The following is a 114,111-nucleotide window of genomic DNA, read 5'->3' as shown; positions in this document are numbered from 1 at the left end:
TCGCTTCGCAAGGTCTACGCGGTCACCCTGGTGGGCGACGAACTGGAGTTGCTGTCCGGGACCGAAGTGATCCATGCGCGAGCGAGCCAACTGCGCAATGGAAGCATCCTGCTGTTCCGCTCCGAGCGGGACGGCGCGACCGGGGCACAGCAGGTGTGGCTGGGGCTGTCCTATGTGTCCGGTCTGCCTTACTGGACTTCAAACTGCACCAGCAACGACAACTGGCACTTGGTACTCGGAAACTTCGCAAGCCCAGGAGGCGTGATGCTCGACATTGGTGGCTATGCTGACAAGAACTGGGTCGATGGCCGCCGGGGCAGCGTGAGCGTGAGCAAAGACTCGGGCTCTGGGCTTCCGCTCATTTGGAAATTGAGCCTGCTGGAGAACAAGGCCCTCAATTGGCAAGTCAGCGAGGGCCAACTGGACGGCCTGGCCATTCCAGGTCTGGTGGAGGGCGTCTTGCATGTGGATGAGGGCCGCTACCTGATGGAACCCGGTGCCGCATCCCGCCAGAGCGGCAAGGTCTGGGGTGCCGTGAGCGACTGCCGCATGGTGCTGCTGGGACAGCCCGGCAGTTCCCTGGCGGGGCGCTGGACGCTGAAGCTGTAAGCCACTTCGCCACTGACGACAGTCGCTCTTAAGCGCCTGTCGTCGGGCTCACAACTCCGCCACGCCCTTGATCCGGATCGGCGCCGCGCTGGCCATCGGCGAGGCGTCCTGCACCTTGCCCTGCAGCCGGTCCAGCAGGTCCTTGCACTGGGCGCGCGCCGTCACCACATTGGCCAGCTTCACGTGGCCGTAGCCCCGGATCTTCTCCGGTAGGCGCGCCAGGGCCAGCATCAGCTCGTAGCGCGGCTTCTCCAGGCCGGGCTGCAGCAGCGGCAGGATCTCGCGGCGCAGCAGCTGCTCGTAGTCGGCCAGCAGCTGGCGCTCCATGCGGCGCTCCTCGGTCTTGCCGAAGATGTCCAGCCAGCCGCCGCGCAGACCCTTCAAGCGGGCCAGCAGCTTGAGGGCCGAGAAGGTCCAACTGCCCAGCTCGATCTTTTTCGCGCGGCCGTCGGCGCCGGGCTTGGAGATAAGGGGCGGGGCCATGTGGAAGGAGAGGCGCTCGAAGGACTGGAACTGATCCTTCAGGGCCTGCTCGAAGCGGCCGTCGGTGTAGAGGCGGGCGACCTCGTACTCGTCCTTGATGGCCATGAGCTTGGCGAGGTAGCGGGCCACGGCCTTGGAGAGGCGCTCGCCCTGGCCCAGCTCGCCCAGGCGGCCTTCGGCCAGGCGGATCTCCTGGACCAGCGCCAGGTAGCGCTGGGCGTAGGCGGCGTCCTGGTACTCGGTGAGGAAGTCCAGGCGGCGGGCGATCAGGCCATCCTCACCGTCGAGCTTGTCCTGGCCCAGCAGCAGTTGCACCGGCGTGCCGTCCGCCTGGCCGGCCAGGCGGCGCAGGGACTCGGGCGCAGCGATGGCCAGGCGACCCAGCGCGAAGGCGGTCTTGTTGCCGTCCACCGCCACGCCGTTGAGCTCGATGGCGCGCATCAGCGCGGCAAAGCTCACGGGGATCAGCCCGCGCTGCCAGCAGGCGCCCAGCATGATGATGTTGCTGGGCATGGTGTCGCCCATCAGCGTCTGCGCGATGGACTGGGCGTCGATCGTGTCCAGCAAATCAAGCTGTCCACCGACGGCATGCTGCATCTTCGCGAGCAAGCCCTGACCCTGCAGGCTGGCATCCGGGTTGCGCACGAAGGCCGCGGTCGGCAGCTCGTGCGTGTTGGCCAGGATCACGGTGCGGCCGGGCTTGACGGTGCCCAGGGCGTCGGGTGAGGCGCCCACCACCATGTCGCAGGCCAGCAGCACGTCGGCCTGCTGGGTGTCGATGCGGACCTGGTTGAGCAGGTCCTGCGTCGGCGCCACGCGGACGAAGGACAGCACCGAGCCGCCCTTCTGCGCAAAGCCCATGAAGTCCAGCACCGAGGCCTGCTTGCCCTCGAGGTGCGCCGCCATGGAGACCAGCGCGCCCACGGTCACCACGCCGGTGCCGCCCACGCCGGTCACCAGCATGTCGAAGGGGCCGGTCCACTGCCAGGCGGCGGGCGGCTGGATGGCATCGATCTCGCGGGCCAGGTCGGCCGCGGTGAAGCCCGAGCCCACCTTCTTCTTCAGCTGCGCGCCGTGCACCGAGACAAAGCTCGGGCAGAAGCCGTTGACGCAGGAGAAGTCCTTGTTGCAGCTGCTCTGCTCGATGGCGCGCTTGCGGCCCCAGTCGGTCTCGACGGGCACGACGGAGAGGCAGTTGCTGGCCTGCCCGCAGTCGCCGCAGCCCTCGCAGACGGCCTCGTTGATGAAGACGCGCTTGGGCGGGTCGTAGAACTCGCCCTTCTTGCGGCGGCGGCGCTTCTCGGCGGCACAGGTCTGGTCGTAGATCAGCACCGTCACGCCCTCGATCTCCCGCAGCTCGCGCTGCACGGCGTCGAGTTCAGCGCGGTGATGGAAGGTGGTCTTGGGCGGGAAGAGGCTCTCGTGGCCGACGTACTTCTCGGGCTCGTCGGACACCACGGCCAGGCGCTTCACGCCCTCGGCCTCCACCTGGCGCGCGATCTGCGGCACGCTGGTCGTGCCGTCCACCGGCTGGCCGCCGGTCATGGCCACGGCATCGTTGTAGAGGATCTTGTAGGTGATGTTGGCCCGGGCCGCGATGGCCTGGCGGATGGCCAGGTAGCCGGAGTGGTAGTAGGTGCCGTCGCCCAGGTTCTGGAAGACGTGCTTCTCGGTGGTGAAGCGGCTGTGCGCGGCCCAGTCCACGCCTTCGGCGCCCATCTGGATGAGGCCGGAGGTGCCACGCTCCATCCAGCTGGCCATGAAGTGGCAGCCGATGCCGGCCAGCGCACGCGAGCCCTCGGGCAGCTTGGTCGAGGTGTTGTGCGGGCAGCCCGAGCAGAAGTAGGGCTGGCGGCGCACGCCGTCGGCCTCGTTGGAAAGCAGACAGGGCGTGAGGAAATCGACCACCAGGTGGCGGCGGTCCAGGGCGGGGTTGAGGCGGGCCAGCCAGTCGGCCACCGTGGCCATGATGCGCGAGGGCCGCAGCTCGCCGAGGGCCGAGAGCACGGCGGCCCCGTGTTCATCGGTCTTGCCGACCACGCGCGGGCGCTGGGCGTCGGGCAGGTGGTAGAGCAGCTCCTTGATCTGGCGCTCGACGACCGGGGCTTTTTCCTCGATCACCAGCATGTCCGTCAGGCCTTGCGCGAACTCGCGCATGCGTGTGGGCTCCAGCGGGAAGACAAGGCCGACCTTGTAGACGCGCACGCCTGCCGCGGCCAGGGCGTTGGGGTCCAGGTCCAGGCGGCGCAGCACCTCCATGAAGTCGTAATGCGCCTTGCCCACGGTCACGATGCCCAGCGTGGCGCGCGGGCTGGTGACGATGTGCTTGTCGATGGAGTTCAGCTTGGCGAAGGCCAGCACGGCATCCAGCTTGTGGGCCAGGCGCGATTCAAGGTCCAGAGAGGGCAGGTCCACCTGGCGGATGTGCAGGTTGGTGGGCGCCACGTAATCGACGGGATGTTCGAAGTCCAGGGGCACGCGGTCCAGGTCCACCGTCATGCCGGACTCGACGACTTCCGAGATGGCCTTGAAGCCCACCCAGGCGCCTGAGAAGCGCGACAGCGCCCAGCCGTAGAGGCCGAACTCCAGGTACTCGGCCACATTGGCGGGATGCACGATGGGCATGCTCCAGGCCTGCAGGGCCAGGTCGCTCTGGTGTGGGGTGGAGGAGGACACGCAGCCGTGGTCGTCGCCACAGACCACCAGCACGCCGCCCTGGGTGGAGCTGCCATAGACATTGCCGTGCTTCAGCGCATCGCCCGAGCGGTCCACGCCGGGGCCCTTGCCGTACCACATCGCGAAGACACCATCGACGACCCTCTTGGGGTCCAGGGCCACGCGCTGAACGCCCAGGCAGGCGGTGGCGGCCAGGTCCTCGTTGATGGCGGGCAGGAAGTTGACCTGCGCGGCATCGAGGAACTTCTTCGCCTTCCAGAGCTGCTGATCGACCATGCCCAGCGGCGAGCCGCGGTAGCCGGAGACGAAGCCGGCGGTCTTCAGGCCGTTGCGCTCGTCCAGGGCCTTCTGGGCCAGCAGCAGGCGCACCAGGGCCTGAGTGCCTGTGAGGAAGACCTGGCCGCTGGCGGCGCTGAGGTTGTCCGAGAGCTTGTAGGGCCGCAGGGCGGGCTCGGTGGTGCTCACGGCGAGGCTCGTCGCTTGAGAGAGGGCTTCGGACATGGGTGTCTCCTGGCGCGGATTCTTATGGGGTAACTGCGCGAGATTTTTGGCGAGGATGCTCAGTGTTTGTTTCTTCATTTCCCCGTGTCAAGCGGCCGAGTGAGAGAATTCATCTCAAGGAGAACGAATATGGAGTCGGAACGTTTCGATCGGGCCACGCGCCAGATTCTGGAAGCGCTGCAGGCCGATGCCCGGCTGTCCACCCAGGCCCTGGCGGAGCGGGTGGGGCTGTCGGCCACGCCGGTGTGGCGCCGCGTCAAGGAGCTGGAGGACAGCGGCGTGATCCGCCGTCATGTGGTCCTGGTGGACCGCGAGAAGCTGGGTCTCTCGATCTGCGTGCTGGCCAATGTCAGCCTGGTGCGGCACAGCGAGGGCGCGGTGGAGCAGTTCGAGCAGTTGGTGCAAACAAGCCGCGAGATCATCGAATGCCACGGCATCACCGGCGAGGCCGACTACGTGATCAAGGTCGTCGTGCCCGACATGAAGGCTTATGACCAGTTCCTGCAGAGCAAGGTCTTCAAGGTGCCGGGCGTGGCCAGCGTGCGCAGCAATGTGGTGCTGCGCGAGGTGAAGTACGAGACGGCGCTGCCGGTGGGCTGAGCACGCGCGCCCTGCTCAGGCGAGCAGGCCTTGCCGCGTACGATGCCTTGCCTTTCCCACCGGCCAGGCCGGCCGGGACAATGGCCCATCGAAGCCGCCGACAGGTCGGCAAATTCCGGAGGCGTTGCATGTTCACGGTCTATGGTCTGGCAGGGCGGGTCATCAGCGGGGATATCGAGCAACTGGCCCGCTCCGAGGCGGTGCAGTCCCTCGCGCGGGTGCGCGCGGCTGCGGCCGTGGGGCGTGGTGCGGAAGTGGCGGGCGCCGCACTGCAGCGCGTGCAGGGCGGTGGCTCCGCGCCCTTTGGCGGGCTTCCGGCAGGCGTCCGTCAAGCGCTCGCCCGGTACGAGGAAGCGCCCAGCCGTGAACAGCCCCTGTCCCTGGTGCGCGCAGTGATGAGCAGCCCCGCCTTCTGCCTGCCCCTGCAGATGAGCATTGACGAGGCCTGGCAGGCCTTGCAGCAGCGCGGCCTGAGCCAGGCGCCGGTGCTGGGGACGGACGGGCACCCCGTGGGCCTGCTGCTGCGCGGCGAGCTGCTGCCGCCCTCGCTCATGGGCTCGCCCGACCTGCCCAACCCCTGGCATTGGCAGCACCTGCTGACCGAGATGGTTCAGCAGCACATGCTCTCCCCGGTGCCTTGCGCCAGCCCCCAGACGCCCTTGCGCCAGTTGGCGCGTCTGCTGCTGGACCTGCACCTGCCGGGGCTGCCCGTGCTGGATGAGGCGGGCGTCCTGGTGGGCTTTGTCTCGCGCAGCGACCTGCTCAAGGCCGTCGCCCATGATCCGCCGCTGGACCTCTGGGGCTAGGCCGGCACCCCGGCGCGGCATGCTGGGGCTGCGATGCCCGCGAAGGGGCTGTGGTGCGGTGCCTTTCAGCGCCGCTGCCGGCTCTGCAGCCAGGCCGGGTACTCCTGCGCCGGCATGGCCACGGCATAGAGCCAGCCCTGGGCGGACTGCACGCCAATGTCACGCAGGAAGGCCTCCTGCGCGATGGTCTCCACGCCTTCGGCCACGATGCTCAGTCTCAGTTCCTTGGCCACGCTGACCACCGACTTCATCAGCGCCTCGCTGCGCTCCTGCTCTGGGCCGGACTTGAGGAAGGAGCGGTCCAGCTTGATCACGTCGATGGGCAGGCGGGCCAGCATGGCCAGTGAAGAGAAGCCGGTGCCGAAGTCGTCCAGGTAGACCTTGTAGCCCAGGCCGCGGCACTCTTGCATGAAGGCCGCCGTGCGCTGCTGGTCGCCGATGACGCTGCTTTCGGTCAGCTCCACGTCCAGCAGGCCGTGGGCGGCACGCTGGCATTCGGAGAGCCAGCGCAGCAGGTCGGCGTCCTGGAACTGGCGGGCGCTGATGTTGACCGCAATGCGCGTGGGCAGGCCCTGGGCACGCCACTGTGCCGCCTGCGAGGCTGCGCTGACGATGACCCAGCGGCCGATGGCGGAAATCTGGCCGTTGTCCTCGGCGCGGGCGATGAAGAGGTCCGGGCGGATCAGGCCGCGCTTGGGATGGCGCCAGCGCAGCAGGGCTTCGACGCCCAGGCAGTGCCCGGTACGCAGGTCCAGCTTGGGCTGGTAGTGCAGCTCCAGCTGCTGCAACTCCAGGGCCTTGCGCAGGTGGTGGTCCAGCCAGAGGCGCTCGCGGGCGCGCTGCTGCATGCGGGGGTCATAGACGCGCTGGGTGCGGCCGCCGTCCTCCTGGGCGCTGTGCAGGGCGGTGTCGGCATTGCGCAGCAGCTCCTCCAGCTCGGCGCCATGCATGGGATGGCAGGCGATGCCGATGCTGACCGGCACCACCAGCTCCGTGCGCTTGAGGCTCAGGGGTTGGGTGAAGCGCTGCAGCACCATGCGGCCCAGGCGCTGCATCTCCTCGATGCCGCCGGGCCCGGGCATCAGTACCATGAACTCGACACCCAGCGAGCGGGCCACCACGGCCGGCGCGGGCAGCAGGGTCTTGAGCGCGCTGGCGGCGGCGACCAGCACCTCGTCGGCGCCATCGGGTCCGAAGTTGTCGCGCAGCAGGCTGAAGTCGCGCGGCTTGATGGCCAGCAGGCCGAACTCATCGCGGCACTCGATCAGGCTCAGCAGGCGCTCGCGCAGGGCGTAGCGGCTCATCAGACCGGTGAGTTCGTCCTCGTAGACCAGGGTGTGCAGCACCTCGTTTTGCAGGTCCTGGCCGTCGCTGCCGGGCTCGGCGCCGGTGTCAGGACCGAGGTCGGTGCCGCACAGCACCAACTGGCGGCGGGCCGGGCCGGCGCTATGCAGGCGCTGGATCTGCCACAGGTAGCGGTGATCGCCCTCCGGCGTGGGGCAGTTGAGCTCGTCCTGCCACAGGGGGTCGGGCTGGCTTGCGGCCTTGGCGAGCTGGTCCAGCAAAGGGGCGGGCAGGGAGCGCAGGCTGTTGACCGCGCAGCCTCGCAGCTGGCTCGGGCGCAGGCCGGTGAGCATGCCGAAGCCGGCGTTGGCCTGGCTGATGCGGCCCTGCTCGTCCACCAGCGCCAGGGCCAGGCCCAGCAGCTCGCTCAGGGCGTGATCCAGCGGCCCGGCATCGCGCGGGAGGCGCTCGGAAGCGAGGGGGGTGGGACTCATGTACCGCTGGATGTCCGTGCTGGCCGCTGTGCCCGCAGTATCGCCCGCGACGCAAAGGCGATGTGTGTGATTTGTCGTGCAATTGGCGGCTTTCGGGGCCGCGGCGGCAACGGTGCGCGCGACTACGATGCCCGCATGCGGCGGCCACATGGCTTGCTCGCCACTTCAGGGAACAGCATCTACACGGCCATGTCAGAAGTCCAGAACCGCCCGGCGTCCGCCGTCGATCAGGCCTTGCACAGCGAACTGAGCACAGAGGCTCTGCGTGTGCTGCACAAGGTGGTCGAGGAACTGCCCGATGCTTGCGAGCGCCTGCGCTATGTGCAGCAGATGACGGAGCAGGCGGCCAACAAGGTGCTGAACCTGGTCGAGAAGGCCCAGGAGGACGCTGCAGAGGTGGGTAAGAAGGGGCAGGGCCTGGCAGAGGCCCTGGATCGCCTGGCGGCGTCCGAGGACATGAGCGTGGACCGCGCGCGCGCCATGATGCGCCTTTGCGCGGCTTATGCCCGTCAAGCCGGTGGCTTTGCCGAGCGCGAGCAGTCCCTGCACACCGAGCTGATGCTGGCCCAAGGCTTCCAGGATCTGTCAGGGCAGGTGATCAACAAGGTCATCGGCATGCTGGATCGCGTGGAGAGTCCGCTCCAACAGCTGCTGGCCAGCTCCGAGCCGCCGGTCGCGGCGGAGCAGGATTTGGCCGGTTCCATTGCGGCGCTGGAGGGCGTGCAGACGCCCGACAAGGCCTTGAAGCAGGACGATGTGGACGACCTGCTGGCCTCGCTGGGCTTCTGATCCTCCAGCCTAGCTGGTCGCACCCGTCTGCCAGTGGCGGGGCTGCAGCCCGTAGTAGTCCGCCAGCAGGGCGTAGAGGCGGGGGTGGCGCTGCGCCATCAACTCGCCCTGCTCAAAGAAGCTCTCGCTGGCCACGGCGAAGAACTCGGCCTCGTCCGTGGCGGCATAGGGATCCAGCAGGCAGGGCAGGCCCTGGGCAAGCGCCTGCTTGAGAGCCTGGAATTCGCCCTGCATCACGGTCGCCCAGTGCTCATGGGCCTGCCGGCTGCCCAGGGGGGGCGCACCGTTGGCGCGGCCATTGGCCTGATCGAGCTGGTGCGCAAACTCGTGGATCACCACGTTGCGCCCATCGTCCGCCACGCGGGCCCCGGCCAGCACATCCTGCCAGGACAGGATCACCTGCCCCTGCTGCCAAGACTCGCCGCTGAGCCACTCGCGCCGTTCCATCTGCACGCCGGCGCCGAGATCATGCACCCGTTGCACCGCAAAGGCCGCCGGGTAGAGCAGGACCTGGCTCAGCTGCGGATAGACGCCCCGTGCATGCCCCAGCAAGGGCAGGCAGGCCTGGGCGGCGATGAGCACCTTCATGGCGGTGCTTACTTTGAGCCCCCCGCAGCCGATGACGGGCTTCTCCGCGACGAAAACCTGCACCAGTTGCTGCAGCCGGCGCTGTTGGGGTGGCGTCAGCCGGCGGTACAGGGGCCACTCGCGGCGCAGCAGGCTGCGCCAGGCGGCTGGAAACGGCGCCTGCATCCGGCGCTGGCGCTGTTGACGGCGCCACCAGGGGGGCAGCAGGAGCAGTCCGAGGGCGAGCAGGGCCAGAAGACCGAGAAGAAGCAGCGGCATGGGGGCCTCTGGAGGTGGCATGAAGGGGCGTGGATTCGGGGGTAAGGACGCAGGTGGGGGCGCGGCGGGGGTCTGCAAGTCCGGGTCGGCACGCAATCCCGGGGCGGTGGCGGGCGGGATGTGTGGAGGGATGTGCGGCGTCGTCGCCACACTTTGTGACAGCTGCGGGTTTTTGGGGGCTTCCACTAGGGGGGTGATCCGGCCCTGCTGCCAGAATTCGGGCCAGGCGCTTCCGCGTGGGCCCGTCTTCGTCTGGCTGTCATCTGCCTTGCACATGAGCTCGGCACACTGCCCCGGCGCATGACAAGGCCAGGCGGTACTGCGCCTGCCCTGGCTGCGTCGCTGTGGTCTGGTCGGGCGTCCTGCGGCGGATTCTTGTGGTCGGAGTGGCTCCTGCATGTGTTGTCTTGTGCTGAGTCCTGTAAGCGAAAACGTTTGGCTTCTCGGGGAATTGAGAAGTAAAACGTTTGCGCTTGATTTGATTTCTGTTGTGTGCGCTTGACTCGCCGGCCTGCTTGGGCTTGGGCGGGTTTCCGGTTTTTCTGTTCTTCCTTGAGGAGTTGTCGGCATGAACGACTTGCATTGGTCTCGCTTTTCCCGCACCGCGCTGAGCGTCGCGGTGGCCATCGTGGCCGCCGCCCCGGCGCTGGCGCAGAACACCACGGCTGCCGTGGGTGGGCGCGTGATGACGCCCGATGGCAAGCCGGTCGCGGGCGCGACCGTGCTCATCGTGCACACCGAGTCGGGCTCGACCAACACCATGGTCACTGATGCCGAAGGCCGCTACTCGGCCCGTGGCCTGCGCGCTGGCGGCCCTTACGTCATCACCGTGACCAAGGGCAGCGACAGCAACCAGCGCCAAGGCGTGTTCCTGGCCCTGGCCGAGACCGCCGCGATCGACCTGACCGTCGGCCAGGCTCAGAACCAGCTGGCGCAGGTCATGATCACGGGTGCCAGCACCAAGATCAACTCCGCCACCATGGGCTCCGGCACCAACCTGACCGGCGCCGATCTCGCGCAGCAGTTCTCCATGCAGCGCAATCTGCAGGACTATGCGCGCCTGGATCCCCGCATCGCCCAGACCAACAAGGAAAACGGCGAGATCTCGGCCGCTGGCCAGAACAACCGCTTCAACTCCATCACGGTGGACGGCGTGTCCATCAGCGACACCTTCGGCCTGGAAGCCAACAACCTGCCGACGATGAAGCAGCCGGTGTCGATGGACGCCATCGATTCGGTGCAGATCAACCTGTCCAACTACGACGTGACGCAGAAGGGCTATACCGGCGCGAACGTCAACGCGGTGACCAAGTCCGGCACCAACACCTTCAAGGGCACGGCCACCTACGCCTACCGTGACCAGGACCTGGCCGGCCGCCGCTGGAATCGTCCGCCCACCGATACCTTCACCCGCCTGACCCCCTTCAAGGAGCGGCTCTACGGCTTCACGCTGGGTGGCCCCATCATCAAGGACAAGCTCTTCTTCTTCACCGCCTACGAAGAACAGCACAACTCCATCTCCTCGCCCGCCTACGGCCCGGCCGGCTCGACGAACGCGACGGCGGTGAACATCACCCAGGCCCAGATCTCCGAAGCCCAGAAGATCATGAAGGACGTCTACAAGGTGGACGCCGGCAGCCTGGACAACGTCAGCGGCCTGGAGCTGAGCGTCAAGGACATGCTGCTCAAGCTGGACTGGAACATCAGCGAGAAGCACCGCGCCAACGTGCGATACACCAAGACCGAGCAGAACGAGCCGACCCTGCCTGGCTTCAGCACCAACCAGCTGGCGCTGAGCTCCTACTGGTACAAAGAGCGCAAGACCATCGAGACGGTGATGGCCCAGCTGTTCAGCGACTGGACGGACGACTTCTCCACTGAGCTGAAGGTCTCGAACCGCGACTATGAGAAGGCCACGCTGAGCGACACCAACCTGCCGCAGATCAACCTGGTGTGGACCAATGGCAGCAGCCGCACGCTGAACCTCGGCACCGAGCGCAGCCGCCACCTCAACAACCTGAAGACCAAGACGCTGGACGCCTACTTCGCCGGCAACCTGTTCGTGGGCGACCATGAAATCAAGGGCGGCGCCGACCTCTCGCGCAACGAGATCTACAACGTCTTCCTGCAGGACGCCCGCGGCAACTACACCTTCTCCGGCAACGGCGCCCCCGGCACTGCCACCGACCCGCTGACGATGCTGCGCAATGGCATCCCGACGTCCTACTCGGTGCAACTGCCCTTCGCCGGCAAGTCGCTCAACGACTCGATCGCCAACTGGACGCTGACCAACATCGGCTTCTTCCTGCAGGACACCTGGAAGATCAACAAGAAGCTGAACATCACGGCCGGCGTCCGCGTCGATGAAGTCAAGACGGATGACCGTCCGGTGGCCAATGCCGCTGCCGCGCTGCCCGTGGTCCCCGGCAATGCCGCGACCAACGTGCGCCAGACCGGCGGCTTCGGTCTGGACAACACGGCCAACGTGGACGGCCAGAAGCTGGTGCAGCCCCGCCTGGGCTTCAACTACCAGCTGGACACCGTGGACCAGCGCAAGTCGCAGCTCCGCGGCGGCGTGGGCCTGTTCCAGGGCGCTGCGGCCAACGTGTGGCTGACCAACCCCTACCAGAACGTTGGCGCCACGGCGGTCTACAACTGCGGCACCGGCACCACGCCTTGCCCGGCCGGCCTGCGCTTCAACCCGGATGGCTCCAGCCAGCCTTCGCTGACCGGCTCGCCTCAGGCCAACGTCGACTTCGTCGAGAAGGGCCTGTCGCAACCGTCCGTGTGGAAGCTGAACCTGGCCTGGGACGGCCAACTGCCCTGGTACGGCCTGGAAGCCGGCGTGGAATGGCTGCACACCAAGGTCAAGCAGGGCCTGTACTACCAGCACCTGAACCTGGGCACGGTGACCGCCTACGCCCCGGACGGCCGCGAGATGTACTGGAACGCCGCCGGTCGCAGCGAAGGCTGCTGGACGGCCGGTACGGAGTCGGTGAACTCGTCCTGCGGATCGCGCTTCAAGGCACTGTCCAACGCCGCGTACAACAACGTGCTGCTGGCTTCCTCGACCAACAAGGGTGATGGCGACACGCTGACGCTGCAGCTCTCTCAGCGCGTCAACAGCAACCTGCGCTGGTCCGTGGCCTATACCCGCACCGCTGCGACGGAAGTCAGCCCGCTGGCCTCCTCGGTGTCGAGCTCGAGCTGGAACAACCGCGCCAACTTCAACCCCAATGAAAACGTGGCCGCCAACTCGCAGTACCTGATCCGCGACCGCATCAGCGCTGCCGTGAACTTCAGCAAGGCCTTCATCGACAACTACAAGACCACGCTGGGCGTGTTCTATGAGGGTCGTGCCGGCAAGCCCTACAGCTGGGTCTACCGCAACGACATGAACGGTGACGGACGCGCGCGCAACGACCTGATGTACATCCCGAAGGCGCCGGGCTCGGGCGAGGTGGTGTTCCGCCTGCCGGGCCAGACCGTGGCTGCCTCCGGCGCCGCGGCCGAAGCGGCCTTCTGGGACGTGGTCAACGGCGACAAGGCCCTGCGCAATGCCAAGGGCGGCGTGGTGGGCCGCAACGCGGCCTTCGCTCCCTGGGTCAACAACTTCGACCTGCGCCTGTCGCAGGAAGTGCGCGGCATCACGGCCGGTGGCAAGGGCGTGATCACCCTGGACATCATGAACGTCGGCAACCTGCTGAACCGTCGTTGGGGTCAGGTGTCCGAGGCGGCCTTCCCGTCCACCCGCAGCTTCGTGAACTTCGCAGGCATCACGCCTGACGGCAAGATGGTGTATGCCGTCGCCACGCCGGATCCGCTGGTCACCCCGACGGATGCCGCCGGCCGCACCCGCCTGGCGCAGTGGGGCATGAACCTGACCGCCCGCTACGAGTTCTGATCCCATGGGCCGGCAAGCACCGGCCCATGCTCAGCGCATCGTCAAGGCCGCAGCTCGCAAGGGCTGCGGCCTTTTTTCATGGCCCCGAGGCTGCGGGCGGGGGGGGCTTGGGCATGCCCAGGGACCGGATCGCCGCATCAATGGCCTGCATGGTGGCGTCCGGCGTCTTCCTGCTGCACATCATGTGGCGCTGCAGGCCGGCCGGCAGGTCCGGGAAGCTGAGCGCGCCGAGTTTGCTGCTGACCTCGCCCTGGCGGCTCAGCCAGAGGTAGTCTTCGCGGTCCATGAACATGTAGTCGGCACGACCCGCGGCCAGCATGCGGGTGAGCTGCACGGGCGTCACGGTGGCACGCAGCGGCGGGGGCGTCTGTTGGCGGATCAGAGCGTCCAGCTCGCCCCCGTAGGAGATGCCATCGACCACCGCCATGCGCAGCGTGGGGTCCGCCATCAGGCTGGCGAGGCTGCGGTGGGCGCGCACCGCGGCTGCGGAACGCGGACCGAACAGCACCATATGCGGCAGGTCCTGCGACATGGGCAAGCTGAAGCGGGCGTAGAGCTCTCGCTCGGGCAGCTTGTACCAGCCGGGCGAGCACAGGGGGCGGTCGTTGGCTTGCAGCTCCAGCTGGATGCGCTTGAGCGGCGCCTCCTCCATCTGCGCGGTGATGCCCGCGGCGGCCAGCACAGCGCGCGACTGCTCGATCAGCAGGCCCTTGGGCTGGCGGTCCTCGGTGTAGGAGTAGGGGGGCTTGTCGCGGTAGAGCAGGGTCAGCGCGCGTTCATCCTGCGCCGCCGCAGGGCGGCCGATGGCGAGTGTCCCGGCCAGGGCTCCTGCAAGGACGAGGCCCAGCGGGAGGCGTTCGCAGCGGGCTTGGCGCATGCGGCTCATTCCTCGACGGCGTCCCAGCTGTCGCGGCTGGAACGCCCCTTGCGCTGCGCCTTCTTCTCCTGGGCCAGGCGCTCGCGCTCGGCATCGGCGATGGCGGCGGCGGCGGCCCAGGCCTTGAATTCCTCCGGGGTCTCCAGGCTGATGCGGCCCAGCACGCCCTGGCGGAACTCGTACATGAGGATCTCGGCGGCCTTCTGCAGGTTGACGCGGCCGCCGCCCAGTACGGCGCCTCGCTTGCGGCCAATGGCCTCCAGCAACTCGTCGATCTTGAGCGTCCCGATGTCACCTTCGAGCCTGTATCGGGCCTGCAGCAGCGGGGCGTAGTGCAGGCGCAGGTAGTCCAGCAGCTCTAGCGCCACCTCCTCCTCATCCAGCGCATTGCGGCCCACGGCACCGCTGGCAGCCAGCTTGTAGCCGCTCTCTGGAATGCTGATGCGCGGCCACAGCATGCCGGGGGTGTCGAAGAGGTAGGCGTCCTGGTCCAGGGTGATGCGCTGTTCGACCTTGGTGATGCCGGGCTCGTCACCCGTCTTGGCGGACTTCTTGCCCACCAGGGTGTTGATCAACGTGGACTTGCCCACGTTGGGGATGCCGCAGATGAGGATGCGCAGGGGCTTGCTCATGCCGCCACGCAGGGGCGCCAGTTCGCGGCAGGCCGCCACCAGGGCCTTGGCCGGCGCCTTGTTGCCGGCGTCCAGCGGCAGGGCGCGGGTGCCGGGCAGGGCGTTGTAGTGGTCCAGCCAGAGTTGGGTGCGGGCGGGGTCGGCGAGATCCTGCTTGTTCAGCAGCTTGAGGCTGGGCTTGCCGTCCGTCAGCGAGGCCAGCAGAGGGTTGGCGCTGGAGCCGGGCAGGCGCGCGTCGATGAGCTCAATGACGACGTCGATGCCCTGCTTCATGCGCTCCTTGATGGCCTTGCGCGTGGCGTGCATGTGGCCCGGGAACCATTGGATGGCCATGCTGAGGTGTCTTTCCTGTGTCGCGGTACGGGGGAGTCGGGCCGCTATTGTCCCGTAGCCGGAACCTCGGCTGCGAATCCCGCGCCCGTGACCTCGGAGGCAGTCCCCTGGGCCGGCACATCGGCCCCGAGGTGCAGCGGCACCTCCCCCTCGGTGGGCCGCAGCGGCGCCTGGCGTGGCAGATCCAGGGTGAAGCGCGTGCCCTGGCCGGGGCTGCTCTGCACGCTCAGCCGCCCGCCGAAGAGCTGCTCGATGATGTTGTAGCTGATGGAAAGGCCCAGCCCTGTGCCGCCGCGACCGAGCTTGGTGGTGAAAAAGGGCTCGAAGACCCGGTGCAGCAGCTCGGCGGGGATGCCCTGGCCGTCATCGGCGAACTGCAGCTCCAGCCAGCCGGGGGCGGTGCTGCGTGCACGGATGCTCATTACGCCTTCGTGCGATCGGGCCTCGAAGGCATGGAGCAAGGCGTTGTTGATGAAGTTGCTGAGCACCTGCCCTAGCGGCCCGGGGTAGGCGTCGATCTCCAGCCCGGGCGGGATGTCGATCTCCACCCGATGGCCCGCCTTGCGCACCACGCCCATCATCGTGGCCACGATGTCGGTGACGGTGAGGGCCAGGTCGAAGACGCGGCGCTGCTCGCTGGTGCGGTCCACGGCCACTTGCTTGAAGCTGGCCACGAGGCCGGCGGCCGTCTGCAGGCCGCGGTGGATCAGCAGCGCGGCCTGCCGCGCGTCGTCGAGGTAGCGGACCAGGCTGCTGCGTCGAAGGGTGTTGGCGCTCATGGCGGCCTCGATCTCGTCGGTCTTGTTCTGCAGCGTGCCCGCCATCAGCAGGGAATTGCCGATGGGCGTGTTGAGTTCGTGGGCCACGCCGGCCACCAGGGCGCCCAGCGCCGCCAGCTTTTCCTGCGCGGCCAGCTGCTTCTGGGCGTCGCCGAGGTCGCTGTAGGCGCGGGCATTGTCCAGAGCGATGGCGGTGTAGGCGCTCAGGGTGCGGAACACCAGGCGCTCCATCTCGCCGTAGGCGTTCTGCAGCGGCGACTGGATGGTCATCACGCCGAGCACGCGGTCCCCCACGGTCAGCGGGGCGAAGAGCGCGCTGAGGGTGCGCATGGTGCCGGGCACCTGGCTGGGGTCGGAGCCGTCCGGCGCCAAGGCCACCAGCAGCTCGCGGCGCTCGCGCAGCGCGCGGGCCGCATTGCTCTCCTCGGCATCGAGCCGGATGCGGTGGGGCGGCAGGTGCTGGCCGTGCTCCACGTCGAAGACTGAGCTCATGGTGAGGCCGTTGGCATCGATCAGGTAGACGGCGATGCTGCGCGCATCCAGCAGAGCATGGACATGGCGCTCCAGCACCGCGAACACCGAGGGAGCATCCAGCTTGGTGGTGATCTCCTGCCCGATGGCGCCCAGGCGCGCCAGTGTGCCGCTGGTCTGTTGGGCCAGCTCGGCCCGCTGGGCCTCCGCATGGGCCAGGGCGCGGTGGTGGGCGGATTCGGCGCGCTCGCTTTCCGTCATGTAGCGCAGCTGCATGGCCAGCATGCGCCCGGTGACGTCCTGACCGTGCAGGCGCTCGCGCAGGGCGCCCGCCTGCACGGCCGCATGGTAGGCAGCCTCGAACCGGCCCAGGTCGGCATTGGTCTGCGCCTGCAAGTCCAGCAACTCGATCGGCGGCGAATAGTGCTGGATGCCTGAGGCCGCAGCCAGGGCCTGGTCCAGGTGCGAGGCGGCCTGCACCAACTGTCCGGCGTCCGTCTGCTGGCGGTGGCGCTCCCGCGCGATCTGGGCCAGGACCATGTGGGCCAAGACCTGCAGGTCGCCGACCTGCGCCTGGCGGGCGTCGTCCAGGCCGGCCTGGGCGGCCGCCTGGGCTTCGTCCAGTCGGCTCAGGCGCATCAGGGCCAGGGCGCGGCTGCGGCGCAGGTCCATCGCCAGGTCGCGGACCTCGGCACGGGACGCGAGCGCATCCAGGCGTTCCAGGGCCTCGGTGTACCGCTGCTGGTCCAGGGCCAGCTCGGCGCGGTAGCGCAGCGCGATTGCGTAATAGCGCGAAGCCTGCAGGGGCCTCAGGGTCTGTTCGGCCTCGTCCAGGCGCTGCTGCGCAAGGTCCAGCCGGCCCAGGTGACGCAGGGCTTCCCCGACCTGGCTCTGGCAACTGCCAATGGCGCTGGGCCAGGCCGTGGGCAGGGCCAGCTCCAGGCCGCGCTCCACCCACTCCAGGGCGGCGTCATGGTCGTTGAGGCTGGTGAAGGCATTGCCGATGTTGCTGGCCGCGATGATGGCTAGGTGCAGTTGCCCGCTGGACAAGGCCAGCTGGTGGCAGCGCACATAGGCCTCGATGGCCTGCGCATAGTCGCTGCGGCGGAAGGCGCGGGTTGCGCGCAGCTGCTGGAGCGCTGCCTGCACATACGGCGGCCAGGCCGCGGCGTCCTGCAGTCGGGCCTCGAGGTCCCGCTCGGGGGCCTGCCCGCGCAGGACCTGCAGGCGGGCCAGCATGGCGCGATAGTAGATCTCGCGTGCTGGTTCGCCGGCCTGCTCCGCGCAGTCGGCGGCCAGTCGCAGGCACTGGTCGCGCTCGGCAAAGTCGCCCGCACCAGTGGCGATGTCGGCCCGCACCCCGTGCAGGTCCGCGGCCAGGACGAGGCTAGGCGCATCCTGCGCGCGCAGGCCCGCAAGGAGTGCGGAGGCCTCCGAAAGGCGGGCCTGCAGGCGCAGCAGCTCGGCCTGAGTCAGTCGGGCGAGCCAGTGCTCCTGGGGACTCAGTGCTTTCCCGCTCCTCTCGCTTTCCCGCGTGGCGATGGCAAGACAGTCCTCGGCTTGCTGGCTGTCTCGCTCCCGCAACTGCCAGGCCAGGCGGATGCAAGAAGAGGTTTCAGTGGGCAGCAGATGCAAGACGCCCAGGGCGTGCCAGGGCTGCAAGGCATCGTCTGTGTCGTACAGGGCGTCGAGTTCACCGGGCATGACACGCGGGACTTGTGGGCTGCGAAGAGCAGCATCTTGCCTCAGTCAGCCACCCTCGCAACCGTGTGCCGCAAGGGGCGGGCCCCCTGCGCGGCCCAAGGCGGTGATCTTTGGCGAATCGGGTCCGGTCTGACCGCCAATCGCCCACTTGTGCGATTCGCGGTTGGAAGACGTTGGAGCAAGCGGGGGAAATATGGATGTCAGATTTGACAGGTAGCCCCGCTAATAGCGCTGGCTAGCATCCGCTCCCACCTGCTAGGCACGGCTGTTGGAGGTATGGCGGTCGCGTGGAGCAAGGGCGCCGGCAAGGCGCCTGGATGCGAGCCGACGCTGGTCGATGGCGCGCACTCCGGACTTGTCGGCAAGGCTGGGCGCCGTCACCCAGGCGTTCATGTCGACGAGGACCGGTCCATGGCCCCACAAGGTCAGGCTGGATAAACCAGGGGAAAACCCCTGACAACAAGCAAAGAGAGAGCAAGATGAGCAAGCAAATGAAGACCGCGCTGAAGGGCGCATTCGCCCTGGCTGCCGTCACCCTGGCTGTGCAAGCCATGGCCGCCGACCGTGAAGAGCTGAACCTGCAGGTCAGCAATGGTGGACAGAACGCCCTGCGTACGTCCAGCAATGGCCAATCCAACGCTGCCGCTGCCCTGGGCATGGCTGGCGACGAGCTGAAGTCCGTTGCGAGCAAGACCTACGCCAGCGGCCGCGTGGTGACCCGTCACCAGCAGATGTTCCAGGGCGTGCCCGTCTGGGGCGAGGCCATCGTCGAGCACAACGACGGTGCCACCAGCAGCTTCTCCGGTGCCCGCGTCCGCAACATCACCAATGACCTGGCCCACGGCCGCCCCACCCTGAACCAGAACGCCGTCCTGGCCCAGGTGAAGGCACAGGCCCGCGCCAGCGGCCAGTCCGAGAACGAGCAGGCCAAGCTGTACGTCAAGCTGGATGACAGCGGCAAGGCCCGCCTGGTCTACCACGTCAGCTTCCTGACCGGCCATGCCATCGGCAAGCCCGAGCGCCCCAACTTCCTGGTCGATGCCAACACCGGTGAAGTCCTGCAGCAGTGGGAAGGCATCCACCACGCCAACGGCACCGGCCCTGGCGGCAACAACAAGACCGGCCAGTACGAATACGGCACCACTGCCGGAAAGGGCTACCTGGACGTCACGCAAAGCGGCTCCACCTGCTCGCTGAACAGCACCAACGTCGCCACCATCAACCTGAACGGCGGCACCTCGGGCTCCACCCCGCACAGCTTCACCTGCCCCCGCAACACGGTGAAGGCCATCAACGGCGCCTTCTCGCCGATGAACGATGCCCACTACTTCGGCAACGTCATCTTCAACATGTACACGCAGTGGCTGGGCGTGCGGCCCATCAGCCAGAAGCTGCTGATGAAGGTGCACTACGGCAACAGCTACGAGAACGCCTTCTGGGATGGCTCTGCCATGCACTTCGGTGACGGCGCCACGACCTTCTACCCGCTGGTCTCCCTGGACGTTGCTTCGCACGAAGTCAGCCACGGCTACACCGAGCAGAACTCCGGCCTGGTGTACTCCGGCATGTCCGGCGGCATGAACGAAGCCTTCTCCGACATGGCCGGCGAAGCCGCCGAGTACTACATGAAGGGCTCGAACGACTGGAAGGTCGGCTACGAGATCTTCAAGGGCACGGGTGCGCTGCGCTACATGGACGATCCCACCAAGGACGGCCGCTCCATCGACCACGCCAGCAAGTACACCAGCAGCCTGGACGTGCACTACAGCTCGGGCGTCTACAACAAGGCCTTCTACCTGCTGGCCACCAAGGCCGGCTGGAACACCCGCAAGGCCTTCGAAGTCTTCGCTGACGCCAACCGCCTGTACTGGACGGCCAACAGCACCTTCAACGCCGGCGCCTGCGGCGTGGAGAAGGCGGCCACCAGCCGTGGCTACACCACGGCCGATGTCACCGCGGCGTTCAGCGCCGTCGGCGTGAGCTGCTCGGGCACCGGCACCACCGCCATCCCGCTGACCAATGGCGTGGCCGTGACCGGCATCAGCCTGGCCACCGGCGCTTCCAAGCTGTACAGCATCGCAGTCCCGGCCGGCAAGGCCAGCCTGACCATCAAGCTGTCTGGCGGCACGGGTGACGGCGACATCTACGCCAAGATGGGCTCCGCTCCCACCACGACTTCCTACACCAAGAAGTCGGATGGCAGCACCAACACCGAGACCATCACCTTCACCTCGCCGGCTGCCGGTACCTACTACATCCTGGTCAACGCTTACTCCACCGTGAGCAGCACCAGCCTGAAGGCCACGTACTGATCGTCCTCGATCTCTACGCGGAATGAAAACGCCGGGCAGCTGCCCGGCGTTTTTTTCACTGCGGAGGCGGCACCAGGGCATGGTCCTTCTGCACGGCCCCTGGACAAGCCAAGAAAAAAGGCCCTCGAGTGATCGAGGGCCTTCGTGTTTCCGGTGCCTGGGACGGCTCAGTCGTCGTTCTTGAAGACCAGCTTCACCTCGTGGGTCTGCTTCTCGCCGCCGGCCTCGAAGCGCCAGTCCATCAGGGCGGAGGTCACGGCGCGGTCGAATACGCGGCGGGGTTCGGATTCGATGATATCGACGCCGGACACCTTGCCGTCGGCCTCGATGCTCAGCTTGGCCTTGACCGTGCCGGCGCTGATGCCCTTCTGGGCGGCTTCACGCGGGAATTCCGGAGCGACCTTTTTGATCAGCTTGGGTGAAGCCTGGGCGCCGAAGGCCAGCAGCAGGGCGGCGAGGGCGGGCAGGAGCTTGATGCCGAGGGTCAGGGTGTTCTTCTTCATATGTATTTCAGGAGGACTACAACGGGAAAGGGATGTGCGGTTTCAGGCGCGGAAGAAGCCGACGGCGCTGAGCAGGCGGCTGGAGCTGTCGCGCAGGGCCTCCGTGGAGCGGCTGAGCTCCTCGACCAGGGTGGAGTTCTGCTGCGTGGCGCGGTCCAGCTCGTTCATGGCGCCGTTCACCACGCCCACGCCGCTGGCCTGCTCCTGGGCCGAGTGCGAGATCTCCTCGATCAGCTGGCCCATGTTGTTGACCTCGTCCACCACGCTGCGGATGGTGGCGCCCGCGTTGTTGACCAGGGCCGTGCCGTTCTCCACCTTGACGGACGATTCCTGGATCAGCACCTTGATCTCCTTGGCGGCCTGAGCACTGCGGGAGGCCAGGGCTCGGACCTCGGAAGCCACCACCGCGAAGCCCTTGCCGTGGTCGCCAGCGCGCGCGGCTTCCACGGCGGCGTTCAGGGCCAGAATGTTGGTCTGGAAGGCGATGCCATCGATCACGCCGATGATGTCGCCGATCTTGCGCGAGCTCGTGCTGATCTCCTCCATGGTGGACACCACCTGGGCCACCACCTGGCCACCGGCAGAGGCCGACTGGCGGGCCTTGCCGGCGATGCCGGCGGCCTTGCGGGTCAGCTCGCTGGCGCCGGTGAGGTTGGCGGCGATCTGCTCGACCGAAGCGGCCGTGTTCTGAAGGCTGGCCGCCGAACGCGCGGTGCGGTCCGAGAGATTGCCATTGCTGTTGGCGATGGCGCTGGAGTTCTGTGCCACCTCGCCGGCGGCATCGGACACACTGCTCACCACGCCGGACAGCGCTTCCTGCATGTCCTGCATGGCTTGCAGCATCTGGCCCAGCTCGTCGCGGCCGCTGGCCTGGATGCGGTAGGACAGGTCGCCCGAGCTGATGGCCTGGGCGGCATCCTTGGCCTGGCGTGCCGGCACGATGATGGAGCGCGAGATGGCCACGCCGCCGCCGCCGCCGATCAGCACCGCCACCACGACCAGGCCCAGGGTGATGGCCACCGAGCGGCTCGCCAGTGCGGAGCCGGACTCGGCCAGCGAGCGGGCGCTCTCGAACTTGGCCTCGACCAGACTCTTCAGGCCTTCCTGGTAGGCCTGCTGGGCCGGGCGCACGTCGGTGATGAGGCTCTCGCGCGCCTCGTCGGGACTGCCATCGGCCTGGATCTTGAGGAACTTGCTCACCGAGGCCAGGAAGCGGCCCTGGCGCTCCTTCACCTGGGCGACGATGTCGCGCTCCTTGTCGTCATCGACCTGGGCCTGCAGCTCGCCGAGGTGCGTCTCCAGGTTCTGCATGGCACCGTCGATGGCAGCCTTCTGCTTCTTGATCTGGCGGGCTTCGTCCAGCAGCAGCAGGTCGCGCGAGGCGCGGGCGATGATGTTGACGTCACTCTCCAGCGCATTGGCGGCAGCGATCTTGACCAGGCTGGAGTTGGCTGTGCGGTCCAGGTCCTTGGCGAGGTGGTTTGCATTGGCCGCACCGTAGGCGCCAATGGCCATGAGCAGCAGGATCAGCAGCGCGTAGCTCACGGCCAGACGCTGGCCGATGCGCAGGTGGGACAGGAATTGCATCAGGTGACCTCAGAAACGTCGATTCGGGCCGGATCGCGCTTGCGCAAGGCGCCGACTTTTCGGCGCGGAAGGAGGCAGCCTCGGATCGGGCGAGAGCCCGGCCTGAGGGCCTGCCCGGCATGGCAGCGAACCCGGTCGCCGCTTCCGGTTCCCTGTTCGAAGAAGGGGCCGGAAAACGGCAGCGCGAAGTGTCAGCGCTCGGTCAGTTTTTTGATCACCGCAAGCGGGCGCGGACGTGAACGAATCCGCGCCAAGCCGCTGCAATACCACTTTGTGCCCGGGCCTCTTCGGCTGGCAGGCCCGATGCTTAGGGGTTTGTGCCCATGTCGTTGGTCAGGGCCTGGACCTGCCGGGCACTGAGTGCGCCCGCCTGCTGGCCCCAGCTGTTGCGGACATGGCTCAGCAGCGCGGCGAGCTGCTCGGCATCGAAGCTGCCGGCAAAGGGCGGCATGCCGAAGGGCCGCGGGTGCTCGGGCGTTGCGGGGGCGAAGCCACCCTGCTGTACCAGGCGCACAAGGTTGAGGGGCGAGTCCTGCGTCACCAGGCGGCTGCCCTTCAGCGGCGGATAGACGCCTGGCCGCCCCTGGCCCTGCTCGCCATGGCATGACTGGCAGTGCGTCTTGTACAGCTCGGCCCCCAACTGGCCCTGGGCCCCGACCGCTGGCGCGCGCTCGGTGATGGGGCGGGCTGCCGGCGCGGCAGGCAGGGACTTCAGGTAGACGGCCATGGCGGTGAGGTCCTCTGCGTTCAGGTGCCGGGTGCTGCCCATGACCACCTCGGCCATGGGCCCCTGCGCGAGGCCCTGCGTGGCGACGCCGCTGCGCAGCCAGGCCTCGATCTCGCCCCGGGACCAGGCCTGCAGACCGCCTTCCTCCGCGCGATGCAGGGACGGTGCGTACCAGCCCAGGCCGAGCAGCAGTCCGCCGTCGAATCGGTCGGGGTCCTGCGGCGCGCCCAGTGCATTGCGGCTGCCATGGCAGGCATTGCAGTGGGCCAGGCCCTGGCTGAGGTAGGCGCCGCGATTCCAGGCCGCGTCCCGGCGTGGATTGGGCGAGAAGGTGGCCGGACGAAAGAAGAGGGCGCGCCACACGGCCAGTGCCGGCTGCGTGCCATAGGGCCATCGCAGGGCCTGCGGGCGCTGGGCCGAGCGCACCGGCGCCTGCGCCTGGAAATGGCGCAACAGGGCATCGCTGTCTGCGCGGCTGAGCAGGGTGTAGCTGGTGTAGGGGAAGGCCGGGCTCAGCAGGCGGCCATCGCGGCCGCGGCCTTCGTGCAGGGCGCGCCAGAAATCTTCGGGCGACCAACGGCCCAGGCCGGTCTCGGCATCGGCCGTGAGGTTGCTGCTATAGACCGTGCCGAAGGGCGTGGGGATGGCGCGCCCGCCGGCCAAGGGCACGCCCCCCGGGGCGGTGTGGCAGCCGGCGCAATTGCCCACGCGGGCGAGATAGGCTCCGCGGGCCTGCTGCTCGGCAGGGGGCACGGCCGGCGGCGCCGTCGGCAGTGGCGCCGGCCGGTTGGCCATCCATACCCAGAAAGCAAGACCTGACCCCGCCAGCAGGACCCCGCCCAGCAACTTCAGGGCCAGCGGCAGTCGGGGCCTCATGGCAGGCCTCCGCAGCGCAGCGGCAGCGGCTGTTCAGACACCGGCGCAGGCTTGGCGCCGGCCGGCACGGCCTGTGCGGACAGCCAGTTGGCCAGGGCGCGGATGTCCTCGGGATCGAGCCGGCGGGCAATGTCCGCCATGCAGTCGGGCGCCTTCGAGCGGCGCTCGCCCAGGCGCCAGGCGGCCAGCTGCGCCAGGAGGTAATCACGCGGCAGGCCCAGCAGGCCGGGCACGCCGGGCTGGCGGCCCAGCAGCGCTTCGCCATGGCATTGCTGGCAAGCGGGCAGCTTGCGCTGAGCCTGGCCTTGCCGGACGAGGGCCTGTGCCCGTTGCTGGTCTGCCGGCGCGGGAGCGCGCGACTGGGGCGGCGGGTAGGGCAGCTCCAGGTTGGCGAAATGGGTGGCGACGTCCTGCAGGTAGTCGTCGCTGAGCGGCGCCAGCAGCGTGTTCATGGGACCGTACTGTCGACGCCCGTCGCGGAAGCTCAGGAGCTGCTGGTACAGGTAGCCGGCCGGCTTGCCCGCCAGGCGGGGGTAGTAGCCGTCGCGTCCGGCGCGGCCTTGGGGGCCGTGGCAACCGGTGCAGGCCAGCAGGCGCTGGGCCATGCTGTCTTCGAAGGGCGCTGCCAGCGGGGCCTGGGCCGCGCAGGCCAGCAGCAGGCCCAGCACCGGCATGGACCCTCGACGCAGCGCCGCTCGCGCCACGGTCCGCATCAGGGCTGAACCGGCCGCGAGCCGAAGATGGCCGACCCCACGCGCACCAGAGTGGCGCCCTCCATGACGGCGGCTTCCAGGTCGGCGCTCATGCCCATGCTGAGTGTGTCGAGGGCCAGGCCCTGGTCCTGCAGGCTGCGCAGCAGGCGGGCCAGATGACGATGAGGCAGGCGCTGGGATTCGAGGTCGGCGGCGGGCTCGGGGATGGCCATCAGGCCGCGCAGCTTCAGGCGCGGCAACTGGGCGATCTGCACGGCCAGGGCCGGTACCGCCTCGGGGGCCAGGCCGCTCTTGCTGGCCTCGCCGCTGATGTTCACCTGCAGACAGACCTGCAGCGGCGGCAGGCCCAATGGGCGCTGCTCCGAGAGGCGCTGGGCAATCTTGAGCCGGTCCACCGTGTGCACCCAGTCGAAGGACTCAGCCACCACGCGGGTCTTGTTGCTCTGCAGCGGGCCGATCAGGTGCCACTCGATGCCGGCCCGCAGGTCCGCCAATGCGTGGATCTTGTCCAGGCCCTCCTGCACATAGTTCTCGCCGAAGGCCCGCTCGCCGGCGGCATGGGCCTCGCGCACGGCCGTGGCGTCAAAGGTCTTGCTGACCACCAGCAGGCGGACGGCCGAGGGGGGCCGAGCCGCATCCGTGCAGGCTTTGGCAAGCCGGCGGTGCACTTCTTGAATGTTCTCTTTGATCGTCGCCATAATGGCCTACGCTTATCGCCCACACCATGGACATCACACAACTGCTGGCATTCTCGGTCAAGAACAAGGCCTCCGATCTTCACCTCTCTGCCGGGCTGCCGCCCATGATCCGGGTGCACGGAGACGTGCGACGCATCAACGTCGAGGCGCTGGAGCACCGCCAGGTGCACGACATGGTGTACGACATCATGAACGACGCCCAGCGCAAGAACTACGAAGAGACGCTGGAGTGCGACTTCTCCTTCGAGATCCAGGGCCTGGCCCGCTTCCGGGTCAATGCCTTCAACCAGAACCGCGGCGCCGGCGCCGTGTTCCGGACCATTCCCTCCAAGATCCTGACGCTGGAGCAGCTCAATGCGCCCAAGGTCTTCGCCGACCTGGCCCTGAAGCCGCGCGGCCTGGTGCTGGTGACCGGCCCCACGGGCTCAGGCAAATCGACCACGCTGGCCGGCATGGTCAACCACCTCAACGAGAACGAGTACGGGCACATCCTGACCATCGAGGATCCGATCGAATTCGTGCACGAGTCCAAGAAGTGCCTGATCAACCAGCGCGAGGTCGGCCCCCATACGCTGAGCTTTGCCAACGCCCTGCGCTCCGCCCTCCGCGAGGATCCGGACGCCGTGCTGGTGGGTGAGTTGCGGGACCTCGAGACCATCCGCCTGGCCCTGACCGCGGCCGAGACGGGTCACCTGGTCTTCGGCACCCTGCACACCAGCTCCGCCGCCAAGACCATCGACCGTATCGTCGATGTCTTTCCCGCTGCCGAAAAGGAGATGGTGCGGGCCATGGTGTCGGAGTCCCTGGTGGCCGTGATCTCGCAGACCCTTTGCAAACTCAAGGACGGCAGCGGCCGCGTGGCGGCGCACGAGATCATGCTGGGCACCTCGGCTGTGCGCAACCTGATCCGCGAGAACAAGGTCGCCCAGATGTACTCGGCCATCCAGACCGGCAACTCCCAGGGCATGCAGACCCTGGACCAGAACCTTGCCGATCTGGTGCGCCGCAATGTGATTTCGCCGGCCGAGGCCCGTGCCAAAGCCAAGTTCCCGGAGAACTTCCCCGGCTGACCGCATGAGGATCCGCGGGCGGTCCCCGGCCGGGCTGCCCTCGACGAACCGCGAACGGCGTCCTGCCGAGGCGGCCCTGGCCCAGCTGCCGCAGGCCCCGAGGCGAGACATTCCGTCACCCCTGAACCGCGCGTCCTGATGCAAGATGCGCGCCGCTTTGGCCCCCGGAGGGCATGGAAGGACACCCCAGCATGGAACGCGATCAGGCCTCGAAATTCATCAACGACCTGCTTCGGCTGATGGTCTCGCGCAAGGGTTCCGACCTGTTCCTGACGGCGGATTTCCCGCCGGCCATCAAGGTGGATGGCAAGGTGACCAAGGTCTCGCCGCAGCCGCTCAGCGGGCAGCACACCCTGCAATTGGCACGTTCCATCATGAACGACAAGCAGGCGGCCGACTTCGAGAAGAACAAAGAGTGCAACTTCGCGATTTCGCCGCAGGGCATCGGCCGCTTCCGGGTCAATGCCTACCTGCAGCAGGGGCACGTGGCCTTGGTGCTGCGGACGATTCCGCAGAATCTGCCCAGCATTGAATCCCTGGACCTGCCGCCCATCCTCAAGGATGTGGTGCTCACCAAGCGCGGCCTGGTGATCGTGGTGGGGGCCACCGGCTCGGGCAAGAGCACGACGCTGGCGGCGATGATCGACCATCGCAACGAGACGACCTACGGCCACATCATCACCATCGAGGACCCGGTGGAGTTCGTGCATCCGCACAAGAACTGCATCGTCAGCCAGCGCGAGCTGGGCCTGGACACCGACAACTGGGACATCGCGCTGAAGAACACGCTGCGCCAGGCGCCGGACGTCATCCTCATGGGCGAAATCCGCGACCGCGAGACCATGGAGCACGCCGTGGCCTTCGCCGAGACCGGCCATTTGTGCATGGCCACCCTGCACGCCAACAGCGCCAACCAGGCCCTGGACCGCATCATCAACTTCTTCCCCGAGGAGCGCCGCGCCCAGTTGCTGATGGATCTCTCGCTGAACCTGCGCTCCATCGTCTCTCAGCGCCTGCTGCCGCGCCGCGAGGGCAAGGGCCGGATCGCTGCCGTGGAGATCCTGCTCAACACGCCGCTGATCTCGGACATGATCTTCAAGGGCGAGGTCGGTGAGATCAAGGAGATCATGAAGCGCTCGCGGGAGCAGGGCATGCAGACCTTCGACCAGGCCCTGTTTGACCTCTACGAGTTCGGTCGCATCAACTACGAAGACGCCCTGCGCAACGCCGACTCCGTCAACGACCTGCGCCTGCAGATCAAGCTCAACAGCGAGCGCGCCCGTAGCGGCGAGCTCAGCCAGGGCACTGAACACCTCACCATCCTCTGATCACCGCAGCCATGGCCGACAGCATCAACACCACGCGCAGCTATGAGCCCGCCACGCCCCGGCGCACCGCCTTCATCGGCCTGGGAGTGATGGGCCTGCCCATGGCCGGCCACCTGGCCCGTGCCGGTCATGCGGTGACCGTCTACAACCGCAGCGCGGCCAAGGCCCAGGCCTGGGTGGCCGAGTTCGGCGGTGCCGCGGCGGACACGCCGGCCCAGGCCGCACGCGACGCAGACGTGGTCTTTGTCTGCGTGGGCAATGATGATGACCTGCGCTCCGTGCTGCTGGGCGAGACCGGCGCCTTTGCCGGCATGAAGCCGGGCGCCATCCTCGTGGACCACACCACGGCCTCGGCCGAAGTGGCCCGCGAGATGCACGGTGTGGCACGCTCGCGCGGCCTGCACTTCGTTGACGCCCCGGTGTCCGGCGGGCAGGCTGGCGCCGTCAACGGCCAGCTGACCGTCATGTGTGGCGGCGACGCTGATCCCTTTGAGACCATGAAGCCCGTCGCCCAGGCCTTCTCGCGCGCCGTGACCCGCGTGGGCGAGCCTGGGGCCGGCCAACTGGCCAAGATGGTCAACCAGATCTGCATCGCGGGCCTGGTGCAGGGCCTGGCCGAAGCCATTGCGTTCGGCGGCCGTGCGGGCCTGGACATGAAGCAGGTGCTCGAGGTGATCGGCAAGGGCGCGGCTCAGAGCTGGCAGATGGACAACCGCGGCAAGACCATGGTCGATGACCAGTTCAACTTCGGCTTCGCCGTGGATTGGATGCGCAAGGACCTGGGCCTGGTCCTGGACGAAGCCCGTCGCAATGGTGCCAGGCTGCCCGTCACTGCCCTCGTGGACCAGTTCTACGCCGATGTGCAGGGGCTGGGCGGCGGCCGTTGGGACACCTCCAGCCTGATCAAGCGCCTGCGCTGAACACGCGACGCGCACCAGGGAGCAGGACAGTCGCCCAGCGCCCCTCACTACCGCAACCGAAATAATGAGCGCTCGGCGCAGCCGGCGCTCGCTCCTGCACGAACACCGCTGATCCGGCGCTGCCGGGCTACCGGTGCAGCCCCTCGGGGGGGCGCAGGCCGCAGGGGGTTATCTGGACTCGCTGGCCTTGGGCGGCTTGGGTGCCGTGCGAGCCAGTTCCTCTTCGGAAATGATCTCGTACATGCGCACCACCTTTTTGACGCCCGCCACGCCACGGGCGATCTCGGTGGCGCGGTGCGCCTCGCGTTCGGTCACGCGGCCCAGCATGAAGACCTCGCCGCGTTCCACGACCACGTAGAAGGCATTGGAGATCAGCTCGCGCGCATCGACCAGGCTGGCCTTGATCTTGCCGGCGATGAGCACGTCGTTGGAGCGGGAGCTCAGCGAGCTGATGAAGCCCACTTGCAGCTCATTGGCCACGCGCCCCACGTTCTCGACCTCGGCCACGATGCGCTCGGCCTCGGCCCGGTCTTCCTCATTGCGGGTCTCGCCGGTCAGCAGCACCACGCGGTTATAGCTGTTGACGTTGATGTGGACGCGGTCGCCAAGCTTGTCGGCCAGGCGCTTGCCCGCCTTGAGCTCGATGCCCTGGTCTTCCAACTGGGTCCCAGAGGTGCGGCGGTCGGTGGCCACCATGGCGGTGCCGACCATGCCGCCCACCACCAGCGGCGCGCAGGCCGTCAGCAGGCCGCAGCCCAGCGCGGCGACAAGGGGAAGGACGCAAAGGGCGGAATGGGCGCGCAGCCTGCGCGAGGGGTTTGCTTGCATGGGTTCAGCCTTGGGGTCAGGTCTTGATTCGATCAGCCGCGACCGGATCAGCAAAAAGTCATTCCTCGATACCCAGCAGCTGGGCGTCGATGGCGTCGCTGAGGCAGTGGCACAGCAAGCGGTAGCCCTCGGCCACGCGGGCGAAGCGGCTGTGGGGGAGGCGCAGCTGGACATCGGTGTCCAGCAGGGCCGTGCGCAGCGGCTCGTCCTGGCTGCCGCTGAGCAGCACCACGCTCATGTCCTGGGCATGGGCGGCCTCCAGCAGGGGCACCAGGGTCTGGCCGCTGCCGCTGGGGTTGTCGATCAGCAGCAGCAGGTCGCCCGGATGGCCCAGGGTCTGGATTTGCCGTGCCAGGGCGGCCGCTTCGTCCAGCGGGCCCGGGCCCTGGTGCAGCAGAGCGTTGATGGCGATGGCGGCCAGGCCGGGGCGCTCCTGCTCGAAGCGGCCCGTCAGCAGCGCGGCCAGGTAGCTGGCATCCTGCGCGGCCAGGCCGACGCCGGCGCACAGCAGGCGGCCGCCACCGGTGATGCCATCGACCAGCATCTGGGCTGCCAGGGCCATGGGGCGCGAGAGCGGCTCTGCGACCTGGTAGAGCAGGTCGGCGCTCTCGAAGAACTGTTGTTGGATGCGTTGTTCAAGCATTGGCGCGAATGATAAGCCAGCGTCTGGCCCGACATGGACTTACCCGGCGTCGAAAGCGGCCTGCAGCCAGAGCAGCTGGCGGCCATCGATGGCGATGACGTCGAAGCGGCAGGGCGGCGGCCGGCGATAACGCAACAGGTAGTGCTGGGCCGCCAGCAGGATGCGGCGGCGCTTGCCGGCGCCAATGGAGGCCGCCGCGCCACCATGCGCGGCCGAGCGGCGAGCGCGCACCTCGACGAAGACCAGGCTGCCGGCGGGGTCCTGCAGGATGAGATCGATCTCGCCGCCCGGGGCATGGGGCCCCTGCGCCACCCGATAATTGCGCTCCAGCAGCCGCATGCCCTGCGCCTGCAGATGCCGCAGCGCGCGCTGCTCGGCCTCTGCTCCGCGGGCCTGACGGCTTTCGCCTGCCCCGCCCCGGGGCGATACTGACTTGAAGGCGCTCCACTTGAACATTGATGCCTCTTTGCTGATGCAGGCCGCCCGCGCGGCGGCTGGTGGCCAGCAGTATCCTGCCGGCACCCTCTACCTGGTGCCCACACCCATCGGCAATCTGGCGGACGTCAGCCTGCGCTGCCTGCATGTGCTGGCGCTGGTGGACGCCGTGGCCTGCGAGGACACGCGCGTCAGCGGTCATCTGCTGCATCACCTGGGCCTGCACAAGCCGCTGATCAGCCTGCACCAGCACAACGAACAGTCGGCCTCGGCCGCGCTGGTGGCACGGCTCCAGGCGGGCGAGCGCATCGCCTATGTGTCGGATGCAGGCACGCCGGCGGTGTCCGACCCCGGCGCAGTGCTGGTGGCCGCAGTGCAGCGGGCTGGCCTGCGCGTGATGCCCCTGCCGGGACCCTCGGCCGTGGTGACGGCCCTGAGCGCGGCAGGGGATGCGCGGGCCCAGGGCTTTGCCTTCTCTGGCTTCCTGCCGCCCAAGGGCCAGGAGCGCCGCACCCGTCTGCAGGCCCTGCTGGGCTCGGCGCAGAGCCAGGTACTGTTCGAGGCGCCGCATCGCATCGCCAATCTGCTGGACCTGCTGGCCGAGCTGGCGCCTGCCCAAACGCTGAGCCTCTGCCGCGAGCTGACCAAGCAGTTCGAAACCGTGCACACCGCTTCCGCGGCCGCCATGCCGGCCTGGCTGGCGGCTGACCCGCAGCGCGAGCGCGGCGAGTTCGTGCTGGTGCTGCATGCCGAGCCGCCGCAGGCCTCCAGCGAAGAGCTGCCGCCCGAGGTGGCGCGCATGCTGGAGCGCCTGCTGCAGGAACTGCCGCTCAAGCAGGCCGTGCAGATTGCGACTGACCTCAGCGGCCTGCCGCGCAACAGCCTCTACGACGCCGGCCTGCAGATGAAGAAGGCCGCCGAGGCCTGACGACGCAGGGCCCGGGCGGCCTTCGATGGCGGGGCTGGTGCTCTTGCGATCCAAGGTTTGGCGCGGCGCACAGGGCCCCGTCAAGGGCTTTGTTGCGACCGATGGAGAGGCGGCAGAATGGGCGGCTGGACAGGACGCCTGCCCAGCCGCCACGGCTTGGCAACTGGCCCGGTGGCCGGCCCCGTAGCTCAGGTCGTGACCCAGCGGGCCGATCGCTGCGCCGGTGACTGGGCACTTCGTTCAGCGCAGCACCGAGCGCCAACCGAGCGCCACACCGAGCGCCACACCGAGCGATTCACTCGCCAGGCAGATCAGTTGCCCGGGGCGCTGGCGGTCTTGGCGTTGTGCTTGGCGTGGTGGATGTCCTTGTTGGCGGCATCCTGCATGCGGTGCAGGCGGCGGCGCTCGTGCTTGGTGACGGTGCCGTCGGCCTTGGCATTGGCTTCGGCCTGGTTGATGCGGCCCTGTTCCCGCTCAAGGCGCTGGGTCTCGCGGGCGGTCAGCGTGCCGGAGGCGGCGCCCTGGGCGATGCGGGCCTGCTGTCGGGCTTCGCGCTGGTCGGCGCGCGGGGTGGACGGCGTCGTCGGCTCCTGGGCCTGGGCGCTGAGGGCGGCAGCGCTGCCGAGGGCGAGAACGGTGATCAGGCGGGTCATCGAGGTCGAGAAGCTCATCGTGGCACTCCTTGGAGGAAGTTGGGTTTCTGGGGGTGTCACCGGCACTGCGCCGGCTGTGAGGTGACAACGCCGGCCTCTGCGCCGACGGTGACAGTGCTCGTGTAAAGAACGGTGAAAGCTCAGCTTGCCGATGCGAAGGCAAGAGTGCATCGCCAGAAGGGGTGAAAGCCCGCATGGGTGCAGCAGGGGGATGCGCTCCTACAATGGCCCGCATGATTTCGCGCGAACCCACCATCGCCCGTCTGGCGACCGCCCGCAGCCAGCTGCTGGAACCCTTCGGCCTCACCGAGGCGACGCTCGCCAAGGCCTTGCGGCTGATCACCGAGCATCGCGTCGATGACGCGGACCTGTACTTCCAGACCACCCGCGCCGAGGGCTGGAGTCTGGAGGAGGGCATCGTCAAGAGCGGCAGCTTCTCCATTGACCAGGGCGTGGGCGTGCGCGCCGTGGCTGGCGAGAAGACCGCCTTCGCCTACTCTGACGACATCTCCGAGAACGCCCTGCTGGACGCCGCCCGTACCGTGCGCAGCATTGCCGGCTCGGGCCAGAGTCGCCGCGTCAAGGTGCCCGGCGAGCCGGTGATTGCTGCCAGCCGCTCGCTGTATGGTGACGCCGATCCCATCGCCAGTCTGGACAGTGCCGAGAAGGTCGCCCTGCTGGAGCGCGCCGAGCGCATGGCCCGCGCCAGGGATCCGCGCATCGTGCAGGTCATGGCCGGCCTGGCCGCCGAGCACGACGTGGTGCTGATTGCCCGCGCCGACGGCACCCTGGCCGCTGATGTGCGCCCGCTGGTGCGCCTGTCCATCACCGTGATCGCCGAGCAGGGTGATCGCCGCGAAGTGGGCACGGGCGGCGGCGGCGGCCGCTTCGGCCTGGCCTATTTCACCGACGAGATGATCGCCTCCTACGCCGAGGATGCCGTCAAGGCGGCGCTGACCAATCTTGAATCGCGCCCGGCCCCGGCCGGCGAGATGACCGTGGTCCTGGGCCCGGGCTGGCCCGGTGTGCTGCTGCACGAGGCCGTGGGCCATGGCCTGGAGGGCGACTTCAACCGCAAGGGCTCCAGCGCCTTCGCTGGGCGCATCGGCCAGCGTGTGGCCGCCAAGGGCGTCACCGTGCTGGACGACGGCACCCTGGCCGATCGCCGCGGTTCTCTCAACGTGGACGACGAGGGGCACCCCTCGCAGGCCAATGTGCTGATCGAGGACGGCATCCTCAAGGGCTACATCCAGGACGCCATGAACGCCCGCCTGATGAAAGTGGCCCCGACCGGCAACGGCCGCCGCGAGAGCTACGCCCACCTGCCCATGCCCCGCATGACCAACACCTACATGCTGGGCGGGGACAAGGACCCGGCCGAGATCATCGCCAGCATCGACAAGGGCCTGTACGCCACCAACTTCGGCGGCGGCCAGGTCGATATCACCAGCGGCAAGTTTGTTTTCTCGGCAAGCGAGGCTTTTTGGGTCGAGAAGGGCCAGATCCAGTACCCGGTCAAGGGCGCGACCATCATCGGCAACGGGCCGGACGCGCTGACCCGCGTCAGCATGATTGGCAATGACATGGCCCTCGACACGGGCGTGGGCGTCTGCGGCAAGGAAGGCCAGAGCGTGCCAGTGGGCGTGGGCCAGCCGACTCTGCGCATTGACGGCCTGACCGTGGGCGGCACTGCCTGACTTGACCCGACACAAGATGCGGCCCTGAGACAACAATCGCGCCACACGCCCGGGCTTGACGCCTTCACGCCGCAACAGGCAGTATTCGCCACCATGCACTCGCCGAAGTTTTACTTTGCCTTTTTTTGGTTCTCGCACCGCACCGGCGGAGGAGAGGCGAACGCGTAACCCACCAGACACGCAACGAATCTCCCAAAACCGCCGGGCCTCCCCCGGCGGTTTTTTTTCGCCCCTGCGTCGTCGGTCCCAATCTTCAGCAGAACAAGCAGAAAGCCTGACCATGAATGCCAAGACCCCCAGCACCTCGTCGTCTGCCGCACACCAGGCCGAGCGCTGGTACTCGCCCCAGGACAAGACCAGCCAGACCGACGACGAGCGCATCCGCGACATCACCCCGCTGCCGCCGCCCGAGCACCTGATCCGCTTCTTCCCCATCGGCGGCACGCCCATGGAGAAGCTGGTGGTGGGCACGCGCCAGACCATCCGCCGCATCATGCAGCGCAAGGATGACCGCCTGCTGGTCATCATTGGGCCCTGCTCCATCCATGACCCGGCCGCGGCGCTGGAGTACGCGCGCCGCCTGATGGTGGAGCGCCAGAAGTACGCCGACACGCTGGAGATCGTGATGCGCGTCTACTTCGAGAAGCCCCGCACCACGGTGGGCTGGAAGGGCCTGATCAACGACCCCTACCTGGACGAGAGCTACCGCATCGACGAGGGCCTGCGCATCGCCCGCCAACTGCTCCTCGAGATCAACCGCCTGGGGCTTCCTGCCGCGGTGGAGTTCCTGGACGTGATCTCGCCGCAGTACATCGGTGATCTGATCTCCTGGGGCGCCATCGGGGCCCGCACGACCGAGAGTCAGGTGCACCGAGAGCTGGCCTCGGGCCTCTCGGCGCCCATCGGTTTCAAGAACGGCACGGACGGCAATATCAAAATCGCCACCGACGCCATCCAGGCCGCGGCCCGCCCGCACCACTTCCTTTCCGTCCACAAGAACGGCCAGGTGGCCATTGTCGAGACCAAGGGCAACAAGGACTGCCACGTGATCCTGCGCGGCGGCAAGGCGCCCAACTATGACGCCCAGAGCGTGGCCGCTGCCTGCAAGGATCTGGCTGCGGCCAAGCTGGACACCACGCTGATGGTGGACTGCTCCCACGCCAACAGCTCCAAGCAGCACCTGCGCCAGCTGGAGGTGGCCCGTGACATCGGTGCCCAGGTGGCGGGTGGCAGCCAGCAGATCTTCGGCGTCATGGTGGAAAGCCATCTGCACGACGGCGCCCAGAAGTTCACCCCGGGCAAGGACGATCCCGCCAAGCTGGAATACGGCAAGAGCATCACCGACGCCTGCCTGGGCTGGGATGACTCGCTGGCCGTGCTGGAGGTGTTGTCCGAAGCCGTCAAGGCGTCTCGCGGCTGATCCCCCCTCGGCTAGGATGGGGGCCACAGGAGGCTCAAGCCATGCGCAGTGAAGTCCAGGTCGTGTACGGCCCCGGCGAGGAAGTCCATCTCACGGTCGATGCGGCCGAGGTACTCAGCTTTGACGCCGCGCGCCAGTGGCTGGACGAGCAGTTCGTCAAGCATGGTTGCGAGCCCATGCGGGGCTCCGGCAAGGTGCTGCTGGCCGACAAGATCCTGGGCGTGGCGGCGGCCGTCGGCGCGGCCGCCCTGCGCGATCCGGCCTTCGGGCTGGACTTCGCCCGCGCCGCCTCCGGCGCCCTCAGCAAGGCACTGGTCAAGGTGGACGTGGCCAAGCTGGCCGTCTCGTTCTGAGCGGCTGGGCGGCGCGGTCGTGGTGCTCAAGACCTGACCCCCGTCGCCCCTGACCGCTGGCCTGGCCGGCCGCCTCGGCTGCTGGCGGTGCTCAGTCCCCCAACTGCGGAACCGGCAGCTGCCAGCCGTAGTGCAGGGAGGCCAGGCGCAGGCCAGCCACGCTGGCCATGCCCAGCATGAAGGCCAGGTCGCGCTTCATGCCGATGCGGTGCAGCAACTGGTACAGCGCGATGCCGGTCAGTGCGGCGGTGGCGTAGATGTCCTGGCGCAGCAGCAGGGGCACCTGGCCGCTGAGCAGGTCCCGCACCACGCCGCCGCCGGTGGCTGTCAGCACACCCATCAGCAGTACCGGCACGGGCGGCAGGTGGCAGTCCTCGGCGATCTCGGCGCCGCACAGGGCGAACACCGCCAGGCCCACGGCATCGGCGATCTTCAGGGCCTGCAGCGCGCTGGGCGGCAGCGGGCCGGTGAAGAGCGTGGCCAGGGCGGCCAGCACGATGACGGTGAGGTAGCGGCTGTCCTTCATCCAGAAGACCGGATGACGGTTCAGCAGCAGGTCACGCAGCGTGCCACCGCCCACTGCCGTGATGGAGGCCAGCACCAGCAGGCCGAAGAGGTCCAGCCCCGCGCGCATGGCGGCCAGGGCGCCGGAGATGGCGAAGACGGCCACGCCGGCCAGGTCGAACCAGTAGAGCATCGGGGCAGTGTAATGAGCCCTGTTCGAATTCCGCGGCCGCAGCTCTTGAAGCCGGCGACGGCGTCCCCATATGGCCTCACGCACGGCGGCGCACGGTGAGGGCGCCGCCAGTCTCACCCATCCACACTTTCAAGCTTTCACGCCATGGACAAGCACACCCATTCCTTCCAGGCCGAAGTCAAGCAGATCCTGCACCTGGTCACGCACTCGTTGTACTCCAACAAGGAGATCTTCCTGCGCGAGCTGGTCTCCAATGCTTCCGATGCCTGCGACAAGCTGCGCTTCGAGGCCCTGGACAATGCGGCGCTCTACGAGGATGCGCCCAATCTGGAGGTGCGCGTCAGCTTTGACGCCGAAGCTCGCACCATCACCATCAGCGACAACGGCATCGGCATGAGCGCCGAGGAGGCCGTGGCCCACCTGGGCACCATCGCCAAGAGCGGCACGCGCGAGTTCATGTCCCGCCTGGAGGGCGACCAGAAGAAGGACGCCAACCTGATCGGCCAGTTCGGCGTGGGCTTCTATTCCGGCTTCATCGTGGCTGACCGCATCACCGTGGAAAGCCGCCGCGCCGGGCTGAAGGCGGAGGAGGGCGTGCGCTGGAGTTCGGAAGGCACGGGCGAGTTTGAGGTCGAGGCCATCTCCAAGGCGGGGCGCGGCACCGACGTGATCCTGCACCTGCGCGAGGGCGAGGAGGAGTTCCTCAAGACCTGGCGCCTGAAGTCCATCATCGGCAAGTACTCCGACCACATCTCCCTGCCCATCCTGATGCGCAAGGAGGAATGGGACGCCGAGAAGGGCGAGCAGCAGCTAACCGACCAGTGGGAAAGCGTCAACAAGGCCTCCGCCCTGTGGACCCGCAGCAAGAGCGAGGTGACGCAGGAGCAGTACGAGGACTTCTACAAGCAGATCTCCTACGACAGCGAGGCCCCGCTGGCCTACACCCACAACCGCGTGGAAGGTCGCAGCGAGTACACCCAGCTGCTCTACATCCCCAAGAAGGCCCCCTTCGACCTCTGGAACCGCGACAAGCGCGGCGGCGTGAAGCTCTACGTCAAGCGCGTCTTCATCATGGATGACGCCGAGGCGCTGATGCCCGTCTACCTGCGCTTCGTGAAGGGTGTGATCGACTCGGCCGATCTGCCGCTCAACGTCAGCCGCGAGCTGCTGCAGGAAAGTCGTGACGTGAAGGCCATCCGCGAGGGCTCGACCAAGCGCGTGCTGTCCATGCTGGAGTCCCTGGCCAACAGCGAGGACGCTGCCGAGCGCGAGAAGTACGCCGCCTTCTGGAAGGACTTCGGCCAGGTGCTCAAGGAAGGCCTGGGTGAGGATCACCAGAACCAGGAGCGCCTGGCCAAGCTGCTGCGCTTCGCATCCACCCATGCAGACGAGGGCGTGAGCCTGGCGGACTACGTGGCCCGCATGAAGGACGGCCAGGAGGAGATCTACTACATCACCGCCGACAGCCTCGCCGCCGCCCGGAACAGCCCGCAGCTGGAAGTCTTCCGCAAGAAGGGCATCGAGGTGCTGCTGCTGGTGGACCGTGTCGATGAGTGGATGCTCTCCCATCTCTACGAGTTCGAGGGCAAGTCCCTGCAGTCCGTGGCCAAGGGCGCCATCGATCTGAGCAAGCTCCAGGACGAAGAGGAAAAGAAGAAGGCCGAGGCGGCCGCCGAGGCCTTCAAGCCCCTGCTGGACAAGCTCAAGACCGCGCTGGAAGGCCGCGCCAGGGACGTGCGCGTGAGCACGCGCCTGGTCGATTCGCCGGCCTGCATCGTGGTCGAGGAGGGCGATATGTCCGGCCACCTGGCCCGCCTCCTCAAGCAGGCCGGCCAGGCCGCCCCGGCCTCGCTGCCCACGCTGGAGATCAATGCCGAGCACGCGCTGGTGAAGAAGCTCGAGGGCAGTGACCGCTTCGACGACCTTGCCCAGATTCTGTTCGACCAGGCCGTGCTGGCCGAAGGCGGGCAGCTGGAGGACCCGGCGGCCTATGTGAAGCGCGTGAATGCGCTGCTGATGGGCTGATTGAGGGTGGCCTGGCCCTCAGGGGTCAGGTCTTGCCTGCTCAGGAAAAGCTGTCTCCGTCCAGGTGAAAGTCGTCATCGTCGTCCTTGAATGAGGGCGGCGCTGCGGTGTCATCGGCTGACTGCATGGCCTCCAGTTGCTCCGCCAGCTTGGCCACCTGGTCATTCCAGTAGTTGGGCGTGCCGAACCAGGGGAAGGCCAGCGGGAAGGCCGGGTCGCCCCAGCGGCGGGCCAGCCAGGCGCTGTGGTGGATCATGCGCAGGGTGCGCAGGGGCTCGATCAGGCGGCGCTCGCGCCAGTCGAAGCTGCGGATGGATTCGTAGCCGTCCATCAGGGCGTCCCACTGCCACCGCGCCGTGGCCTCGTCGCCGCTGAGCAGCATCCAGAGGTCCTGCACGGCGGGGCCTGTGACGGCGTCGTCCAGGTCCACGAAATGCGGGCCGTTGTCCGGCGTCCAGAGGATGTTGCCGGGATGGCAGTCGCCATGCAGGCGCAGCTGCTGGGCATCGGCCAGTGTGTCGAAGGCCCGGGCGATGCAGGTGAGGCACTCCTGCACCACGCGGTCCCAGCGCGGCGCGATCTCGGGTGGTAGCGTCTCGTTCGCCATCAACCAGGCACGGGCGGTTTCGCCGGGCTCGGCGCCCCACCAGCGCACACGATGCTCGAAGGGGCGCCGCGCACCCACCTCATGCAGGCGCGCCAGCAGGCGGCCGATCCAGCGCAGCACCTCCACGTCCTCCAGCTCGGGCGCGCGTCCGCCCTGCCGGCTGGCGGCGGCAAAGCGCTGTGTGCCGATGCGACCCAGCGTGGCCGGCGTGCCCAGCAGCTCCAGCTCGCCCTGCGGATGCCTGAAGTGCTCGCTGCGCTCCAGGGTCCAGGGGCGGGCGACCGGCACCTCTGCCTCGGCCAGCTCGGCCGCGAAGGCGTGCTCCTCGAGAATCTGCGCCTCGCTCCAGCGGCCCGGGCGGTAGAACTTGGCCACGGCCACGCGCCCGTCCTCCAGGTGGAGCTGCAGCACCCGGTTTTCATAGGAATTGAGCTGCAGCATGCGGCCGTCGCCGCGCAGGCCGGCAGCCTCCAGCGCGTCCAGCATGTATTCGGGCGTCAGCTCGCCAAAGGCGCGGTCGGTGTCGGGGCTCATGCGGGGCGGCCGGCGAGGCGGCTGCAATCAGGGGGAAGGGCCGCGGCGGGCTCAGCGGCCGCCGGGGAAGCGGGGGCTGTCCACCACCACGCCCACGATGTCCTGGGCGGCATCGGGGCCGGGCGGTGTCTGGTCAAGACTGATGTCGAGGCCGCCGTCGTCCAGCGGCTCGGCGCCTCCCGCGCCAGGGCGTTCGCCGGTCGCGCTGTCAAAGCGCGGGTCCGGCGCAAAGAAGGAGTCCTGGAAGACGGAGGAGTCCTGCCACAGGCTGGCGCCCACCGTGTTGAGGGGGCGACCACTGCCGGCAGGACCCAGCGGCGTGCCTGCCGGGCTGGCCGCCGGTGCCCGGGCGGGCTTGGTGCCGGCCTGGGGGCCGCGCACATGGCTGTTGTTGTAGGGCACCAGCAGCTGCAGCTCGGCGGCGGTGGGCAGCTTGTCCAGAGGGCAACGCAGGTAGCGCACGCGGCAGGCGCTGAGCACGGACTGCTTGATCTGCAGACCGCGGCTCTGTTGCTGGCGCTCGGTGTCCAGGTCGATGGCGGCCAGCACCCGGCCATTGCTGCTGCAGATGGCGAAGCCCACGTTCAGGGCGCCGAGGAGGCCGAACCAGTAGCGCGTCTCACTGGCCTCGCTGGGCTGGCAGAAACGCACCAGGGGCAGCTTGCACAGGATCACGTGGTGGGGCAGGGCCTCGCGCAGCAGGCGGTAGACGCGGCGTTCGTCGGTGCTGAAGACCGGGCGGGGCGTCAGCGGCCATTCCTCCGGGAGGCGTTGCCGCTCACCGCGAGGGCGCTTCCAGAGCCACGCGGCACCCAGTGCGGCAAGTCCCAGGCAGGAGGCCAGGGCAAAGATCCACGGAATGAGGGTCGGCATGGGCGCTCTGGTGACTGCTGGGGAAGTGTCGGACCCGCCGGGATGGACTCCTGGCGGACCGGGCTGCCGTCAAAGTGTAACCAGGGCGGAACCGCCGGCACGGCGAAGTGCCGGCGCTATTGCTTGGCCGCCTTTCCGGCGTCGCGGTATTGCGACTTGACCTCGGCCACGCCGTCGATGAAGTCCCCGAAGGCGCGCACATGGCGCTTGAACTGGAAGTCCAGTTCGCCCATGTGCCGCTCGATGGCCTCGCCCACATGGGAGGACACCGAATCCGGCGGCAGGCGCAGCCAGGCCTCGGACTCACCGCCGTCGCGCTCCACGGTGGCGCCTGCGTTGCGAGCAATCTTGAGCATGGGCGCGTTCTCGCTCAGCGCATGGATGAAGAGGGTCTCAATGCCCCGGTTGCGCGCATGAAGGGCCGCATGCTCGAACAGCCGGGCGCCAAAGCCCCGGCCGCGCGCGCTGGCCAGCACCGAGACGCCGAACTCCGCCATCGCCGGCTTGCCCTTTCGCTGCGGCGCCGGCTCATAGGCCAGATGGGCCATGGCCACCAGCTGCAGCCGGCGATTGAAGATGCCCAGGACTTCGTCGCGGGCGAAATCCAGGTTCATCGCGTACTTGGTGATCTGCTCGTCGCGGGCGGGGTAGCCGAAGCGCAGGTAGCGGTCGCGCTCGCTGAGGCTCAGCAGATGGGTGAGGATGCGCTTGCGGTGCCGGCGCGCCAGCGAGCGGATGGGCACCCAGCTCGCGAAGCGCTGCAGGCCGAGCTTCTGAGGCAGCCAGCCCAGGGCACTCTGCTCGGCTTCAGGTTCGGTGTGGCCGGGGTCGGCCAGGGACGAGGGTTCTTGGGCAGACATGGGGAGCCTCCGCTCAGCAAGGGCACAGCCTGGAGCACAGCCAGTGGGGCTGGGGCATGGGCGCATATTAGCGGGCCGCCTGCCGCGCAGGCTTGATCTGATCGGCATTCCTGCGCGCCCTGGACTTGCCGGTCCGGCTGGGTTTGGGTACACTCGCGGGCTTTCCTGTATCTGGCTGCAGGAAAGATGCGCCTTGGCGCCACGGCGTGAGAGGTCGCGAGCAGGTGGGAAGTCTTCGAGAGAAGGGGTCCCGCAGGCAAAGAAGCGGCACCGAACGGGGGCCCAGTCGTAGAGATTTCAGCCAGCGACTGCTGCGGGCGGGGTTTGATTCCGGTCGCAGCCAACGAAAGCAACTCATGAAGACCTTCAGCGCCAAGCCGGCCGAGGTGACGCACGAGTGGTTTGTGATTGACGCCACCGACAAGGTGCTCGGACGTGTTGCCAGCGAAGTGGCACTCCGTTTGCGCGGCAAGCACAAGGCCATTTACACGCCTCACGTGGATACCGGTGACTTCATCGTCGTGATCAACGCAGACAAGCTGCGCGTGACCGGCAACAAGGCCACCGACAAGGTGTACTACCGCCACAGCGGCTTCCCCGGCGGCATCTACGCCACCAAGTTCAAGGACATGCAAGCCAAGCATCCGGGCCGCGCCCTGGAGAAGGCTGTGAAGGGCATGCTGCCCAAGGGTCCCCTGGGCTATGCCATGGTGAAGAAGCTGAAGGTTTATGCTGGTGGCACCCACCCGCACACCGCCCAGCAGCCCAAGGCTCTGGAAATCTAAGGAACGGCAATGATCGGAAACTGGAATTACGGTACCGGCCGCCGCAAGTCGTCGGTCGCTCGCGTCTTCATGAAGAAGGGCACGGGCCAGATCATCGTCAACGGCAAGCCGCTGGATCAGTACTTCGGCCGTCAGACGTCCATCATGGTCACCCGCCAGCCCCTGGTGCTGACCAACAATGGCGAAGCCTTCGACATCAAGGTGAACGTCCATGGTGGTGGCGAGTCCGGCCAGGCCGGTGCTGTCCGTCTGGGCATCACCCGTGCACTGATCGACTACGACGCAGCCCTGAAGCCCGAACTGAGCCGCGCAGGCTTCGTCACGCGTGATGCGCGTGAAGTCGAGCGTAAGAAGGTCGGTCTGCACGGCGCCCGTCGTCGGAAGCAGTTCAGCAAGCGCTGATCTTCCTGGTCGGCCTTGTGCCGACCCTGCCAGGAAAGCCTCCTCAGAAGCTTTTCAGCACTCCGAAAGGCCGCTCGCGCGGCCTTTTGTCATTGCTGCGGCTGCGTGCAGACTTCACGGCAGCGGGCGCCGCTGTATCGCCGTGGCCTCAAAGCCCTTCGTTACGGCGGGTCATGCGGCCCACTGGCGAATACCTGAGTCCGACGCTGGGGGATAATCCTGGCATCTGACCTCTCTCAAGCAGGACACAAGCGATGAGCGCAGTTCTCGAATCCACCACCGCCGCCGGCCCCAGCGATATCCCGGCGCCCATCATTTTCACCGACAGCGCCGCCGAGAAGGTTCGCGACCTTGTCGCTGAGGAAGGCAATCCGGAGCTGAAGCTGCGCGTTTTCGTGCAGGGCGGTGGTTGCTCGGGCTTCCAGTATGGCTTCACCTTCGACGAGGTGGCCAACGAGGACGACACCCAGATGATGAAGAACGGTGTCACCCTGCTGATCGACGCCATGAGCCTGCAATACCTCATGGGCGCCGAGATCGACTACAAGGAAGACCTGCAGGGCGCGCAGTTCGTGATCAAGAACCCCAATGCCTCGACCACCTGTGGTTGCGGTTCCAGCTTCTCGGTCTGACCCATCTCGCGAAGCGGGGCTGTGCTGACGGCCTTCGTGACGCCTGTCCAGACGCCGCACGGCCATGCCGCTGCGGCGTTTTGCATTCCCGGTCGGGAGGATGGCCTGGGGTGCCTCAGGCGGGATGCCAGGCGCCCAGGATACGCGGCCCCTGCGCGCCGGTGACGGCCGGCAGATTGCCTGCCAGGCCTTGGCAATGCCGCAGGGCCAGCCAGGCGAAGGCCGCAGCCTCCACCTGCATGGCAGGCAGCCCCAGGGCATCGCTGGGCTGCGGGGTCCAGTCGGGCAGGGCGGCTGCCAGGCGCTGCAGGAGCCGCCTATTGAGGGCGCCGCCCCCGCACACCGCCAGCCGGCCGCTGACGCCTCCGTGCGCGAGCAGGGCTTGGGCAATGGAGAGGGCTGTCAACTCCAGCAGGGTGGCCTGGACATCCTCGGGGGCTGCGGGCCCGGGCAGCTCGTTCAGCCGGGCCTGCAACCAGACCGGGTTGAACAGGTCTCGGCCGGTGCTGCGCGGCGGTGGCAGCCGGAAGAAGGGCTCGTCCAGCAGGCGGGACATCAGCTCGGGCAAGACCTGACCCTGTGCGGCCCAGGCGCCATCGGCGTCATAGGGCAGGCCGCGGTGCTGCTGGATCCAGAAGTCCATCAGGCAGTTGCCGGGACCGCAGTCGAAGCCTCGCGGTGGGTCCCCAGGCGAGGGGCTCAGCAGGCTGATGTTGCTGATGCCGCCGATATTGAGCACGGCCTCGCAGCGACCAGCGAACACCGCCTGGTGAAAGGCGGGCACCAGGGGCGCGCCCTGGCCGCCGGCGGCCACGTCGCGGCTGCGCAGGTCTGCCACCACGGCGATGCCGCAGCGCTCGGCCAGCAGCGAGGCATTGAGCAACTGGACGGTGTAGCCGCAGCCGTCGAATTCGCCCGGGCGATGGCGCACGGTCTGGCCATGGGCGCCCAGGGCGCGGATGGTGAGCGTGGGATGGCGCCCGGCCAGGGTCAGTGCCAGGTCGGCATAGGCGCGGGCCACGCCATTGGCGGCGAGGGCGGCGCGATGGAGTTCGTTGTCGCCCGGGGTGTTCAGGGCCAGCAGCTCTGCTCGCAGGGCGGGCTCGAAGGGGGCGAAGGCGTGGTCCAGCACCTGCAGGGTGCTGTCCGGGGCGAAGGCCGCGAGCACGGCGTCCACGCCATCCAGCGAGGTGCCTGACATCAGGCCGATGTAGTGCTGCGTCGCCTGCGGAGCGCTCACGGCGCGGCCTCGGGGGGGTCAGTCGGCGTCGCTGACGCCCTGCCCCAGGGAGCGGGCCACATCGATCTGGGTGCGGGCGGCCTGGGCGGTCTGCTGGAACTGGCCCTTGGCGTAGCCGGGCAGGGTGAGCGATTCGGAGGCGCGGGCGATGGCGCGCGGATCCTGGTGCTGGCCCTTCACGCGGAACTCGAAGTGCAGGTGCGGGCCGGTGGCCCATCCGGTGGCGCCCACGGCGCCAATCTTCTGGCCCTGCTCGACGCGCTGGCCCTTCTTGACGTCGATCCGGCTCAGATGGGCGTAGACGGTGACGCGGTCGTTGGCGTGACGCACATGGATGACGTTGCCGAAGCCGTTCTGCCAGCCGGCGGACTCCACCACGCCGTCACCCACGGCCTGGACGGCCGTGCCGGTGGGGGCGCCGTAGTCCACGCCCAGGTGGGCGCGCCAGGTCTGCAGGATGGGATGCATGCGCATCGAGAAACCCGAGGTCACGCGCGAGAAGGGCAGGGGGCTGGCCAGGAAGGCGCGGCGCTTGCTCTGCCCGTCCATGGTGTAGAAATTGCCCTTGCCGGTGACGCTGTCCCGGAACCACACGGCGCTGTAGCTGCGGCCGTTGTTGACGAACTCGCCCGCCAGCACCTTGCCGGCACCGCCGTCCCAGGTGATGGGCTCGCCGTCGGCGGTCAGGCCTTCGTAGACGACCGAGAAGCGGTCGCCCTTGCGCAGTTCGCGGTGGAAGTCGATGTCGCCCGAGAACATCTCGGCGATCTGGGAGGCGATGGCGTCGGGGATGCGGGCATCATCCGTCGCGGCCCACAGGGAGCTGCGGATGGTGCCGCTGGCCAGGCGCACCTGCGACTGCAGCGGCGCGGTCTCAAGCACGCTGCGCAGGCCCTTGGCGTCGCGCTCGATGCGCAGGCGGGTGAAATGCGTGGCCTGCTGCTCGGGCTTCTCTGCCGGGAAGCGGGCGATCAGGGATTCGACCCGGCCCGAGGGGCGGGCATTGATCTGCACCAGCTTGCCGGTGCGCCCCTGCAGCACGCGCCGTGCCGTGGCGTCGCTGCGCAGGAAGGCGGCGAACTCCGGATCGAAGGCGCCCATGCGCTTGAGGAGGCTGTCGGCGGTGTCGCTGGCGCGGGTGAGGTCGTTGCGGCTCAGGGCCACCTCGTGCTCGGCGAGGTCGGCGAGCTGGGTGGCGAGGTCGTGCGTCTGCACGGCCTCGGCGATGGTGGTCTGGGGCAGGTCCTGGGCGTCGGGCGCCAAGGGAGCCACGCCGAAGGCCGTCACGGCAAATCCGCTGAGCAGGCCTACCAGGCTGCCCGTCAAGGCGCGCGGATGGCGAGCCGCGAAGGCTTCGGCATGCCCCAACACCTTGTTCAGTTCCTTGGTCCAGTCAGTCACGCTTGCGGTCCCGGTCTTCTCTGTGCTTGTTCTGGAGCGCGCCTGCGCGGGTAGCCTGGAAGCGACGCGGTCCGCGGGGGGGCCGTCCACTAGAATCCAGCACTTTTGCGGTCGTCCAAAGATGGCCGCGATGGCCAAAACTGGCGCCGAGTATACCCAGAGCCCCCCTAGTTCAAGGGCTGGGAAACCCGCTTCCAGCCCGATTCCCGCTGCGCATCGCCCTCACGAGAGCCTTTCATGTCCGAATCGCGAACCGATATCCCCGCCAAGCCGGCCTACCCCGTCACCGACCGCGTGCAGGAAGCCCTGCGCGTCAGCCTGCGTGGCTGCGAGGAGCTGCTGCCGCAAGCTGACTGGGTGCAGAAGCTGGCCCGCTCGGAGGCCACAGGCACGCCGCTGCGCATCAAGCTGGGCCTGGACCCGACGGCGCCGGACATCCACATCGGCCACACCGTGGTGCTCAACAAGATGCGCCAGCTGCAGGACCTGGGCCATCAGGTGATCTTCCTGATCGGCGACTTCACCTCCATGATCGGCGACCCCTCCGGCCGCAACAGCACGCGCCCGCCGCTGACCAAGGAGCAGATCCAGGCCAATGCCGAGACCTACTACAAGCAGGCCAGCCTGGTGCTGGACCCGGCCCGCACCGAGATCCGCTACAACAGCGAATGGAGTGAGCCCCTGGGCGCCAGCGGCATGATCCAACTGGCCGCCAAGTACACGGTGGCCCGCATGATGGAGCGCGACGACTTCGCCAAGCGCTTCGCCAGCCAGACGCCCATCTCGGTGCACGAGTTCCTCTACCCGCTGATGCAAGGCTATGACTCCGTCGCGCTGAAGTCCGACCTGGAACTGGGCGGCACCGACCAGAAGTTCAACCTGCTGATGGGACGCCATCTGCAGGCCGAGTACGGCCAGGAGCCCCAGTGCATCCTGACCATGCCCCTGCTGGAGGGCCTGGATGGCGTGGACAAGATGTCCAAGTCCAAGAACAACTACGTGGGCATCACTGAGCCGGCCAACTCCATGTTCGCCAAGATCCTGTCCATCAGCGACGAGCTGATGTGGAAGTGGTTCAACCTGCTGTCGTTCAAGAGCCTGGACGAGATCGCCGCGCTGAAGAAGGAGATCGAGGGCGGCCGCAATCCCAAGGATGCCAAGGTCATGCTGGCCAAGGAGATCACGGCCCGCTTCCACAGCGCCGCCGCAGCCGAGGCGGCCGAGGCCGACTTCAACAACCGCGCCAAGGGCGGCATTCCCGATGACATCCCCGAGGTGAGCCTCTCCGGCGCGCCGCTGGGGATCGCAGCGGTGCTGAAGTCCGCCGGCCTCGTGGCCTCCAACAGCGAGGGCATGCGCATGATCGAGCAGGGCGGCGTGCGCATCGACGGCGCCGTGATCAGCGACAAGGCACTGAAGCTGGAGGCCGGCACCGTGGTCGTGCAGGTGGGCAAGCGCAAGTTCGCCAAGGTCACGATTGCCTGAGATCCTGACATCTGCCAGGGCATGAAAAACGGGAGGCCGGCGGGCCTCCCGTTTTGCTTGCATCAGCACCTTGCTCTCGGGGTCAGGTCTTGCCTCAGGGCTTGACGGGGCGGGGATAAGGCCCTGGCTTGGGCTGCACCACCGGTTGCTCGGCCATGCGCTTCTTCAGCTCGGCGATGGCGCGATCCAGCTGTGCGTCCTGGCCCTTGGCCGTGGCGCGAGGCGGGTTGTCCACCTCGATGTCGGGCGTCACGCCCTTGCCTTCGATGAGGAACTTTCCGTTGATGTCCATCTGCCCGGTTTCGGCGGCGCGCATGATGCCGTTGTCCAGCAGGCGGTTGCGGTCGGACAGCCAGACGCCGGCGCCCGAGCTGGTCTTGCCGATCACGGGGCCGATGCCCAGGCGTTTGAATCCCTCGGAGAACGTCTCGCCGTCGGAGTAGGTGTCCTCGTTCATCAGCACCACGGCATGGCCGCGGAAGACGTGCTGCATGTTCGGATAGGGCTTGGAGCCCTCCGGCGAGCGGCGCTGCCAGAAGGCCCAGGCGCGGCGCAGCAGCTTCTCCAGGATCCAGCTGTCGATGTTGCCGCCGTTGTTGTAGCGGACGTCGATGATCAGGCCCTCGCGGTCGCTGGCGGCATAGAACTCGCGGGCGAAGTCGGCGATGTCGTTGGGCCCCATCGCACGCAGGTGCACATAGCCGATGCGGCCTTCGCCAGCCTTCTCCACGGCCTTGGCGCGGCTCACGCGCCAGTCGTTGTAGCGCAGCTCGTTGTCGCGTCGAGCCGGCACGGGCACGACGATCTTCTGCACCGCCTTGCCCTCGGCCGTCTTCACCTCCAGCAGCACCTGCTTGCCGGCCTGGCCGCGCAGCAGTTCGAAGACGTGCGGCGCCTCGGCGGCCTTGCGGCCGTTGATGGTGGTGATTACGTCACCAGCCTTGAGGCCCAGGCCGGGAGCGGCCAGGGGGCCGGCTTCGTTGGGCAGCTCGGGATCGGCTTCGTAGAGGTGCTCGATGCGCCAGCCCTCGCCCACCTTGGCCAGGCGCGCGCCCAGACCCGCCAGGCCGGGTTCCTCGGGGCCCTGGCGGGCGTCGCCCGGGTTGACCTGGCTGTGCAGGGCGCTGACCTCGCTCACCATCTGAGCCAGCAGCTCGGCCAGCTCGTAGCGGTCGGTCAGCCGGTCGAGCACGGGCTCGTACTTGGCGCGCACGGCCTTCCAGTCCACGCCGTGCATGGCCTTGTCGTAGAAATGGTCGCGGTGCATGCGCCAGGCATCGGTGAACATCTGCTTCCACTCGGCGCGGGGCTGGGTGGCGATCTGCCAGTCGCTCCAGCGCACCTGGAACTTGGCAAGCTCCGAGGGCAGCTTGGGCGCGGCCTCGACGATCAGCACCTCGGGCGCGCCCGGGCCGCTGCCGCGCACCAGCATCAGCTTCTTGCCGTCGGCGCTGAGATCGTAGCCGCGCACGTCGCTGGACAGCACCTCGGCGGGGGTGCCCTGGTTGTCGATGGCGATGCTCTTGAGGCTGGTCTTGCGTTCCAGGTCCTGATCCAGGAACCACAAGCGCTTGCCGTCGGTGCGCAGGGCGCGGTAGTTGCCGGCCGGGACGGGCAACTCATACAGACGCTGGGCCAGGCCTTCGGTGACGATGGCGGGCTTGGCCTTGCCGTCAGGCTTTGCATCGGCCTTTGCTTCAGCTTTCGCATCGGCCTTCACATCGGCCTTCACATCGGCCTTGGGGTCAGGTTTTGCCTCCGGCTTGGCCTCTGCCTTGGGCTCGACCTCCAGCTCGTCCTTGGGCGCGAAGGGCGAGCGCAGGCCCGGCTGCAGGGCCAGGGCGTAGAGCTTGCCGCGCTTGTCGAAGAAGGGGCCCATGTTGCGGTCGCCCCAGGGGCTGCCGTTGCCGGTGGCCTGGAAGTTGCGGTCCGAGGCGAAGTAGAGCCACTTGCCATCCGGGCTGAAGGCGGGCGAGCTGCTGTCGTAGCGGTCGCTGGTGAGGCGGTGGATCTTGCCGTCGGCCAGCGTGTAGAGCATCAGCTGGGCGCGGTCCGGATTGCGCAGGGGCATCGCGAAGGCCAGGGCCTTGCTGTCGCTGCTCCATGTCAGATCGGCAGGGTTGCCTTCCAGTTTGTCCTGGCCGATCACCTGGGTGCTGGGCTGGGGCTGCGCCTTGAGGTCGGTGAGGTAGATCCGGCCTTCCTTGTCGGTGTGGGCCAGGTAGCGGCCGTCCGGCGAGGGCGCCAGGGCCGTGCGCTGGGTGCTGGCGTCATGGGTGATCTGCTGCGGCTTGCCCATGCCGTTGGCAGGGAAGCGCCAGATCTCCTGCTCATCGCTGAAGTCGCAGATGGCGAAGACGGTCTTGCTGTCGCTGGCGAACTCGCCCTTCTTGCAGGCGCCGTCGGCCTGCGCCGGCAGCTCGGCGCGGCGCAGCAGGCCCACGCCCTGAGTGGCCAGATGGCCGCGCGAGGCCAGCAGCACGCGCTCGCCATTGGGGGCGAGGGAGGTTTCGGTCAGGAAGTCCTGGGGGCGCTTGATCCATCGCGCGCGCTGCTGGTCGAAGTCACCGCCCAGGGTGATGTCCAGCTTGCGCGGGGCGCCGGCCTGGGCGAGGTCGGTCAGGTAGAGGTCGGCACCCAGCGCGTAGACCACACGGCTGCCGTCGAGGGAGACATGGCGGATGTCCCAGCCTTTGTGCTGCGTGTGCTGGCGCAGGTCGCCGCCGCGGGCGTTGACGGACCAGAGGTTGTAGGTCCCGTCACGGTCGGAGAGGAAGGCCACGCGCTCCTCGCTGCCCACGCGGTAGGGCATGGGGCGGCGGTCATTGCTGCCCTCGGCGATGAAGGGGCGGGCCTCGGCCTCGCTGGAGAGGTCCAGGGCCCACAGACGGGCCAGACCGCCGCCGCGGTACTGGCGGGCGTTGTCGCCGCGCAGGCCGCCGCGGGTGAAGTACAGGGTCTTGCCGTCGGCACTCAGGGCGCCGTCGCCGGCCTGGCCCACGGGCAGGATGCGTCGCTGCAGGGTCTTGGGGTCAATGGCGAAGAGCTGGGAGCCCGGGCGGCTGTCCAGCCCGGTGTAGATCACCTCGCCGCTGGCGCTGAAGCCCCAGACGCGCATGCCGCCGCCTTCCCAGGTCAGGCGCTTGGGCACGCCGCCGCTGGCGGGCATCAGGTAGATCTCGGTGCCGCTGTCGTACTGGGCGGTGAAGGCCAGCCACTGGCCATCGGGCGAGACGGCGGGCTGGGTTTCCTGGCCGTGGTGAGAGGTGATGCGCTGGGCCTCGCCGCCCTGGGCGGCCACGCGCCAGAGGTCACCTTCGCCGACGAAGTAGACGGTGTTGCCCTGCAAGGCGGGCTGACGGTAGAAGCCGTTCTGGCCGGCCTGGGCCGCCGTGGCCAGGCCCAGGGCCAGCACGGCGCTGGCCAGGGCCAGGGGGGCGGGGCGGAAGCGGGATGTTGTTGTCATTGGGTCTCCTCGGTGGGGCCGGTGCGGCCAGGACGCCCGGACGCACCTTCCAACACTGGGGCGCCCGCAGCGCGCCGGATTGTGTCGTAGGCCGAAGGCTTAGCAGTTCGTCACACCGGCACTGACATGTCCGGAGGGGACATGGGGCGCTGCACCCTGCACATGGCCAACCTGGTCGTCGAAGAAGAAGTCCGGCTCGAACTCCCGCAGAAAGGCGCCCTTGGGCAGGCCGCCCAGGAACATGGCCTCATCGACCTCGATGGCCCAGTCCATGAGGGTGCGGATGGCGCGCTCGTGGGCCGGGGCGCTGCGGGCCGTCACGAGGGCCGTGCGGATGCGCATGTCAGTCTGCGGATGGCGCTGCAGCTCGTGCAGGGCGCGCAGCACGGGCTTGAAGGGGCCGTCGGGCAGGGGACGCATCACGTGCTGCTGCTCGTGCGCCTGGAAGGCCTCCAGGCCCTGGCGCTGGTAGACGAGCTCGGCTTCGTCAGAGAAGAGCACGGCGTCGCCGTCGAAGGCGATGCGCAGCTCCTGGGGGTGGTCCGCCGAGGCGCGGGCCGACAGCGGGAATACGCGGGCCGCGGCCACGCCGGCGGCCAGTGCCTGGCGCACGTCTTCCTCGTTGGCCGAGAGAAAGAGCTGGGCGTTCAGCGGACGCAGGTAGCGCCAGGGCGACTGCCCGCGGGTGAAGACACCGCGCAGGATGGGCAGGCCCAACTGGCGCGCCGAGCGGAACACGCGCATGCCGGAGATGGGGTCGTTGCGCGAGAGCACGACCACCTCCACGCGCTGCTGCTGAAGTGTGTTGAAGCCCAGCAGCTTGCGCACCAGGGAGAAGGCCACCCCCGGCGTCGCCGGCAGATCCAGGCGCTGCTGCTGCAGGGCCATGTAGGCGCGGTCGTCACCAGCCTCGAAGACTTCGTTCTCCTCCTCGAAGTCGAAGAGCGCACGGGAAGAGATGGCGATGACGAGCTTGTCGTCCAGGGAGGTGGGCATGGCGGGGATGATAGCCAGCCGCGACTCGCCCGCCATCCCTCAATGCATGAAGCCGATGGGCTGGCGCTTCGAGGCCCCCGCCGGCAGATCCTCACAGAGCACTGTCCCGCGCCCCGCCAGCTTGGCATTGCCGAAGGCCGTCATCCAGGCGCGGCGCATCTCGCGCGGGGCGACCTCTGCCATGCGGTCCAGCACCGGATCGCTGGGCTGCTCGTCGAAGTGCCTGCCCCAGTCGTGCTGGCTGCGGATGCCCTCGTAGAGGCGGCGGGCAATGCGCCGCGCGGCCTCGGCGTCTGGCGCCTGGACCTCATAGACGTTGACGCGGTTGAGGATGGGCTCGGGAATGCTGCGCGCCTCGTTGGCCGTGGCCACCCAGATCACTTGGCTGGCGTCCACGGCCACCTCGGCGAACTCATCGACGAAGCAGCCGGCGGTGTCGTGCTCCAGCAGGCTGTAGAGCGAGCCCAGCGGGTCGTAGGTGGCCTCGCCGCCGGCCTTGTCGATCTCGTCGATCACCATCACCGGATTGGCGTAGTCGCCGTCCACCAGGGCCTCGAAGACCTTGCCGGGCCGCGCACCCTTCCACTGGCTGGAGGCGCCGGACAGGACCCAGCCGGCGGTCAGCGAGCTCATCGAGACAAAGCCCATGCCCGTGTTCAGCAGCTGGGCGAGCTGGCGCGCGAAATGCGTTTTGCCGACGCCGGGCGGGCCCAGCAGCAGCAGGGGCGTGATCTCCAGCGCGTCCCCGCTGTCGGCGCACAGGGCGATCTGGCGGCGGATGTCGTCCAGCACCTCGTGGAAATTGGGCAGCTCGTCGTAGAGCCGGTCCAGGCTCAGCAGGCCGGAGGGCTTGACCTGGAAGCGCTCCGGGCCCTTCTCCAGCATGCGCTGGTAGGTGCTTCGCAGGGGCTCATGCTCCTGCGGCGGGAGTTTGGCGAGCTTGCGCTCGACGTCCTGGACCTCGAACACCCGCCGCATCTGCGCGATGGGAATGCGCGGCGGCATGCAGGCGATGGCGTGGCTGCTCATGATGGACTCCATGCAGGCTTGCTGAGTTCATTCAAGCAAAAAGAAGCCCGGCGCGTGCACTGGAGAAAGCCCGGATTTGCCAGCCTGTGTTCAATACCTCACGGCGCGCCGTGCGCGCACGTTCGGCAGCTGTGGGCTCAGTGCACCATCGCGTTCATCTGGATGATGGGCTGCAGCACGGCCAGCACGATCAGCATCACCACGCCGCCCATGGCCACGATCAGCAGCGGTTCCAGCAGCGTGGCCATGGCCATGGCGCGGCGCTGCACCTCGGCACTGAGCTGGGTGGCGGCGCGTTGGAGCATGTCTGGCAGCTGGCCGGTCTGTTCGCCCAGGCGGGCGAACATGGCCAGCAGGCCGGGGAAGCGCTTCTTTCCGGCCAGCGCTGGGCCCAGGGGGGCGCCTTCACGGACCAGCACCAGGGCGTCCATGGCGTCCTCGCGCATGGCTGCGTTGGAGAGCGTCTCTGCCGCGGCCTGAAGGGCCTTCAGGATGGGCACGCCACTGCCGGCCAGCATGGCCAGGGTACCGGCGAAGCGCGCGGCGTTGTAGCCCCGGGCCAGGCGACCCACCAGGGGCAGTTGCAGCAGCCTGGCGTCGAAGCGGACGCGCAAGGCCGGCTTCTGCAGGGCCTGGCGCAGGGCCAACGCGCCGCCGGCCAGCAGCAGGGCCACCAGCCAGCCCCAGTGCCGAACGAGGTCCGAGACGGCCAGCACGAAGACGGTCAGCGGCGGCAGGGCCTGCTTGCCGCTGACGAAGACCGCGGCAACCTTGGGCACGACGTTGGTCAGCAGGAAGGTCACGATCAGCACGGCGATCACGCAGACCACGAGCGGATAGGCCATGGCCCCCACGACCTTGGCGCGCAGGGCCTGGCGATCTTCGAGGTCATCGGCCAGCTTCTCCAGCACGCGGCCCAGGGCGCCGCTCTGCTCGCCGGCGGCCACGACGGCGCGGTAGACGGGATCGAACTCGCGTGGTGCCGTGGCCAGCGCGCGGGCAAAGGCTGCACCGCCGTTGACTTCGGCGCGCAGCTGGGCCACCAGCTCGCGCTGGCGCTCGTCCTCGCATTCCTCGGTCAGGGAGGTCAGTGCCCGCTCGATGGGCAGGCCCGCGGCCACCAGCCCGGCCAGCTGTCGCGTCCAGACCGTCAGCGTGGTCTGGTTGAAGACGCGGCGCGCGAACAGCGAGGCCTTGGCCTCGGCGCTCTGCTGGGCCACGGCCTCCACGGCCACCGGCACCAGCTTCTGCGCACGCAGGGCGGCACGTGCGGCACGCGGGTTGTCAGCTTCGATGAGGCCCTTGTTGCTGCGGCCGTCCTCGGTCAGGGCTTCGTACTTGTAGGCAGGCATGCGGACTCACTCACTCGCGCGTGACGCGCAGCACTTCCTCTTGCGAGGTGATGCCAAGCGCCACCAGGCGCGCCCCATCCTCGCGCATGGTGCGCAGGCCGGCGGCCTGGGCGGCCACGAGCAGCTCGCTCTCCGCGGCGCGGTTGTGGATCAGGTGCTGGACCTGGTCGGTGGCTGTCATCAGCTCGTAGACACCCGTGCGGCCCTTGTAGCCGCTGTGGCCGCATTCGGCGCAGCCAACGGCGCGATAGCGGATCACGCCATTCTCATCCGCGGGCTCCGGGCGCTTGCAGTGCGGGCACAGCTTGCGCACCAGGCGCTGGGCCAGCACGCCCAGCAGCGAGGAGCTCAGCAGGAAGGGCTCCACGCCCATGTCGATCAGGCGGGTGACGGCGCTGGGCGCATCGTTGGTGTGCAGGGTGGCCAGCACCAGATGGCCGGTGAGCGAGGCCTGGATGGCAATCTGCGCGGTCTCGAAGTCCCGGATCTCGCCGATCATGATCACGTCCGGATCCTGGCGCAGGATGGCGCGCAGGGCCTTGGCGAAGGTGAGATCGATCTTGGCATTGACCTGGGTCTGACCCACGCCGGCCAGCTCGTACTCCACCGGGTCTTCGACGGTCAGCACATTGGTGGTGCTGGTCTCCAGGGTCTGCAGGCCGGCGTAGAGCGTGGTGGTCTTGCCGGAGCCCGTGGGGCCGGTGACCAGCACGATGCCGTGAGGTTGCTGCAGTTGGCGCTTGAACTCGGTCAGCAGTGCGCCGTCCATGCCCAGGCCTTCGAGGCTGAACTTGGACTCGGACTTGTCCAGCAGGCGCAGCACCGCGCGCTCGCCATGGGCGGACGGCAGCGTCGAGACCCGCACATCCACGGCACGACCGCCGATGCGCAGCGAGATGCGGCCGTCCTGCGGCAGCCGCTTCTCGGCGATGTCCAGCTCGGCCATGATCTTCAGACGCGAGATCAGCGCGGCATGCAGGGCGCGGTTGGGCTGCACCACCTCGCGCAGCGTGCCATCCACGCGGAAGCGCACCGAGCTGGCGCGCTCGTAGGGCTCGATGTGGATGTCGCTCGCGCCGTCCTTGGCGGCCTGGGTCAGCAGGGCATTGAGCATGCGAATGATGGGGGCATCATTGGCTGCCTCCAGCAGATCCTCCACGGCGGGCAGATCCTGCATCATGCGCGAGAGGTCCACCGCGCTTTCGACCTCGCCGACCACCGTGGCCGCGCTGCTCTCGGCGCCTGCATAGGCATTGCTGATGCGCTCGGCCAGCAAGGCCTGGGGCTGGGACTCCATGCGGTCCACCTGGTAGAGGCGCTGTACCTCGGACAGGGCCGCGAAGCTCACCTCGGGCGCGGCCCAGAGGGTCAGCTGCTGGCCGTCGTCTTCCAGCAGCACCGTGTGGCTGCGGGCGAAGGCATAGGGCAGGGGGTGACGGCTGGCCATGGCGTCAGTTCTTGCTGCCGCTCATGGGGCGGCCAGGCTTCTTGTCTTCGGCGCCCGGCAGCATCGGGGCACCGGTGTCTGGCAGGGCGAACTTGGGTTGCGGCTGGCCGGACTGCTGCAGGCCGCGGATGTACTCGTAGCGATCCAGGGTCAGATCATCGGCCGACTTCTGGTCGCGCATGATCACCGGGCGAAGGAAGACCATCAGGTTGGTCTTGATGCGGCTACGGCCGGTGTTCTTGAACAGATTGCCAATCAGGGGAATGCTGCCCAGGCCGGGGACGCGGCCCTCACTGTCGGCGAACTCGTCCTTCAGCAGACCGCCCAGCACAATGATCTCGCCGTCGTCCACTGACACGGTGGTCTCGATGGCGCTCTTCTCGGTGGCCGGGCCGCTGGTGTCGGCCTTGGTGGTCGGGTCGATGGAGGAGTTCTCCTGGTAGACCGTCATGCGCACCGTGCCGCCTTCGCCGATCTGGCTGCGGATGCGCAGGGTGATGCCCACGTCCTTGCGGTCATAGGTCTGGAAGGGGTTGACCGTGCCGGAACTGCTGCCCGTGTTGGTGAAGGAGCCGGTCACGAAGGGCACGTTGCGGCCGACGACGATCTTGGCTTCCTCGTTGTCTAGTGCGACCAGGTTGGGTGTGGACAGCACATTGGCGCCTGCCTCGGTCTCGAGGAAGTTGGCGATGGCGCCAAGTGTGTACTTGTCGCCGATCTTTTTCAGCAGGCCGAAGTTAAGGCCGGCCGGCGCGTCCTTGACGGCAGAGGCCAGGGACGCCGAGCCGCCATAAAGCGCGGCAGAGCCCTGGATGATGTTGCCGGCACCGGTGCCGAAGTTGGTGCCCAGGCCCGGGAGGGTGTTGTCGCCCTTGTTGCCGAAGAGGTTCTGCCACTGCACGCCGAAGGCCCCGGTCTTGGAGGCATCGACCTTGACGATCAGGGTCTCGACATAGACCTGCGCGCGGCGGCCGTCGAGCTGGTCGATGACGTTGCGGATCTGGCGGTACAGCGGTTCCGGCGCCGTGATGATCAGCGCATTGGTGGACGGGTCTGCCTGCACGAAGCCGCCGGTGGAGGGGCTGGGCGAGGACGAGACGGGCTGTGTCGCCGCTGCGGAAAGCCCCGAGCCGCTGGTGCCGCTGTTCATGCCCTGGCCGGGGTTGTTCACGGGCGAACTGGGGGCGGTGCTGTTGCCAAAACTGCCCAGACCGGAGCCGCCCGGCGTGCTGCCACTGCCGCCAGAGGTGCTGCCGCCCGCTCCAAAGGCTGCGCGCAGCACGGTGGCCAGCTTGGTGGCATCGGCGTTCTTCAGGTAGACCACGCGGATGTTGCCGGTGCTGTCGCTGCCCGGCACGTCCAGTTTGGCGACGATGCTGCGCACGGCGGCCAGCTTGGCCGCATTGGGGGCTCGCACGATCAGCGAGTTGCTGCGTGGGTCCGCCACCACGCTGGCGCTGCCGCCGCTGGAGAGCGCCGGCTGGTTGGGCGCCGCCGCAGCGCCACCGCCATCGGCCAGCCGGGCCACCAGCGCGGCCATGTCTGAGGCCACGCTGTGCTTGAGCGGGATGATCTCCAGGTCCGTCGAGGCCGGGGTGTCCATGGCCGCGATGATCTTGGCGATGCGCTGGAGGTTGTCGGCGTAGTCCGTCACCACCAGCGTGTTGTTGCCGGGATTGGCCTGCACCGTGTTGTTGGGGCTGATCAGCGGGCGCAGCACCGGCACGAGGTTGTTGGCCTGCTCGTAGTTGAGGCGGTAGACCTGGGTCAGGATCTGGTCGCCGCGCGGGGCGCCGTTGTCCAGGATGACGGCGCTGCTCTGAAGCTTGGCATCCGCCTCCGGGAGCACCTTCAGCAGGCCGCCGCTCTCCACCACCGTGAAGCCCAGGCCGCGCAGGCCGGCGAGGTAGTTGAGGTAGGCCTCGTGCACGGACAACGGCTGCTCGCTGTAGAGCGTGATCGTGCCCTTGACGCGCGGATCGATGACGAATTGCTTGTCCATCATCACGCCGATGGCGCGGGTGACGGCTTCGATGTCGGCGTTGACGAAATTGAGGGTGACCGGGGTCTGTGCCTTGACCGCGGCGCCGGGCTTCTTGGCCTTGTGCGTGCCGGCTGCGGGCTGCGAGGGAGCCTGGGCCAGGGATGGCGCAGGCTGCGCGGCGAGGGCGGCCAGGGCCAGGGTCAGGAGGCTGAGGCGGGGACGCGTGTTCATGCTCATCCGATCGTGATGACGGAGCGCGCGCCTTGGCGCCGCCCGATGATGTTCAGGAGATTATTGAGGGCCGTCTCGCGGCCGGCGGCGGCAGAGGCCTCGCCCTGGAACTGCAGGCGCTGGCCTTCGCCAACACGACCCTGGCCCTGCAGTTGCAAGGCACCGTCCAGGGTCTGCAGTTCGATGCGGGTCTGCCCGGGCTTCTGGGCATCGCCCACCAGGCTCAGCTTGTAACTGCCCAGGGGCGCGAGCGTGGAGACCCGCGAGCCGATGTTGACGAGTTCGAAGTCCAGTTGGCCCTGCTGCTGCCATTGGCCGCCCTGGTACTGCAGGCTCAACTGGCGCGCGCTCAGGCGCAGCGAGCCGGACAGCTGCAGGGTGTTCCAAGGCGTGCCCAGGCCCCCCAGCCAGGCCGCCGGCACGCGGGCCAGCCACTGGTCCTGGGCCGGCAGGTCCAGGCGCAGGCGGCCCCAGCCGGGCTGCAGGCGCAGCGAGAGGGTGTCATTGATGCAGCAGTCCTGGCGCAGGCGCAGCACCGGCTGCCAGCCATCGAGGCCCACGGACCAGGACAGGCGGCCGGGCAGGCTGGCGGCATCACGGCTGCCGGGACCGCCCTGCAGGACCAGCACACCGGAGCCGTTCCACACGCTGCCACTGGCATCGGCCAGCAGCAGGTGCTCGCCGCTGGACTGGGCCAGGCCCTGGGCCAGCCAACGTGCCGGTGCGCACAGGACCAGGCCGACGATGCCGCCCAGCAGCGCGCCGCCCAGCGCCCAGCGTCGCGGCAGTCGCGGCTCGGCGCCGGGAAGCTTGCGCGTGGCGCGTCGGATCATGGAGCGGCTCCGCCGTCCAGGGCCAGCACGATCACGCCGTTGTAGCCGGAGGGACTGCGCTGCATCTGGGCCTCGATGGTGCGGGCGCGCGCCGCGCTGCGGGCCTCGGCCAGCCAGGTCTGCAGCTGTTCGGGACTGATGTTGCGCAGCTGCAAGGTGGCGCGATCGCCGCTGAACTGGAGCTGGGCACTGCCGCCCAGGCGCTCGGTAGAGGCCTTCAGCGCCTGCTCGGCCTGAGCGGGCGGCACAGGGGGCAGGTCCTTGAGGGTCTTGCTTTCCTGGGCCAGGCGGCGCATCTGCTGCAGCTGCTCCTCGGCCTGGGCCAGGCGCGGCGGGGTCTCCCGCAGGCTGCGCAGGGCGGGTTGCAGGGTGAGCAGCCACAGCAGCAGGGCCGCCAGGGCGATGCCGCCCAATTGGAGCATGGTGCGTTCGCGAGGCTGCAGGGCCTGCCAGCGCTGCTGCAAGGCCTGGAGCTGGGGCGGGAGGGGGCGTCGAGTCGGGGCGTCCATGGGTCTTTTCCGTGCCAGGGGCTCAGGAGCCCGCAGCGGTGCCGCGCTGGCGGCTGATCTGCAACTGGCCGTTCTGGCTGTCCAGGGCCCAGCCCTCGCTGGCCAACTGGCGCTTGAAGGCCTCGATCTGTGCGGGGCTCCAACTGGCCGAAGGGAAGACCAGGCGGCCGTCCTCGAACTTCAGGGCCTCGGCGGGCGGCATGTCCGCGGGCCAGGCGGTTGCGGCGGCGCTCAGCAGGGCTTCGAAGTCCCGCTCGCCAATCAGGCCGGCGCGGGCCCGCAGGGCATCGGCTGCCTGGCGCATCTGCAGAGGGGCGTCATGCACCACGCGGGTCGCCGGGAAACTGCCCATCAGCAGGCTGCTCATCTCGGCCTGCATGCTGCGCAGCCGGCTCTTCTGCTGCCAGGCCTGCACATTCATGGCCAGCAGCTGCACCAGCACCAGGCCGATCAGGCCCAGCCGGGCGGGCCGCCAAGCGGGGCTCATCAGCTGACGGCCCCACTGGCGCAGGGCCTGCAGGCCGCGCGTGCGGGGCAGGAGGTCGAACTGGCGCAGGTTCCAGGGGCCCTGCAGGGCTTGCAGGGCGCGGGGACCGGCGGCCTGCACGCTTACGGGGTGGCCCAGCCACCGTTCGGCGGCCTGCACGGCGTCGGGCGAGGCCGTCCAGGCCAGCTCGCTCATGCCAGGGCCCAGCAACTGGCGGGCCAGCGGGCCGTCCAGGGGCAGTTGGCTCACGCCGCGGGCATCGCTGAGGACGAGGCTCAGGGCGTGATCCTGGGCCTCGGCATCTCCCAGGCGGTCCAGCACATGGGCGCGGGCGGCCTCACCGGGCCAGCTCAGCGGCAGCACGCGTTCCACCAGCCGCCCCGCCTGCTCGAGGGCATTGAGGTGCTGCAGCAGCCAGCCCTTGTGGCAGGCGCAGACCCAGGAGCGATCGTCCGCATCGGCTTGGGCTGCGATGGCGAAGTGGAGCTCGTCCGCTTCCTCCAGCAGTTGCTCCTCCAGCAGGCCGGCGAGCGCCGCCTGCAGCTTGCCGCGCGCCGCCTTGGGCAGCTTCAGCTGGTGCCAGCTGAGCTCGCCGTCGGGGACCACGGCGACGCTGGCCGATGCCGCGGGCAGCTCAGCGGGCAGGGCGCGGCCCTGGGCCGAGATGCCCTGGCCGTCCGTGCTCAGCAGGTATTCGAATTCCATAGGCTCGGCGCCCTGCCCGGTTCGCGGGGGCGCGTCGCTGTGCGCAGCGCGGCCCAGGCGGGCGCGCGGCGGCAGAAGGATCAGCAGGGTCGAACTCATGGTCTCTCTTGAAAGGCGGCCATTCTAGGAGTGCGGCAGCCTGGGGACTTTGGGGGGCGGGCGCGGCCCGCACGCGGGCGGCCGTATCGCTCCTGGTCCTCCGGCACGGCGCTCGCACGCGCATTCTGGCGAAGCTAGGGCGCTTGCAACATCAGGTTTACACGCTCCCTTGCAACAACACGCATCTCCAGGCCGTTGCGCCAGACCAGGGAGCGCTCCTGCAGCACCCGCTCGTCCAGCCGCAGGGTGCCGGTGATGAAGAAATACGCCGAGGCCACGCCCGCCCGGCTTTCGTCCGGCTGCACGCCCTGGGGCAGGTAGCGCTGGATGTCGGTCTGCGACTTCAGTGGCTGGTTGATGCGGTCGCGCACGATGCGCTCGGCGCTGCCCAGGTCCATGCCCTCGAAGAGCGCGGCAATGACCTCGCGCGGTGCGGTGTTGAGGTTCACCGGGGTCTTCTGAGGCAGCAGGGTCACGAAGGGCTTGAGGCGCTTGACCACGTCGGGGCTTAGGCCCAGCCAGCCGAGTTCGTCCACGGTATGGGGCATCAGCGGCGCCTGGTTCTTGTCCTCGACAAGGCCAGCAGCGGCGCGCAGCTGCTTCGCCAGCAGTTGCGCGGTGCCGGAGGGCACGCCGGCGCTATCGCACAGGCGCTGCAGCGTGCGCAGCTCGGCCGCAGGCAGTTGCTCGCCCAGAGTCAGGTTGCGCAGGTTGTAGAGGGCCTGGGCATCGCTGAGCTGGCCGGACAGGAAGGCCTCGGGGCCATCGGCGGTCTCGTCGCCGGGCGGCTTCTTGCCTTCCTGGTCGGCGGCCAGAAAGGTGGACAGGCGAGCCTCGGCCAGCGGCACGGCCCAGACCTCGCCCAGGTGATCGACGGCCTCGCGTTGGTTGGCGCGGGCGTCTTCACGCAGGATCAGGCGGGCCCAGTCCAGGGCGCCCTGCAGGATCCAGGCGGACTGGGCGCGGGCCCGGTCCGCGGTCTCGATCTGCACGGCGCGGTACTGGCGCCAGATCATGGCGGCCGCCAGACTGGTCACCAGGGTCACCAGCAGCAAGGCCGTGAGCAGGGCGGCGCCGCGCTGTCGCGGCAGGGCGGGGTGCATCGCGGGCCTCATGACTGCGGGCCCAGCATGATCTGGCGCAGCAGCGGGCCGCCGTAGCCCTGGCCGTCCTGGAACTGCAGCTGCATGCGTACGCCGGTGGGCAGCTTCTTGCGAGTGGGGGCGTTGGGGTTCTTGTCCTTGTCGGCACCGGCATTCGAGCCCTGGTTGCCGGAGCCTGTGCCTGTGCCTGCGCCTGTGCCGCTGTTCTGGCCGGTGGTGCTGCCCGTACCGCTGCCCGTGCTGCTACCCTTGCCGGCCCCCGCAGCGGGGGGCTGGGAGCTGTCCTTCTCGACGTCGTCGGCGGACTGTGCGTTGCTCCAGCTGTTGCCCCGGAAGAAATACACCTGCCAGCCCTGCACGCCCTCCAAGGCCTTGAGCCGCCGCTCGTCCAGCACCAGGGCCTGCTGGCTCTGGGCCCAGGCCGTCTGCAGCTCGCCGCGCGTGCGGGCGATGCGCGACTCCCAGCGATAGAGACTGCCCTCGCGAACCCCCCAGGCTACGAGTTGCAGCCCCTCTGGGCGATGGCGGGTGATGCGCAGGGTGGCGCCGTCGAAGCTGAGGGCATCGACACCGCTGTCACGGCCCTCCTCGAGCTGTTGCAGGTCCTGCTCCCACTGGGCCAGCACGGTCTGCAGGCGTGCCGTGGTCTCGAGATTGGCCTGTGCGATCTCGCGGGTGCGCAGCATGGCCTCGATCCCGCGCCAGCCCATCAGCGCCATCACGGACAGCACGACGAGGGCGACCATCACCTCGATCAGGGTGAAGCCGGTCCGGATGCGACGGCGAGCGTGCATCAGTTGCGCCCCATGATGGTGGTGATACTCAGCAGGCCTTGGCCCTGCTCGTCGCGCATCTGGGTATCGACGCGGCGGAAGTTGGGATTGGGCGTTGCGCGCACCAGCATGTGTCCGGTGAAGTTCTGGCCCAGCTGCTGGCATTGGAAGTCGCTCTCGCCGATGTCGGGGAACTGGCCCGAGAGGCGCAGCTCGGTCAGTTGGTTCTCGGCACACCACTGGGCGGATGTCATCTGGGCCAGCCGTGCCGCATGGTTGCTCAGCGCACCTGCGGCCTTCAGGCCCGCCGCCAAGGTGACGGCGACGATGGCCAGCGCGACCAAGGCCTCGATCAGCGTGAAGCCGCGCGGAGCGCGGCAAGCAGGGGCCTGGCGGTGCATCAGGGATCCTGGGTGGCGGGCTGCACCGCGAAAGCCGACAGGCCGTCACTGCTGATGCGCACGGTGTAGTTGCCATGCCGCAGGCGCAGGGCCTGCGCGGGGATCAGGGGCTCGGGCCCGAGCAGCAGGCTTGGCGCGCCCTCGACCTCGGCATGCATCTCCTCGCCCAGCCATTGCCGCGGCATCTGGATGCGTTCAGGAAGGCCTTCGAAGCGGAAGCCGCTGCCGCTGGAGTCCTCGACCGGGCGCCAGCGCACGGGGATGCCGGCCACGCGCGCCTCGGCCCGTGCCGATTCCAGCAGGGCTGCCAGGCGTTCGGCCTCGCGTTCCAGCTGAGTCTGGCTGCTGTCGCGCAGGGCCAGGGTGACCGAGACGGAGGCGATGGCGACGATGAGCATCACCACCAGGATCTCGATCATGGTGAAGCCGCGCTGGCGGCTGGCGCGCATGGGCAGGGCCTGCGGGGGCTTACTGCCAGGAGCCGACGTCGGCGTCGTCGCCTTCGCCACCGGGCTTCTTGTCGGCGCCGTAGCTGAAGACATCGATTTCGCCCTTCACGCCGGGGTAGGCGTACTGGTAGTCACCGCCCCAAGGATCCTTGGGCAGCTTCTCGAGATAGCTCTTCCAGTTGCTGGGCGCCGGGCCGCTGGTGGGCTTCTGCACCAGGGCCTGCAGACCCTGCTCGGCCGTGGGGTAGCGGCCGTTGTCGAGCTTGTAGAGCTTCAGGGCCTGCATGATGGCGCTGATGTCGCCACGTGCGGCCGTGGTCTTGGCTTCGCCCACGCGATTCAGCACCGAGGGGCCGATCATCGCGGCCAGCACGCCGATGATGACCAGCACCACCATGATTTCGATCAGGGTAAAGCCGCGCGCCAGGCCGGCGCGGGAAGAACGGACGCGAAGAGATTGCATGACGTCAGGAGCCACAAAGATTTGGACGAAGCCACCCGGGCATGGTTTACCCGGGGGCCATGGCGGCACTACAGCGCTGAATCATAATCGCCGCATGATTGCTCGATTGAGTGCCTTTCTTGTCTGGGCCCTGCTGGGGCTGGCCATCGTCTATTGGGGTATGGCGCTGGGCCTGCGCTCGCCTGCTGCGCCGGCTCAGACCGTAGCGGTTGCCGACACCGCGGCCCCGCGCTCGGACCTCAGCCGCCTGCTCGGGGCCACGCCCGCTCAGTCCGAGGCGGCACCCTCTCCTGATGAAAACCGCTTCAAGCTGATGGGCCTGGTGGCGCCCAAGCGCATTGATGGCCATGAGCAGGAGGGGGTGGCCCTGATCTCGGTTGACGGCGGCCCGCCGCGCACGGTGCGCGTGGGCGCCCTGGTGGATGGCGAACGCCAGTTGCTGTCCATCAGCGGCAATGCGGTGAGCATTGGCCGTCCGGGCCAGCCCGCCTTCACGCTGACGCTGGCGCCGCTGTTGCCGGCACAGGGCGTGGCCATGAACACGCAGCCGCCCGCGACCTATGCCTTGGCCGCACCGATGGCGCCTGCCGCGCAGTCGCTGGCGCCGCCCATGGGCGTGCAGCAGGACCCAGGCGTGGTGCCCGGTGTCATGCCGCCCGCGGCACTACCGCCGACGCGCCCCCAGTCCAATATGGCGCCGCAGCCCAATCAGGTGCCACCACCGCAGCCGGGGCCCAACAGCCTGCCCCTGCGCTGAGCAAAGGGCCGCCTCGGGCGGCCTGTTTTCATTTCTTGGGGTGAGGCTGGCTCACGACTCGGTGTCGCCCGGCAGTCCAAGCAGACCGGGGCGGCTGCTGAGGCGCCCGGGGCCCGAGACGCGCACCGCGGGTGGCACGGGCGGGGGCATGAGCGTGTCGGCGGAGTCGTGCAGATCGGTTAGCAGGGCCGCGGCCGAACGCAGCATGGGCCAGGCGAGCAAGGCGCCGCAGCCGTCGGCACTGTCCAGCCCCAGTTCCAGCAGCGCTGCTGCATGGAACTGGGCCAGGGCCTGATCGAGACCGTGGTGGGTGTGGCTGCGGCAGAAGACGGCGTAGTCGGTGACGGGGGCGGCAATCATGGAGGCGGCCTTGAGCGCGGCGCAGGCCGGCAGGCCATCGACGATGATCAGATGCCTCTTGCTGGCGGCCACCAGCATGGCGCCAACCATCACGGCGGTCTCGAAGCCGCCGAAGGCCGCCAGCACATCCATGGGATCAACGACCTCGCGGTGGCGGGCCTGGCAGGCCAGCAGCAGGCTCAGCAGCGGGTCCAGCTGGTCCTGGCGCATGTCCGGGCCGGACACGATGAAGTCCTTCACCGGCAGGTCGCACAGGCGCGACATGACCAGGGCGCTGGACTCGAAGGCCCCCTGGCCCAGGCCGGCGCAGATCAGCACGTTGCCGCTGAACTTGTCGGCGATCTCCATGCCTACGCGCACGGCAGCATGGGCATGCTCCAGACTCATCGCGGGACCCAGCCGGCTGTTGCGCGTGCCATGGGCGATCTTGCGCGACTGCAGGCGCGGGTTGGGCGGCATCTCGTCGGCAATACCGCAGTCCACCACCGACAGCTGCAGGCCCTGCGTGCGTGCCAGCACGCTGCAGGGCAAGCGGTTGTGCAGAAGCAGGTCGGCGTGCGCCTTGGTGGTCCGGCCCCACATGAGGGGAAGGCCATCAACGGCCAGGCCGTGATCGGCCACAAAGAGGGCCAGGGTCGGATCGCGGAAGCGGGGCGTCAGGCTGTCCTGGATCAGCCCCAGGCGGATGGCCAGGGGCTCCAGCTCGCCCAGCCCGCCGGCCAGGGCGGCACGGCGCTGCAGACGCTCGCTCAGGGCGCGCCGCAGCTCGGGATTGGCAGTCGGGGAGATCAGGGACTGGTGGATGGACATGGGCGCTGACGGGCCGGCGACCTGCGCCGCTGGCCCGGATTGTGCGTCATGCCGACCGCCTTGCCTGCCGAAATTTCCCGCCCAGGCACTCAGCGCAGGAACAGTCGGTAGACCGGGTTGTCCGTCTCCTCCACGAAGGGGTAGTTCAGCGAATCCAGGAAGCGCTTGAAGGCGGCGTTGTCCCGTCGCGGAACCTGGATGCCGACCAGGATGCGGCCGTAGTCAGCACCCTGGTTGCGGTAGTGGAAGAGGCTGATGTTCCAGTCCGGGTGCATGCTGGAGAGGAACTTCATCAAGGCGCCAGGCCGCTCCGGGAAAATGAAGCGGAACAGACGCTCGTTCTCGGCCAGCTCGCTGCGGCCGCCGACCATGTGGCGCACGTGCTGCTTGGCGAGCTCGTCGTCGGTGAGGTCCACGGTCTCGTAGCCCTGGCGGCTGAGCTGGCGGATCACCTTCTGCGCCTCCTCGCGCTTCTGCGTGGAGACGCCCACGAAGACATGCGCCAGGCTGCTGTCGGAGATGCGGTAGTTGAACTCGGTGACGTTTCGGGGGCCCAGCAGCTCGCAGAAGCGCTTGAAGCTGCCGCGCTCCTCGGGGATGGTCACCGCGAAGACGGCCTCGCGCTGTTCACCCACCTCGGCGCGCTCGGCGACGAAGCGCAGGCGGTCGAAGTTCATGTTGGCGCCGCAGGTGATGGCCACGAAGGTCTGGCCCTTCACGCCCTGTGCTGCGCAGTACTGCTTGACTGCGGCCACGCCCAGCGCGCCGGCGGGTTCCAGGATGCTGCGCGTGTCCTCGAAGACGTCCTTGATGGCGGCGCAGACAGCATCGGTATCGACGATCACGAAGTCGTCCACCAGCTCGCGGGTGATGCGGAAGGTCTCCTCGCCAACCAGCTTGACGGCGGTGCCGTCCGAGAACAATCCGACGTCAGGCAACTGCACGCGCTTGCCGGCACGCACGGAGCGCACCATGGCGTCGGAGTCTCGGGTCTGCACGCCGATGACCTTGATGTCCGGGCGCACGGCCTTGATGTAGGCGGCCACGCCCGAGATCAGGCCGCCACCGCCGATGGCCACGAAGATGGCATCGATGCGGCCCTCGTGCTGGCGCAGGATCTCCATTGCGATGGTGCCCTGGCCGGCGATGACGTCCGGGTCGTCGAAGGGGTGGACGAAGCACAGGCCCTGCGCTTTCTCCAGCTCCAGCGCGTGGAGGTAGGCGTCGGAGAAGCTCTCGCCGTGCAGCACGACCTCGCCCCCCAGGGCCTGGACCGCGTTGATCTTGACCGAGGGCGTGGTGGTCGGCATCACGATCACCGCGCGGCAGCCCAGCTTGCGGGAGGACAGTGCCACGCCCTGGGCATGATTGCCTGCGGAGGCGCAGATGACGCCGCGCTGCAACTGCTCAGGCGCCAGGTGGGCCATCTTGTTGTAAGCCCCGCGCAGCTTGAAGCTGAAGACCGGCTGCTGGTCCTCGCGCTTGAGGTAGACCTTGTTGCCGACGCGGCGCGAGAGATTGCGGGCGGCGTCCAGCGGCGTCTCAATGGCGACGTCGTAGACCTTGGCGTTCAGAATTCGTTGCAGATAGCTGTTGCTGGCCGGAATCAGTGCAGGCGACTGCGGCGGGGTGGACGGGGAGCGGCGCTTGCGAACCTGGCCAGCCATCTGCGAACTCCAATGCGGGTGTTGCGGCACTGCATCATAAGCGGCGCCCTCCGGACCCAGGTGGAGGCGTCGGGCTCGAGGCGTCGCCCTTGAGCAAGGGCCCTGAGACGGTGCGCGAATGCTGCCCGGCTGCCCGCCGGGGCGAAAAAAAACCCGAAGCCTTGCAGCTTCGGGTTGAATCCACCATGGAGGCGGTGGAGGAGACAAAGGGCAGGGGCCGAAGTGGTGCGAATTAATGCACAAAACGAGTGCGCATACGTTTGCGACTCCGTCATCCCCAATGAAATTGATTCTATGTTGCGCGATGCTGCGGTGCAATATCCAAAGTGCCCTGGTATTGGAGCGGCATCTCTAGTTGGGCGATTGGTGTGACTTTTTGCGAATTCCGGCGGCGCATCGGAAGCCGGTCTGCCGGCGGTCGGGGGGCGATGGGGTTTTCGATTTGGGCCCACAATGCGCGCCATGGAATGCACGATCAATTGGATGGGCGCAGACGGCATGAGCTTCGTTGCCCAGACCGGCAGCGGCCACATGCTGGCCATGGATGGCGCGCCCGAGGGCGGTGGGCACAATCTGGCTCCACGCCCCATGGAGACGGTGCTGGCCGGCACAGGCGGCTGTACCGCCTATGACGTAGTGCTCATCCTCAAGCGCGGTCGCCACGACGTGCGCGGCTGCCAGGTCCAGCTCAAGGCGGAACGTGCCGCCACGGACCCTAAGGTGTTCACTGGCATCCACATGCATTTCGTGGTGAGTGGCAAGGCACTGGACCGCGCCGCCGTGGAACGGGCCGTCGCCCTGTCTCATGAGAAGTACTGCTCGGCGAGCATCATGCTGGCCAAGACGGCCAACATCACCACCTCGGTGGACATCGTCGAGGCCTGATAGGCCGGTGCCGGCTCCTCAGAGCCGGTGCGCCACCGTGGTCATCACGCGGGCGGCCAGGCGCATCAGGCCCGGCACTGGCGTCGGCAGTTCGGCTGCGCCGGCCTCCTGGGCGTGCTGCGCATGCTCGGCCTCCTCAGCCTTCATGCGATCGACGATCTCGCGCGAGCGCAGGTCTTCGGCCGGCAACCGGTCCAGGTGCGAGGCCAGGTGCTGCTCGACCTGACGTTCGGTTTCGACCAGAAAGCCCAGGCTGATCCGGTCTCCCATCAAGCCGGCCAGGCTGCCCAAGGCAAAGGCGCCGCCATACCAGAACGGATTCAGCAGGCTGGGGCGATCCTTGAGCTCGTCCAGGCGCTCGCGCGTCCAGGCCAGGTGATCGATCTCCTCGGCGGCCGCGGCTTCGAGCTGCCGGCGCAGGGGCTCCTCACGGGACAGCAGGGCCTGCGACTGGTACAGCGCCTGCGCACAGACCTCCCCGACGTGGTTCACCCGCATCAGCGCCCCGGCCAGCCTGCGCTGCGACTCGTCCAGCGACGCAGCCGAGCTCTGTGCCGGATTGGGACGGCCGGCGGCCGGTCGGCCGAATACGGTTAGCAGGCCGTGGCCAGTGGCGGACAGCAGGCGGTCCTTGAAGTCGAGGGTCGTTGGCATGACAGACGCGTGAGCGGGAAGCCTGCAGTGTAAATAGGCTTTGGGATGAGCACTGTTGAAGGCCTCTTGCTGCCTGTCTGGCGCAAATCCCCGCCGCCGTCCTTGTCTTGGTTCGTGACAGTCATATGAACATAAGCAAATGTTTGATCGTCGTTGTCATGCGACAACGCATGACAAACTGTCATGATTTGCAGGTGGCGCATCAGGGAAAACCTTTGGTTCAATCACGCCAACTTCCATGCGGCCTGCTGCTCGAAAGCCTCAGATCGTCATGGTTGCCTGACCCCTGATGACTCTTTCGGAGCTACAAATGAAAAAGACTGTCCTGGTGGGAGCCGTGCTGGCCGCCTTCGCTGGTGCCGCTGCGGCCCAATCGTCCGTGACCCTGTTCGGCGTGATCGACGCCAACGTGCGTTCTGCCAAGACCGGCAGCGCCACCATCAAGCAAGTCGGCACCGACGGCCTGAACGCAAGCCGTCTGGGCGTGCGCGGCACGGAAGACCTCGGTGGAGGTCTGAAGGCCGGCTTCTGGCTGGAAGGCGCCCTGAATCCCGACACCGGCAGCGCTGACTCCAGCCGCTTCTGGGGCCGCCGTGCCACCGTGAGCCTGAGCTCCGCCGAAATGGGTGAGCTGCGCATCGGCCGCCATAAGGTCGCTGCCCGCCTGGTCATCGACGGCTTCACGCCCTTCGAGACGACCGGCATTGCCGAGCTCACCAAGGCCTACTCCGCCCTGGGTAGCGGCGCCGACACGCTGAACCGTTCGGACAACCAGATCGCCTACAGCCTGCCCGAGACTCTGGGTGGCATCTACGGCACCTTCGAACTGGGCGCTGGCGAAGGCGCCGATGCCAAGAAGTACACCTCGGCTCGCCTGGGCTACAAGGACAAGGAACTGAACGTCGCCGGCGCCTACGCGCAGACCGACGCCAAGGGCAGCAAGTACAAGCTGTCCGTGCTGGGCGCTTCCTACGACTTCGGCGCAGCCGTGGTGATGGCCACCGTGGCCAACACCAAGTTCGACGCCTACAAGCAGTCGATCTTCACCATTGGTGCCAAGGTGCCCGTCACCAAGGAAGGTTCGGTGCGTGTGCATTACGCCCGCTCCAATGCCAATGACGCCGTGGCAGCCGCGAAGGTCGCTGACGACCTCAACATCCTGTCCTTCGGCTATGTCCACGACATGTCCAAGCGCACGGCTCTGTACGCCACCTACTCGCAGATCGACAACAAGGGCAACTCCAAGGTCGCCGTTGCCGGCGCCCCGGCTGCCGCCGCTGGTCAGAAGTCCTCTGCCTACGAAGTGGGCGTGCGTCACAGCTTCTGATGTGGCTCTCGGCGGGCCACTTGGGTCCGCCGGCCCGGCCGCACGAGCCGCCCCCTGGGGCGGCTTTTTCATTGGTGCGATCCGCTGCAAAAAGGTGGCGAACGGCGGCGAATGGCGCCGATTGTCAGCTCCAATTCAGTCTTGTCACCGCGGCGACAGGGTTAGTGCTTGTGGGTGGACTGCAACGATCCGGCTAGGCCTGCAGGGGCATCTGTCACAGAATCCAATGCGACTCTTCATTCTTACAGCAGGAGACAGATTCATGAAGAAGGCTACTCTGGTTCTGGGTTTGCTGGCTGCCAGCGTGAGCGCTGCTTACGCCCAGTCGAGCGTGACGCTCTACGGCATTGCCGACGGTGGCGTGCGCATGACCACGAATGAAGGCGTGAGCGGCAGCGGCTCCATCACGCGCGTTGTGGGTGGCGGCTTCTCCCAGAGTCGTCTGGGCGTCAACGTGACCGAAGACCTGGGGGGCGGCATGAAGGTGCTGGCCAACCTGGAGCACCGCCTGAACCTGGACACCGGTTCGGCCAACCCGGCCCCGCTGCCTTTCTGGATGCAGTCCTGGGTCGGCCTGCAGAGCAGCGACTTCGGCCGTGTGACCATCGGCCGCCAGTACAACGTGCTGTTCGACCTGGTCACCAGCACCTATGTTTCCTACCCCTACTCGCCCTATTTCGACGTCTACAAGCCTGAAGTGGGTCTGGCGCTGAGCGCTCGTGCCGACAACATGGTCAAGTATCTGTTCGAGCAGGGACCCATCCGTGGTGAGTTGCAGTTCTCGGCCGGTGAGGGCGGCGGCGGCCGTACCTTCGGCGGCGTGCTGCGTTACTCGGCCGACGGCATTTCCGCCGGCGTGGGTGCACAGGACTACCGTCTGCCCTCGGGTGCCAAGATCAAGGCCACGACCTTCGGTGGTTCCTACAAGATGGGCGAGTGGTATCTGAACGCCGGCTGGGGCGAGAACAAGGTGGAGGGCACGCCGACCGCGGCGGATGGCGCCACCGTCGCCAGCACGCTGCTGTGGGCCTCGTTCAATAACGGTGGTACCGGCTACGACGCAGCCATGGGCGGAAACGCGGCCCTGCTGGGCCTCAAGAAGCGCACCATGTGGACCCTGGGCATGGGCTACCAAATGTCGCCCCAGCTGAACCTGGGCACGCATTTCTACAGCGCCAAGCAGACTGGCGCCGTGTCCGCCCTGGAGCTCAAGGCCACCTTCTGGTCTGCCGTGGCTGACTACGCCCTGTCCAAGCGCACGGACCTTTACGCCGAGATCGACCGCACCTCGCTGAAGGGCGATCACGCCAGCCTGAACAGCAGCGCCGGCACGCCCAACAACGCCAAGTCGCGCATGGGCTACACGGTGGGCATCCGCCATCGCTTCTGATCTGCGCACTTCTTCGCGCAATCCAGGGCCCTTCGGGGCCCTTTTTCATCGTGTCGACAGATGCTGTGCACAGCATCACGGCGCTGAGACGCGAAGCAGCTAGTCTTGGCTGCAGCGGGTCTGGAGCAGTACATGAGCGCCTTCAAGAAATGGTTGTTGTTGGGTTGGGTGTTGAGCCTTGTGGCCTGCGCCCATCGCCCTGCCTCTGAGTCGGCCCAGACCGAGCCGGAGGCGGGCGTGGCGGCCCTGCCGCAGGACTGGTCTGTCCGGGAGCTGCCTGGCAAGGCGCGCACGCACTACAGCATGAACGAACGGGCCAGCCGGCCTTGTGTGCAGGCCAGTGCCCGCTCGTCGGCCAGCCTGCTGCGCCGGCGGCTCAGTCTGCCTGTCGAGCAATTGCAGGAGGTTCGATTCGAATGGTGGATCGATCGCTTCGAATCCAGCCGCGAAGTGGACGATCCGGATATCGATGATGCCCCCGCGAGCCTGGTGCTGGCCTTTGACGGCGATGTGGGGCAACTGTCGCTGCGCAACCGCATGCTGTTCGAGCTGGCTCAGGCCATCATGGGGGAGCCGCCGCCCTATGCCACGCTGATGTACGTCTGGGATGCCAAGGCCGCACCCGGCACGGTCAAGGTGAGCCCGCGCAGCGACCGGATCCGCAAGATCGTCATCGGCTCCGGCCATGACAAGCGAGGCGGCTGGCTCAGCTTCAGCCGCAATGTTGCCGAGGACTACCGCCTGGCCTTTGGCGAGGCGGCGGGGCCGCTGGTCGGCGCTGCGCTGATGACCGATGCTGATAACGGGCATGGCTCGGCGCAGGCATGCTACGGTCCGGTGCAGTTTCTGGATGCCGCCTATCGGGACCTGCCCGGCAGCCTGCGCTTCTGAGCTTCGCCGAGCGGCGCGTGCTCAGCGCGCGGGGCTGGAGGCAGCCGCTGCCGATGCTGCTGCCTTTGCCGGCGGCAAGGTCAGGGGTCCCTTCTGCCCGCAGGCCGAGAGCCACAGCACACTGGCCAGCAGCGATACCGCCATGCCGGCACGGATGCGACGCGACCGCATCGACCGCAGGGCCTTGCGGGTCGGGCGGCACCGAGTGGCGACTAAACTGGCAGCTTGATAGGTCTTCATAGCTGCAAGTTTATCGGTCATGAATGCACTCACCGCCACGCCCCTTGATGACGCCGACTACCACGCTCGCACGGACGCGATCCTGCTGGGCATCGAGTCCCGGATCGATGCCTGGCTGGACGGCGATGTGATTGACATCGACACGCACCGTACCGGCGGCCTGCTGGAGCTCAGCTTCCCCAATCGCAGCAAGATCATCATCAACACGCAGCCGCCGCTTCAGGAGCTGTGGGTGGCTGCCAAGGCCGGCGGCTTCCATTTCCGCTATGTGGACGGGCTCTGGCTGGAACGTGGCGGGCGCGAGTTCCATGCCCTGTTGTCCGAAGAAGCGTCCGCCCAGGCTGGGCAACCCTTGCAGTTCGAGGCGCCTCGGCCCTGACGGGGCTTTGGCAGGGACTGCGCCGGCACGTCCGTTGAAGACAAAAGGCCGCTCTCGGGCGGCCTTTGCTCTTGCAGGGAGCGGCAGACGCTCAGCGCCTGAACAGGTCCAGGATGCTCTTCTTTTCCTCCTCGCTGGCCGGAGGCGGAATGCCCGCATCATTGCTCAGGGCGCGGACGCCCGAGGTGCCGACGTACTCGTCGTAGAACCATTCACCGTTGACCTGCACCACCCCTTCGGGCGGCTGGATCTCGGCCACGCTGACGTTTTTCAGGGCGAAGCCCATGAACTCGATCCACACCGGCAGGGACAGGCCACCGCCGGTCTCACGGTCGCCCAGCTTGCGAGGTTGGTCATAGCCGATCCAGACCACGGCGACCAGGCCCTGCTGGTAGCCGGCGAACCAGGCGTCCATGGAATCGTTGGTGGTGCCGGTCTTGCCATAGATGTCCGGCCGCTTGAGCAGAGCCTGTGCCTTGGCTGCCGTGCCGCTGCGCGTGACCTCCTGGAGCAGGCTGCTCATCAGGAAGGCATTGCGGGGCTCCACGGCCCTGGCGTCGTCTCCCAGGGTGCGCGGCTGTGCCTCGTACAGCACGCGGCCCTTGTGGTCCGTCAGCTTGGCGACCAACTGGGGTGTGACCCGGTAGCCGCCGTTGGCAAAGACGGCGTAGCCCTGGGCCATCTGCATGGGCGTCACCGAACCGGCACCCAGAGCCATGGTCAGGTAGGCAGGGTGCTTCTCCGCCTCAAAGCCGAAGCGGGTGATCCAGTCCTGCGCGTAATGCACGCCGATGGACTGCAAAACGCGGATGGACACCATGTTCTTGGACTTGGCCAGAGCCTTGCGAAGGGGCAGGGGGCCATCGAAGGTGCCGTCGTAGTTCTTGGGCTCCCAGGGCTGGCTGCCCGTGGTGGTGGCGTCAAAGAAGAGCGGGGCGTCGTTGACCACCGTCGCGGGCGTGAAACCCTTCTCCAGCGCCGCCGAATAGATGAAGGGCTTGAAGCTGGAGCCCGGCTGGCGCCACGCCTGGGTGACATGGTTGAACTTGTTCTTGTTGTAGTCGAAACCGCCGACCATGGCGCGGATGCGCCCGTCCCGTGGATCCATGGCGACGAAGGCGCCCTCGACCTCGGGCAGTTGGGTGATGCTCCAGTCTCCCTTGGGCAGCTTCAGGACGCGGATGATGGCGCCCCGCCGGATGCGGGTCTTGGGATTGCCGCGTTCCGAGAGGCCGGAGGTGGCTGGCTTGAGTCCTTCGCCAGTGATGGTCAGGCTCTCGCCGCTCTGCAGCACGGCCACGACCTTTTTGGGGTCGGCCTCCAGGACGGCAGCGGCCAGCAATTCGTCGTTGGCCGGATGGTCCGCCAGCGCTTCGGCGATGCGCACGTCCATGTCCTTCGGGTCGGCGGGCAGGTCGATATAGGCCTCGGGACCGCGGTAGACCTGGCGGCGCTCGAAGTCCATGATGCCTCGGCGTAGTGCCCGGTAGGCCACCATCTGCTCGTCGTGGCGCAGGGTCAGGTAGACGTCCAGCCCGCGGCTGTAGGCTTCCTCGCCGTACTGCGTGAAGATCAGCTGCCGCGCGGCCTCGGCCACGTACTCGGCGTGACTGGTGGTATCGCTGAGCGAACGGTAGCGCAGCACCTCACTCTTGGCCTGCGCGTGCTGCTCCTCAGTGATGTAGCCGTTCTCCAGCATGCGGTCGATGATGTACTGTTGGCGGATCTTGGCGCGGCGCGGATTGTTGATGGGGTTGTAGGCCGAGGGCGCCTTGGGCAGTCCGGCCAGCATGGCGGCCTCGGCAATCGTGATGTCCTTGAGCGGCTTGCCGAAGTAGACCTCGCTGGCGGCCGCGAAGCCATAGGCCTTGTGCCCCAGAAAAATCTGGTTCATGTAGATCTCGAGGATCTGTTCCTTGCTCAGGGCCGATTCGATCTTGAGCGCCAGCAGGATCTCGTAGATCTTGCGCGTCATGGTCTTCTCGGTCGAGAGATAGAAATTGCGTGCCACCTGCATGGTGATGGTGGAGGCGCCCTGGCTGCGCGCCTCACCCACGTTGGCCAGCCCAGCGCGGATCACACCCAAGTAATCGACACCCCCATGCTGGTAGAAGCGGGCATCCTCGATGGCCAGGATGGCTTCCTGCATCACCTTGGGGATGTCTTTGATGGGTTGGTAATTGCGCCGCTCTTCGCCAAACTCGGCCAACACCACGCCGTCAGCCGAGAGGACGCGCAGCGGCAGCTTGGGGCGGTAGTCGGTCAGACCCGAGATGTCCGGCAGGTTCGGATAGGCCATGGACAGGCCCAGAGCCAGCAGCAAGGCGATGGCGGCGACTCCCCCAAGGGTCAGGCCGCCCAGCCACATCAGGGGGCGCCAGACGAAGCGATAGGCCGGTGTGTGGTGACGACGCGACGCCGTCTTCCCATCCTTCGCGTCCATATCAGGCGAAGTGGACACGTTTGATGATTTGGATTTGCTCATGGGGCTCCAGTGAGGGCAAATCATTATAGAAACGGCACTCTGCCGCGCTTTGAATCACCGCTCCTCCGTTGAAAGGTTCGGATTCAGTACGAAAGGGCTTCTTTTCGGGGACAGATCGGCGTAGAAAGCCGTGTATGTTTCGCAACGTGGTGTTACGTGCTGGCGGCCGTTTTTTGAACGGTGTCATAGGCTTTACTGCTAGCATTCAAGTAACTTATTAACAATCCGACGCCTGCAAAGCGTGTTGGGGGAACCGCGTCATGGGAATTCTTGACGTACTGCTGGGTCGCAAGCATCCGCCCGTGATTGGCTTGGACATCAGCTCATCCAGCGTCAAGCTGGTCGAGCTCAGTCAGAACAAAAATGGCGAGATGGTGCTCGAGCGCTTCGCGATGGAGTCGTTCGAGAAAGGCTGGATCGCTGACGGCCAGGTCGAGAAGTTCGACGAAGTCGCCGACGCCGTGCGTCGGGTGGTGGCCCGCAGCGGCACCAAGACCCGTGACGCCGTGCTGGCCATGCCGCAGTCGGCGGTGATCACCAAGAAGATCATGCTGCCGGCGGGGCTTCGGGAAGAGGAGCTGGAAATCCAGGTTGAAGCCGAGGCCAACCAGTACATCCCGTTCTCCCTGGACGAAGTCAGTCTGGACTTCTGCGTGCTGGGCCCCAGCCCTACTTCCGTTGGTGATGTCGAAGTGCTGATCGCCGCCTCACGCAAGGACAAAGTCCAGGACCGTCAGGGCCTGGCGGAAGCTGCGGGCCTGCGTCCCGTAGTGCTGGACATCGAGTCTCACGCCTCGCGCTTGGCCATGGGCCGCCTGGTCGCCGCATTGCCGGGGGAGGGCAAGGATGCTCTGGTGGCGCTCTTCGAGATCGGTGCGGACACCACCAGTCTGAAGGTGCTGCGCGACGACGAGATGCTCTATGACCGTGACCAGGCCTTTGGCGGCTCGCAACTGACGCAGCTCATCTCGCGCCAGTACGGCTTCTCCTTCGAGGAGGCCGAGCAGAAGAAGCTGGCCAATGAGCTGCCCGAGGATTTCGAGACGGTGGTGCTGCAACCCTTCGTCGATAGCCTGTCCCAGGAGATTGGCCGCGCGCTGCAGTACTTCTTCACCAGCACCCCGCACCACAAGGTGCACTACGTGATGCTGGCTGGCGGGACGGCCACGCTGCCCGGGCTCAAGGATCGCGTCACTGAGCTGACCGGCTTTGCTTGCATGGTGGTCAATCCCTTCGAAAGCATGGAGCTGGGTTCGGCCGTGCGCGAGTCCAAGCTTCGCCGTGAGGCTCCGGCTTACCTGACCGCCTGCGGGCTTGCGATGCGGAGGTTCTTCCAGTGATTTTGATCAACCTCCTTCCGCATCGCGCGGAGAAGCGCAAGCGTCGCAAGACAGCCTTCTTCGTCTGGCTGGGACTGTCGGTGGCCTTCGGTGCCTTGATTGTTGGTGCCGGCATGCTGCTGCTGCAGCAGATGACCGACCAGCAGATCGCTCGCAATGAGTACTTGAAGCGCGAGAACAAGCTGCTGGATGATCAGATCAAGGACATTGCCACCCTCAAGGCCGAGATCGAGGGTTTGAAGTCCCGCCAGAAGGCTGTCGAGGATCTGCAGACCGATCGCAACATGCCAGTACATCTGCTCAACGAGCTGGTGCGGCAGGTGCCCGAAGGCATCTTCCTGACCAGCATCCGCCAGCTTGACAAGGTCGTGACGGTCAACGGTCTGGCGCAGACCCAGGACCGTGTCTCGGAGTTCATCCGCAATACCTCGCGGTCTTCCGAGTGGCTCTTCAACCCGGATCTCGTGGAAATCCGGCAGGCCGGTGTCGTCAACTCCAAGGATCAGAAGCGCCTGTTCGAATTCACGATGCGGGTCTCCATCAAGGCTCCGGTGGCGGAAACGCCGGCCAAGGGGCAGCCTCCCAAGAAGCCCTGACGACATGGCCAAGAACTCATCTGCCAAATTCGATCTGAACGTCTGGTTCCAAGAGGTCCAGGATCAGTTCAGGGGACTCAACCCGCAGGAGCCGGGCCAGTGGCCCTTGGCGCCGCGCCTGTTGGCCTTCATCATTGCGGCCGCCTTGGCCGTGACGGCCGGCTGGTTCCTGGTTCTGGCTGACGCGCAAGCAGGTCTGGACGCTGAGGCCGCCAAGGAGCCGGGGCTGCGCCAGGATTTCCGGAACAAACTGATCCAGGCCGTGAACCTGCCCGAGCTGCGCAAGCAGAAGAGCCAGGTCGAGGAATACGTGACTCAGCTGGAAAAGCAGTTGCCAGGCAAGGCCGAGATGGACGCCTTGCTCTCGGACATCAACAATGCCGGCGTGGGCCGGGGCCTGCAGTTCGAGCTCTTCCGCCCCGGTGCGGAAGTGGTGCGGGACTTTTATGCCGAAAAGCCCATTTCGCTGAAGGTGTCGGGCCGATATCACGACATCGGCTCCTTCGCCGCAGACATTGCCAACCTGTCACGCATCGTCACGCTCAGCAACCTCAACCTGACAGCCATCCAGTCGCGAGAGCCCGGCCTCTCGGGCGCCCTCACGATGGAAGCCCTGGCGCGTACTTACCGATACCTGGACGCGGGCGAAGTCGCTGAGCAGCGCAAGAGCAAGACGGGTGCCGGTTCGGGAGCCAAGAAATGAAGCGCCTGACAGTCATCACCCTGAGCCTCGCGGCCTTGAGCCTCAGTGGCTGCGGCAGCGACCTGTCCGAACTGCAGGACTGGACGGCCCAGCAACGACGCGAAATACGTGCCACCGTTCAGCCCTTGGCGCCGCCGAAGAAGTTTTCGCCTGAACCCTACGATGCGGCGCTGAGCGTGGACCCGTTCAGCTCCCAGAAGCTGCGTGTGGCCGTCAAGCAGGAGGCGGCGCAGCCCAACTCGCTGCTCACGGCGGAAATGAACCGGCGCAAAGAGCCGCTGGAATCCTTCCCCCTTGATTCGATGGCCATGGTGGGCAGTCTGGTGCGTCAGGGGCGTCCATTTGCGCTGCTGAAAGTGGACGCGCTTCTGTATCAGGTCAAGCAGGGTGACCATCTGGGGCTCAATTTCGGGCGGATCACCCAGATTTCCGAAACCGAGATCACCCTGCGGGAAGTCGTCCAGGACGCTGCGGGCGAATGGATAGAACGCACAAGCACCCTCCAGTTGCAGGAGAAGGGACGATGAAGAATTTGTCGGAGATGAGCGGTATGACTCAATGGCGTCGGTGGGCGGTTGGCGTAGTAGCGGTGGCCTTGCTGCCGCTTCAGGCTTGGGCGCAAAACGCAATCAAGTCCATCAGCACTTTGCAGCAATCGGGCGTTGAGGTCGTTCGAATCGAGCTCAATGAGAGCTTGAAGGACATCCCTGCCGGCTTCGTCGTGCAGGCGCCTCCCCGCATCGCGCTGGACCTGCCGGGCATTGCCAATGGCATGGGACGCAACACCGTAGAGATCAACGCAGGCAATCTGCGCTCTGCCAGCGTCGCCCAGGCAGGCGAGCGCACACGCGTGGTGCTGAACCTGCGCCAGGCTTCCAGCTACCGAGCGCAGCTTGAGGACAAGGCCCTGCTGGTGATCCTGGAGAACCCGGGCGCGCAGACCACGGCTGCGGCCCCGTCGGCGAAGCCTGCCGAGCCCATGCATTTCGCTCCCAGCCTCAATGCTGCTAGCCAGACCCTGCGCGACATCGATTTCCGCCGCGGGGTGGACGGTGCCGGCCGCGTGGTCATCAGCCTGCCGAGCAACCAGGTGGGGGTGGACATCCAGCAGCAGGGCCAGAACCTGGTACTGGAGTTCCCCAAGACCAGCCTGCCGCCTGAGCTGCGCCGCCGCCTGGATGTGGCCGATTTCGGCAGCCCTGTGCAGTACGTGAGTGCCAGCCAGATGGGCGACAAGGTCCGCGTGGTCGTCGAGCCCAAGGGCGCCTGGGAGCACAGTGCCTACCAGAGTGACAACCAGTTCGTACTGGAAGTGCGTCCGCAGAAGGTGGACCCCAACAAGCTGGTGCAAGGCCCCGGTTTCGCGGGTGACAAGCTGTCCCTGAACTTCCAGAGCATCGAAGTTCGTGCGCTGCTGCAGGTCATCGCAGACTTCACCAACTTCAACGTGGTGACCAGCGACACCGTGACCGGCAACGTGACCCTGCGCCTGAAGGACGTGCCCTGGGATCAGGCCCTGGACATCATCATGCAGGCCCGTGGCCTGGGGCTGCGCAAGTCCGGCAATGTGCTGTGGATTGCGCCCAAGGAGGAGCTGGCCAACAAGGAGAAGGCGGACCTTGAGGCCAAGGCACAGCTGGCACAACTGGAGCCGCTGCGGACCCAGTCCTTCCAGCTGAACTACGTCAAGGCTGAGGACATCCTGAAGGGCCTGACCGGCACCAGCGGCGGGGGCGCCAACTCGCGCATTCTTTCGTCGCGGGGCAGCGTGATCTCCGAGTCCCGCACCAACCAGCTGTTCGTCAATGACACTTCCACCAAGCTGGAAGAAGTTCAGGCGCTGATCGCCAAGATCGACATCCCCGTTCGTCAGGTGCTGATCGAGGCACGCATCGTCGAGGCTGATGACAGCTTCGGCCGTTCGCTGGGCGTGAAGCTGGGCGTCAATGATGTGCGCGCCTCGCAAGGCGGCATTCCCGGTTACAACATGGGTGGCAACAACTATGTGGCCATTGGCGGCAACTACAATGCTGTGGGCGGCCAGACCCTGCAGCCCGGCGCGACGCGCACCTACAACGACACCCAGCTGATCAGCCTGCCGGCCCCGAGCGTGCTGGGCGGCGCTCCGCAGACCTTCGCGCTGACGCTGTTCAACGCCACGGCCAATCGCTTCCTGAACCTGGAGCTGTCGGCCCTGGAGGCGGATGGCCGCGGCAAGATCGTGTCCAGCCCGCGCGTGGTGACGGCGGACCAGGCCAAGGCCCTGATCGAGCAGGGTGAGGAAATTCCTTACCAGCAGGCGACCTCAGCCGGCGCAACGGCCGTGACCTTCAAGAAGGCGGTGCTGAAGCTTGAGGTGGTGCCGCAGATCACGCCCGAGGGCAATGTCATCCTGGACGTCGATGTGAACAAGGACAGCCGTGGCGTCCTCACGCCCCAGGGCTATGCCATCAACAACAAGCATGTGAAGACTCAGGTGCTGGTTGAGAATGGCGGCACTGTCGTGCTGGGGGGCATCTTTACCCAGGAAGAGCATGAGGACGTGAAGAAGGTGCCGTTCCTGGGTGACGTGCCGGTGGTTGGCAATCTGTTCAAGAACAGGGCCAAGACCTCGAGCAAGACGGAATTGCTGATCTTCATCACCCCCAAGGTGGTGACGGATCGGGTGAGCGGAAAATAAGTGCTACTGGTGTCGCGGACAGCTCGCGGCACCCTAGGAGAGTGAAATGTTGAAGTTGTTCCGAGGACTTGGCTCGCGGTGGTTGCATGGCCTGATGGGCCTCGCCATGGTGATGAGCCTGGTGGCTTGCGGCGGGGGAGGCAGCGCGGGATCGCCCGTGCTCGGCGGTGGTGGCAATGGCGGCACGACGACACCGGCGCCCAAGATCAGCTTGAGCCTGTCGTCCGATACCGTGGCGCTGGCTTCGCCGGCCACGGTGACCGCTGTGTTCAAGGACGCGACCGGCAATGCGATAGCAGGTCAGGTGGTCACCTTCACCACGACGGGTGGCCTGGGCGTGTTCAGCGCGGCGACCGCTTTGACGGATGCCACCGGCACGGCCTCGGTCACCCTGTCCCCCAAGGACAGCACCAGCACCGGCGCCGACACTGTGACGGCCTCGGTCACCTACAGCAACGCGACCTACAGCGCCTCGGCCGGCTTCAAGCTGACCGCGACGACGGTCACCATTGCCTCGGTCACGTCTGACATCACTGCCCTGGGTGCTTACGCGCAGACTTCCATCAACGTCACGCTGGCGGGCACGAGTTCCGCGACGCCTGTGAAGGTCACCATTGCCTCCCAGTGCGTGACCAGCGGCCGTGCGACGCTGGTGCCGGCGGACGTGACCACCACGACCGGCTCGGCCAGCTTCACCTACCGTGACAACGGCTGCGGCGCCTATCAGAAGGAAGATAACCTGCAGATCGCGGTGGTCGGTACGACGCAACTGGCCTCGCTCAAGTTCAGCCTGAGCTCGCCGGCGGTCGCCAGCATCTCCTTCATCTCCTCGTCGCCGCAGAGCATCTACCTGCGCGGTTCCGGCTATGTCGAGAACTCCGACGTCAAATTCCAGGTGAAGGATGCCAGCGGCCAGGGCGTGCCCGAGCAGCTGGTGGTGCTGGAGCCGACCACGCTGGCTGGCGGCCTGCTGATCGAGGGCGGCAGCGCCCCCGTGACCAAGAAGACCGATTCCAAGGGTGAAGTTACCGTCCGCATCAATTCGGGCACGGTGCCGACCCCCGTTCGGGTCAAGGCCACGCTGAAGGACAGCGCCATTGCGACGGTGTCCAGCAGCCTGTCCATTGCTGTGGGTCTGCCTTCGCAGCTGCGCTTCTCCGTGGCGCCTGTGGCCTTCAATATCGAGGGCTATGACTTTGACGGCACGCCCAATAACTACATCGTCATCGCGTCGGATCGCCTGGGCAACCCGGTTCCGGACGGCACGGCGATCAACTTCGTGACGGAGGCCGGCCAGATCGAGGCCCTGAAGTTCACCGCGCTGGCAGGAGGGATTGCCAAGGCCACGGCCGCGACCGCTTCGAATGGTCAGCGTCCCGTTGACGGTCGCGTGACGATGGTGGCCTACGCTCTGGGTGAGGAATCCTTCATCGACCGCAACGGCAACAACATCTACGACAAGGCCGGCGAGAACGGCGCCACGCAGGACGAAGACTTCCAGGACCTGGGTGACATCTTCCTGGACCGCCTCTACAACGGCAAGTTCGATGTCGAAAAGGACCAGTTCCTGTCGCTGTCCCTGGGCGGCAACAAGGAATGCAAGGAAGGCAACGACAGCGTTCTGAAGATGATCAAGGACCCTGTCACCGGCCGTCAGCTTGAGATCTATCCCTCGCGTCCTGGCTCCTGTGACCAGGCCTGGGGCCGTGCCTATGTCCGCCAGGCGGTCCAGACGGTGTGGTCGCGTTCCACCGCGAATCCGATGTGGGGCACGAAGAACCATCCGAACGCTGCGGCTGCTACCGCTGCGGACTGCCCGGCAGCCGCCACTCGGCTGTACGACTACGACACCAACGGCCAGCCGCTCAACGCGGTGCTGTACCCAGTGTCGGGAACGCAGCTGTATTCGATGCCCGGTCAGTCGACCATCGCCTTCTATGTCTCGGATTCGAATGGCGTTGCCTTCAATCCTGTGGCAGCAGGATCGATCGTGTCGGTGTCTGCAACGGACGGCATGTCGGCCTCCGTGGCGGCAGGGTCACCGATCCCCAGCACCACGGCGCCTAGCGTGGTGGTGGTGAACTACAAGTTCGACAATGTGAACTCTGGCGTCATCACCGTGAAGGTGCAGTCGCCGCTGGGGGTGGTCAGCGCCCATGGTATCTCGGTGACGACAGTCGCCAAGCCGGACGGTCACGTCAGCTGCACTCCTTGATCATCTCCCTTGTCGGCATGCCCGGCGGTGGCAAGTCCACCGTCGGGCGTAGTCTTTCCCGGCAGGCCGGCATGCGCTTTGTCGATTCCGACGGCGAGATCGAGAAGCAGCTGGGCGAAAGCATCCGCAGCTTCTTCGATCGCGAGGGCGAGGCCCGGTTCCGTAATATCGAGCAGGCCGTCATTGCCGACCTGCTGCAGCGACCGGGTGACATGGTCCTGGCGACTGGCGGTGGTGCGGTACTGCGCGAGCCCAACCGCCTGGCACTGCGTCAGCAGTCCACCGTGCTGTACCTGCGCTCTACGCCCGAAGAGCTGTTCCGGCGCCTGCGCCACGACACGCAACGCCCGCTTCTGCAGGTGAAGGATCCCCTGCAGAAGTTGCGCGAGCTCTATGCGCAGCGCGACCCCCTCTATCGCTCCACCGCCCACTACACCATCGAAGTAGGCCGCCCCTCCGTCGCGACCCTGGTCAACATGGTGCTGATGCAGCTGGAGCTGGCGGGCCTGATTTCCGCGGAGCGAGTCGCCGCCACGGTGGGCGCAGGGCGTGAGGACGAGGCGCAAGCCTGAGATCGGCACCGCCGAAGGCCGGTCTATTCTGCGGGCCGTACACTCGGCCGATATGAACGCCATTCCCCCCAGTCCGGCCGCTTCCCCGGCCGCATCCGGACTTGCCGCTGCCGGCCACCGCCGGGTCCCCATTGCCCTGGACGAGCGCAGCTACGACATCCACATTGGTCGCGGCCTGCTGAGCGACACCAGCAGCTGGGAAGGCCTGCCCCAGGCCCGTTGCGCGGTGATCGTCAGCAATGAGACAGTCGCACCCTTGTATCTGGAAACCGTGGCCGTCAGGCTGCGTGAGCGCTACGCGCAGGTCCTGTCCGTCGTGCTGCCCGATGGTGAGCAGTACAAGGGCTGGGATGCCATCGAGCGCATTGCCTCGACCCTGCTGGAGGCCGCGGCCGATCGCAAGACGGTGCTCTTCGCCCTCGGTGGCGGCGTGATCGGCGACATGACCGGCTTCGCGGCGGCGATTTATATGCGCGGCGTGCCCTTCGTCCAGATCCCTACCACCTTGCTGGCCCAGGTCGATTCCTCCGTGGGCGGCAAGACGGCCATCAACCATGCCCTGGGCAAGAACATGCTGGGGGCCTTCTACCAGCCCCAGCGCGTCATCGCTGACCTCGACACGCTCCGTACCCTGCCGGCTCGGGAGCTGTCTGCCGGCCTGGCCGAGGTGATCAAGTACGGGCCCATCGCCGACGCCAATTTCCTGGCCTGGCTGGAGGCCAACATGGATGCGCTCCGTGCGCGTGATCCCTCGGCCCTGGCCTACGCGGTGCAGCGCAGCTGCGAGATCAAGGCCTGGGTCGTCGGCCAGGACGAGCGCGAATCCGGCCTGCGGGCCATCCTCAACTTCGGTCATACCTTCGGCCATGCCATCGAGACCGGCCTCGGCTACGGCGAATGGCTGCACGGCGAGGCCGTGGGTTGCGGCATGGTCATGGCCAGCGACCTGTCGGTGCGCCTGGGCCTCATGCCCCCTGAGTTCCTGGCCCGCATGGCGGCCCTCATCGGCAGGGCCGGCCTGCCCGTGAAGGCGCCGGCTTCGATCGGGGTCGAGCGCTTCATGAGCCTGATGCGGATCGACAAGAAGGCCGAGGGCGGCGAGATCCGATTCGTACTGATCGAACACCTGGGGCAGGCGGTGATGCGCAGTGCCCCGGATGCCCTGGTCGCCGACGTCATCCGGCAGCACAGCGCCTGAGCCTTGAAAGACCGTTGCGCATGTCCCTGAAGCCCTACGCCTGCCATGCCAACGCCTCCCGTGGTCGCCGCTTCCCCGAGCCGGCCGCACCCACGCGCAGCGAGTTCCAGCGCGATCGCGACCGCATCGTCCACAGCTCGGCCTTTCGTCGCCTGGTCTACAAGACCCAGGTCTTCCTCAACCATGAGGGTGACCTGTTCCGAACCCGGCTGACGCATTCGCTGGAAGTCGCCCAACTGGGGCGCTCTATCGGCCGCAGCCTGGGCCTGGACGAAGATCTGATCGAGACGGTCGCCCTGGCCCACGACCTGGGCCACACGCCCTTCGGCCATGCCGGCCAGGATGTCCTCGACGATTGCATGAAAGCCCATGGTGGCTTCGAGCACAACCTGCAGAGCCTGCGGGTCGTGGATCATCTCGAGCAGCGCTATCCGGCCTTCGATGGGCTCAACCTGACATTCGAGAGCCGGGAAGGCATCCTCAAGCACTGCGCGCGGCGCAATGCCGAGCTGATCGAGGCGCGCGAGCCCGGTGGCATCGCCCGGCGTTTTCTGAATGGCGGCCAGCCCAGTCTCGAGGCCCAGCTCTGCAATCTGGCGGATGAGGTGGCCTACAACGCCCATGACATCGACGACGGCGTGCGCTCCGGCCTGCTGACCCTGGAGCAGTTGGAGTCGGTGCCCCTGGTCCAGCACTACCTGCGCGAGACCCTGGCCGTCTATCCGGCCCTGCAGGGCAAGCGCCTGCTGTTCGAGACCATACGCCGCATGCTGTCCCAGCAGGTCTACGACATCATCGAGGCCAGCGAGTCCGCCCTGGCCGAGCATGCGCCGGCCAATGTGGACGACGTCCGCCAGACGCCGCCGCTGATCCGATTCACGCCGGCCATGCGCCACGCCAGCACGGAGCTCAAGCGCTTCCTTTTTGCCAATCTCTACCGCCATGCCCAGGTCCGCGACACCCGCCAGCGCGCGGAAATTGTCCTTCGCGACCTCTTCGCGGCCTATTTGCAGGACCGCCAGCACCTCCCGCCAGACTTCGCCGAGCAGGCCGACCACCCGCGCGCTTGCGCCGACTACATCGCCGGCATGACCGATCGCTTTGCCCTCAAGGAGCATGAGCGCCTGACGGGCCAGCGCCTCTTCGCCTGAGCCGCCCGCTTGCGGAATAATTGGGGACAGATTCATGCGGCCCTGTGGCTGCCCGGAGTGCCACCATGGCCCGACTGTCCCGCCTCGCCATCCCCGGCGAGGTCCATCACCTGATCCAACGCGGCCACGACCAGCAGCCCATCGTCCGGGACGATGAGGACCGGCGCGCTTTCATCGACGCTCTTCGCGAATGCGCGGCCCTGCACAAGGTGGCCATCCACGCCTATGTGCTGATGGACAACCACCTGCACCTGCTGGTCACGCCGCCAGCGCCAGAGAGCCTCAGCCGCATGATGCAGTCGCTGGGGCGGCGCTATGTGGCGCGCTTCAACCGGAGGCACGCGCGCAGCGGTGGGCTCTGGGAGGGGCGCTTCCGCGCCGCGCCTCTGGAGCCTGCCTGGCTGCTGTCGTGCATGCGCTACATCGAACTCAACCCCCTGCGCGGTGGCCAGGTCGATCGTCCGGAGGCCTATCCATGGTCCAGCGCAGCCCACCACCTAGGCGCCGTGCGCGACCCTCTGGTGCAGGACCATGCCGGCTTCTGGGCCATGGGCAACACGCCCTTTGAGCGCGACGCCAACTACCGGCGCTACCTGGAGGAGGGGAGCAGCCAGGAGGAGACGGATGCGCTGTTGGCGGCGGCCCTGCGCGGCTGGCCCCTGGGCTCCGTGGCCTACCGCGCGCAGTTGGCCAAGCAGACCGACCGCCCGCTGGCGCCCCGGTCTCGGGGGCGCCCACGCCGCAAGAATGCCGAGATTGTCCCCATTTAAATTGGAGGAAGGCCTCTGGAATCACTATAAAAGAGTCTGACCCCATTTAATCGTTCTTGTCCTGTAACGACTCGGCGACTAATCTGCACGGCAATCCTCCCGCGCTGCAGCAATTGGGCAGCGCAGGCCTTCCGGGGCCGGAGCTACAGCCTTTTGAATGCGGAGTCGCCATGGCAGTCCAGATGAGCCACCCCCAGGATCCTTCCTCGCAAGGGCCTGACCACGCCGAGATCCAGTCCCTGGCCGAACAGGGCCTGTACCGGACCCAGCACGAGAAGGACGCCTGCGGCCTGGGCTTTGTGGCCCACATCAAGGGCCAGAAAGCCCATGCCATCGTGCAGCAGGGCCTGAAGATCCTGGAGAACCTGGATCACCGCGGTGCCGTGGGCGCGGATGCCCTGATGGGCGACGGTGCGGGCATCCTGATCCAGATTCCGGACCAGCTCTACCGCGAGGACATGGCCAAGCAGGGCGTGACCCTCCCACCTCCCGGCGAATACGGCGTGGGCCTGATCTTCCTGCCCAAGGAGCATGCCTCCCGCCTGGCCTGCGAGCAGGAGTTGGTGCGTGCCATCAAGGCCGAGGGTCAGGTCTTGCTGGGCTGGCGCGACGTGCCTGTGGACGCCGAACTGCCCATGTCGCCCACGGTGCGCGAGAAGGAGCCCATCATCCGCCAGGTCTTCATCGGCCGTGGCCCGGACATCATCGTGCCCGATGCGCTGGAACGTAAGCTCTACGTGATTCGCAAGACCGCCTCCAGCGCCATCCAGGCCCTGAAGCTCACGCACAGCCGCGAGTACTACGTGCCCAGCATGAGCTGCCGCACGGTCATCTACAAGGGCCTGCTGCTGGCTGACCAGGTCGGCAAGTACTACAAGGATCTGTCGGACCCGCGCACAGTCTCGGCCATCGCCCTGGTGCACCAGCGGTTCTCGACCAATACCTTTCCCGAGTGGCCCCTGGCCCACCCCTACCGCATGGTCGCCCACAACGGCGAGATCAACACGGTCAAGGGCAATTTCAACTGGATGCGCGCCCGCGAAGGCGTGATGAAGTCGCCGGTGCTTGGAGAGGATCTGAAGAAGCTCTACCCCATCAGCTTCGAGCACCAGTCCGACACGGCCACCTTCGACAACGCCATCGAGCTGTTGACCATGGCCGGCTATCCGCTGGCCCATGCCGCCATGATGATGATCCCGGAAGCCTGGGAGCAGCACGAGCAGATGGACGAGCGCCGCCGCGCCTTCTACGAATACCACGCGGCCATGATGGAACCCTGGGACGGCCCCGCCGCCATGGTCTTCACTGACGGCCGCCAGGTCTGCGCCGCGTTGGACCGCAACGGGCTGCGTCCCGCCCGCTACTGCGTGACCGACGACGACATGGTCGTGCTGGCCTCCGAGTCCGGCGTCCTGCCCATCCCCGAAAGCAAGATCGTCAAGAAGTGGCGCCTGCAGCCGGGCAAGATGTTCCTGATCGACCTGGAGCAGGGCCGCATCGTCGATGACGAGGAACTGAAGACCCAGTTCGCCAACGCCCGCCCCTACCGCCAGTGGATCGAGAACGTCCGCGTCAAGCTGGACAGCATCCCCGTGGCCGATCCGGTGCCCTCCAGCTTCGAGTCCACCTTGCTGGACCGCCAGCAGGCTTTCGGCTTCACCCAGGAAGACATCAAGTTCCTGCTGGCGCCCATGGCGGCCAATGGTGAGGAGGGCATCGGTTCCATGGGCAACGATTCGCCCCTGGCCGTGCTGTCGGACAAGAACAAGCCGCTCTACAACTACTTCAAGCAGCTGTTCGCCCAGGTCACCAACCCGCCGATCGACCCGATCCGCGAGAACATCGTGATGTCCCTCAACAGCTTCGTGGGCCCCAAGCCCAATCTGCTGGACATCAACGCCGTCAACCCGCCCATGCGTCTTGAAGTGAGCCAGCCTGTGCTGGACTTCAAGGACATGGCCCGTCTGCGCGCCATCGAGCAGCACACCAACGGCAAGTTCAAGCCCTACGAGCTGGACATCACCTATCCGCGCGAATGGGGCCGTGAAGGCGTCGAGGCCCAACTGGCCTCGCTGTGCGCCGAGACGGTGGACGCCATCAAGAGCGGCCACAACATCCTCATCATCACGGACCGCAATCTGAGTGCGAACCGTGTGGCCATCCCTGCGCTGCTGGCGCTGTCCGCCGTGCACCACCACCTGGTGCGCGAGGGGCTGCGCACCACGGCCGGGCTGGTCGTGGAGACGGGCACGGCGCGCGAGGTCCACCACTTCGCGGTGCTGGCCGGCTTCGGTGCCGAGGCCGTCCACCCCTACCTGGCCCTGGAGACGCTGACCCAGATGACGGCCGAGCTGCCGGGCAATCTCTCAGCCGAGAAGGCCATCTACAACTACATCAAGGCCGTGGGCAAGGGCCTGTCGAAGATCATGTCCAAGATGGGCATCTCGACCTATATGTCCTACTGCGGCGCGCAGATCTTCGAGGCCATCGGTCTCAAAGCAGATTTCGTCGAGAAGTACTTCCGCGGCACGCCCACGCAGGTCGGCGGCATTGGCGTGTTCGAGGTGGCGGAGGAAGCCCTGCGCCTGCACGAGGCGGCCTTCGGCAGCGATCCGTTGCTGGCCACCATGCTCGACGCCGGCGGCGAATACGCCTGGCGTGCCCGCGGCGAGGAGCATATGTGGACGCCGGATGCCATCGCCAAACTGCAGCACAGCACGCGCTCGGGCAAGTTCGAGACCTACAAGGAATACGCCCAGCTGATCAATGACCAGAGCAAGCGCCATATGACCCTGCGCGGCCTGTTCGAGTTCAAGTTCGATCCTTCCAAGGCGATTCCGCTGGAGGAGGTCGAGCCGGCGGCCGAGATCGTCAAGCGCTTTGCCACCGGGGCCATGTCCCTGGGCTCCATCTCCACCGAGGCCCATGCCACGCTGGCCGTGGCCATGAACCGCATCGGGGGCAAGAGCAACACGGGCGAGGGCGGCGAGGATCCGGCGCGCTATCGCAATGAGCTCAAGGGCATCAAGATCGTCAAGGGCACCAAGGTGTCTGACGTCATCGGCAGCAAGGTGATCGAGGCCGACTACGAACTGCAGGACGGCGACTCGCTGCGCTCCAAGATCAAGCAGGTGGCCTCCGGGCGCTTCGGCGTGACTGCGGAGTACCTGGTCAGCGCCGACCAGATCCAGATCAAGATGGCCCAGGGCGCCAAGCCGGGCGAGGGCGGCCAGTTGCCGGGCGGCAAGGTCTCCGAGTACATCGGCTTTCTGCGCTACTCGGTGCCGGGTGTGGGCCTGATCTCGCCGCCGCCACACCATGACATCTATTCCATCGAGGACCTGGCCCAACTGATCCACGACCTGAAGAACGTCAATGGGCGCGCCGACATTTCGGTCAAGTTGGTCTCCGAGGTGGGCGTGGGCACCATCGCGGCAGGTGTGGCCAAGGCCAAGGCCGACCACATCGTGATCGCGGGTCATGACGGCGGCACGGGCGCTTCGCCCTGGAGCTCCATCAAGCACGCAGGCACGCCCTGGGAGCTGGGCTTGGCCGAGGCGCAGCAGACCCTGGTGCTGAACCGCCTGCGCGGCCGTGTCCGCGTGCAGGCCGACGGCCAGATGAAGACCGGCCGGGACGTCGTCATCGGCGCGCTGCTGGGCGCGGACGAGTTCGGCTTCGCCACTGCGCCGCTGGTGGTCGAGGGCTGCATCATGATGCGCAAGTGCCACCTCAACACCTGCCCGGTGGGCGTGGCCACGCAGGACCCGGTGCTGCGCGCCAAGTTCTCCGGCAAGCCCGAGCACGTGGTGAACTATTTCTTCTTCGTCGCTGAGGAAGCCCGCCAGATCATGGCCCAGCTGGGCCTGCGCAAGTTCGACGAGCTGATCGGCCGCTCGGACCTGCTGGACACTCGCAAGGGCATCAGCCATTGGAAGGCCCGCGGCCTGGACTTCAGCCGCGTCTTCCACCGTCCCACGCTGGCGTCGGACGTTGCCCGCCTGCACAACGCCACGCAGGACCACGGCCTGGACCGCGCCCTGGACGTCAAGCTGATCGAGAAGTGCCTGCCCGCCTTCGAGAAGGGCGAGAAGGTGCAGTTCATGCAGGAGGTCAGCAATGTGCGCCGCACCGTGGGTGCCATGCTGTCCGGTGAGCTGGTGCGCCGCCATCCTGAAGGCCTGCCTGACCACACCATCTTCATCCAAATGGAAGGCACGGGCGGCCAGAGCTTCGGCGCCTTCCTGGCCCCGGGTATCACGCTGTACCTGATCGGTGACGCCAATGACTACACCGGCAAGGGTCTGTCCGGTGGCCGCGTGGTGGTGCGTCCCTCGATCGACTTCCGCGGTGACGCGACCAAGAACATCATCGTCGGCAACACCGTGCTGTACGGCGCGACCCGCGGCGAGGCCTTCTTCCGCGGTGTGGCCGGCGAGCGTTTCGCGGTGCGCCTGTCCGGCGCCTCGGCCGTCGTTGAGGGAACGGGCGACCATGGCTGCGAGTACATGACCGGAGGCACCGTCGTCGTGTTGGGCAAGACCGGCCGCAACTTCGCGGCGGGCATGAGTGGTGGCCTCGCCTATGTCTTCGACGAGGACGGCAGCTTCGCCAAGCGCTGCAACACCAGCATGGTGAGCCTGGACAAGATCCTGCCCTCCCATGAGCAGGAGGCCAGCATCGACAAGGCCATCTGGCACCGCCTCACCCAGGGCGGCGAGGCCCAGACCGACGAGGCCATCCTCAAGAAGATGATCGAGGACCACCACCGCTGGACCGGCAGCCAGCGCGCTCGCGACATCCTGGATCACTGGGCCGACTCGCGCGCCAAGTTCGTCAAGGTCTTCCCCAACGAATACCGCCGCGCCCTGGGCGAGCTGCACGCCGCTCGCGAAGCCGCCGAGACCATTGCCCACGCCAAGGCCCCGGCGGCCTCGGTGAAGGCTTGAGAGATTTGGAGTACACAATGGGAAAAGTCACCGGCTTCATGGAGTACGAACGCCTGGAAGAGGGCTACGAGCCCGTCCCGGCCCGCCTGAAGAACTACAAGGAGTTCGTCATTGCACTGAGCTCCGACCAGGCCAAGCAGCAGGGCGCTCGCTGCATGGACTGCGGCACGCCGTTCTGCAACAACGGCTGCCCGGTCAACAACATCATTCCGGACTTCAACGACCTCGTGTACCGCGGTGACTGGCAGAACGCCATCACCGTTTTGCACAGCACCAACAACTTCCCCGAGTTCACCGGCCGCATCTGCCCCGCGCCCTGCGAGGCGGCCTGCACGCTGAACGTGAATGACGACGCGGTGGGCATCAAGTCCATCGAGCATGCCATCATCGACCGCGCCTGGCTTGAGGGCTGGGTGAAGCCGCAGCCGGCCGCCGTGAAGACAGGCAAGCGCGTGGCCGTCGTGGGCTCGGGCCCGGCCGGCCTGGCCGCGGCGCAGCAGCTGGCGCGTGTCGGGCACGAGGTCACGGTCTTCGAGAAGAACGACCGCGTGGGCGGTCTGCTGCGCTACGGCATCCCCGACTTCAAGATGGAGAAGTCCCACATCGACCGCCGCGTGCAGCAGATGGAGGCCGAGGGCGTGGTCTTCCGCACCGGCGTGCTGGTGGCCAGCCTGGGTGAGGGCAGCAAGGTCACCAACTGGGCGAAGGAGACGGTCGGTGCCGAGGAGCTGAAGGCCCAGTTCGATGTCGTCCTGCTGTGCGGTGGTGCTGAGCAGTCGCGTGACCTGCCGGTGCCGGGGCGCGACCTGGCGGGCATCCATTTCGCGATGGAGTTTCTGCCCCAGCAGAACAAGGTCAACGCGGGCGACAAGCTCAAGGGCCAGCTGCGGGCGGAGGGCAAGCACGTCATCGTCATTGGCGGTGGCGACACCGGCAGCGACTGCGTGGGGACCAGCAACCGCCATGGCGCCAAGAGCGTCACCCAGTTCGAGCTGATGCCCCGCCCGCCCGAGGAGGAGGATCGCCCGCTGACCTGGCCCTACTGGCCCTACAAGCTGCGCACCTCGTCCAGCCACGAGGAAGGCTGCGAGCGCGAGTTCGCTATCGCCACCAAGGAATTCATCGGCGAGAAGGGCAAGGTCACCGGTGTCAAGACGGTGCGCGTGGAATGGCAGGGCGGCAAGATGGTCGAGGTGCCGGGTTCTGAGCAGGTGCTGAAGGCGGACCTGGTGTTGCTGGCCATGGGCTTTGTCTCGCCGGTCTCACCGGTGCTGGAGGCCTTCGGCGTCGGCAAGGACGCCCGCGGGAACGCGAAGGCGAGCACCGAGGCGCAGGGTGCCTACGCGACCAACATCGACAAGGTCTTTGCTGCCGGCGACATGCGCCGGGGCCAGTCCCTGGTTGTCTGGGCCATCCGCGAGGGGCGCCAGGCTGCCCGTGCCGTGGACGAATACCTGATGGGCAGTAGCGTGCTTCCGCGCTGACCCCCTGCCGCCGGGGCCGGGTTTTTCGCCGGTAGCCAGCCGCCCCGCGTGACGCGAGGGCGGCTTTTTTGTGGCCGGCGTGAAGGTTGTTTGCTGCTGGTTACAAGCTTTTGCCATTCATCCGCGACCGGCGGCCGCTGGTCGGCCGGTGCGTCAGCACTGTGGAAAACGCCCCTCGGCTTTGCCTATGCTTCGGCCGACACTGCGCTCAGGCCCATGCCGGGCTCCCCCTGGGGGCACGGTCCTGGCGTCCCGAACGAACCTGCGAGCAACCATGACACCTATTCGATCTGCCGGCGCGAAGCGCGCCGCCCAGTCAGGCTTCACCTTGACGGAAGTCCTGGTGGTAACGGCCATCCTGGGCATTCTGGCGGGCTTGGCTTTGCCAGCCTATCGAGACTATGTGCGGCGCGGCAGCATCCCGGAGGCGACGGCAGCGCTGTCGGACTACCGGATCAAGATGGAGCAGTATTACCAGGATCACCGCAACTACGGCTCCGATGGCAAGTGTGCGAATGACTCGCCGGCGCCGGCGTGGAAGGATTTCTCTCCTGCGGGCAAGAAGAACTTCGACTACGGATGCGAGACCCTGGAGGACGGTCAGGACTACAAGCTAACCGCCACCGGCAAGTCGGCCTCCGTGGTCGCGGGCCATACCTACCAGCTGACCTCCAGTGCTTCCAAGACGACGGCCTTCAAGGGCGAAACCGTGGACAAGAACTGCTGGGTCGTCCGGGGGGACGAATGCTGAGCGCAAGAAGCCTCAGGCCCACCCGGCCCACGCCGGGCTTCACGCTCGTGGAGATGGCCGTCGCAATGGCCATCATGGGCCTCCTGGTGGCATTGACCGTGCCGGGTGCCGTTGAATGGGTCAGGAACCTGCAGATCCGCAGCACCACCGAGTCCCTGCGGGCCGGCCTGGAGCGTGCGCGCATGGATGCGCTGAAGAACAACCGGTCGGTCAGTTACTGGCTGGTCGCGGATGACGCCGCGGTGCCGGGTGTTGATTGCAAGGTGTCCAGTGCCGGCCACCATTGGGTGATCAGCGTGAAGAATCCCGAGGGCAAGTGCAACGAGACCGTCGCCACCAAGGACCCTCTGCTGGTCACTCGGTCCGAGGCGCTCTCCGGGGCCTCTCGGGTCACCGTGGCGGCCATCGACGCCAGTGACAACGACGCTTCGCGGGTGATCTTCAACACCCTGGGGCAGGTGGTCAACGCGGATGCCATCAGCCGCATCACGATCAAGCCGACCTCAGGTACGGCACGGGAGCTTCAGATCCGGGTGGAGAGCGGTGGCGCCATCCGCAGCTGCGATCCCAAGGTGTCTTCCAGCGATCCGAGGGCCTGCCCATGAGCACCCAGCTGTTTCAACAAGGCCGCCGCCGCTCGCGCCAGCGGGGCATCGCACTGATCGAGGCCATGATCGGCGTGCTGATCTTCGCCTTCGGCGTGTTGGGCCTGATCGGCCTGCAGGCCGCCATGACGCGGGCCCAGACGAATGCCAAGTTCCGCGCTGACGCGGCCAACCTGGCCTCCGATCTTGTGTCGCTGATCCAGACGGACAGCCTCGCCAACATGAAGCAGTACGACTCCAAATCTGCCTGTGCGGCCTATGCCCGCTGCAAGGAGTGGCAGACCAAGGTCAAGTCCGTCCTGCCGGCCGCCAACAACCCGGAAGTGAAGGTGGACACCGGGTTGAGCAAGGTCGATATCACGATCCAGTGGCAGCAGGGGGCTGACACGAATCAATACCAAACCGTGCTGGTGTGGCAGCCATGAGCAAGTACAGCCTTCAATCAATCCCGGGCAAGCGACACAGTGCGGGCTTCACGCTGGTCGAACTGATGGTCGGCGTGGGCGTGGGCCTGCTGTCCACCGTGGTCATCGCGACCATCCTGGCCCGGTCGGAACAACAGAAGCGCAACACGATGTCGGGCTCCGACGCGCAGATGGCTGGCGCGCTGGCCATCTTCGAGCTCGAAAAGGAAGTGCGAGAAGCAGGCTATGGCCTGACCTCGGACACCGGGGGCACGGCCTGCACGCTGACGGCCAAGTACGCAGGGGCCGCGATCGCCGATATCCCGGCTGACCTGGCCCCCGTGGTGATCACCAAGACGGCGGACAAGCCGGACACCCTGCGCATCACCAAGAGTGTGCCCACGCGGTTCTCCATCCCGGCCCAGGTGAATGCCCCGCTGTTCAACCCGACAGGGGCAGGCTCCGTGGCCAACACGGTGACGCTGAAGTCCAATATCGGCATCGCGGCAGGGGACCTGCTGGCGGTTGTCAGTGCGCCGGCCAGCATCGAGACTGGCGTGGGCTCGTGCATCGTGTTCCAGGCGACCGACGTCAAGGCAGATCACATGGGCGTGGGCCGCACGGTCGATGCGGCCTGGAACAGCGTGGCCACCTTGCCGGCGCTGTCCCTGTCCCAGTACGTCGTCAATCTGGGGGCGCTGGAGAGTTCCACCTTCTCCGTGGTGCCGGTCAGTGCGGGCAGCCCCGTTTATGCCCTGCAGCGCGCGCAGTTCACCTTGAAGGATCGGGCCGTGGTCACCCGTGTGGTGCAGAACGGCGTGGTCGATCTCAAGGCCTTCTATGGCGTGGACAGCGATGCCGACGGCGTTGTGGACAAGTACGTGTCGGACACTCCCACCACCGTTGCCGGCTGGCAGCAGGTGCGCGCGGTGCGCATGGCTCTGCTGACACGCTCCGAGCAGTTCGAGAAGGACAAGGTGACCACGGCCGAGCCCCTGTGGGATGTCGGCAAGGTGGCCGCTGTGCCGGGCGTGGAGGACTGTGGCAGCAGCAAGTGCATCAAGCTGAATCCCAAGGTCGCGGCCGACTGGGAGCACTACCGCTACAAAGTTTTCGAAGTGGTGATCCCCATCCGGAACCAGCTGTGGCGTTCCGATGCGGGCAGCTGACCGGCTGCGTCGGCCGGCTCGCCGAGTGAATCAATGAAACTGGACATGAACATGCCTCATCACCTGAAAGCCCGCCGGGCCTGGCGCCAGCAGCGCGGCGTGTCGATGATTTTCGCGATGATCTCCCTGGTTGTGCTGACGCTGGGCGGCGTGGCCCTGGTGCGTTCGGTGGACACCGGCGCCTTGACGTTGGGCAATCTGGGCTTCCGCAAGGATGCCGTCTCAGCAGCGTCGTACGGAACGGAAGAGGCCATCAAGTGGATGTTCGGTGTTGGCCCAGCCAAGCTGGAAAAGGATGCCCCTGAGCTGGGCTATTACGCCGTGGCGGTGGACAACCTCGCCCCCACGCTGACGGAGCAGGATGCCGCCAAGGCCCTGTCCATGGTCGATTGGTCGGGCAATGGCTGTGGGGGCATGGAGGAATCGGCGACCGCCGTCTGCATTCAGCCCACCAAGGCGGACAAGACTGTTGGCTCGACGAAGGTGAAGGTCAAATGGGTGATCACGCGCCTGTGCGCGGAGCCCGGCCCCGGCGGCAGCGGCCGCCCCTGCGCGCTGCCGATCAAGTTTTCCAAGGCCGTCAGCATGGACAAGGGCATGCTGAGCTACATGGGCGACATCCCGCCCAAGACGACAACCACCTTCTACCGGGTGATCACCCGTGCTGAAGGATCGCGGCAGACGGTTGCCATTACCGAGACGCTGGTCCACTTTTGACGGTCATCGACGGTCTCTGACTGTCCGGACCCCCTGAACGGTTAACCCTGGTGTGGAGCTTTCCATGAACCAACGATTTCCTCATTCGCTGACCCGGCTGGCCCTGGGGCTCTCCGCCTTGTCGGCCACGGCGGCATTCGCCTCGACGGACATTTCCACGGTGCCGCTGTGGGCCTCGATCGCCGTCAACGTCAAGCCCAACATCCTGTTCGTGCTGGATGACTCGGGCAGTATGGCCGACGACTTCCTGCCCGACGACGCCAACTTCCAGAAGGTGTCCAGTAGCTCCACCTGGGCGCAGCCCGGACGGCTGTCGTCCCAGTGCAATGGCCTGGCCTTCAATCCCGATCTGGCCTACCCGGCGCCGGTGAAGGCGGATGGCACCTCTTACCCGGATGCGCCGACCTCCTCCGAGATTGACGCCCTGCTGTCCTCCACCAATGCATTGAATTACTCGGGCCGAGCCCAGTCGGTCACGCAGCTGACGCCAGCCTCGGACGCCTACGTCTCCGTGCAATTGGGCACCTCGGTCTTGGCTGGCGCCTATGTGCTGGGCATGCCGGTCACGGTCTTTGACAACTCCAACCGCGGACGCTGGGTGGTCGGCACCGTATCCGGCTGGGACGCCGCTGCACAGACGGTGACCTTGAAAGTGGTCCAGTCACGCAGCCTTCCTAGCACGGGCTACTTCTCGTCGCCCTACGTTTCCTATGGCACGCCCGGCAACCAGCTCTACTACACGTACGACAGAAGCAAGGGTGGAGAAAACGCGCTCAACTTCGTGTATCCCACGGGCGGCGTCAGCAAGACCTCGACGTTCTACAAGCAGTGCGCGATGGCGATCAATGACCCGAACGCCATCCCTGCTGGCTTGTTCAATGTGAACATCGTCACGCCGAGCATGAGTGCCGACTTCCTTGCGAAGTACTGGCGCTGGGCCACCTACTACTCGTACCGCATGGTCATGATGCGCTCGGCGGCCAGCCTGGCCTTCCAGCCCATGGACGAGCGTTTCCGCATTGGTTTCACGACCATTCTGGAAAAGGGCATCACCGAAGGATCGCGCATGCTGCATGTGCGCGACTTCGACAAGACGCAGAAAGAGGACTTCTACACCAAGCTCTTCGGTGTGCCGCCCTCGGGATACACGCCGCTGCGGGGGGCCGTGCAGAAGGCCGGCCGCTACTTCGCCAACAAGTACCCGGGTCAGGATTACGACCCGATGCAGTACTCCTGCCAGAAGAACTTCCTGGTGCTGTCGACGGACGGCTACTGGAATACCAATGCCGAGTATGTCGATTGGGATACCTCGAAGTCAGTGGACTACGGCCCCTACGACATCAATGGAGAGCTGAAGATCGGCAACCAGGACGGCCTGCCTACGGCGCGCCCGATGTTCGATGGCAGCAGCAGCACGGTGGTGAGCGTAGACACCTGGACGGTGACCCACTACTTCAGCCGGATTCTGGTTTCCAACATCAGCTACAAGGAAACGACCACCAAGGTCGATACCGAGTCGCAGACGCTCTATTCGCTGGCCTCCGACAAGGCCTGCACGGGCGGCACCAAGCGTGTCTGGGCCCAGCCGCAGACGCGTTCGGCCACCTACACACAGGTCATGTCCGAAACCCTGCGGACGGACAACCTCAACATGAGCCAGCCGTGGAACTACACGACCACCACCACCACGCTCAAGGACGGTGAAACGGTGACCTCCACCGTGGACGAACCCGCGCCCACGAAGGGGGCTGAGTCCGTCGTCTCCACGGTAAGCACCAGCTACAACTCCAGCACGGGGGCCTGGACGGGTCCGAGCTACGGCTCTTGGAAGAACGGCACTGCAGTGAAGGGGGCCTGCGCAATCACTGCACCTGCCAATTTGCCGCCGACGGTGGTCAGCACCTCGACTTCCCTGGTCAAGTCGGGCAGCCGCACGGCGGGCACCGCCGTGTCAAAGATCGACACCGACACGTCGGAGGTCAAGGGCGCGGTGACCAACAAGACCACCACGACCAATGTGACCGGCACGCTGGATTCGTTGGCCGACGTGGCGATGTACTACTACAAGACCGACCTGCGGACTTCCGACCTGGACAACTGCACCGGCTCCAAGGGCATCGATGTCTGCGAGAACAACGTCAAGGTGACCGAAGGCAGCAAGGACGACGCCAAGCACCAGCACATGACCACCTACACCCTGAGCCTGGGCAACAGCGGCATGCTGGGCTATGAGCCGGACTACGAGACCAGCACCTCGGGCGACTTCTACAAGGTCAAGACCGGCGTGCGGAACTGGCCCAACCCCTTCGCCTCCGGTGCCGCCAAGATGGACGATCTGTGGCATGCCGCAGTCAACGGGCGGGGCCGCTACTTCAATGCCAAGGACCCCTCCGGCCTGGCACTGAGCCTGGCCACGGCGCTGAACGCCATCGCATCGGTGACGGGTACTGCCGCCGCTGCTGCAACGAGTACCCTGCAGCCGGTGGCAGGTGACAACGGCGCCTATGTGTCCCAGTTCACCTCGCCGGCATGGACGGGCGACCTGCGCAAGTACACCTTCGACAAGAACGGCAAGGTCGAGGCCACTCGCTACGACGAGACCAAGGGCGCCTTTGTCGATAACGCCAAATGGAGTGCGGCGGACGTGCTGACCTCGTCCACGGTGCGCAACATCAAGTTCTTCCGCAAGGGGGGGGTCAAGACCACCACTGGCAGCCTGGTCAACTTCGACGCAGCCGCGATGAACGCCGACGAGCTGGCCCTGTTCGCCAAGGCCTGCGACAAGCCTTCGACCGACCGTCCTTCGCAGTGCGCCTCCGCGACCGCGGATGAAGTCACGGCCCTGAACGATCCTGCCATCATGGTGTCCTACCTCAGGGGCGTGGAGAAGACGGGCTACCGGCCGCGCAGCCGGATCCTGGGTGACCTGGTGAACTCCTCTCCGGTGTTCATTGGCCAGTCCAAGTACCAGTACACCGAGAACGGCTATCAGAGCTGGGTGAAGTCCACGGCCATCGCCGGCCGCACGCGCATCCTGGTGGTGGGCGGCAATGACGGCATGCTGCATGCCTTCCGCGAGTCGGACGGTGTCGAACTGTGGGCCTATGTGCCGTCTAGCGTCATGTCCAAGATGTACATCCTGGCGGACAAGTCCTACGAGTCCAAGCACACCTACTTCGTGGACGGCTCGCCCATCGTGTCCGACATCTACGTGGACGGGGCCTGGAAGACCATCCTGATCGGCGGTCTGGGTGCCGGTGGGCGCAGCTATTACGCACTGGACGTCACCGATACCGAGAATCCCAAGCCCTTGTGGGAAATCAGCCCCGACACCATGCCCTCGGGCGAGGGGGATCGCCTGGGCCTGGCCTTCTCCAATCCGGTAGTGACCAAGCGTGCCGATGGCACCTGGATCGTCGCGCTGGCCAGCGGCTACAACAATCCTTCTGGCGGCGCCTTCCTCTTCATCCTGGACGCCAAGACCGGCGAGCTGCTGCAGACCATTCCCACGGAAGTGGGGGGCTCCAACGTGGGCGAAGGCCTGGCCAAGGTCAATGCCTGGATCGACAGCCCGGAAGAAAACCTGGCGCTGCGCTTCTACGGTGGCGACATGCTCGGCAACCTGTGGCGCTTCGACATTGACGGCCTGCTGGAGCCCAAGAAGGCCGCCCTGCGCCTGGCCATCCTGAAGAACGGTGACGGACAGCTGCAGCCCATCACGACCCTGCCCAAGCTGGCTGAGTTCGATGCCAATGGCGGCCGCCGTCGCGTGGTCTACGTGGGCACCGGGCGCTACCTGGGCAAGACGGACATCCCGACCGAGGCAACGCCGGCCCAGCAGCAGAGCATCTACGCGATCGCCGACGACCTCTCCGACAAGGGCCTGGAAGACGTTCGCGGAGACAAGCTGCTGGTCGAGCAGAAGATCGACACCAGCACCACGCCTTACACCGTGGGCAGCGCCGAGACCCTGGTCGACTGGTCCAAGAACAAGGGCTGGTTCGTGGATCTCAAGAACAAGTCCGAGCGGGTCAACATCGACATGTTGATGGTGGCCAACACCCTGGTTGCCGCTGGGAACATCCCGGGTGCTGCATCGACCTATTGCGAGGCGCCGGAGGCCAACCAGGCCAGCCTGTACATGTTCAACATCATTACCGGCGGCGGCACGGTGCAGGGCCTGACCGAGATGCAAGCCGGTATCAGCGCCGTCATGGACGAGTTCGGCAAGTACAAGACCGTCAAGACGGGCGTGAAGTCGGGCGTGAACCAGCCGCCCGATGAAATCACGCCGCTGACGGTGAGCTCGGGCGCTCCGCGCCGCAGCACCTGGCGTGAGCTTCATTGAGCTGAATCGGGTCGGAGGGCGGCCGCCCCATGCAGCGTGGGCGGCCGCAGCAGTCCTGCATCTGAGCGTGCTGCTGGGCCTTGGCCAGCGCACGCTCACCCTGGGGGAAGGCGGTTCGTCGCATCAGCGCGAGCCGGCTTCCCTTTCTTTTCGTGTGTTGCAGCCGGCCTCTGCTGGCGCGGGGGCTGCGGTCTCGCCTGCCACGGCCAGCGGTGAGCTGCCAACGCCAGCCGCCCCGGTGGCCCCTCAGGCCGTGAAGGGCGGTCCGCCGCTGGCTGCGACCAGCGAGCCCGCCGAGGTGCCTGTCGTCCAACTGGCCGGTTTCAACCTGCAGGACTACCTGCCCCGCAGGGCGGTGGACGAGGGGCCGCGCGTCCAGGGGCAGGTGAGCCTTCCCTGGCCCGAGGGCTTTCCCGGGCGGCAGTTGCACAAGGGCCGCTTCAGGGTCTACATCGACGAACACGGCCGGGTCCGGCGTGTGGCGGCCGAGGCGCTGGAGATGGCGTCGCCCTTTGTCGAGCTCACCCAGCAGGCCTTTCTGCAGGCGCACTTCGAGCCGGGCAAGCTGGCCGGGCAGTCGGTCAGGACCTGGATCCTGATCGAAGTCGTCTACGAGGACTCTGGGGTCGTCTTCACCCAGGTTCTGTCTGAGCAGTGACGTTGACCTGCGGCAGAGTTGGCAGAAATGCCGTGCCGCGGCGAGCATTTCCGCGTTTCCCCTATGATGTGGCCTCTTTTGTCTGGGCAGGAGCCCAGTCACCACTGGCCCATGCCTGCCCAAAGACTACAGACCACTGATCATGTGACGCCCCTGATCGAGCTGCGCGATGTGAGCTGCGGCTATGCCGGGCGCGCCATCCTGCAGGGGGTGAACCTGCAACTCAAGCGCGGCTCCGTGCTGGCCTTGATCGGCACCTCCGGTGGCGGCAAGACCACGCTGCTGCGGGCCCTGAGCCGCCAGATCACGCCCATGGCCGGCCAGGCCTTCTTCGACGGGCAGGACATGGCCGACCTGGACCAGGCCGGGCTGTTCACCGTGCGTCGGCGCATGGGCATGCTCTTCCAGTTTGGCGCGCTGTTCACTGACCTCAGCGTGTTCGAGAACGTCGCGTTCCCTCTGCGCGAGCACACCCGATTGCCTGAATCCATGATCCGCGACCTGGTGCTGATGAAACTCAACGCGGTCGGCCTGCGCGGCGCCCGCGACCTCATGCCCAGCGAAATCTCCGGCGGCATGGCGCGTCGTGTGGCCCTGGCGCGTGCCATTGCCCTGGACCCCGACCTCGTGCTGTATGACGAGCCCTTCGCGGGCCTGGATCCCATCTCCCTGGGCGTCACCGCCCGCCTGATCCGCGATCTCAACGATGCCCTGGGCCTGAGCAGCGTGATCGTGTCGCACGACCTCCATGAGACCTTCGCCATCGCCGACCATGTGGCGATGGTCGCCAATGGTCGCGTAGTGGCCCAGGGCACGCCGGAGGAACTCCGCCACAGCCAGGATCCGCTGGTGCAGCAATTCGTCGGTGCCCAGCCGGACGGCCCGGTGCGCTTCCACCAACCGGCCGTGCCCGTGCTGCAGGACTTCGGCCTCAGCGGGAGGTCGGCATGAAGCGCCTGCCTCTGCACATCGGCTTCACCCTGCGCAGCAAGCTGGCCCAGATCGGCCAGGCGGCGCGTTTGTTCATGCAGCTGCTGGCCTGCAGCCCGCGCGCCTTGATGCGCTTCTCGCTGATCCGCGAGCAGGTCTACTACCTGGGTAACCGCTCGCTGTCCATCATCGGCGTCTCGGGGCTTTTCGTGGGCTTCGTGCTGGCCCTGCAGGGCTACTACACGCTGCAGCGCTACGGCTCTGCCGAGGCCGTGGGCCTGCTGGTGGCCCTCAGCTTGGTGCGCGAGCTGGGCCCGGTGGTGAGCGCCCTGCTGTTCGCCGGCCGGGCCGGCACCTCGCTGACGGCCGAGATCGGCCTGATGAAGGCAGGCGAGCAACTGACCGCCATGGAGATGATGGCCGTCGATCCCGTGACGCGCGTGCTCGCACCGCGCTTCTGGGCCGGTTTCATCGCCATGCCTCTGCTGGCGGCGGTGTTCTCCGCCGTGGGCGTCATCGGGGGCTGGTTGGTGGGCGTGGTGCTGATCGGCATTGACGCCGGTGCCTTCTGGTCCCAGATGCAGGGCGGTGTCGATGTCTTTGCCGATGTGGGCAATGGCGTCATCAAGAGTCTGGTCTTCGGCCTGACGGTCAGCTTTGTGGCCTTGCTGCAAGGCTATGGCTGCAAGCCGACGCCGGAAGGGGTGTCTTACGCCACGACCCGTACGGTCGTGGTTTCATCGCTGGCTGTGCTTGCACTGGATTTCGTGCTGACGGCCATGATGTTCTCGATTTGATGGGAGAAGAGGATGCAAGCCTCTCGACATGATGTGTGGGTGGGTTCCTTCGTGCTGCTGGGCGCGGCAGCCCTGCTGTTCCTCGCGCTCAAGGCCGGCAACCTGCTGAGCCTCAACTTCGATGACACCTACACCGTGGTGGCCAAGTTCGACAACATCGGCGGCCTGAAGGCCCGCGCGGCGGTCAAGAGCGCCGGCGTGGTCGTGGGCCGGGTGGAGTCCATCAGCTTCGATGACAAGAGCTTTCAGGCCCGCGTGGTCCTCAAGCTCAACCAGGGCGTGGCCTTCCCCAAGGACAGCTCGGCCAAGATCCTGACGGCCGGCCTGCTGGGCGAGCAGTACATCGGCCTGGAGCCTGGGGCGGATGAAAAGAACCTGGTCGCCGGCGACGTGATCAAGCAGACCCAATCCGCCGTGGTGCTGGAGAACCTGATCGGGCAGTTCCTCTACAACAAGGCCGCGGACAGCGGCAGCGGGGAGAAAAAGTGAGTTGGACGCAACGCGGCGCCGTGCTGGTGCTGAGCCTGAGCCTGGCGGCCTGCGCCTCGCTCAAGGGACCGGGGGCCCAGGGCCAGAAGCTGGACCCGTGGGAAAACTGGAACCGCAAGGTCTTCGCCTTCAACGAGGACCTGGATAGCCACGTGCTCAAGCCCGTGGCCACGGCCTATAGCGAGGTCGTGCCCAGCCCGGCCCGCACGGCGATTGACAACTTCTTCAGCAATGTGGGCGATGCCTGGTCGGCCATCAACCTGACCCTGCAGGGCCGCTTCAAACTGGCGGCGCAGCAGGCCTTCCGCTTCGCGGTGAACTCCACGCTGGGCATCGGCGGGCTGATCGACCTGGCCGGCGAGGCCGGCGTGGAGCGCAACAGCCAGGATCTGGGCCAGACCTTCGGCCGCTGGGGCTTCGGCACGGGCGCCTACATCGTCTGGCCGCTGTTCGGACCTTCCTCGGTGCGGGACTCCCTGGCTCTGCCGTGGGATCGAACGGCAAGCCCGGCCCTGTACTTCCAGGACGGCCGCAGCAAGGTCTCGATCTATCTGCTGCAGACAGTCAACGCCCGCTCCAACTTCCTGCGCGCCGGCGAGATGCTCGATGGCATCGCCCTGGACAAATACACCTTCATCCGTGACGCCTACCTGCAGCGCCGGGGCAGCTTCGAGACGGACGACGAATTCGAGGTGATCACCCCGCCGCCCGCGGGCGAGAGCAAGCCCTGACCCTCGTGTGAACCGCCGGGCCTCCTGCTGCGTTGAAAGGCCCATGGTGACGGCCATCGTCACCCGCTACTGAAAGGAAACCGAATGATTCTGTCGACCAAGCGTACCGCCCTGAAGGCCCTGCTGGCTGCCGCCTCCCTGGCGCTGCTGCCGTTGAGCAGCCATGCCGTGGATGCCAGCTCGCCCGACGGTCTGATCCGCCAGTTGTCCATCGAGACCATCGAGGCCGTGAAGTCCGATAAGGCCATCCAGGGCGGGGACGTCAGCAAGATCGTGTCCCTGGTGGATACCAAGGTCATGCCGCACGTGAATTTCCAGCGCATGACCTCGTCCGCCGTGGGGCGCTTCTGGCGCCAGGCCAGCCCCGAGCAGCAGAAGCGCCTGCAGGATGAGTTCAAGACCCTGCTGATGCGCACCTACGCTGGTGCCCTGGCCCAGGTGAAGGACCAGACCATCGCCCTGAAGCCCCTGCGCGCAAGCGCCGAGGACACCGAGGTCGTGGTCAAGACCGAGGTTCGAGGCAAGGGCGATCCCATCCAGTTGGACTACCGCCTGGAAAAGGCTGGCGCGGTCTGGAAGATCTATGACGTCAATGTGCTGGGCATCTGGCTGGCTGATCAATACCGGAACAGCTTCGCCCAGGAGATCGGCGCCAATGGCATCGACGGCCTGATCAAGGCCCTGGCCGACAAAAACCAGAAGGCTGCCGCTGGCGGCAAGAGCTGAACGGGGTGAGTGCTGCCATGCTCAAGCTGCCCGCCAGCATCCGGCTGCCCGAGCTGCCCCTGATCTGGTCCGAGCTCGAAGCGGCCCTGCGTGCCGAGGCTGCACAGGTGAACGCCGCGGCGGGCACCATGCTCAGGCTCAATGCGGTTGACCTCAGCGAGTTTGATTCCGGCGTGCTGACGCTGCTGCTGAGTGCCGTGCGCCTGAGCGAGCTGCTGGGCCTGCAGCTGCAGATCCACGAGGTGCCGTCCAAACTTCAGGAGCTGGCCCGGGTCTACGGCGTGGATGCCGCGCTGTGGCCCGAGCTGGCTCCCCAGCTCTGAGCCTGGCTCGCCCCACAGCAACGGCGCCCTTGGGCGCCGTTTTTCTTGTGCGCCCGAGCTGGGCGCACTCTTGCGTGTGCAAGCCCCGCCGTGAGTTGATCACAGCGAACGAAGCGAAGCGCAACTCACGCGCCGCGCGGGCGGGTGCGACATGGAGGGCGCTTGGCGCGGGCAAGACTGCGGCAAGACGAGTGGTGGCCAATGGCCGTCGCTGGTGGCGCAACGGCGACAGCCTGCTCAAGACCGTGTGGACCATCGCGTGCATCGACCGACTGGGCGTCTCGCCTGCTCAGGCCGCGTAGCGTTTGCTGCGCAGATTGCGCTTGATCTCCTGCAGCACCGGCCGCAGCTGCTGCCCCAGTCGCAGGGCGACGCCAGTGGTGAGGATGTCCACCGCCGTCAGGTGCAGCAGGCGCGAGACCATGGGGCTGTAGCGGTCGTAGTCCTCCGGATGGTCCACCGCAAGCAACACCTGGCCCGGTGCCTGGCCCAACTGGGCGAGCGGCGAACCGCTGGCCGTGATGATGATGGTGGTCGCGCCCTTCTTGCGGGCGATCTCCGCGGCGTCCAGCAGGTCGCGGCTGCGACCCGAGTTGGAGATGATCACGGCGCAGTCTCCGGGGGCCAGCATGGTGGCGCTCATCAGCTGCACATGGCCGTCGCTGCAGGCGATGGTGTGCACGCCCAGCCGGAAGAACTTGTGCTGGGCATCCTGGGCCACGATGCCGGAGTTGCCCACGCCGTAGAACTCGATGCGCCGGCCCTGGTGGGCGGCTTCGGTCAGGGCGGTGATGGCGCGCTCGAAGGCATGGCTGGCGGCATCGTTGCGGTAGTGCAGCAGGGCGGCCACGGCGTTATCGACCACCTTGACGATGAGGTCGCCGGGCTTGTCATCTTCGTCCACCGCACGATGCACGAAGGGCACGCCCTCGTTGACGCTGCCTGCCAGCTTCAGTTTGAAGTCGGCCAGGCCGTCATAGCCCACACTGCGGCAGAAGCGCACCACCGTGGGTTTGCTGACATGCGAGCGGTCCGCGAGTTCGCTGACCGGCAGATTGGCAAAGGCGCGGGGGTCGGCGATCAGCAGCTTGGCGACTCGCTGTTCGGCGGGGGGCAGGGCAGGCAGGGCCGCCTTGACGCGTTCCAGGATGCTCATGCTCACTGCTCCTCGGCCCAGCTGAAGCCGTCACGGGCCACCAGGGCGCTGGCGGCGGCCGGGCCCCAGCTGCCGGCGTTGTAGCTGCGTGGGCCATTGCTGTCGGCGGCCCAGGCATCCAGGATGGGCTCGACCCAGCGCCAGGCCTGCTCCTGTTCGTCGCTGCGTACGAAGAGGTTGAGCTTGCCCGCGATGGCATCCAGCAGCAGGCGCTCATAGGCGCCCACGCGGGCGCTGCCGAAGGCCTTGTCGAAGTCCAGGTCCAGCGACACCGGCGCCAGCGACTCGCCATGCGAATTGCCCTTGGCAGCCAGCAACTGGAGCTCCAGGCCGTCCTCAGGCTGCAGCTTGATCACCAGGCGGTTGGGCTGGTTGGCGCCGGGGAAGATGGGATGGGGCACGGGGCGGAAGTTGACGACGATCTGCGCGTCGCGCGCTGCCAGGCGCTTGCCGGTGCGCAGGTAGAAGGGCACGCCGGCCCAGCGCCAGTTCTGCACCTCGGTGCGCAGGGCCACGAAGGTTTCGCAGGGGCTGCCTGAGGGGATCTTGGCCTCGTCCAGATAGCCCACCACGGACTTCCCGTCCACGCTGCCGGCGCGGTACTGGCCGCGCACCACGTCGCGGACCACGGACTCGGGCGTGAAGGGCTTGAGCGAACGCAGCACCTTGAGTTTCTCGTCGCGGATGGCGTCGGCATCGTTCGTCGATGGCGGCTCCATGGCGATCATGGTCAGCAGCTGCAGGGCATGGTTCTGGATCATGTCACGCAGAGCGCCCGTGCCGTCGTAGAAGGGGCCGCGCGTGCCCACGCCCAGCGATTCGGCCAGGGTGATCTGGATGTTGGCGATGGCCTGGCGGTTCCATAGCGGCTCGAAGAGCGCATTGCCGAAGCGCAGGGCCATGAGGTTCTGCACCGAGGGCTTGCCCAGGTAGTGGTCGATGCGGAAGGCCTGCGATTCGGTGAAGACCGAGCGCACCACACGGTTGATGTGCTGCGCGCTGGCCAGGTCATGCCCCAGGGGCTTCTCCAGTACCACGCGGACCTGCGGGCCGTTCAAGCCTGCGGCGCCGAGCTGCTCGCAGATCTGGGTGAAGAGGTGGGGGCTGGTGGCCAGGTAGAACACCACGGTGTCGGCGCTGCGTTCGCCCAGCCATTCCTTGAGCCGCGCGTAATGCTCGGGTTGGGAGAGGTCCATGCGACGGTAATGCACGAGGGCCGCGAAGCGCTCGAACTCCGCATCGCTGGGGCGCTTGGCGCCTTCGACTTCCTGGAAGCGCTCCTTGAGCCAGTCGCGGTAGCGCTCGTCGGGCATGTCGTCACGGGCCACGGCGAGGATGCGGCCACCCTCGGGCAGCTTGCCGTGGCGGAAGGCCTGGAACAGGGCCGGCATCAGCTTGCGCCAGGTGAGATCGCCAGTGCCACCGAAGAAGACGAGATCGAATGCCATGCCAGGGTTCCGGTTGGGGTTCGAGCAGTCCATGCTGCTTGAACACTTGATGTAACAAAGTTTCCGGATTTATGATGCACGAGTTTCGTAACCGGGTCAATCCGGACCGCCGCCTCTAGGCCTTGCCCTCTGGGAAAGCCAGGATCTCTGGGCCGCTCGCTTGTAACCCTCTTCGGGCTGCGGAGGGCCGGGGACCGGTTCTAATAGCGGCCTGCACGAACTTCGGGGTTTCCCTATGCATCAGCTCGAACAACTCAAGGCCTTCACCACCGTCGTCGCCGACACCGGCAACTTCCTGCAACTGGCGCAGTTCACGCCGCGGGATGCCACGACCAATCCCTCGCTGATCCTGAAGGCCGTGCAGTCGCCCGACTACGCGCCCCTGCTCAACGAGACCGTGGCGGCCCACAAGGGCAAGCCGCTGGACGAGATCGTCGATCAGGTGCTGGTGCGCTTCGGCCTGGAGATCCTCAAGGTCGTCCCGGGCCGCGTATCGACCGAGGTCGATGCCCGCCTGAGCTTCGACACCGCCGCCACCATCGCCCGCGCCAAGCGCCTGATCGGCCTGTACGAGGCCGCCGGCATCGGCCGGGATCGCGTGCTGATCAAGATCGCCTCCACCTGGGAGGGCATCCAGGCCGCGCGCGCGCTGGAGCTCGAGGGCATCCGCTGCAACCTGACCCTGCTGTTCTCCTTCTGCCAGGCCGTGGCCTGTGGCGAAGCCGGGGTGCAGTTGATCTCGCCCTTCGTGGGACGCATCTACGACTGGTACAAGAAGGCCGCCGGCGGCGCCTGGGACGAGGCCGCGCAGGCCGGCGCCAACGATCCCGGCGTCAAGTCGGTCAGCCAGATCTACACCTACTACAAGAAGCACGGCATCCGCACCGAGGTGATGGGCGCCAGCTTCCGCAATATCGGCCAGATCCAGGCCCTGGCGGGCTGCGACTTGCTGACCATCAGCCCGGACCTGCTGGCCCAGCTGCAGGCCAGCGAGGCGCCGCTGAGCCGCGCCCTGGATGCCGCCGCGGCTGCCAAGACCGAGGTCCCCAAGGTCTCGTACAACGAGGCGGCCTTCCGCTTCGCCCTCAACCAGGACGCCATGGCCACCGAGAAGCTGGCCGAAGGCATCCGCCTGTTTGCCGTCGATGCCGGCAAGCTGGACCAGATCATCGAAAGCCAACTCTGATGCAGCACCCGCGTTGCGACCAAAGCCCTGCCTGGGCTCTCTTGCAAGCACAGTACCAATCCAGCGGCGCCGCCTTTGACGTGCGCCAGGCCTTTGCCGAGGAGGGCCTGCGCTTCGAGCGCTGGTCCTTCGAGGCTGCGGAGCTGTTCGTGGACCTGTCCAAGAACCGCATCGATGCGCCCACGCTGGCACTGCTGCTGCAACTGGCCCGGGACTGCGGGCTCGAGTCGCAGCGCGAGGCGCTCTTCAAGGGCGAGCCCATCAACCATACCGAGGGCCGCGCCGTGCTGCACACCGCTCTGCGCGCACCGGCAGGCGCCGCGCCCTACAGCGACGAGGTCCAGGCCTCGCTGCACCGCATGCTGGCTTTCGCCGAGAGCGTGCGTGCCGACACCGGCATCACTGACATCGTGCATATCGGTATCGGTGGCTCGGACCTCGGACCGGCCATGGTGGTGCAGGCTCTGCAGGCCTATACCGATGCGGGACGCCGCCTGCATTTCGTCTCCAACGTGGACGGGCATGACCTGGCCCCGGTCCTGCGCGGCCTGGACGCGCGCAGAACGCTGTTCGTGATCGCCTCCAAGACCTTCACGACCCAGGAGACGCTGGCCAATGCCGAGGCCGCCAAGGCCTGGTTCCTGGCGCAGGGCGGCACGGACATCGGCCGCCATTTCGTGGCCACCAGCAGCAATACCGCGGCGGCTCAGGCCTTCGGTATTCACACCAGCTTCGGCTTCTGGGACTGGGTGGGCGGGCGCTACTCGCTGTGGTCCGTGATCGGCCTACCCATCGCCATCGCCATCGGTGCCGAGGGATTTCGCGAGCTGCTGGCCGGAGCGCATGCCATGGACCGCCACTTCGCCCAGACGCCGTTGGAGCGTAATGTGCCGGTGCTGCTGGGCCTGCTGGACGTCTGGTATCGCAACTTCCACGGATTCAGCAGCCGCAGCGTTGCGCCCTATCACCAGGGGCTGCGCCGCCTGCCGGCATATTTGCAGCAGCTGGAGATGGAGAGCAATGGCAAGGGCGTGGATCGCGAGGGTCAGGTCTTGCCTTATGGCACCAGCCCGGTCGTATGGGGCGAGGCCGGCACCAATGGCCAGCACGCCTATTTCCAGATGCTGCACCAGGGCACGGATGTGATCCCGGTGGAGTTCATCGCGGTGAAGACGCCGCAGTACGGCGCCCACGTGCAGGGCGAGCTGGCCGACCGTCTGCAGGATCAGCACCGCAAGCTGCTGGCCAACTGCCTGGCGCAGTCGCAGGCGCTGATGCAGGGCAAGACAGTGGAGCAGGCTCTGCACGAGAAGGCGCCTACGGCCAGCGCAGCCCTGGGCAAGCTGACCGTCGCCCGCCATCGCAGCTTCCCCGGCAATCGTCCCAGCACCACGATCGTGCTGGAACAGCTCACGCCGCACAGCCTCGGTGCGTTGATCGCGCTTTACGAGCACCGCGTCTTCGTCAGCGGCGCGCTGTGGGGCATCAACAGCTTCGATCAGTGGGGGGTGGAGCTCGGCAAGGCCTTGTGCAGCAGCTTGCTGCCGCGCTTGGCCAGCGGTGATGCGCAGGGCCTGGACGGCTCAACGGCCGGCCTTCTGACGAAGTTGAGAAGCGGAAGCTAGTGCCCATGCGTGTGGTCTTCGATTTCGGTGGGGTGCTGTTCCGCTGGCATCCGCCCAGCTTCCTGGCCCGCGTGTGGCCGCATCGCTGCCCTGACGAGGCCGCGGGGGCCGTTGCGGCGCGTGAATTCTTCACCCAGTACAGCGGTGACTGGGGCGCCTTCGACCAGGGGCTCATCGGCCCGGAAGCCGTCATCGAGCGGATCGCTGCGCGCACCGGCTGGCCAGTCGCCGAGGTGAGGGGGGTGGTGGATGCCGTGCCGGACGAGCTGCAAGCGGTGCCGGGCACAGTGCGCCTGATCGAGGCCGCGCAGGCCGCGGGGCATCGTACGCACTACCTCTCCAACATGCCCGGCATCTACGCCGATCATCTGGAGCAGAACTACCCGCTGGATCGTTGGTTCGAGGGCGGGATCTTCTCCAGCCGCGTCAAGCAATCCAAGCCGGGCGCCGAGATCTTTGCGCTGATGGAGGCGCAGTTGGGCGTGCCGCCTCAGGAGATCGTCTTCCTCGACGACCATCCCGCCAATATCGAGGCTGCGGCCGCACGCGGCTGGCAGGCTCTGCTGTTCACCACGCCGGACGCGGCGGAGCAGGCGCTGCGCGCGCGCGGCCTGCTGGGCTGAGGCGGGGGCTCCCGGACCGCCTTCAGTGCGGCAGCGGCTCGTTGTCGTCGGTGGGCGGCGCGGCGGCCACGCGGAAGGATTCGCTGGCCCAGGCTCCGAGGTCCATTTCCCGGCAGCGTTCGCCGCAGAAGGGCCGGTAGGGATTGCTGGGCGCGAAGACGGCGTCGCCGCCGCAATGAGGGCAGGGCACCAGGCGTTCGCCCCGGGCGTTTTTCTTGGCAGCACTCATGGGTTCAGGCGCAGAGCGTCAGTTCGAAGCTGGCATCCTGGGACGCCAGCTTGAGCCGGCCTTCCTCGTCCTGGCGCATCAGGCGAATGGAGACCATCAGGCGGTGGCCGCTGATCTCGGGGATCAGGCCCAGGCTGGGGTCGATGCGCATGCGAAGCAGCTGGTAGCTGCGGCCCTGTGGCAGGCTCTGCTGGTACTGGCCGCCTTGAGCCGCGACCTTGTGTGGCGCGCCGGAGTCACGCAACAGGCCCAGCAGCACCTGCAGTGCCTCGGCCAGGGGCATCAGGGACTGGGTCCACTGCATCAGGTCGTTGCGGCGGCGAACCGGCAGGAACTGCTGCCAGGTGTAGTAGGCCGGGAGGTCGAACTCGCAGGTGCCGCCTGGAATGCTGATGCGGCTGCGGATGCTCATCAGCCACTCGTTGCCGGTCAGCGCATGACCAGCCTTGCCGGACAGGGCGTTGAGCCTGTTGAAGGCAGCGTCGATCCGCTGGATCACGTTGTCCAGGGCCGCCTCGGAAATGGCGGGATTGCCCCGGTAGCTGTTGAACTGCGCCTTGTGGCGCTCCAGTTCCTTGAGCAGATCGGACTTGAGGTCGGCCCGCGAGGCGACGTCCATGATCTCGAAGAGGGTGACCAGGGCGAAGTGATGGTCCAGGGCCGTCTCGCGGGCAATCAGCTGGCCCAGGCGATCGAACAGGTGCTCCAGCCGCAGCATTGTTCGAATGCTTTCGTTGAACGGGTACTCGTACAAGACCAAGGCGGACATCCCAGGGCAATTGGCGTTGGGGCGCACAGGACGGCTCAGCGGCCTGCAGGCGGATGGCCGGATTGTTTCACAGCCGGCAGGACTCTCTGAAGCACGCTGCACCGAAAAGCGCGTGCATGGCGGCGAGGATGGCGGTGAATCAAGCCCGCCAGTGTGCAGCAAGCAGCCGGACCTCCAGCGACAGCGCCGCCAGATCCAGGTCTTCATTGCAGATCACTGCATCCGCGGCCGCGCGGCGCTGGGCTCGCGTGGCCTGCTGCGCCAGCACGGCCAGCACGGCCTCGCGCGTCCAGCCATTGCGGGCCATCACACGCAACACCTGGGTCTCGGTCTCGCAGTCCACCACCAGTACGCGATCCACGCGCTGACGCCACCGGCCGGACTCCACCAGCAGGGGTACGTCGAAGACGATCCAGGGGTTGCCCGATGCGGCGAGTTCCTGGCGGCGGGTCTCCTCGCCAATCATGGGGTGCAGGACGCCCTCCAGCCGCCTGCGGGCGTCCGGATCGCGGAAGGCCAGCTCGCGCATGAAGGTACGGTCCAGGGCGCCGTCTGCAGCCTGGGCCTGGGGCCCGAAGGCGGCGACGAGCGCCGGCATCGCCGCCCCGCCGGGCGCGGTGAGGCTGCGGGAGATGGCGTCGGTGTCGATCAGGGCGGCACCGAGCTCGGCCAGGCAGCGCGCCACCGTGCTCTTGCCGCTGCCGATGCCGCCTGTCAGCCCGATGCGCATGCGCGATCCCTGCGTCGGCCGCTCAATATCCGCCCAGCCACCAGCCCATGAGTCGGGCGGGGCCGATCAGCAGCACGGCCAGCCCGCCGCCCGCCAGGAAGGGGCCGAAGGGGACATAGCGGCCCTCGCGCAGGCTGCTGGTGAGCTTCATGGCGATGCCCACGATGGCGCCGATCACCGAGGCGCTCAGCACGATGGGCAACACCATTTGCCAGCCCAGCCAGGCGCCGAGCGCGGCCAGGAGCTTGAAGTCACCGTAGCCCATGCCTTCTTTGCCGGTCAGGAGCTTGAACAGCCAATAGACCGACCAGAGGCTCAGATAGCCTGTCAGTGCCCCGATCAGGGCCTGGTCCAGGGGTAGGGTCCAGCCCAGCAGAGCGGCCCACAGGCCGGCCCACAGAAGGGGCTGGTTGATGCTGTCGGGCAGCAGGGTCGTGTCCCAGTCGATGGCCGCCAGGGCGATCAGGGCCGCTGTGAAGCCGCACCACAGCAAGGCCTGGGCCTGCGGGCCGAAGCGCCAGGCGATGAGCGCGAACAGGGTGCCGGTCAGGGCTTCGAGAAGCGGGTAGCGGAAAGAGATGGGCGTCTTGCAGGACGCGCAGCGGCCGCCCAGGCGCAACCAGCCCAGCAGCGGCAGGTTCTCGTGCCAGGCCAGTTGGTGCTTGCATTTCGGGCAGCATGAGCGGGGACGAGACAGCGTGAAGGGAGGCAGCTTCTCCACGGCCTCTCCCAGCTGGCGGATCTGCTCGGCCAGCGGGCCGGCCTCCGCTGCCGGCAGCCCGGCCGTGCGTTCGAGCACCTGGGCATCACCGAGGTGTGCCGAGGCGTCATGGGTCCAGTCCCGTTC

At 67.0% G+C, this 114,111-nt stretch carries 98 protein-coding genes (2 of these 98 running past the window's edge); 52 read left to right on the top strand and 46 right to left on the bottom strand.

Annotated features, from left to right (window positions below; all coding sequences use genetic code 11):
* A protein-coding gene (locus tag H5407_RS06960; RefSeq protein ID WP_183103714.1) for a hypothetical protein crosses the window boundary here: on the top strand, positions 1–609 show its final stretch. It extends 1,287 nt beyond the left edge of the window; the window shows 609 of its 1,896 coding nt (coding positions 1,288–1,896); the start codon falls outside the window, past its left edge; it ends in the stop codon at positions 607–609.
* 48 nt (positions 610–657) lie between these two features.
* On the opposite strand, the gene H5407_RS06955 is transcribed toward H5407_RS06960, so the two are convergent.
* Entirely contained in the window at positions 658–4,269 is a 3,612-nt protein-coding gene (locus H5407_RS06955; RefSeq protein ID WP_183103713.1) for an indolepyruvate ferredoxin oxidoreductase family protein, read from the bottom strand.
* Positions 4,270–4,398: 129 nt separating this feature from the next.
* On the opposite strand from H5407_RS06955, the gene H5407_RS06950 reads away from it, so the two are divergent.
* Together H5407_RS06950 and H5407_RS06945 are read left to right on the top strand one after the other, a co-directional pair.
* The gene (locus tag H5407_RS06950; RefSeq protein ID WP_183103712.1) at positions 4,399–4,869 is read left to right on the top strand and encodes an Lrp/AsnC family transcriptional regulator; all 471 of its coding nucleotides are present in this window, start codon (positions 4,399–4,401) and stop codon (positions 4,867–4,869) included.
* Positions 4,870–4,997: 128 nt separating this feature from the next.
* Positions 4,998–5,675: an HPP family protein gene (locus H5407_RS06945; protein ID WP_183103711.1), complete on the top strand. Its 678-nt coding sequence runs from the start codon at positions 4,998–5,000 to the stop codon at positions 5,673–5,675.
* 65 nt (positions 5,676–5,740) lie between these two features.
* On the opposite strand, the gene H5407_RS06940 is transcribed toward H5407_RS06945, so the two are convergent.
* Positions 5,741–7,453: a bifunctional diguanylate cyclase/phosphodiesterase gene (locus H5407_RS06940; RefSeq protein WP_183103710.1), complete on the bottom strand. Its 1,713-nt coding sequence runs from the start codon at positions 7,451–7,453 to the stop codon at positions 5,741–5,743.
* A 189-nt stretch (positions 7,454–7,642) separates the two neighbouring features.
* Here H5407_RS06940 and H5407_RS06935 point away from each other — a divergent pair, with 189 nt between their 5' ends.
* The gene (locus H5407_RS06935) at positions 7,643–8,242 is read left to right on the top strand and encodes a protein phosphatase CheZ (protein ID WP_183103709.1); all 600 of its coding nucleotides are present in this window, start codon (positions 7,643–7,645) and stop codon (positions 8,240–8,242) included.
* A 9-nt stretch (positions 8,243–8,251) separates the two neighbouring features.
* On the opposite strand, the gene H5407_RS06930 is transcribed toward H5407_RS06935, so the two are convergent.
* Positions 8,252–9,088, bottom strand: a complete 837-nt coding sequence (locus tag H5407_RS06930) for a zinc-dependent peptidase (RefSeq protein WP_183103708.1) — start codon at positions 9,086–9,088, stop codon at positions 8,252–8,254.
* Between the two features lie 568 nt (positions 9,089–9,656).
* Here H5407_RS06930 and H5407_RS06925 point away from each other — a divergent pair.
* Positions 9,657–12,992 (top strand): TonB-dependent receptor, encoded by a 3,336-nt coding sequence (locus H5407_RS06925; RefSeq protein ID WP_183103707.1) that lies wholly within the window; start codon positions 9,657–9,659, stop codon positions 12,990–12,992.
* A gap of 76 nt (positions 12,993–13,068) precedes the next feature.
* Here the strand turns inward: H5407_RS06925 and H5407_RS06920 are convergent, their stop codons facing one another.
* From H5407_RS06920 to H5407_RS06910, 3 genes are read right to left on the bottom strand one after another with little or no spacing between them, the layout of a single operon-like run.
* On the bottom strand, positions 13,069–13,869 hold the full coding sequence (locus H5407_RS06920; RefSeq protein ID WP_183103706.1) for an ABC transporter substrate-binding protein: 801 nt from the start codon (positions 13,867–13,869) through the stop codon (positions 13,069–13,071).
* A 5-nt stretch (positions 13,870–13,874) separates the two neighbouring features.
* On the bottom strand, positions 13,875–14,834 hold the full coding sequence (gene ylqF, locus H5407_RS06915; RefSeq protein WP_183103705.1) for a ribosome biogenesis GTPase YlqF: 960 nt from the start codon (positions 14,832–14,834) through the stop codon (positions 13,875–13,877).
* A 44-nt stretch (positions 14,835–14,878) separates the two neighbouring features.
* Positions 14,879–17,788 carry an ATP-binding protein gene (locus H5407_RS06910; RefSeq protein ID WP_183103704.1) on the bottom strand — a complete coding sequence of 970 codons (2,910 nt, stop codon included), beginning with the start codon at positions 17,786–17,788 and terminating at the stop codon, positions 14,879–14,881.
* 479 nt (positions 17,789–18,267) lie between these two features.
* Here H5407_RS06910 and H5407_RS06905 point away from each other — a divergent pair, with 479 nt between their 5' ends.
* Positions 18,268–20,100 (top strand): M4 family metallopeptidase, encoded by a 1,833-nt coding sequence (locus H5407_RS06905; RefSeq protein WP_255501111.1) that lies wholly within the window; start codon positions 18,268–18,270, stop codon positions 20,098–20,100.
* Positions 20,101–20,267: 167 nt separating this feature from the next.
* Here H5407_RS06905 and H5407_RS06900 read toward each other — a convergent pair whose 3' ends face one another.
* The 5 genes from H5407_RS06900 to H5407_RS06880 all read right to left on the bottom strand — a co-directional run bounded on the left by H5407_RS06900 (position 20,268) and on the right by H5407_RS06880 (position 25,204).
* Positions 20,268–20,603 carry a TonB family protein gene (locus tag H5407_RS06900; protein WP_183103703.1) on the bottom strand — a complete coding sequence of 112 codons (336 nt, stop codon included), beginning with the start codon at positions 20,601–20,603 and terminating at the stop codon, positions 20,268–20,270.
* A 42-nt stretch (positions 20,604–20,645) separates the two neighbouring features.
* Complete coding sequence (locus H5407_RS06895) at positions 20,646–22,190, bottom strand: methyl-accepting chemotaxis protein (protein WP_183103702.1); 1,545 nt, start codon at positions 22,188–22,190, stop codon at positions 20,646–20,648.
* Between the two features lie 307 nt (positions 22,191–22,497).
* Entirely contained in the window at positions 22,498–23,793 is a 1,296-nt protein-coding gene (locus H5407_RS06890; protein WP_183103701.1) for a cytochrome c, read from the bottom strand.
* Complete coding sequence (locus H5407_RS06885; RefSeq protein WP_183103700.1) at positions 23,790–24,467, bottom strand: c-type cytochrome; 678 nt, start codon at positions 24,465–24,467, stop codon at positions 23,790–23,792. The genes H5407_RS06890 and H5407_RS06885 overlap by 4 nt, the downstream gene beginning before the upstream one ends.
* Before the next feature lie 38 nt (positions 24,468–24,505).
* Positions 24,506–25,204: a YggS family pyridoxal phosphate-dependent enzyme gene (locus tag H5407_RS06880; protein ID WP_183103699.1), complete on the bottom strand. Its 699-nt coding sequence runs from the start codon at positions 25,202–25,204 to the stop codon at positions 24,506–24,508.
* 26 nt (positions 25,205–25,230) lie between these two features.
* On the opposite strand from H5407_RS06880, the gene H5407_RS06875 reads away from it, so the two are divergent.
* The 3 genes from H5407_RS06875 (at position 25,231) to H5407_RS06865 (ending at position 28,522) form a co-directional block, all read left to right on the top strand.
* On the top strand, positions 25,231–26,274 hold the full coding sequence (locus H5407_RS06875; protein WP_183103698.1) for a type IV pilus twitching motility protein PilT: 1,044 nt from the start codon (positions 25,231–25,233) through the stop codon (positions 26,272–26,274).
* 191 nt (positions 26,275–26,465) lie between these two features.
* Complete coding sequence (locus H5407_RS06870; protein WP_183103697.1) at positions 26,466–27,602, top strand: PilT/PilU family type 4a pilus ATPase; 1,137 nt, start codon at positions 26,466–26,468, stop codon at positions 27,600–27,602.
* Between the two features lie 11 nt (positions 27,603–27,613).
* Entirely contained in the window at positions 27,614–28,522 is a 909-nt protein-coding gene (locus H5407_RS06865; protein WP_183103696.1) for an NAD(P)-dependent oxidoreductase, read from the top strand.
* A gap of 168 nt (positions 28,523–28,690) precedes the next feature.
* Here the strand turns inward: H5407_RS06865 and H5407_RS06860 are convergent, their stop codons facing one another.
* Genes H5407_RS06860 through H5407_RS06850 form a run of 3 tightly spaced genes read right to left on the bottom strand, consistent with a single transcriptional unit; the run spans position 28,691 to position 30,449 of the window.
* The gene (locus H5407_RS06860) at positions 28,691–29,350 is read right to left on the bottom strand and encodes a BON domain-containing protein (RefSeq protein WP_183103695.1); all 660 of its coding nucleotides are present in this window, start codon (positions 29,348–29,350) and stop codon (positions 28,691–28,693) included.
* A 58-nt stretch (positions 29,351–29,408) separates the two neighbouring features.
* Positions 29,409–29,993, bottom strand: coding sequence for an SIS domain-containing protein (locus tag H5407_RS06855; RefSeq protein WP_183103694.1), 585 nt, complete (start codon positions 29,991–29,993; stop codon positions 29,409–29,411).
* Positions 29,994–30,032: 39 nt separating this feature from the next.
* Positions 30,033–30,449 (bottom strand): YraN family protein, encoded by a 417-nt coding sequence (locus H5407_RS06850; protein ID WP_183103693.1) that lies wholly within the window; start codon positions 30,447–30,449, stop codon positions 30,033–30,035.
* Here H5407_RS06850 and rsmI point away from each other — a divergent pair.
* Complete coding sequence (gene rsmI, locus H5407_RS06845; RefSeq protein WP_310737626.1) at positions 30,442–31,356, top strand: 16S rRNA (cytidine(1402)-2'-O)-methyltransferase; 915 nt, start codon at positions 30,442–30,444, stop codon at positions 31,354–31,356. The two genes, H5407_RS06850 and rsmI, sit on opposite strands and share 8 nt — an antisense overlap.
* A 311-nt stretch (positions 31,357–31,667) precedes the next feature.
* Here rsmI and H5407_RS06840 read toward each other — a convergent pair whose 3' ends face one another.
* A complete protein-coding gene (locus tag H5407_RS06840) occupies positions 31,668–32,027 on the bottom strand; it encodes a hypothetical protein (RefSeq protein ID WP_183103692.1) in 360 nt (119 codons plus the stop codon).
* A gap of 215 nt (positions 32,028–32,242) precedes the next feature.
* Between H5407_RS06840 and tldD the strand changes: the two genes are divergently transcribed.
* The 3 genes from tldD (at position 32,243) to H5407_RS06825 (ending at position 35,479) form a co-directional block, all read left to right on the top strand.
* Positions 32,243–33,706: a metalloprotease TldD gene (gene tldD / locus H5407_RS06835; RefSeq protein WP_183103691.1), complete on the top strand. Its 1,464-nt coding sequence runs from the start codon at positions 32,243–32,245 to the stop codon at positions 33,704–33,706.
* A 280-nt stretch (positions 33,707–33,986) separates the two neighbouring features.
* Complete coding sequence (locus H5407_RS06830) at positions 33,987–35,126, top strand: 3-deoxy-7-phosphoheptulonate synthase (protein ID WP_183103690.1); 1,140 nt, start codon at positions 33,987–33,989, stop codon at positions 35,124–35,126.
* Positions 35,127–35,167: 41 nt separating this feature from the next.
* Entirely contained in the window at positions 35,168–35,479 is a 312-nt protein-coding gene (locus H5407_RS06825) for a hypothetical protein (protein WP_183103689.1), read from the top strand.
* A gap of 91 nt (positions 35,480–35,570) precedes the next feature.
* Here H5407_RS06825 and H5407_RS06820 read toward each other — a convergent pair whose 3' ends face one another.
* A complete protein-coding gene (locus H5407_RS06820) occupies positions 35,571–36,176 on the bottom strand; it encodes a trimeric intracellular cation channel family protein (RefSeq protein ID WP_183103688.1) in 606 nt (201 codons plus the stop codon).
* A 144-nt stretch (positions 36,177–36,320) separates the two neighbouring features.
* Here H5407_RS06820 and htpG point away from each other — a divergent pair, with 144 nt between their 5' ends.
* Complete coding sequence (gene htpG / locus H5407_RS06815; protein ID WP_183103687.1) at positions 36,321–38,201, top strand: molecular chaperone HtpG; 1,881 nt, start codon at positions 36,321–36,323, stop codon at positions 38,199–38,201.
* Between the two features lie 40 nt (positions 38,202–38,241).
* Here htpG and H5407_RS06810 read toward each other — a convergent pair whose 3' ends face one another.
* The 3 genes from H5407_RS06810 to H5407_RS06800 all read right to left on the bottom strand — a co-directional run bounded on the left by H5407_RS06810 (position 38,242) and on the right by H5407_RS06800 (position 41,075).
* Entirely contained in the window at positions 38,242–39,342 is a 1,101-nt protein-coding gene (locus H5407_RS06810; RefSeq protein WP_183103686.1) for a serine/threonine protein kinase, read from the bottom strand.
* A gap of 51 nt (positions 39,343–39,393) precedes the next feature.
* Entirely contained in the window at positions 39,394–40,215 is an 822-nt protein-coding gene (locus tag H5407_RS06805) for a DUF2726 domain-containing protein (RefSeq protein ID WP_183103685.1), read from the bottom strand.
* A 116-nt stretch (positions 40,216–40,331) separates the two neighbouring features.
* A complete protein-coding gene (locus tag H5407_RS06800) occupies positions 40,332–41,075 on the bottom strand; it encodes a GNAT family N-acetyltransferase (protein WP_183103684.1) in 744 nt (247 codons plus the stop codon).
* A gap of 356 nt (positions 41,076–41,431) precedes the next feature.
* On the opposite strand from H5407_RS06800, the gene rplM reads away from it, so the two are divergent.
* The 3 genes from rplM to erpA all read left to right on the top strand — a co-directional run bounded on the left by rplM (position 41,432) and on the right by erpA (position 42,894).
* On the top strand, positions 41,432–41,860 hold the full coding sequence (gene rplM, locus H5407_RS06795; RefSeq protein WP_183103683.1) for a 50S ribosomal protein L13: 429 nt from the start codon (positions 41,432–41,434) through the stop codon (positions 41,858–41,860).
* A gap of 9 nt (positions 41,861–41,869) precedes the next feature.
* A complete protein-coding gene (gene rpsI, locus H5407_RS06790; RefSeq protein WP_183103682.1) occupies positions 41,870–42,262 on the top strand; it encodes a 30S ribosomal protein S9 in 393 nt (130 codons plus the stop codon).
* 254 nt (positions 42,263–42,516) lie between these two features.
* Positions 42,517–42,894 carry an iron-sulfur cluster insertion protein ErpA gene (gene erpA / locus H5407_RS06785; protein ID WP_183103681.1) on the top strand — a complete coding sequence of 126 codons (378 nt, stop codon included), beginning with the start codon at positions 42,517–42,519 and terminating at the stop codon, positions 42,892–42,894.
* A gap of 115 nt (positions 42,895–43,009) precedes the next feature.
* On the opposite strand, the gene H5407_RS06780 is transcribed toward erpA, so the two are convergent.
* Both H5407_RS06780 and H5407_RS06775 read right to left on the bottom strand, forming a co-directional pair.
* On the bottom strand, positions 43,010–44,134 hold the full coding sequence (locus tag H5407_RS06780; RefSeq protein WP_183103680.1) for an anhydro-N-acetylmuramic acid kinase: 1,125 nt from the start codon (positions 44,132–44,134) through the stop codon (positions 43,010–43,012).
* An 18-nt stretch (positions 44,135–44,152) separates the two neighbouring features.
* Positions 44,153–45,535, bottom strand: a complete 1,383-nt coding sequence (locus H5407_RS06775) for a peptidoglycan DD-metalloendopeptidase family protein (RefSeq protein ID WP_310737625.1) — start codon at positions 45,533–45,535, stop codon at positions 44,153–44,155.
* A gap of 237 nt (positions 45,536–45,772) precedes the next feature.
* Here H5407_RS06775 and tyrS point away from each other — a divergent pair, with 237 nt between their 5' ends.
* Complete coding sequence (gene tyrS / locus H5407_RS06770; RefSeq protein WP_183103679.1) at positions 45,773–47,020, top strand: tyrosine--tRNA ligase; 1,248 nt, start codon at positions 45,773–45,775, stop codon at positions 47,018–47,020.
* A gap of 94 nt (positions 47,021–47,114) precedes the next feature.
* Here the strand turns inward: tyrS and H5407_RS06765 are convergent, their stop codons facing one another.
* The 14 genes from H5407_RS06765 to gspG all read right to left on the bottom strand — a co-directional run bounded on the left by H5407_RS06765 (position 47,115) and on the right by gspG (position 63,347).
* Entirely contained in the window at positions 47,115–50,486 is a 3,372-nt protein-coding gene (locus tag H5407_RS06765; protein WP_183103678.1) for a S41 family peptidase, read from the bottom strand.
* A 99-nt stretch (positions 50,487–50,585) separates the two neighbouring features.
* A complete protein-coding gene (locus tag H5407_RS06760) occupies positions 50,586–51,482 on the bottom strand; it encodes a 5'-nucleotidase (protein WP_183103677.1) in 897 nt (298 codons plus the stop codon).
* 39 nt (positions 51,483–51,521) lie between these two features.
* The gene (locus tag H5407_RS06755; protein WP_183103676.1) at positions 51,522–52,511 is read right to left on the bottom strand and encodes an AAA family ATPase; all 990 of its coding nucleotides are present in this window, start codon (positions 52,509–52,511) and stop codon (positions 51,522–51,524) included.
* Between the two features lie 137 nt (positions 52,512–52,648).
* A complete protein-coding gene (gene gspF / locus H5407_RS06750) occupies positions 52,649–53,863 on the bottom strand; it encodes a type II secretion system inner membrane protein GspF (RefSeq protein ID WP_183103675.1) in 1,215 nt (404 codons plus the stop codon).
* Between the two features lie 10 nt (positions 53,864–53,873).
* Entirely contained in the window at positions 53,874–55,310 is a 1,437-nt protein-coding gene (gspE, locus tag H5407_RS06745; protein ID WP_183103674.1) for a type II secretion system ATPase GspE, read from the bottom strand.
* Between the two features lie 4 nt (positions 55,311–55,314).
* Positions 55,315–57,525, bottom strand: coding sequence for a type II secretion system secretin GspD (gene gspD, locus H5407_RS06740; RefSeq protein ID WP_255501110.1), 2,211 nt, complete (start codon positions 57,523–57,525; stop codon positions 55,315–55,317).
* A 2-nt stretch (positions 57,526–57,527) separates the two neighbouring features.
* A complete protein-coding gene (gene gspN / locus H5407_RS06735; protein ID WP_183103672.1) occupies positions 57,528–58,358 on the bottom strand; it encodes a type II secretion system protein N in 831 nt (276 codons plus the stop codon).
* Positions 58,355–58,867, bottom strand: coding sequence for a type II secretion system protein GspM (gene gspM, locus H5407_RS06730; protein ID WP_183103671.1), 513 nt, complete (start codon positions 58,865–58,867; stop codon positions 58,355–58,357). The genes gspN and gspM overlap by 4 nt, the downstream gene beginning before the upstream one ends.
* A 22-nt stretch (positions 58,868–58,889) precedes the next feature.
* The gene (gene gspL, locus H5407_RS06725; RefSeq protein WP_183103670.1) at positions 58,890–60,158 is read right to left on the bottom strand and encodes a type II secretion system protein GspL; all 1,269 of its coding nucleotides are present in this window, start codon (positions 60,156–60,158) and stop codon (positions 58,890–58,892) included.
* Positions 60,159–60,292: 134 nt separating this feature from the next.
* Positions 60,293–61,261, bottom strand: a complete 969-nt coding sequence (gspK, locus tag H5407_RS06720; protein ID WP_183103669.1) for a type II secretion system minor pseudopilin GspK — start codon at positions 61,259–61,261, stop codon at positions 60,293–60,295.
* A gap of 8 nt (positions 61,262–61,269) precedes the next feature.
* Complete coding sequence (locus tag H5407_RS06715) at positions 61,270–62,055, bottom strand: type II secretion system protein J (protein WP_183103668.1); 786 nt, start codon at positions 62,053–62,055, stop codon at positions 61,270–61,272.
* Positions 62,055–62,435 (bottom strand): type II secretion system minor pseudopilin GspI, encoded by a 381-nt coding sequence (gspI, locus tag H5407_RS06710; protein ID WP_183103667.1) that lies wholly within the window; start codon positions 62,433–62,435, stop codon positions 62,055–62,057. The genes H5407_RS06715 and gspI overlap by 1 nt, the downstream gene beginning before the upstream one ends.
* Positions 62,435–62,884 (bottom strand): GspH/FimT family pseudopilin, encoded by a 450-nt coding sequence (locus H5407_RS06705; protein WP_183103666.1) that lies wholly within the window; start codon positions 62,882–62,884, stop codon positions 62,435–62,437. Before H5407_RS06705 ends, gspI begins: the two co-directional genes overlap by 1 nt.
* A gap of 19 nt (positions 62,885–62,903) precedes the next feature.
* The gene (gspG, locus tag H5407_RS06700; RefSeq protein ID WP_183103665.1) at positions 62,904–63,347 is read right to left on the bottom strand and encodes a type II secretion system major pseudopilin GspG; all 444 of its coding nucleotides are present in this window, start codon (positions 63,345–63,347) and stop codon (positions 62,904–62,906) included.
* A 94-nt stretch (positions 63,348–63,441) separates the two neighbouring features.
* Here gspG and H5407_RS06695 point away from each other — a divergent pair, with 94 nt between their 5' ends.
* A complete protein-coding gene (locus tag H5407_RS06695; RefSeq protein ID WP_183103664.1) occupies positions 63,442–64,104 on the top strand; it encodes a hypothetical protein in 663 nt (220 codons plus the stop codon).
* 51 nt (positions 64,105–64,155) lie between these two features.
* Here the strand turns inward: H5407_RS06695 and H5407_RS06690 are convergent, their stop codons facing one another.
* Together H5407_RS06690 and ilvA are read right to left on the bottom strand one after the other, a co-directional pair.
* Complete coding sequence (locus tag H5407_RS06690; protein ID WP_183103663.1) at positions 64,156–65,274, bottom strand: nicotinate-nucleotide--dimethylbenzimidazole phosphoribosyltransferase; 1,119 nt, start codon at positions 65,272–65,274, stop codon at positions 64,156–64,158.
* A gap of 89 nt (positions 65,275–65,363) precedes the next feature.
* Positions 65,364–66,941, bottom strand: a complete 1,578-nt coding sequence (ilvA, locus tag H5407_RS06685; protein WP_183103662.1) for a threonine ammonia-lyase, biosynthetic — start codon at positions 66,939–66,941, stop codon at positions 65,364–65,366.
* A 462-nt stretch (positions 66,942–67,403) separates the two neighbouring features.
* On the opposite strand from ilvA, the gene H5407_RS06680 reads away from it, so the two are divergent.
* Positions 67,404–67,826 (top strand): OsmC family protein, encoded by a 423-nt coding sequence (locus H5407_RS06680; RefSeq protein WP_183103661.1) that lies wholly within the window; start codon positions 67,404–67,406, stop codon positions 67,824–67,826.
* An 18-nt stretch (positions 67,827–67,844) separates the two neighbouring features.
* Here H5407_RS06680 and coq7 read toward each other — a convergent pair whose 3' ends face one another.
* A complete protein-coding gene (coq7, locus tag H5407_RS06675; protein WP_183103660.1) occupies positions 67,845–68,480 on the bottom strand; it encodes a 2-polyprenyl-3-methyl-6-methoxy-1,4-benzoquinone monooxygenase in 636 nt (211 codons plus the stop codon).
* 310 nt (positions 68,481–68,790) lie between these two features.
* Here coq7 and H5407_RS06670 point away from each other — a divergent pair, with 310 nt between their 5' ends.
* The 3 genes from H5407_RS06670 (at position 68,791) to H5407_RS06660 (ending at position 72,088) form a co-directional block, all read left to right on the top strand.
* Complete coding sequence (locus tag H5407_RS06670; protein ID WP_183103659.1) at positions 68,791–69,807, top strand: porin; 1,017 nt, start codon at positions 68,791–68,793, stop codon at positions 69,805–69,807.
* A 262-nt stretch (positions 69,808–70,069) separates the two neighbouring features.
* Positions 70,070–71,197, top strand: coding sequence for a porin (locus H5407_RS06665; RefSeq protein WP_255501109.1), 1,128 nt, complete (start codon positions 70,070–70,072; stop codon positions 71,195–71,197).
* 132 nt (positions 71,198–71,329) lie between these two features.
* A complete protein-coding gene (locus H5407_RS06660; protein ID WP_183103657.1) occupies positions 71,330–72,088 on the top strand; it encodes a DUF3047 domain-containing protein in 759 nt (252 codons plus the stop codon).
* A 21-nt stretch (positions 72,089–72,109) separates the two neighbouring features.
* Here H5407_RS06660 and H5407_RS06655 read toward each other — a convergent pair whose 3' ends face one another.
* Complete coding sequence (locus tag H5407_RS06655) at positions 72,110–72,232, bottom strand: LPS translocon maturation chaperone LptM (protein ID WP_255501118.1); 123 nt, start codon at positions 72,230–72,232, stop codon at positions 72,110–72,112.
* Positions 72,233–72,347: 115 nt separating this feature from the next.
* Between H5407_RS06655 and cyaY the strand changes: the two genes are divergently transcribed.
* On the top strand, positions 72,348–72,707 hold the full coding sequence (gene cyaY, locus H5407_RS06650; protein WP_183103655.1) for an iron donor protein CyaY: 360 nt from the start codon (positions 72,348–72,350) through the stop codon (positions 72,705–72,707).
* A gap of 91 nt (positions 72,708–72,798) precedes the next feature.
* Here the strand turns inward: cyaY and H5407_RS06645 are convergent, their stop codons facing one another.
* Entirely contained in the window at positions 72,799–75,150 is a 2,352-nt protein-coding gene (locus tag H5407_RS06645) for a penicillin-binding protein 1A (protein WP_183103747.1), read from the bottom strand.
* Between the two features lie 302 nt (positions 75,151–75,452).
* On the opposite strand from H5407_RS06645, the gene H5407_RS06640 reads away from it, so the two are divergent.
* From H5407_RS06640 to H5407_RS06520, 25 genes are all read left to right on the top strand, one after another.
* Complete coding sequence (locus H5407_RS06640) at positions 75,453–76,532, top strand: pilus assembly protein PilM (protein WP_183103654.1); 1,080 nt, start codon at positions 75,453–75,455, stop codon at positions 76,530–76,532.
* Positions 76,529–77,128, top strand: coding sequence for a PilN domain-containing protein (locus H5407_RS06635; RefSeq protein ID WP_183103653.1), 600 nt, complete (start codon positions 76,529–76,531; stop codon positions 77,126–77,128). The genes H5407_RS06640 and H5407_RS06635 overlap by 4 nt, the downstream gene beginning before the upstream one ends.
* Before the next feature lie 4 nt (positions 77,129–77,132).
* The gene (locus H5407_RS06630; RefSeq protein ID WP_183103652.1) at positions 77,133–77,831 is read left to right on the top strand and encodes a type 4a pilus biogenesis protein PilO; all 699 of its coding nucleotides are present in this window, start codon (positions 77,133–77,135) and stop codon (positions 77,829–77,831) included.
* Entirely contained in the window at positions 77,828–78,358 is a 531-nt protein-coding gene (locus H5407_RS06625) for a pilus assembly protein PilP (RefSeq protein WP_183103651.1), read from the top strand. Before H5407_RS06630 ends, H5407_RS06625 begins: the two co-directional genes overlap by 4 nt.
* A gap of 14 nt (positions 78,359–78,372) precedes the next feature.
* Positions 78,373–80,511, top strand: a complete 2,139-nt coding sequence (gene pilQ, locus H5407_RS06620) for a type IV pilus secretin PilQ (protein ID WP_404935601.1) — start codon at positions 78,373–78,375, stop codon at positions 80,509–80,511.
* Between the two features lie 46 nt (positions 80,512–80,557).
* Positions 80,558–82,726: an Ig-like domain-containing protein gene (locus H5407_RS06615; RefSeq protein ID WP_183103649.1), complete on the top strand. Its 2,169-nt coding sequence runs from the start codon at positions 80,558–80,560 to the stop codon at positions 82,724–82,726.
* A complete protein-coding gene (locus tag H5407_RS06610; RefSeq protein ID WP_255501108.1) occupies positions 82,723–83,298 on the top strand; it encodes a shikimate kinase in 576 nt (191 codons plus the stop codon). The genes H5407_RS06615 and H5407_RS06610 overlap by 4 nt, the downstream gene beginning before the upstream one ends.
* A 52-nt stretch (positions 83,299–83,350) precedes the next feature.
* Entirely contained in the window at positions 83,351–84,496 is a 1,146-nt protein-coding gene (gene aroB / locus H5407_RS06605; RefSeq protein ID WP_183103648.1) for a 3-dehydroquinate synthase, read from the top strand.
* 20 nt (positions 84,497–84,516) lie between these two features.
* Complete coding sequence (locus H5407_RS06600) at positions 84,517–85,647, top strand: deoxyguanosinetriphosphate triphosphohydrolase (protein WP_183103647.1); 1,131 nt, start codon at positions 84,517–84,519, stop codon at positions 85,645–85,647.
* Between the two features lie 65 nt (positions 85,648–85,712).
* Positions 85,713–86,417, top strand: a complete 705-nt coding sequence (locus H5407_RS06595; protein WP_183103646.1) for an REP-associated tyrosine transposase — start codon at positions 85,713–85,715, stop codon at positions 86,415–86,417.
* Positions 86,418–86,587: 170 nt separating this feature from the next.
* Positions 86,588–91,366 (top strand): glutamate synthase-related protein, encoded by a 4,779-nt coding sequence (locus H5407_RS06590; RefSeq protein ID WP_255501107.1) that lies wholly within the window; start codon positions 86,588–86,590, stop codon positions 91,364–91,366.
* A 17-nt stretch (positions 91,367–91,383) separates the two neighbouring features.
* Positions 91,384–92,850, top strand: a complete 1,467-nt coding sequence (locus H5407_RS06585; protein WP_183103645.1) for a glutamate synthase subunit beta — start codon at positions 91,384–91,386, stop codon at positions 92,848–92,850.
* 274 nt (positions 92,851–93,124) lie between these two features.
* Positions 93,125–93,601 carry a type IV pilin protein gene (locus tag H5407_RS06580; RefSeq protein ID WP_183103644.1) on the top strand — a complete coding sequence of 159 codons (477 nt, stop codon included), beginning with the start codon at positions 93,125–93,127 and terminating at the stop codon, positions 93,599–93,601.
* Positions 93,595–94,206 carry a GspH/FimT family pseudopilin gene (locus tag H5407_RS06575; RefSeq protein WP_183103744.1) on the top strand — a complete coding sequence of 204 codons (612 nt, stop codon included), beginning with the start codon at positions 93,595–93,597 and terminating at the stop codon, positions 94,204–94,206. The genes H5407_RS06580 and H5407_RS06575 overlap by 7 nt, the downstream gene beginning before the upstream one ends.
* Complete coding sequence (locus tag H5407_RS06570; protein ID WP_183103643.1) at positions 94,203–94,631, top strand: prepilin-type N-terminal cleavage/methylation domain-containing protein; 429 nt, start codon at positions 94,203–94,205, stop codon at positions 94,629–94,631. Before H5407_RS06575 ends, H5407_RS06570 begins: the two co-directional genes overlap by 4 nt.
* The gene (locus H5407_RS06565) at positions 94,628–95,779 is read left to right on the top strand and encodes a PilW family protein (RefSeq protein ID WP_183103642.1); all 1,152 of its coding nucleotides are present in this window, start codon (positions 94,628–94,630) and stop codon (positions 95,777–95,779) included. Before H5407_RS06570 ends, H5407_RS06565 begins: the two co-directional genes overlap by 4 nt.
* A gap of 45 nt (positions 95,780–95,824) precedes the next feature.
* Positions 95,825–96,496, top strand: a complete 672-nt coding sequence (locus H5407_RS06560; RefSeq protein WP_183103641.1) for a hypothetical protein — start codon at positions 95,825–95,827, stop codon at positions 96,494–96,496.
* Between the two features lie 64 nt (positions 96,497–96,560).
* Positions 96,561–100,844: a pilus assembly protein gene (locus H5407_RS06555; protein ID WP_183103640.1), complete on the top strand. Its 4,284-nt coding sequence runs from the start codon at positions 96,561–96,563 to the stop codon at positions 100,842–100,844.
* A 67-nt stretch (positions 100,845–100,911) separates the two neighbouring features.
* Complete coding sequence (locus tag H5407_RS06550; protein ID WP_183103639.1) at positions 100,912–101,502, top strand: hypothetical protein; 591 nt, start codon at positions 100,912–100,914, stop codon at positions 101,500–101,502.
* Positions 101,503–101,613: 111 nt separating this feature from the next.
* Positions 101,614–102,453 (top strand): ABC transporter ATP-binding protein, encoded by an 840-nt coding sequence (locus H5407_RS06545; RefSeq protein WP_183103638.1) that lies wholly within the window; start codon positions 101,614–101,616, stop codon positions 102,451–102,453.
* The gene (mlaE, locus tag H5407_RS06540; protein ID WP_183103637.1) at positions 102,450–103,229 is read left to right on the top strand and encodes a lipid asymmetry maintenance ABC transporter permease subunit MlaE; all 780 of its coding nucleotides are present in this window, start codon (positions 102,450–102,452) and stop codon (positions 103,227–103,229) included. The genes H5407_RS06545 and mlaE overlap by 4 nt, the downstream gene beginning before the upstream one ends.
* Before the next feature lie 12 nt (positions 103,230–103,241).
* Positions 103,242–103,718, top strand: a complete 477-nt coding sequence (gene mlaD / locus H5407_RS06535) for an outer membrane lipid asymmetry maintenance protein MlaD (RefSeq protein ID WP_183103636.1) — start codon at positions 103,242–103,244, stop codon at positions 103,716–103,718.
* The gene (locus H5407_RS06530) at positions 103,715–104,449 is read left to right on the top strand and encodes a VacJ family lipoprotein (protein ID WP_183103635.1); all 735 of its coding nucleotides are present in this window, start codon (positions 103,715–103,717) and stop codon (positions 104,447–104,449) included. The genes mlaD and H5407_RS06530 overlap by 4 nt, the downstream gene beginning before the upstream one ends.
* A gap of 84 nt (positions 104,450–104,533) precedes the next feature.
* A complete protein-coding gene (locus tag H5407_RS06525) occupies positions 104,534–105,175 on the top strand; it encodes a phospholipid-binding protein MlaC (RefSeq protein WP_183103634.1) in 642 nt (213 codons plus the stop codon).
* A 17-nt stretch (positions 105,176–105,192) separates the two neighbouring features.
* A complete protein-coding gene (locus H5407_RS06520) occupies positions 105,193–105,498 on the top strand; it encodes a lipid asymmetry maintenance protein MlaB (RefSeq protein ID WP_183103633.1) in 306 nt (101 codons plus the stop codon).
* A 289-nt stretch (positions 105,499–105,787) separates the two neighbouring features.
* On the opposite strand, the gene H5407_RS06515 is transcribed toward H5407_RS06520, so the two are convergent.
* Both H5407_RS06515 and zwf read right to left on the bottom strand, forming a co-directional pair.
* Entirely contained in the window at positions 105,788–106,648 is an 861-nt protein-coding gene (locus tag H5407_RS06515) for an SIS domain-containing protein (RefSeq protein ID WP_183103743.1), read from the bottom strand.
* 8 nt (positions 106,649–106,656) lie between these two features.
* Positions 106,657–108,102 carry a glucose-6-phosphate dehydrogenase gene (gene zwf, locus H5407_RS06510; RefSeq protein ID WP_183103632.1) on the bottom strand — a complete coding sequence of 482 codons (1,446 nt, stop codon included), beginning with the start codon at positions 108,100–108,102 and terminating at the stop codon, positions 106,657–106,659.
* 235 nt (positions 108,103–108,337) lie between these two features.
* Here zwf and tal point away from each other — a divergent pair, with 235 nt between their 5' ends.
* Genes tal through H5407_RS06495 form a run of 3 tightly spaced genes read left to right on the top strand, consistent with a single transcriptional unit; the run spans position 108,338 to position 111,536 of the window.
* Positions 108,338–109,288, top strand: coding sequence for a transaldolase (gene tal, locus H5407_RS06505; RefSeq protein ID WP_183103631.1), 951 nt, complete (start codon positions 108,338–108,340; stop codon positions 109,286–109,288).
* Positions 109,288–110,913 (top strand): glucose-6-phosphate isomerase, encoded by a 1,626-nt coding sequence (gene pgi / locus H5407_RS06500; protein ID WP_183103630.1) that lies wholly within the window; start codon positions 109,288–109,290, stop codon positions 110,911–110,913. The genes tal and pgi overlap by 1 nt, the downstream gene beginning before the upstream one ends.
* Before the next feature lie 5 nt (positions 110,914–110,918).
* Positions 110,919–111,536, top strand: coding sequence for an HAD family hydrolase (locus H5407_RS06495; protein ID WP_183103629.1), 618 nt, complete (start codon positions 110,919–110,921; stop codon positions 111,534–111,536).
* Positions 111,537–111,558: 22 nt separating this feature from the next.
* On the opposite strand, the gene H5407_RS06490 is transcribed toward H5407_RS06495, so the two are convergent.
* The 4 genes from H5407_RS06490 to H5407_RS06475 form a co-directional block, all read right to left on the bottom strand.
* Entirely contained in the window at positions 111,559–111,765 is a 207-nt protein-coding gene (locus H5407_RS06490) for a DNA gyrase inhibitor YacG (RefSeq protein ID WP_183103628.1), read from the bottom strand.
* A gap of 4 nt (positions 111,766–111,769) precedes the next feature.
* Positions 111,770–112,525: a cell division protein ZapD gene (gene zapD / locus H5407_RS06485; RefSeq protein WP_183103742.1), complete on the bottom strand. Its 756-nt coding sequence runs from the start codon at positions 112,523–112,525 to the stop codon at positions 111,770–111,772.
* A 148-nt stretch (positions 112,526–112,673) separates the two neighbouring features.
* Entirely contained in the window at positions 112,674–113,264 is a 591-nt protein-coding gene (coaE, locus tag H5407_RS06480; RefSeq protein WP_183103627.1) for a dephospho-CoA kinase, read from the bottom strand.
* Positions 113,265–113,286: 22 nt separating this feature from the next.
* Positions 113,287–114,111 carry the 3' portion of an A24 family peptidase gene (locus H5407_RS06475; RefSeq protein ID WP_183103626.1) on the bottom strand. It continues 120 nt past the right edge of the window, so the window shows 825 of its 945 coding nt (coding positions 121–945); its start codon lies off the right edge, out of view; the stop codon is at positions 113,287–113,289.

The organism is Mitsuaria sp. WAJ17 (assembly GCF_014174515.1).
GTDB lineage: Bacteria > Pseudomonadota > Gammaproteobacteria > Burkholderiales > Burkholderiaceae_C > Roseateles_B.
This window is presented reverse-complemented; position numbering and strand designations above follow the sequence as displayed.

Excerpts from the sequence above, each read along its gene's own strand:
- H5407_RS06925 (WP_183103707.1), top strand. The coding sequence starts at position 9,657 with ATGAACGACTTGCATTGGTCTCGCTTTTCCCGCACCGCGCTGAGCGTC.
- H5407_RS06670 (WP_183103659.1), top strand. The coding sequence starts at position 68,791 with ATGAAAAAGACTGTCCTGGTGGGAGCCGTGCTGGCCGCCTTCGCTGGT.
- H5407_RS06645 (WP_183103747.1), bottom strand. The coding sequence starts at position 75,150 with ATGGACGCGAAGGATGGGAAGACGGCGTCGCGTCGTCACCACACACCG.
- H5407_RS06655 (WP_255501118.1), bottom strand. The coding sequence starts at position 72,232 with ATGGCGGTATCGCTGCTGGCCAGTGTGCTGTGGCTCTCGGCCTGCGGG.
- H5407_RS06765 (WP_183103678.1), bottom strand. The coding sequence starts at position 50,486 with ATGACAACAACATCCCGCTTCCGCCCCGCCCCCCTGGCCCTGGCCAGC.
- H5407_RS06825 (WP_183103689.1), top strand. The coding sequence starts at position 35,168 with ATGCGCAGTGAAGTCCAGGTCGTGTACGGCCCCGGCGAGGAAGTCCAT.
- H5407_RS06940 (WP_183103710.1), bottom strand. The coding sequence starts at position 7,453 with ATGAGTCCCACCCCCCTCGCTTCCGAGCGCCTCCCGCGCGATGCCGGG.
- H5407_RS06865 (WP_183103696.1), top strand. The coding sequence starts at position 27,614 with ATGGCCGACAGCATCAACACCACGCGCAGCTATGAGCCCGCCACGCCC.
- H5407_RS06680 (WP_183103661.1), top strand. The coding sequence starts at position 67,404 with ATGGAATGCACGATCAATTGGATGGGCGCAGACGGCATGAGCTTCGTT.
- H5407_RS06490 (WP_183103628.1), bottom strand. The coding sequence starts at position 111,765 with ATGAGTGCTGCCAAGAAAAACGCCCGGGGCGAACGCCTGGTGCCCTGC.
- pgi (WP_183103630.1), top strand. The coding sequence starts at position 109,288 with ATGCAGCACCCGCGTTGCGACCAAAGCCCTGCCTGGGCTCTCTTGCAA.
- erpA (WP_183103681.1), top strand. The coding sequence starts at position 42,517 with ATGAGCGCAGTTCTCGAATCCACCACCGCCGCCGGCCCCAGCGATATC.
- cyaY (WP_183103655.1), top strand. The coding sequence starts at position 72,348 with ATGAATGCACTCACCGCCACGCCCCTTGATGACGCCGACTACCACGCT.
- H5407_RS06905 (WP_255501111.1), top strand. The coding sequence starts at position 18,268 with ATGAGCAAGCAAATGAAGACCGCGCTGAAGGGCGCATTCGCCCTGGCT.
- gspK (WP_183103669.1), bottom strand. The coding sequence starts at position 61,261 with ATGCACCCCGCCCTGCCGCGACAGCGCGGCGCCGCCCTGCTCACGGCC.
- H5407_RS06755 (WP_183103676.1), bottom strand. The coding sequence starts at position 52,511 with ATGAGCAGCCACGCCATCGCCTGCATGCCGCCGCGCATTCCCATCGCG.
- H5407_RS06590 (WP_255501107.1), top strand. The coding sequence starts at position 86,588 with ATGGCAGTCCAGATGAGCCACCCCCAGGATCCTTCCTCGCAAGGGCCT.
- H5407_RS06890 (WP_183103701.1), bottom strand. The coding sequence starts at position 23,793 with ATGAGGCCCCGACTGCCGCTGGCCCTGAAGTTGCTGGGCGGGGTCCTG.
- H5407_RS06910 (WP_183103704.1), bottom strand. The coding sequence starts at position 17,788 with ATGCCCGGTGAACTCGACGCCCTGTACGACACAGACGATGCCTTGCAG.
- rplM (WP_183103683.1), top strand. The coding sequence starts at position 41,432 with ATGAAGACCTTCAGCGCCAAGCCGGCCGAGGTGACGCACGAGTGGTTT.
- zwf (WP_183103632.1), bottom strand. The coding sequence starts at position 108,102 with ATGGCATTCGATCTCGTCTTCTTCGGTGGCACTGGCGATCTCACCTGG.
- gspE (WP_183103674.1), bottom strand. The coding sequence starts at position 55,310 with ATGGCCAGCCGTCACCCCCTGCCCTATGCCTTCGCCCGCAGCCACACG.
- H5407_RS06820 (WP_183103688.1), bottom strand. The coding sequence starts at position 36,176 with ATGCTCTACTGGTTCGACCTGGCCGGCGTGGCCGTCTTCGCCATCTCC.
- rpsI (WP_183103682.1), top strand. The coding sequence starts at position 41,870 with ATGATCGGAAACTGGAATTACGGTACCGGCCGCCGCAAGTCGTCGGTC.
- H5407_RS06885 (WP_183103700.1), bottom strand. The coding sequence starts at position 24,467 with ATGCCGGTGCTGGGCCTGCTGCTGGCCTGCGCGGCCCAGGCCCCGCTG.
- H5407_RS06945 (WP_183103711.1), top strand. The coding sequence starts at position 4,998 with ATGTTCACGGTCTATGGTCTGGCAGGGCGGGTCATCAGCGGGGATATC.
- H5407_RS06860 (WP_183103695.1), bottom strand. The coding sequence starts at position 29,350 with ATGCAAGCAAACCCCTCGCGCAGGCTGCGCGCCCATTCCGCCCTTTGC.
- mlaD (WP_183103636.1), top strand. The coding sequence starts at position 103,242 with ATGCAAGCCTCTCGACATGATGTGTGGGTGGGTTCCTTCGTGCTGCTG.
- pilQ (WP_404935601.1), top strand. The coding sequence starts at position 78,373 with ATGAGCGGTATGACTCAATGGCGTCGGTGGGCGGTTGGCGTAGTAGCG.
- H5407_RS06580 (WP_183103644.1), top strand. The coding sequence starts at position 93,125 with ATGACACCTATTCGATCTGCCGGCGCGAAGCGCGCCGCCCAGTCAGGC.
- H5407_RS06585 (WP_183103645.1), top strand. The coding sequence starts at position 91,384 with ATGGGAAAAGTCACCGGCTTCATGGAGTACGAACGCCTGGAAGAGGGC.
- H5407_RS06880 (WP_183103699.1), bottom strand. The coding sequence starts at position 25,204 with ATGGCGACGATCAAAGAGAACATTCAAGAAGTGCACCGCCGGCTTGCC.
- H5407_RS06950 (WP_183103712.1), top strand. The coding sequence starts at position 4,399 with ATGGAGTCGGAACGTTTCGATCGGGCCACGCGCCAGATTCTGGAAGCG.
- H5407_RS06565 (WP_183103642.1), top strand. The coding sequence starts at position 94,628 with ATGAGCAAGTACAGCCTTCAATCAATCCCGGGCAAGCGACACAGTGCG.
- H5407_RS06805 (WP_183103685.1), bottom strand. The coding sequence starts at position 40,215 with ATGCCGACCCTCATTCCGTGGATCTTTGCCCTGGCCTCCTGCCTGGGA.
- H5407_RS06760 (WP_183103677.1), bottom strand. The coding sequence starts at position 51,482 with ATGCCCACCTCCCTGGACGACAAGCTCGTCATCGCCATCTCTTCCCGT.
- H5407_RS06695 (WP_183103664.1), top strand. The coding sequence starts at position 63,442 with ATGATTGCTCGATTGAGTGCCTTTCTTGTCTGGGCCCTGCTGGGGCTG.
- H5407_RS06800 (WP_183103684.1), bottom strand. The coding sequence starts at position 41,075 with ATGTCTGCCCAAGAACCCTCGTCCCTGGCCGACCCCGGCCACACCGAA.
- coq7 (WP_183103660.1), bottom strand. The coding sequence starts at position 68,480 with ATGCCAACGACCCTCGACTTCAAGGACCGCCTGCTGTCCGCCACTGGC.
- H5407_RS06870 (WP_183103697.1), top strand. The coding sequence starts at position 26,466 with ATGGAACGCGATCAGGCCTCGAAATTCATCAACGACCTGCTTCGGCTG.
- H5407_RS06855 (WP_183103694.1), bottom strand. The coding sequence starts at position 29,993 with ATGCTTGAACAACGCATCCAACAACAGTTCTTCGAGAGCGCCGACCTG.
- ylqF (WP_183103705.1), bottom strand. The coding sequence starts at position 14,834 with ATGGCCATCCAATGGTTCCCGGGCCACATGCACGCCACGCGCAAGGCC.
- tal (WP_183103631.1), top strand. The coding sequence starts at position 108,338 with ATGCATCAGCTCGAACAACTCAAGGCCTTCACCACCGTCGTCGCCGAC.
- H5407_RS06525 (WP_183103634.1), top strand. The coding sequence starts at position 104,534 with ATGATTCTGTCGACCAAGCGTACCGCCCTGAAGGCCCTGCTGGCTGCC.
- htpG (WP_183103687.1), top strand. The coding sequence starts at position 36,321 with ATGGACAAGCACACCCATTCCTTCCAGGCCGAAGTCAAGCAGATCCTG.
- H5407_RS06560 (WP_183103641.1), top strand. The coding sequence starts at position 95,825 with ATGAACATGCCTCATCACCTGAAAGCCCGCCGGGCCTGGCGCCAGCAG.
- gspN (WP_183103672.1), bottom strand. The coding sequence starts at position 58,358 with ATGATCCGACGCGCCACGCGCAAGCTTCCCGGCGCCGAGCCGCGACTG.
- coaE (WP_183103627.1), bottom strand. The coding sequence starts at position 113,264 with ATGCGCATCGGGCTGACAGGCGGCATCGGCAGCGGCAAGAGCACGGTG.
- H5407_RS06920 (WP_183103706.1), bottom strand. The coding sequence starts at position 13,869 with ATGCGCCAAGCCCGCTGCGAACGCCTCCCGCTGGGCCTCGTCCTTGCA.
- tyrS (WP_183103679.1), top strand. The coding sequence starts at position 45,773 with ATGTCCGAATCGCGAACCGATATCCCCGCCAAGCCGGCCTACCCCGTC.
- H5407_RS06840 (WP_183103692.1), bottom strand. The coding sequence starts at position 32,027 with ATGAGCTTCTCGACCTCGATGACCCGCCTGATCACCGTTCTCGCCCTC.
- gspM (WP_183103671.1), bottom strand. The coding sequence starts at position 58,867 with ATGGACGCCCCGACTCGACGCCCCCTCCCGCCCCAGCTCCAGGCCTTG.
- H5407_RS06935 (WP_183103709.1), top strand. The coding sequence starts at position 7,643 with ATGTCAGAAGTCCAGAACCGCCCGGCGTCCGCCGTCGATCAGGCCTTG.
- aroB (WP_183103648.1), top strand. The coding sequence starts at position 83,351 with ATGAACGCCATTCCCCCCAGTCCGGCCGCTTCCCCGGCCGCATCCGGA.
- H5407_RS06520 (WP_183103633.1), top strand. The coding sequence starts at position 105,193 with ATGCTCAAGCTGCCCGCCAGCATCCGGCTGCCCGAGCTGCCCCTGATC.
- H5407_RS06930 (WP_183103708.1), bottom strand. The coding sequence starts at position 9,088 with ATGCCGCTGCTTCTTCTCGGTCTTCTGGCCCTGCTCGCCCTCGGACTG.
- H5407_RS06630 (WP_183103652.1), top strand. The coding sequence starts at position 77,133 with ATGGCCAAGAACTCATCTGCCAAATTCGATCTGAACGTCTGGTTCCAA.
- gspF (WP_183103675.1), bottom strand. The coding sequence starts at position 53,863 with ATGCCTGCCTACAAGTACGAAGCCCTGACCGAGGACGGCCGCAGCAAC.
- H5407_RS06555 (WP_183103640.1), top strand. The coding sequence starts at position 96,561 with ATGAACCAACGATTTCCTCATTCGCTGACCCGGCTGGCCCTGGGGCTC.
- H5407_RS06575 (WP_183103744.1), top strand. The coding sequence starts at position 93,595 with ATGCTGAGCGCAAGAAGCCTCAGGCCCACCCGGCCCACGCCGGGCTTC.
- H5407_RS06495 (WP_183103629.1), top strand. The coding sequence starts at position 110,919 with ATGCGTGTGGTCTTCGATTTCGGTGGGGTGCTGTTCCGCTGGCATCCG.
- H5407_RS06595 (WP_183103646.1), top strand. The coding sequence starts at position 85,713 with ATGGCCCGACTGTCCCGCCTCGCCATCCCCGGCGAGGTCCATCACCTG.
- H5407_RS06615 (WP_183103649.1), top strand. The coding sequence starts at position 80,558 with ATGTTGAAGTTGTTCCGAGGACTTGGCTCGCGGTGGTTGCATGGCCTG.
- H5407_RS06690 (WP_183103663.1), bottom strand. The coding sequence starts at position 65,274 with ATGTCCATCCACCAGTCCCTGATCTCCCCGACTGCCAATCCCGAGCTG.
- H5407_RS06640 (WP_183103654.1), top strand. The coding sequence starts at position 75,453 with ATGGGAATTCTTGACGTACTGCTGGGTCGCAAGCATCCGCCCGTGATT.
- H5407_RS06570 (WP_183103643.1), top strand. The coding sequence starts at position 94,203 with ATGAGCACCCAGCTGTTTCAACAAGGCCGCCGCCGCTCGCGCCAGCGG.
- H5407_RS06900 (WP_183103703.1), bottom strand. The coding sequence starts at position 20,603 with ATGAAGAAGAACACCCTGACCCTCGGCATCAAGCTCCTGCCCGCCCTC.
- gspD (WP_255501110.1), bottom strand. The coding sequence starts at position 57,525 with ATGAACACGCGTCCCCGCCTCAGCCTCCTGACCCTGGCCCTGGCCGCC.
- H5407_RS06705 (WP_183103666.1), bottom strand. The coding sequence starts at position 62,884 with ATGCGCGCCAGCCGCCAGCGCGGCTTCACCATGATCGAGATCCTGGTG.
- H5407_RS06850 (WP_183103693.1), bottom strand. The coding sequence starts at position 30,449 with ATGTTCAAGTGGAGCGCCTTCAAGTCAGTATCGCCCCGGGGCGGGGCA.
- H5407_RS06830 (WP_183103690.1), top strand. The coding sequence starts at position 33,987 with ATGAATGCCAAGACCCCCAGCACCTCGTCGTCTGCCGCACACCAGGCC.
- tldD (WP_183103691.1), top strand. The coding sequence starts at position 32,243 with ATGATTTCGCGCGAACCCACCATCGCCCGTCTGGCGACCGCCCGCAGC.
- gspI (WP_183103667.1), bottom strand. The coding sequence starts at position 62,435 with ATGCACCGCCAGGCCCCTGCTTGCCGCGCTCCGCGCGGCTTCACGCTG.
- H5407_RS06660 (WP_183103657.1), top strand. The coding sequence starts at position 71,330 with ATGAGCGCCTTCAAGAAATGGTTGTTGTTGGGTTGGGTGTTGAGCCTT.
- H5407_RS06545 (WP_183103638.1), top strand. The coding sequence starts at position 101,614 with ATGCCTGCCCAAAGACTACAGACCACTGATCATGTGACGCCCCTGATC.
- H5407_RS06600 (WP_183103647.1), top strand. The coding sequence starts at position 84,517 with ATGTCCCTGAAGCCCTACGCCTGCCATGCCAACGCCTCCCGTGGTCGC.
- H5407_RS06665 (WP_255501109.1), top strand. The coding sequence starts at position 70,070 with ATGAAGAAGGCTACTCTGGTTCTGGGTTTGCTGGCTGCCAGCGTGAGC.
- H5407_RS06895 (WP_183103702.1), bottom strand. The coding sequence starts at position 22,190 with ATGCAATTCCTGTCCCACCTGCGCATCGGCCAGCGTCTGGCCGTGAGC.
- H5407_RS06715 (WP_183103668.1), bottom strand. The coding sequence starts at position 62,055 with ATGCACGCTCGCCGTCGCATCCGGACCGGCTTCACCCTGATCGAGGTG.
- ilvA (WP_183103662.1), bottom strand. The coding sequence starts at position 66,941 with ATGGCTGGCCAGGTTCGCAAGCGCCGCTCCCCGTCCACCCCGCCGCAG.
- H5407_RS06875 (WP_183103698.1), top strand. The coding sequence starts at position 25,231 with ATGGACATCACACAACTGCTGGCATTCTCGGTCAAGAACAAGGCCTCC.
- H5407_RS06955 (WP_183103713.1), bottom strand. The coding sequence starts at position 4,269 with ATGTCCGAAGCCCTCTCTCAAGCGACGAGCCTCGCCGTGAGCACCACC.
- mlaE (WP_183103637.1), top strand. The coding sequence starts at position 102,450 with ATGAAGCGCCTGCCTCTGCACATCGGCTTCACCCTGCGCAGCAAGCTG.
- gspL (WP_183103670.1), bottom strand. The coding sequence starts at position 60,158 with ATGAGTTCGACCCTGCTGATCCTTCTGCCGCCGCGCGCCCGCCTGGGC.
- H5407_RS06625 (WP_183103651.1), top strand. The coding sequence starts at position 77,828 with ATGAAGCGCCTGACAGTCATCACCCTGAGCCTCGCGGCCTTGAGCCTC.
- gspG (WP_183103665.1), bottom strand. The coding sequence starts at position 63,347 with ATGCAATCTCTTCGCGTCCGTTCTTCCCGCGCCGGCCTGGCGCGCGGC.
- H5407_RS06810 (WP_183103686.1), bottom strand. The coding sequence starts at position 39,342 with ATGAGCCCCGACACCGACCGCGCCTTTGGCGAGCTGACGCCCGAATAC.